Source organism: Helicobacter fennelliae (genome assembly GCF_900451005.1).
Taxonomy (GTDB): Bacteria; Campylobacterota; Campylobacteria; order Campylobacterales; family Helicobacteraceae; genus Helicobacter_B; species Helicobacter_B fennelliae.
Map to the genome: position 1 here is coordinate 227,685 of NZ_UGIB01000001.1, position 115,343 is coordinate 343,027.

General features: G+C 39.0%; 96 protein-coding genes, 7 tRNA genes and 9 pseudogenes (2 of these 112 cut by a window edge). 50 read left to right on the plus strand and 62 right to left on the minus strand.

Features of this window, described 5'->3' with window-relative positions:
- Positions 1-961, plus strand: the 3' portion of a protein-coding gene (nusA, locus tag DY109_RS01220) for a transcription termination factor NusA (protein WP_023946676.1). It extends 176 nt beyond the left edge of the window; only the last 961 of its 1,137 coding nucleotides appear in the window; its start codon lies beyond the left edge, outside the window; the stop codon is at positions 959-961.
- 950 nt (positions 962-1,911) lie between these two features.
- On the opposite strand, the gene DY109_RS01225 is transcribed toward nusA, so the two are convergent.
- From DY109_RS01225 to purD, 7 genes are all read right to left on the minus strand, one after another.
- Positions 1,912-1,998, minus strand: a tRNA-Leu gene (locus DY109_RS01225).
- 46 nt (positions 1,999-2,044) lie between these two features.
- A tRNA-Leu gene (locus tag DY109_RS01230) sits at positions 2,045-2,129 on the minus strand.
- Between the two features lie 24 nt (positions 2,130-2,153).
- On the minus strand, positions 2,154-2,519 hold the full coding sequence (locus DY109_RS01235; RefSeq protein ID WP_023946685.1) for a F0F1 ATP synthase subunit C: 366 nt from the start codon (positions 2,517-2,519) through the stop codon (positions 2,154-2,156).
- Positions 2,520-2,596: 77 nt separating this feature from the next.
- Entirely contained in the window at positions 2,597-4,654 is a 2,058-nt protein-coding gene (locus DY109_RS01240) for a polyribonucleotide nucleotidyltransferase (RefSeq protein ID WP_034549174.1), read from the minus strand.
- 492 nt (positions 4,655-5,146) lie between these two features.
- Positions 5,147-7,474, minus strand: a complete 2,328-nt coding sequence (locus DY109_RS01245) for an LPS-assembly protein LptD (RefSeq protein ID WP_023946689.1) — start codon at positions 7,472-7,474, stop codon at positions 5,147-5,149.
- Between the two features lie 14 nt (positions 7,475-7,488).
- Complete coding sequence (locus DY109_RS01250; protein WP_023946691.1) at positions 7,489-7,962, minus strand: RDD family protein; 474 nt, start codon at positions 7,960-7,962, stop codon at positions 7,489-7,491.
- The gene (gene purD / locus DY109_RS01255; RefSeq protein ID WP_034549282.1) at positions 7,962-9,260 is read right to left on the minus strand and encodes a phosphoribosylamine--glycine ligase; all 1,299 of its coding nucleotides are present in this window, start codon (positions 9,258-9,260) and stop codon (positions 7,962-7,964) included. Before purD ends, DY109_RS01250 begins: the two co-directional genes overlap by 1 nt.
- Positions 9,261-9,664: 404 nt before the next feature.
- Here purD and gmd point away from each other — a divergent pair, with 404 nt between their 5' ends.
- A complete protein-coding gene (gene gmd, locus DY109_RS01260; protein ID WP_023946695.1) occupies positions 9,665-10,786 on the plus strand; it encodes a GDP-mannose 4,6-dehydratase in 1,122 nt (373 codons plus the stop codon).
- A gap of 114 nt (positions 10,787-10,900) precedes the next feature.
- Here gmd and DY109_RS01265 read toward each other — a convergent pair.
- A pseudogene (locus DY109_RS01265) lies at positions 10,901-11,179 on the minus strand (hypothetical protein); the annotation flags it as partial.
- Between the two features lie 156 nt (positions 11,180-11,335).
- Between DY109_RS01265 and DY109_RS01270 the strand changes: the two are divergent.
- The 5 genes and pseudogenes from DY109_RS01270 to DY109_RS01290 all read left to right on the plus strand — a co-directional run.
- On the plus strand, positions 11,336-12,265 hold the full coding sequence (locus DY109_RS01270; protein WP_023946698.1) for a DNA adenine methylase: 930 nt from the start codon (positions 11,336-11,338) through the stop codon (positions 12,263-12,265).
- Between the two features lie 2 nt (positions 12,266-12,267).
- The gene (locus tag DY109_RS01275) at positions 12,268-13,017 is read left to right on the plus strand and encodes a BsaWI family type II restriction enzyme (protein ID WP_023946700.1); all 750 of its coding nucleotides are present in this window, start codon (positions 12,268-12,270) and stop codon (positions 13,015-13,017) included.
- Positions 13,014-14,234, plus strand: coding sequence for a TRM11 family methyltransferase (locus tag DY109_RS01280; RefSeq protein ID WP_023946702.1), 1,221 nt, complete (start codon positions 13,014-13,016; stop codon positions 14,232-14,234). The genes DY109_RS01275 and DY109_RS01280 overlap by 4 nt, the downstream gene beginning before the upstream one ends.
- Before the next feature lie 39 nt (positions 14,235-14,273).
- Positions 14,274-14,693: pseudogene (locus DY109_RS01285) on the plus strand (GIY-YIG nuclease family protein); the annotation flags it as partial.
- 275 nt (positions 14,694-14,968) lie between these two features.
- Positions 14,969-15,364, plus strand: a pseudogene (locus tag DY109_RS01290) (class I SAM-dependent methyltransferase); the annotation flags it as partial.
- 14 nt (positions 15,365-15,378) lie between these two features.
- On the opposite strand, the gene DY109_RS01295 reads toward DY109_RS01290, so the two are convergent.
- Complete coding sequence (locus DY109_RS01295) at positions 15,379-16,176, minus strand: purine nucleoside phosphorylase YfiH/LACC1 family protein (RefSeq protein ID WP_023946710.1); 798 nt, start codon at positions 16,174-16,176, stop codon at positions 15,379-15,381.
- Positions 16,177-16,327: 151 nt separating this feature from the next.
- On the opposite strand from DY109_RS01295, the gene DY109_RS01300 reads away from it, so the two are divergent.
- From DY109_RS01300 to DY109_RS12465, 23 genes and pseudogenes are all read left to right on the plus strand, one after another.
- Positions 16,328-16,403: transfer RNA gene (locus DY109_RS01300), tRNA-Thr, on the plus strand.
- A gap of 59 nt (positions 16,404-16,462) precedes the next feature.
- Positions 16,463-16,547, plus strand: a tRNA-Tyr gene (locus DY109_RS01305).
- 36 nt (positions 16,548-16,583) lie between these two features.
- Positions 16,584-16,660, plus strand: a tRNA-Gly gene (locus tag DY109_RS01310).
- A gap of 74 nt (positions 16,661-16,734) precedes the next feature.
- Positions 16,735-16,809 (plus strand) — tRNA-Thr (locus tag DY109_RS01315).
- Positions 16,810-16,900: 91 nt separating this feature from the next.
- Complete coding sequence (tuf, locus tag DY109_RS01320) at positions 16,901-18,100, plus strand: elongation factor Tu (protein WP_023946714.1); 1,200 nt, start codon at positions 16,901-16,903, stop codon at positions 18,098-18,100.
- Positions 18,101-18,111: 11 nt separating this feature from the next.
- Positions 18,112-18,282 carry a 50S ribosomal protein L33 gene (gene rpmG, locus DY109_RS01325; RefSeq protein WP_023946716.1) on the plus strand — a complete coding sequence of 57 codons (171 nt, stop codon included), beginning with the start codon at positions 18,112-18,114 and terminating at the stop codon, positions 18,280-18,282.
- A gap of 22 nt (positions 18,283-18,304) precedes the next feature.
- Positions 18,305-18,380: transfer RNA gene (locus tag DY109_RS01330), tRNA-Trp, on the plus strand.
- A gap of 25 nt (positions 18,381-18,405) precedes the next feature.
- The gene (gene secE / locus DY109_RS01335) at positions 18,406-18,594 is read left to right on the plus strand and encodes a preprotein translocase subunit SecE (RefSeq protein ID WP_023946718.1); all 189 of its coding nucleotides are present in this window, start codon (positions 18,406-18,408) and stop codon (positions 18,592-18,594) included.
- A gap of 9 nt (positions 18,595-18,603) precedes the next feature.
- A complete protein-coding gene (gene nusG, locus DY109_RS01340; RefSeq protein ID WP_023946720.1) occupies positions 18,604-19,134 on the plus strand; it encodes a transcription termination/antitermination protein NusG in 531 nt (176 codons plus the stop codon).
- 21 nt (positions 19,135-19,155) lie between these two features.
- The gene (rplK, locus tag DY109_RS01345; RefSeq protein WP_023946722.1) at positions 19,156-19,581 is read left to right on the plus strand and encodes a 50S ribosomal protein L11; all 426 of its coding nucleotides are present in this window, start codon (positions 19,156-19,158) and stop codon (positions 19,579-19,581) included.
- Between the two features lie 30 nt (positions 19,582-19,611).
- Positions 19,612-20,316 carry a 50S ribosomal protein L1 gene (gene rplA, locus DY109_RS01350; RefSeq protein ID WP_023946724.1) on the plus strand — a complete coding sequence of 235 codons (705 nt, stop codon included), beginning with the start codon at positions 19,612-19,614 and terminating at the stop codon, positions 20,314-20,316.
- 91 nt (positions 20,317-20,407) lie between these two features.
- Entirely contained in the window at positions 20,408-20,890 is a 483-nt protein-coding gene (gene rplJ, locus DY109_RS01355) for a 50S ribosomal protein L10 (RefSeq protein ID WP_023946726.1), read from the plus strand.
- Between the two features lie 28 nt (positions 20,891-20,918).
- Entirely contained in the window at positions 20,919-21,296 is a 378-nt protein-coding gene (rplL, locus tag DY109_RS01360; RefSeq protein WP_023946728.1) for a 50S ribosomal protein L7/L12, read from the plus strand.
- Between the two features lie 154 nt (positions 21,297-21,450).
- Positions 21,451-30,114, plus strand: coding sequence for a DNA-directed RNA polymerase subunit beta/beta' (locus tag DY109_RS01365; protein ID WP_023946732.1), 8,664 nt, complete (start codon positions 21,451-21,453; stop codon positions 30,112-30,114).
- Positions 30,115-30,187: 73 nt separating this feature from the next.
- On the plus strand, positions 30,188-30,577 hold the full coding sequence (gene rpsL, locus DY109_RS01370) for a 30S ribosomal protein S12 (RefSeq protein ID WP_023946734.1): 390 nt from the start codon (positions 30,188-30,190) through the stop codon (positions 30,575-30,577).
- 19 nt (positions 30,578-30,596) lie between these two features.
- Positions 30,597-31,064 (plus strand): 30S ribosomal protein S7, encoded by a 468-nt coding sequence (rpsG, locus tag DY109_RS01375; protein ID WP_023946736.1) that lies wholly within the window; start codon positions 30,597-30,599, stop codon positions 31,062-31,064.
- A 9-nt stretch (positions 31,065-31,073) separates the two neighbouring features.
- Complete coding sequence (fusA, locus tag DY109_RS01380) at positions 31,074-33,152, plus strand: elongation factor G (RefSeq protein WP_023946738.1); 2,079 nt, start codon at positions 31,074-31,076, stop codon at positions 33,150-33,152.
- A 30-nt stretch (positions 33,153-33,182) separates the two neighbouring features.
- The gene (locus DY109_RS01385; protein WP_023946739.1) at positions 33,183-33,377 is read left to right on the plus strand and encodes a hypothetical protein; all 195 of its coding nucleotides are present in this window, start codon (positions 33,183-33,185) and stop codon (positions 33,375-33,377) included.
- 181 nt (positions 33,378-33,558) lie between these two features.
- Complete coding sequence (locus tag DY109_RS01390) at positions 33,559-34,200, plus strand: alpha-1,2-fucosyltransferase (protein ID WP_034549187.1); 642 nt, start codon at positions 33,559-33,561, stop codon at positions 34,198-34,200.
- 515 nt (positions 34,201-34,715) lie between these two features.
- Complete coding sequence (locus tag DY109_RS01395) at positions 34,716-35,639, plus strand: DnaJ C-terminal domain-containing protein (RefSeq protein WP_023946745.1); 924 nt, start codon at positions 34,716-34,718, stop codon at positions 35,637-35,639.
- A gap of 10 nt (positions 35,640-35,649) precedes the next feature.
- A complete protein-coding gene (locus DY109_RS01400) occupies positions 35,650-36,000 on the plus strand; it encodes a heat shock protein transcriptional repressor HspR (RefSeq protein WP_023946747.1) in 351 nt (116 codons plus the stop codon).
- Positions 36,001-36,017: 17 nt separating this feature from the next.
- A pseudogene (locus tag DY109_RS12460) lies at positions 36,018-36,458 on the plus strand (AAA family ATPase); the annotation flags it as partial.
- A 54-nt stretch (positions 36,459-36,512) separates the two neighbouring features.
- Positions 36,513-37,346 (plus strand): annotated as a pseudogene (locus tag DY109_RS12465) (AAA family ATPase); the annotation flags it as partial.
- Positions 37,347-37,531: 185 nt separating this feature from the next.
- Here DY109_RS12465 and DY109_RS01410 read toward each other — a convergent pair.
- The gene (locus DY109_RS01410) at positions 37,532-37,990 is read right to left on the minus strand and encodes a hypothetical protein (protein WP_023946754.1); all 459 of its coding nucleotides are present in this window, start codon (positions 37,988-37,990) and stop codon (positions 37,532-37,534) included.
- Positions 37,991-38,447: 457 nt separating this feature from the next.
- Entirely contained in the window at positions 38,448-39,602 is a 1,155-nt protein-coding gene (gene metK / locus DY109_RS01415) for a methionine adenosyltransferase (RefSeq protein ID WP_034549190.1), read from the minus strand.
- A gap of 364 nt (positions 39,603-39,966) precedes the next feature.
- Here metK and DY109_RS01420 point away from each other — a divergent pair, with 364 nt between their 5' ends.
- The 3 genes from DY109_RS01420 to DY109_RS01430 are packed head-to-tail and all read left to right on the plus strand — an operon-like array spanning position 39,967 to position 43,433.
- Positions 39,967-40,737, plus strand: a complete 771-nt coding sequence (locus tag DY109_RS01420) for a fumarate reductase cytochrome b subunit (protein ID WP_023946761.1) — start codon at positions 39,967-39,969, stop codon at positions 40,735-40,737.
- Positions 40,738-42,708: a fumarate reductase flavoprotein subunit gene (locus DY109_RS01425; RefSeq protein ID WP_023946764.1), complete on the plus strand. Its 1,971-nt coding sequence runs from the start codon at positions 40,738-40,740 to the stop codon at positions 42,706-42,708. It abuts the gene before it with no gap.
- On the plus strand, positions 42,708-43,433 hold the full coding sequence (locus tag DY109_RS01430) for a fumarate reductase iron-sulfur subunit (protein WP_023946766.1): 726 nt from the start codon (positions 42,708-42,710) through the stop codon (positions 43,431-43,433). The genes DY109_RS01425 and DY109_RS01430 overlap by 1 nt, the downstream gene beginning before the upstream one ends.
- Positions 43,434-43,926: 493 nt before the next feature.
- Here the strand turns inward: DY109_RS01430 and DY109_RS01435 are convergent, their stop codons facing one another.
- The 9 genes from DY109_RS01435 to galE (DY109_RS01475) form a co-directional block, all read right to left on the minus strand.
- A complete protein-coding gene (locus tag DY109_RS01435) occupies positions 43,927-46,170 on the minus strand; it encodes a TonB-dependent receptor domain-containing protein (protein WP_023946770.1) in 2,244 nt (747 codons plus the stop codon).
- A 485-nt stretch (positions 46,171-46,655) separates the two neighbouring features.
- Entirely contained in the window at positions 46,656-47,657 is a 1,002-nt protein-coding gene (gene pta / locus DY109_RS01440; protein WP_023946772.1) for a phosphate acetyltransferase, read from the minus strand.
- A 90-nt stretch (positions 47,658-47,747) separates the two neighbouring features.
- The gene (gene trpB, locus DY109_RS01445) at positions 47,748-48,959 is read right to left on the minus strand and encodes a tryptophan synthase subunit beta (protein WP_023946774.1); all 1,212 of its coding nucleotides are present in this window, start codon (positions 48,957-48,959) and stop codon (positions 47,748-47,750) included.
- A gap of 81 nt (positions 48,960-49,040) precedes the next feature.
- Positions 49,041-50,390 (minus strand): glycosyltransferase family protein, encoded by a 1,350-nt coding sequence (locus DY109_RS01450; RefSeq protein ID WP_023946775.1) that lies wholly within the window; start codon positions 50,388-50,390, stop codon positions 49,041-49,043.
- Positions 50,378-51,085: a pilus assembly FimT family protein gene (locus DY109_RS01455; protein ID WP_023946777.1), complete on the minus strand. Its 708-nt coding sequence runs from the start codon at positions 51,083-51,085 to the stop codon at positions 50,378-50,380. Before DY109_RS01455 ends, DY109_RS01450 begins: the two co-directional genes overlap by 13 nt.
- Positions 51,086-51,163: 78 nt before the next feature.
- Positions 51,164-52,465, minus strand: a complete 1,302-nt coding sequence (locus tag DY109_RS01460; RefSeq protein WP_023946779.1) for a glycosyltransferase family 39 protein — start codon at positions 52,463-52,465, stop codon at positions 51,164-51,166.
- A complete protein-coding gene (gene ilvA, locus DY109_RS01465) occupies positions 52,443-53,651 on the minus strand; it encodes a threonine ammonia-lyase (protein WP_023946781.1) in 1,209 nt (402 codons plus the stop codon). The genes DY109_RS01460 and ilvA overlap by 23 nt, the downstream gene beginning before the upstream one ends.
- A gap of 418 nt (positions 53,652-54,069) precedes the next feature.
- Positions 54,070-54,567, minus strand: a complete 498-nt coding sequence (locus DY109_RS01470; RefSeq protein ID WP_023946783.1) for a flavodoxin — start codon at positions 54,565-54,567, stop codon at positions 54,070-54,072.
- An 86-nt stretch (positions 54,568-54,653) separates the two neighbouring features.
- Entirely contained in the window at positions 54,654-55,700 is a 1,047-nt protein-coding gene (gene galE / locus DY109_RS01475) for a UDP-glucose 4-epimerase GalE (RefSeq protein ID WP_023946785.1), read from the minus strand.
- Between the two features lie 105 nt (positions 55,701-55,805).
- On the opposite strand from galE (DY109_RS01475), the gene DY109_RS01480 reads away from it, so the two are divergent.
- Both DY109_RS01480 and DY109_RS01485 read left to right on the plus strand, forming a co-directional pair.
- Positions 55,806-56,276 (plus strand): acyl-CoA thioesterase, encoded by a 471-nt coding sequence (locus tag DY109_RS01480; RefSeq protein ID WP_023946789.1) that lies wholly within the window; start codon positions 55,806-55,808, stop codon positions 56,274-56,276.
- A gap of 203 nt (positions 56,277-56,479) precedes the next feature.
- On the plus strand, positions 56,480-57,091 hold the full coding sequence (locus DY109_RS01485) for a methyltransferase (RefSeq protein WP_258552870.1): 612 nt from the start codon (positions 56,480-56,482) through the stop codon (positions 57,089-57,091).
- A 140-nt stretch (positions 57,092-57,231) separates the two neighbouring features.
- Here the strand turns inward: DY109_RS01485 and glmS are convergent, their stop codons facing one another.
- Positions 57,232-59,022, minus strand: coding sequence for a glutamine--fructose-6-phosphate transaminase (isomerizing) (gene glmS / locus DY109_RS01490; RefSeq protein ID WP_034549195.1), 1,791 nt, complete (start codon positions 59,020-59,022; stop codon positions 57,232-57,234).
- A gap of 266 nt (positions 59,023-59,288) precedes the next feature.
- Between glmS and DY109_RS01495 the strand changes: the two genes are divergently transcribed.
- From DY109_RS01495 to DY109_RS01510, 4 genes are all read left to right on the plus strand, one after another.
- Positions 59,289-60,068: a hypothetical protein gene (locus tag DY109_RS01495; RefSeq protein ID WP_034549198.1), complete on the plus strand. Its 780-nt coding sequence runs from the start codon at positions 59,289-59,291 to the stop codon at positions 60,066-60,068.
- A 33-nt stretch (positions 60,069-60,101) separates the two neighbouring features.
- Positions 60,102-60,611: a nucleotide exchange factor GrpE gene (grpE, locus tag DY109_RS01500; RefSeq protein ID WP_023946794.1), complete on the plus strand. Its 510-nt coding sequence runs from the start codon at positions 60,102-60,104 to the stop codon at positions 60,609-60,611.
- A gap of 21 nt (positions 60,612-60,632) precedes the next feature.
- A complete protein-coding gene (gene dnaK, locus DY109_RS01505) occupies positions 60,633-62,522 on the plus strand; it encodes a molecular chaperone DnaK (RefSeq protein WP_023946795.1) in 1,890 nt (629 codons plus the stop codon).
- Between the two features lie 65 nt (positions 62,523-62,587).
- Entirely contained in the window at positions 62,588-63,472 is an 885-nt protein-coding gene (locus DY109_RS01510; protein ID WP_112058306.1) for a glycosyltransferase family 10 domain-containing protein, read from the plus strand.
- A 528-nt stretch (positions 63,473-64,000) separates the two neighbouring features.
- On the opposite strand, the gene DY109_RS01515 is transcribed toward DY109_RS01510, so the two are convergent.
- Positions 64,001-64,942 carry a UDP-glucuronic acid decarboxylase family protein gene (locus DY109_RS01515; RefSeq protein WP_023946800.1) on the minus strand — a complete coding sequence of 314 codons (942 nt, stop codon included), beginning with the start codon at positions 64,940-64,942 and terminating at the stop codon, positions 64,001-64,003.
- A gap of 71 nt (positions 64,943-65,013) precedes the next feature.
- The gene (locus DY109_RS01520; protein ID WP_115737729.1) at positions 65,014-66,627 is read right to left on the minus strand and encodes a hypothetical protein; all 1,614 of its coding nucleotides are present in this window, start codon (positions 66,625-66,627) and stop codon (positions 65,014-65,016) included.
- A gap of 162 nt (positions 66,628-66,789) precedes the next feature.
- On the opposite strand from DY109_RS01520, the gene DY109_RS01525 reads away from it, so the two are divergent.
- Entirely contained in the window at positions 66,790-67,512 is a 723-nt protein-coding gene (locus tag DY109_RS01525) for a DUF996 domain-containing protein (protein ID WP_023946805.1), read from the plus strand.
- Positions 67,513-67,833: 321 nt separating this feature from the next.
- Here DY109_RS01525 and DY109_RS11250 read toward each other — a convergent pair whose 3' ends face one another.
- The 11 genes from DY109_RS11250 to DY109_RS01575 all read right to left on the minus strand — a co-directional run bounded on the left by DY109_RS11250 (position 67,834) and on the right by DY109_RS01575 (position 77,433).
- A complete protein-coding gene (locus DY109_RS11250; RefSeq protein ID WP_158413009.1) occupies positions 67,834-68,010 on the minus strand; it encodes a hypothetical protein in 177 nt (58 codons plus the stop codon).
- A gap of 80 nt (positions 68,011-68,090) precedes the next feature.
- Positions 68,091-68,483, minus strand: coding sequence for a hypothetical protein (locus tag DY109_RS01530; RefSeq protein WP_112058304.1), 393 nt, complete (start codon positions 68,481-68,483; stop codon positions 68,091-68,093).
- Positions 68,462-69,724: a hypothetical protein gene (locus DY109_RS01535; protein WP_147291152.1), complete on the minus strand. Its 1,263-nt coding sequence runs from the start codon at positions 69,722-69,724 to the stop codon at positions 68,462-68,464. The genes DY109_RS01530 and DY109_RS01535 overlap by 22 nt, the downstream gene beginning before the upstream one ends.
- Before the next feature lie 111 nt (positions 69,725-69,835).
- A complete protein-coding gene (locus DY109_RS01540) occupies positions 69,836-70,651 on the minus strand; it encodes a hypothetical protein (protein WP_114996786.1) in 816 nt (271 codons plus the stop codon).
- Entirely contained in the window at positions 70,620-71,348 is a 729-nt protein-coding gene (locus DY109_RS01545; RefSeq protein WP_114996785.1) for a hypothetical protein, read from the minus strand. Before DY109_RS01545 ends, DY109_RS01540 begins: the two co-directional genes overlap by 32 nt.
- Positions 71,349-71,375: 27 nt before the next feature.
- Positions 71,376-72,890 carry an FAD-dependent oxidoreductase gene (locus tag DY109_RS01550; RefSeq protein ID WP_023946815.1) on the minus strand — a complete coding sequence of 505 codons (1,515 nt, stop codon included), beginning with the start codon at positions 72,888-72,890 and terminating at the stop codon, positions 71,376-71,378.
- Between the two features lie 35 nt (positions 72,891-72,925).
- Positions 72,926-73,813 carry a UDP-glucose 4-epimerase GalE gene (gene galE / locus DY109_RS01555; RefSeq protein WP_115737731.1) on the minus strand — a complete coding sequence of 296 codons (888 nt, stop codon included), beginning with the start codon at positions 73,811-73,813 and terminating at the stop codon, positions 72,926-72,928.
- A gap of 71 nt (positions 73,814-73,884) precedes the next feature.
- On the minus strand, positions 73,885-74,055 hold the full coding sequence (locus DY109_RS12425) for an NAD-dependent epimerase/dehydratase family protein (RefSeq protein WP_115737732.1): 171 nt from the start codon (positions 74,053-74,055) through the stop codon (positions 73,885-73,887).
- 113 nt (positions 74,056-74,168) lie between these two features.
- Positions 74,169-75,239: a hypothetical protein gene (locus DY109_RS01565; RefSeq protein ID WP_147291153.1), complete on the minus strand. Its 1,071-nt coding sequence runs from the start codon at positions 75,237-75,239 to the stop codon at positions 74,169-74,171.
- Between the two features lie 98 nt (positions 75,240-75,337).
- On the minus strand, positions 75,338-75,937 hold the full coding sequence (locus DY109_RS01570) for a glycosyltransferase family 39 protein (protein ID WP_112058299.1): 600 nt from the start codon (positions 75,935-75,937) through the stop codon (positions 75,338-75,340).
- Positions 75,938-76,095: 158 nt separating this feature from the next.
- On the minus strand, positions 76,096-77,433 hold the full coding sequence (locus DY109_RS01575; RefSeq protein WP_023946826.1) for a UDP-glucose dehydrogenase family protein: 1,338 nt from the start codon (positions 77,431-77,433) through the stop codon (positions 76,096-76,098).
- A gap of 162 nt (positions 77,434-77,595) precedes the next feature.
- On the opposite strand from DY109_RS01575, the gene DY109_RS01580 reads away from it, so the two are divergent.
- Both DY109_RS01580 and DY109_RS01585 read left to right on the plus strand, forming a co-directional pair.
- The gene (locus DY109_RS01580; RefSeq protein ID WP_051404606.1) at positions 77,596-78,765 is read left to right on the plus strand and encodes a glycosyltransferase family 10 domain-containing protein; all 1,170 of its coding nucleotides are present in this window, start codon (positions 77,596-77,598) and stop codon (positions 78,763-78,765) included.
- A 52-nt stretch (positions 78,766-78,817) separates the two neighbouring features.
- Positions 78,818-80,311 (plus strand): mannose-1-phosphate guanylyltransferase/mannose-6-phosphate isomerase, encoded by a 1,494-nt coding sequence (locus DY109_RS01585; RefSeq protein WP_023946830.1) that lies wholly within the window; start codon positions 78,818-78,820, stop codon positions 80,309-80,311.
- Positions 80,312-80,506: 195 nt separating this feature from the next.
- Here the strand turns inward: DY109_RS01585 and DY109_RS01590 are convergent, their stop codons facing one another.
- From DY109_RS01590 to ilvC, 5 genes are all read right to left on the minus strand, one after another.
- Positions 80,507-81,436, minus strand: coding sequence for a DMT family transporter (locus DY109_RS01590; RefSeq protein ID WP_023946832.1), 930 nt, complete (start codon positions 81,434-81,436; stop codon positions 80,507-80,509).
- 520 nt (positions 81,437-81,956) lie between these two features.
- Positions 81,957-83,591, minus strand: a complete 1,635-nt coding sequence (gene der, locus DY109_RS01595) for a ribosome biogenesis GTPase Der (protein WP_023946838.1) — start codon at positions 83,589-83,591, stop codon at positions 81,957-81,959.
- Between the two features lie 59 nt (positions 83,592-83,650).
- A complete protein-coding gene (gene traF / locus DY109_RS01600; protein WP_115737734.1) occupies positions 83,651-85,402 on the minus strand; it encodes a conjugal transfer protein TraF in 1,752 nt (583 codons plus the stop codon).
- Between the two features lie 331 nt (positions 85,403-85,733).
- The gene (locus DY109_RS11255; protein ID WP_181894611.1) at positions 85,734-85,889 is read right to left on the minus strand and encodes a hypothetical protein; all 156 of its coding nucleotides are present in this window, start codon (positions 85,887-85,889) and stop codon (positions 85,734-85,736) included.
- Positions 85,890-86,111: 222 nt separating this feature from the next.
- Positions 86,112-87,137 (minus strand): ketol-acid reductoisomerase, encoded by a 1,026-nt coding sequence (ilvC, locus tag DY109_RS01605; RefSeq protein ID WP_112058295.1) that lies wholly within the window; start codon positions 87,135-87,137, stop codon positions 86,112-86,114.
- 153 nt (positions 87,138-87,290) lie between these two features.
- Between ilvC and DY109_RS01610 the strand changes: the two genes are divergently transcribed.
- On the plus strand, positions 87,291-90,011 hold the full coding sequence (locus DY109_RS01610; RefSeq protein ID WP_023946846.1) for a phosphoenolpyruvate carboxylase: 2,721 nt from the start codon (positions 87,291-87,293) through the stop codon (positions 90,009-90,011).
- A gap of 107 nt (positions 90,012-90,118) precedes the next feature.
- Here the strand turns inward: DY109_RS01610 and DY109_RS01615 are convergent, their stop codons facing one another.
- The 14 genes from DY109_RS01615 to DY109_RS11260 form a co-directional block, all read right to left on the minus strand.
- Positions 90,119-90,316, minus strand: a complete 198-nt coding sequence (locus DY109_RS01615; RefSeq protein ID WP_023946847.1) for a hypothetical protein — start codon at positions 90,314-90,316, stop codon at positions 90,119-90,121.
- A gap of 88 nt (positions 90,317-90,404) precedes the next feature.
- Complete coding sequence (locus DY109_RS01620) at positions 90,405-91,658, minus strand: patatin-like phospholipase family protein (protein ID WP_023946848.1); 1,254 nt, start codon at positions 91,656-91,658, stop codon at positions 90,405-90,407.
- Entirely contained in the window at positions 91,658-92,134 is a 477-nt protein-coding gene (locus DY109_RS01625; RefSeq protein WP_023946849.1) for a phosphatidylglycerophosphatase A family protein, read from the minus strand. Before DY109_RS01625 ends, DY109_RS01620 begins: the two co-directional genes overlap by 1 nt.
- The gene (locus tag DY109_RS01630) at positions 92,131-93,384 is read right to left on the minus strand and encodes a glucose-6-phosphate isomerase (protein ID WP_023946850.1); all 1,254 of its coding nucleotides are present in this window, start codon (positions 93,382-93,384) and stop codon (positions 92,131-92,133) included. The genes DY109_RS01625 and DY109_RS01630 overlap by 4 nt, the downstream gene beginning before the upstream one ends.
- A gap of 20 nt (positions 93,385-93,404) precedes the next feature.
- Positions 93,405-94,385 (minus strand): type I glyceraldehyde-3-phosphate dehydrogenase, encoded by a 981-nt coding sequence (gene gap / locus DY109_RS01635; RefSeq protein ID WP_023946851.1) that lies wholly within the window; start codon positions 94,383-94,385, stop codon positions 93,405-93,407.
- Positions 94,382-96,154, minus strand: a complete 1,773-nt coding sequence (locus DY109_RS01640; protein WP_023946852.1) for a glucosyltransferase domain-containing protein — start codon at positions 96,152-96,154, stop codon at positions 94,382-94,384. The genes gap and DY109_RS01640 overlap by 4 nt, the downstream gene beginning before the upstream one ends.
- Positions 96,154-97,308, minus strand: a complete 1,155-nt coding sequence (locus DY109_RS01645) for a glycosyltransferase family 2 protein (protein ID WP_023946853.1) — start codon at positions 97,306-97,308, stop codon at positions 96,154-96,156. The genes DY109_RS01640 and DY109_RS01645 overlap by 1 nt, the downstream gene beginning before the upstream one ends.
- Before the next feature lie 97 nt (positions 97,309-97,405).
- A complete protein-coding gene (accA, locus tag DY109_RS01650) occupies positions 97,406-98,335 on the minus strand; it encodes an acetyl-CoA carboxylase carboxyl transferase subunit alpha (RefSeq protein ID WP_023946854.1) in 930 nt (309 codons plus the stop codon).
- A 20-nt stretch (positions 98,336-98,355) separates the two neighbouring features.
- Positions 98,356-99,594 (minus strand): beta-ketoacyl-ACP synthase II, encoded by a 1,239-nt coding sequence (locus DY109_RS01655; protein WP_023946855.1) that lies wholly within the window; start codon positions 99,592-99,594, stop codon positions 98,356-98,358.
- A 64-nt stretch (positions 99,595-99,658) separates the two neighbouring features.
- Positions 99,659-99,892: an acyl carrier protein gene (gene acpP, locus DY109_RS01660; protein WP_023946856.1), complete on the minus strand. Its 234-nt coding sequence runs from the start codon at positions 99,890-99,892 to the stop codon at positions 99,659-99,661.
- Between the two features lie 91 nt (positions 99,893-99,983).
- Positions 99,984-100,727: a 3-oxoacyl-ACP reductase FabG gene (gene fabG, locus DY109_RS01665; RefSeq protein WP_023946857.1), complete on the minus strand. Its 744-nt coding sequence runs from the start codon at positions 100,725-100,727 to the stop codon at positions 99,984-99,986.
- Positions 100,728-100,833: 106 nt separating this feature from the next.
- Positions 100,834-101,328, minus strand: a complete 495-nt coding sequence (locus tag DY109_RS01670) for an FkbM family methyltransferase (protein ID WP_115737735.1) — start codon at positions 101,326-101,328, stop codon at positions 100,834-100,836.
- The gene (locus DY109_RS12285; RefSeq protein WP_258399792.1) at positions 101,307-101,432 is read right to left on the minus strand and encodes a hypothetical protein; all 126 of its coding nucleotides are present in this window, start codon (positions 101,430-101,432) and stop codon (positions 101,307-101,309) included. Before DY109_RS12285 ends, DY109_RS01670 begins: the two co-directional genes overlap by 22 nt.
- Positions 101,413-101,583: a hypothetical protein gene (locus tag DY109_RS11260; RefSeq protein ID WP_023946859.1), complete on the minus strand. Its 171-nt coding sequence runs from the start codon at positions 101,581-101,583 to the stop codon at positions 101,413-101,415. The genes DY109_RS12285 and DY109_RS11260 overlap by 20 nt, the downstream gene beginning before the upstream one ends.
- A 197-nt stretch (positions 101,584-101,780) precedes the next feature.
- Here DY109_RS11260 and DY109_RS11760 point away from each other — a divergent pair, with 197 nt between their 5' ends.
- The 7 genes from DY109_RS11760 to mnmE all read left to right on the plus strand — a co-directional run bounded on the left by DY109_RS11760 (position 101,781) and on the right by mnmE (position 108,136).
- The gene (locus DY109_RS11760) at positions 101,781-102,479 is read left to right on the plus strand and encodes a methylated-DNA--[protein]-cysteine S-methyltransferase (RefSeq protein WP_023946860.1); all 699 of its coding nucleotides are present in this window, start codon (positions 101,781-101,783) and stop codon (positions 102,477-102,479) included.
- A gap of 672 nt (positions 102,480-103,151) precedes the next feature.
- On the plus strand, positions 103,152-103,286 hold the full coding sequence (gene rpmH, locus DY109_RS01680; protein WP_023946862.1) for a 50S ribosomal protein L34: 135 nt from the start codon (positions 103,152-103,154) through the stop codon (positions 103,284-103,286).
- A 21-nt stretch (positions 103,287-103,307) separates the two neighbouring features.
- Entirely contained in the window at positions 103,308-103,664 is a 357-nt protein-coding gene (rnpA, locus tag DY109_RS01685) for a ribonuclease P protein component (protein ID WP_051404608.1), read from the plus strand.
- Between the two features lie 59 nt (positions 103,665-103,723).
- Positions 103,724-104,101 (plus strand): membrane protein insertion efficiency factor YidD, encoded by a 378-nt coding sequence (yidD, locus tag DY109_RS01690; protein ID WP_158413013.1) that lies wholly within the window; start codon positions 103,724-103,726, stop codon positions 104,099-104,101.
- A 9-nt stretch (positions 104,102-104,110) separates the two neighbouring features.
- Positions 104,111-105,838, plus strand: coding sequence for a membrane protein insertase YidC (yidC, locus tag DY109_RS01695; protein ID WP_023946865.1), 1,728 nt, complete (start codon positions 104,111-104,113; stop codon positions 105,836-105,838).
- An 8-nt stretch (positions 105,839-105,846) separates the two neighbouring features.
- Positions 105,847-106,788 (plus strand): Jag N-terminal domain-containing protein, encoded by a 942-nt coding sequence (locus DY109_RS11265; RefSeq protein WP_023946866.1) that lies wholly within the window; start codon positions 105,847-105,849, stop codon positions 106,786-106,788.
- Positions 106,751-108,136 (plus strand): tRNA uridine-5-carboxymethylaminomethyl(34) synthesis GTPase MnmE, encoded by a 1,386-nt coding sequence (mnmE, locus tag DY109_RS01705; RefSeq protein WP_081714858.1) that lies wholly within the window; start codon positions 106,751-106,753, stop codon positions 108,134-108,136. The genes DY109_RS11265 and mnmE overlap by 38 nt, the downstream gene beginning before the upstream one ends.
- Here mnmE and DY109_RS01710 read toward each other — a convergent pair.
- The 9 genes and pseudogenes from DY109_RS01710 to DY109_RS11785 form a co-directional block, all read right to left on the minus strand.
- Positions 108,111-108,530: a glycosyltransferase gene (locus DY109_RS01710; protein ID WP_244916626.1), complete on the minus strand. Its 420-nt coding sequence runs from the start codon at positions 108,528-108,530 to the stop codon at positions 108,111-108,113. The genes mnmE and DY109_RS01710 overlap by 26 nt on opposite strands.
- Before the next feature lie 26 nt (positions 108,531-108,556).
- Positions 108,557-109,807: a glycosyltransferase gene (locus tag DY109_RS11765; protein WP_115737737.1), complete on the minus strand. Its 1,251-nt coding sequence runs from the start codon at positions 109,805-109,807 to the stop codon at positions 108,557-108,559.
- A 159-nt stretch (positions 109,808-109,966) separates the two neighbouring features.
- Complete coding sequence (locus tag DY109_RS01720; RefSeq protein ID WP_115737738.1) at positions 109,967-110,800, minus strand: glycosyltransferase family 2 protein; 834 nt, start codon at positions 110,798-110,800, stop codon at positions 109,967-109,969.
- 1,041 nt (positions 110,801-111,841) lie between these two features.
- A pseudogene (locus DY109_RS12470) lies at positions 111,842-112,207 on the minus strand (glycosyltransferase family 2 protein); the annotation flags it as partial.
- Positions 112,208-112,353: 146 nt separating this feature from the next.
- Positions 112,354-112,668 (minus strand): annotated as a pseudogene (locus DY109_RS01730) (glycosyltransferase family 2 protein); the annotation flags it as partial.
- A 164-nt stretch (positions 112,669-112,832) separates the two neighbouring features.
- Positions 112,833-114,111: pseudogene (locus tag DY109_RS01735) on the minus strand (RNA-guided endonuclease InsQ/TnpB family protein).
- Positions 114,095-114,727 (minus strand): annotated as a pseudogene (locus DY109_RS01740) (IS607 family transposase). The pseudogenes DY109_RS01735 and DY109_RS01740 overlap by 17 nt, the downstream one beginning before the upstream one ends.
- Positions 114,728-114,958: 231 nt before the next feature.
- Entirely contained in the window at positions 114,959-115,258 is a 300-nt protein-coding gene (locus DY109_RS11780) for an NAD(P)-dependent oxidoreductase (protein ID WP_023947191.1), read from the minus strand.
- Positions 115,245-115,343: the 3' end of a Rossmann-fold NAD(P)-binding domain-containing protein gene (locus DY109_RS11785; protein ID WP_023947193.1), read on the minus strand. The gene runs 249 nt beyond the window's last position; only the last 99 of its 348 coding nucleotides appear in the window; the start codon falls outside the window, past its right edge; the stop codon is at positions 115,245-115,247. The genes DY109_RS11780 and DY109_RS11785 overlap by 14 nt, the downstream gene beginning before the upstream one ends.

The window sequence follows — 115,343 nt, forward strand, 5'->3', positions numbered from 1 at the left end:
CCTTGTAAAAATTTGCGCTGATGATGATTTATTACTAGAATCTAGTCCGCAAAATTACATCTCTCTCACACAAGCGCGCCAAAGCTCGCCAGAAGTCAATATCGGCGATGAGATTTATTATGAAATCGGGCTTGAAAATATGAGTCGCAATGCGGTGAATTCGTTGTTTTTGGATTTGGAATACCAAATCCAGCGCACAATCGAGAATCAACTTTTTGTCAAGCTCAAATCCATGCTTGGTAAAATTGTCAGCGGGCAAGTAGTCGCTATCGATAAGGCTGAAAATACCTTTGTCGAAATCGAGGATATGAGGGCTATTTTGCCACTCAAAAACAGAATCAAAGGCGAAAAATTTAAAATCAATGACACAATAAGCTGTGTGCTAAAAAATGTAAAAAGCAGTAAAGATGGGCTATACATCGAGCTTTCGCGCACGACTCCAAAAATGCTTGAAGCTCTCCTTGAGAGAGAAGTCCCAGAAATCAAAGATGAGGAAGTGTGTATTTTTAAAAGCGCGAGAATACCCGGTGATCGGGCAAAAGTGGCTCTTTACTCCACAAATGTGCGTATCGATCCAATCGGCTCGACAGTAGGAACAAAAGGTGTGAGAATCAATGCAGTAAGCAAAGAGCTTCATGGCGAAAATATCGATTGTATCGAATATTCTGAAATACCAGAAGTCTTTATAGCCAAAGCTCTAGCCCCAGCGCAGATCTCTTCTGTCAAAATCACACAAAACGATGAAGAAGCAAAAAAGGCTATCGTCTCTATCGCCGCCGATCAAAAAAGCAAAGCAATCGGCAAAAATGGCGTGAATATCCGCCTTGCTTCTATGCTTACAGGATTTGACATCGAGCTAAACGAGATTAGCAAACCTAATGATGAAAAACCAGAATCTACACAAGCTACACAAACGCAAAAAGTCGGCATTGACGCATTACAATCACTCTTTAAAGAATAAGCAAAGCTTTCATTTATATTGCGATATATAGAATCTAGAATCTAGCTTTTAAGCGATTTGAGCTGCGAGATTTGTTTTTCGCTTTGTCAATGAATCATGAGTTTTATTTCTTTGAAGTTCTATCCCCTCACTTTAAAACTTCACAATCTATCAAACCCTTGCAAACCCTTGCAAACTCATCTTAAAATCTAGGATTTTTACACGCTCTTTTTATCTCCATAGAATCTAGATTCTAATTTGTCATTGCGAGCAGTTGTAAAACTGCGTAGCAATACAGAAAATGAATTTTAGATTCTCTTTTGCTTTGTTGCTTCGCACCTCGCAATGACAAACTCGCCCCGACATTGCAAGCAAAATTGAAAATTTTGCGTAGCAATCCATAGAATCCGCTTTGTCATGTCTTAAGAAGTGCCATAGCACAACCGAAGAATCCAGAAAAAAGCAATAAATAAAAAATAAAGTCTGCAAAAGTAAAGCCTAGATTGCAACGCTAACGCTTAAGGCATGACAAGTAGAGTGCGTCAAAACAATATAGAATCTAAAAATCAAAAGTGGATTTTTATAGATTGCCACGCAAAGATAAACCTGCTCCCTCAATTGCGAGGACGACAGGACGAAGCAATCTAGTCAAAAAATGGATTGCCACGACTTCCTAGCGGAAGTCTCGCAATGACGACAAAAAACGATAGATTCTAGTAGATTCTATGCAAACACAAAAAGAGCGTGTAAAAAATTCTCTATTTTTAGTTTATTTTTGTAGTTTTGCGAGTTTGGCGCAAGATAAACCAAAGTGAGTCGCATTATATTGTGCGTCGCAAAAATAACACAAGATGAAACCAAACAAAGCAATCTGCAAAAAGAAGCAAAAAGAGGATTTAGATTCTATACAATCACTAAAAATCATCACAAAAAGCAAAAGTAAATAAAAAATAGCCGTAGTTAATATTCAGTGGTGCCGAGGGTCGGACTCGAACCGACACAGGGTTGCCCCTACTAGATTTTGAGTCTAGCGCGTCTACCAGTTTCACCACCCCGGCAATGCAAAAATAGCTCCATAATAAATGATAAAAAGAATAAAGAAAGTGGTGCGCTGAGCGAGACTTGAACTCGCACGGGTCGCCCCGCCACCCCCTCAAGATGGTGTGTCTACCAATTCCACCACCAGCGCAAACCCCTCAAAAGAGGGTAGAATCTAGCCTAATAATGCCTTAAACGCATCAACAACCATTTTAGATTCTGGCAAAAATGGATTCCCATAAATCGCAATGATTGCAAATACCAATGTATAGATAACTTGCGCTTCAATCAAAGCAAGCGCGATAAACATTGTTCCCAAAAGTTTTCCGCCAATGCCAGGATTGCGCGCTGTCCCAGAAATTGTTGCAGCAGCTGCATTACCCATACCGATCGCACCACCAAGTGCTGCGATACCAAGCCCGATCACACCGCCTGCGACCGAAAGAGCCACGACTAAAGACAAATCACTACCATTAAAAACGCTCTCTCCTGCAAATGCAAAGCCGATAAGACCGAAACATAATACTAAAAATGCTTTCATTTTTTCTCCTTGATTTAAGCTATGAGGACAATCCTAGCTCGAAAATAAAATTAGATTATCTCAAAACCAAACTAAAACTAAGCTAAAGAAAGCTCAATTTTGCCTTTAAATGTTCCATAAATTTGACATTTAAGCCTTTGCCCTTCGTGAAATCGAGTATAAATACTTTCATTTGTTTTTGGAATCCTGCTGATATGCAAAAGCCCGTCTGCATTGCCACAAGGAAGCTCGACAAACACACCAAAATCAGCCACTTTTTTGATGACACCCTCAAATACTTCTCCGATTTTGTATTGGGGCTGCGTGCCAACGATTTTGAGAATGTATTGCTTGGCTTCAAGGAGCGATTCTTTGGAATCCGCATTGATTTGCACTTCGCTTTTTTCGCGATTTAGATCAATGCTAACTCCAAATTTTTCGATGATTTCTTTGATTGTTTTACCGCCCTGCCCGATAATATCAACGATTTTTCCATTAGGCACGCTAAAAGTTTCAGTTTTAGGAAGCACATTTTCATTAATGACAATTTCCAAACTCGCCTCCTCCATTTTGTCTAGAATCTTGATTCTGGCGCGTTTGGCTTGATAGAGCGCTTCTTTTAAAATATCAAAATCTAATCCTCCAAGCTTAATATCCATTTGCATGGCTGTGATGTTGTGCCTTGTGCCTGCGACTTTGAAATCCATATCGCCATCATGATCTTCTAGCCCCATAATATCTGTCAAAATCGCATATTCATCATTTTCTATCACAAGCCCCATTGCCACGCCTGCGACAAGCTCATTATAAAACCCGCACGCACGCAATGCCAAAGATCCTCCACATACGCTCGCCATAGAGCTTGAGCCATTAGATTCTAGTATTTCAGAGACTAAGCGAATCGTATAAGGGCTGTCAATTATGCTTGATTCCAATGCTCTTTTAGCAAGATTTCCATGTCCTAGCTCTCTTCGCCCGACACTACCAATCGGGCTTGCCTCACCAACGCTAAATCCGGGAAAATTATAATGAAACATAAATTTTTCTTTTGTGCTTCCACTAAGATCCTCTTGAATTTGTGCATCATTATCAGAGCCTAGTGTGCAAACCACCAACGCCTGCGTCTGCCCGCGCGTAAAGAGTGCGCTTGAGTGCGCGCAAGGCAAAATATTTGTCTCTATTGTGATAGGTCGCACATCTTCTAATCCCCTTCCATCAGCTCGCTTATGAAGCTTCAAGATAAGAGAGCGGACTTTATGCTTTTTGTAGAGATTAAGCATATCAGTAATGTTGGCAATGTCATATTGTGGATTCTGCGTAGCGATTTGAAGTGCGATGAGATTGAGCCCATCGCTTCGCTCACTCTTTGACATCGCTAAAAGTGCTTGCTGCACTTGCTCGTCGTATTGTTTTTGGATAAGGGCATAAATCTCTGGATAAGTCTGAATATCAAGCAATGGCAAGGTGAGGATAGGATTTTTGAGCGGAAGCAGATAATCTGAAAATTTTTGAGAATCAAGCGCGATTGTTTTTTGGGCGATTTTGATTGCTTTAAGCAAATCCTCTTCATCAAGATTCTCATCACTTCCTTTCATCTCAATCATTAGCACATCACTATAACTTCCTGATACATACAAATCAAGCGTGCTTTGTTTGAGATCATTTTTGGTCGGATTAATGACAAATTCATCGCCGATTTTTCCGATACGCACACTGCTTATAGGCGGGACAAATTCAAGCCCAGAGATAAGAAGTGCGTTTGCAGCCGCATGTAGAGCGCACACTTGCAAATCACAGATTCCATCATAGCTCAAAACCAAAATCGTAATTTGTGTCGGATAATAATAGCCTTTTGGAAAAATCGGGCGCAATGTGCGATCAATAATCCTTGAAGTCAGAATCTCAAATTCGCTTGGTTTGCCCTCACGTTTGATAAATCCACCCGGAATCTTGCGATTTGCATACGCTTTTTGTATGTATTGCACGGTGAGGGGCAAAAAATCCTCCTGCACCCTTTGCTTTTCAATAGCCACGCTTGCCAAAATAATTGTCCCGCCATTTTGGTATAGCACGCTTCCGCACGCTTGCTTGGCGACATAATTGAGTTTATAATTTTCATTGAGGTTTTCTAATGTAATATCGATTGAGTGCAAGATTGTCTCCTTTGTTGTTTTGGATTCTAGTTTCCATAGATTCTAAATCCTAGCTTTTTAGTAAATTTTGCGGATTTGTTCGCTTGTCTCGACTAGCGACGCACCAAAAGTGCAACTCATTCGCTTGCCTTACAAAGCCACAAAATTTCCTCAAAATTCTAAAATTTCTTAACGCGCCATTGTGTTTTCATAGAATCTAGATTCTAAAAGTGGATTTTATGGATTGCCACAGCCCTAAAAGGCTTCGCAATGACGACAAAAACGATAGATTCTACTAGAATCTATGCAAACACAATAGCACAAGAAATCCTCTATTTTTAGGCGGATTTTAGGGTTGTGTAGAAATTTTTAGACAAGCAAAAACACAAAAAAGTGTAACATTGAAGTTCATCGCAGGCTAAAAATTTCAAACTCCCTGAAATATGCTAAAAAGAGAGGATTTAGCTCTCATGGAAATCTAGATTCTGGAATCTAGAAAACCCACATTATACCCTCTCATCTATTAAATCTCGTTGTAAGTCCAAAACTTGTCAATGGAACAAAATTAAATGTCAAACGCACATAATAATTTTGCTGCACATAGTATGGATTCTCCACATCGCTTGTCAAAATAGGTCGCCGCTGATTGACAAAGCTTAGCCCAATGCCAAAACATCGGACACTTTTATATATGCCGATATTCCAATCTAAAAGAAGGTTTTTTTCGACATCATAGCCTGTTGATGCGCGAAAAGAAAAGATTTTTAAATCATACGCCAAGCTTGCTCGCATATAATGCGCGCCTATTTGGGTAACGAGGATATTTGAGAGTGCATCATAGGCTTGTTTGTCTTTGTAATAATAAGTCAAACTTGATTGAAACGAATTTCTTGTAAAGCTTATCGTGCTTGCTATTTCAGACATTCGCTGCAAATAAAACGAATAAAAAAGGCTAAATGAAACATTAAGCCCTTGAATAGGCGAGAATCCAAACTTACTCTCTAGCGGTCGTTTGGCGATATTTTTTGGATCAATTATGCCATTAGTTCTATTTGCTTCACTTTGAAGCTCATCAAAATTAAGTCGCTGAAACAAACGCCAATACAAAATCTCTTTTCCGGTATTTGTCAAAAAATATTGCGTGAGCTTGAGATCGAGTGTCTGATTAACAATCGAATACGCGCTAATCCCTGATGGATCCCAAATATCATCATAAAATACCATATTGCCATTTGGATCGATGATTTGGTATCTGTTTTGAGACATGAGGCTATTTTGTTTTGTTTGTGCTGACAAAATCCCAATATTGCGATCAAGAAGTCCATTTGAATACGAGAGATAAGGTCCATTAAATAAAGCTTCAAACTGGATAGAATGAAAAAAGCGATTATAGGCTCTGGCTATATCACTATTTAAAGACACGGAATAATTTGCTGAAAAAATATTGCCATTTGTGAGCGCGCCAAGATTTTTGCCCTCCTGCAAAGTCGGCACATAGCTATTGCTCGCGCTTGTTATAAGGAGATTTTCACCATAAAATTCTGACCATACGCCAATAGAGATAAATTTTTTCAAAAGCGAAAGCTGAATCCCCACAGGAACGCGAATGCCATTTTCAATATACCCATAGCCAACTCTACGCATTGTGTTTTTGAACTGATAATCAACCGAATACAACAATCCCTTAAAAAACAGAGAATCTAAATATTTGTGGTATTGGAGATTTGGCAAGGATTGCAAAGTATTGTCATTAGTGATTTGTGCGAGATTCAAAAAATACCTCATATTTAGCCCAAAATAATGCTTTTGGGTTTGGAGATAGATATTAAATTTTGAAGTATAAGTCGGATCATACACCCTGCGATAAATGCTTTTGATACGATAGTAATCCAAGTCATTCATATACAAGAAATTAAGATAGATTCCATTATCAAGCTCGCTTTTGAGTTTGAAGTATTTTTGAAGTGGCGCTCGCCCCAAATGATAGAATCTAAACCCATACACATGCCGATTTCTGACATTAAATTGTTGCATATAATTATCGCCATTATACAAATACCCAAAATCAAGAAAAGTCCGATCATTATGAGAATCCACAGCCCTAATCTCAATCTGTCCTCCCGCTCCTCTCTCTGTCCTTACTTGTGGCGTAATCGTAGTGTCCAAAAAGCTTTTTATCGCCCAAAAATAAGGCTGCGCATATACAAATCCTTCTGTGCTTGAGGTAGCAAAAGAAGGCATAAGCAGACCGCTTTTTCTTGACATATCTGTCGAGAATCTAAAATATGGAAAATAAAAAATCGGAACATCACCTATATAAACGCGTGGATTCCACAAAGAAGCCACTTTGGTATCATCAGAATATTTACCCGAAGAAGCACTAATCCTCCATATTGGATTTTGGATAGCACAGCCAGAGACAACCGCTTGCTTGAAGACATATTCATTTTTTTTACTCATACCATTTTTGGAGTTAATCCAGATTCCGGTTTGCGTATCTTGCAGATATAAAGGCTCGATTAAGCCATATTGATCATTAAGATTAAAGCTTGCTTTTTTGGTCCTTAGCAATAAATTGCCCTCGCGATAGATTCTGACATCACCGCTTGCTTGGACGCTTTTTGTCGTCATATCATAATCAATCCTATCAGCAAGCGTATATAAATCAAGATTAACTAAAATAGCATTCCCAATAGCATGGACTACATTATCTTCGCTTTGGAGTGCATCTGCTAGAATCTCAAATATTTTTTGATTATCTTTATTGTATTGCGTGATGCCACTTGTTGCGGCATTTGCGATACAAACAATACCTAATACTATCCCAAGCCATATTTTTAACATCTACTTTAAAAAACCTATTTTTTTCTACATATTACGATTGTCTTACAAGCCCTATCATAAAGCGTGCGCCTAAACACATCACCAAAGGCAAAAAGAAATGGAATACAATATAATATTAAAGAAAATTGTCGCAATAAAGCTCGCAAAAAGCTTATCGCAAAATTTGGCATATCAAGCGTATCAAGTCGAATAACTTGGATTTTGCATATCATTTTGCCAAGACTCGCGCCATACAAAGCCACAAAAATCGTATGATACACTACATTGATACATAGAATCTGAATCACCATAGGCTGCAAAACCTGTATGACAGACTCGATATTATTTGTATCAAAAGCCACTCTGTATTCATCAAAGAGCACAAATACAATTAAAAAATCAATCAAAAAAGCATCAATCAAAAAAGCAAAAAACCGCTTATCAAGAGGGGCTAAAAAAATATCTTCTCGATCGAGAATCTCTTGGATTTTGTCATCATTAAACTGCATTATAATGCCTTATTTGCAATATCATCGCGATAGATTCTGCCTTCAAACTCTATTGCCTCTAGGATTTTATACGCATTCTCTCTTGCTTGAGGCAAACTCTTAGCATATCCGACAGCAAGCATAACTCGCCCACCACTTGCAAGCAATCTCCCCTGCTTATCTTCGCTCACTCCGCCAAACACAACCTCGCCTAGATTCTCATCATAGGATTGTATCGTGATAGGATATGGCGTAGAATGCCCAAAAGGATAATTATGACTTGCCAAAACAACCCCTACACAATACTCTTTGGCAAATTGTATCGGTAATTGTTTGATTGTTTGAGATTCTACGGCTTTGCAGATCTCAAGTAAGGGCGTCTGAAGCAATGGCATTAACACTTCGCATTCTGGATCGCCAAATCGCACATTAAATTCTAATAAATATGGCTTTTTTTGGTTGTTTTCTTGGACGACCATAATCCCTGCAAATAGCACGCCACAAAAAGGATTCCCCTCTTGTGCCATACCCCGCAAAGTCGGCTCAAAAATCAAATCCGCAATGTCTTGAAGCAATGCCTCATCACATAATGGAGTTGGCGCATAAGCTCCCATACCGCCGGTGTTTGGACCTTTATCGTTATTATAAAGCTGCTTATGATCTTGACAAGGGGGCAATAGCACAAAATCCTTGCCATCACAAATCCCAAACACAGATAATTCATATCCGCTCAAAAATTCCTCAATAACCACACATTTTCCAGAATCTCCAAAGCTCTCACCGCTTAACATATCGCAAATTGTTTGCTTTACTTCATCATAGGTTTGTGCGATGATTACGCCCTTTCCCGCGCAAAGCCCACTTGCTTTAATCACCACAGGAAGAGGTAAAGACAAGGCAAAATCTATGGCTTTTGCTTTGTCGCTTGTTTGGATATACCGCGCTGTTGGTATATTATGCCTTGATACAAAATCCTTCATAAATGCTTTTGAACCCTCAAGTTGCGCGGCTTTTTGACTCGGACCAAAAACACAAAATCCTTGTTCTCTTAACTCATCAGAAAGCCCCTCTACCAAAGGTGCTTCAGGACCAATAATCACAAAATCTATCTGCTCTTTTTGGCAAAACGCAACTAAATCTTGATTCTTAGAAAGAGCGACATTAATGCCCAAATGCTTTGTCCCTGCATTGCCCGGAGCGAAAAAAAGTGTGAGATTTTCATTATCTTTTGATCTATTTTTTTGCGCGTCTTTTTTGAGTCGCAATCCAATCGAATATTCCCTTCCGCCATTTCCAACAATCAAAATTTTTTGCAACATTTTTTGCGCCATGTATAAAACCCATTCTTTAATAAATTACCCAAATAATCGTTACTTTGATAAAGTAGCCCAATAAGCCACAAACAAGGTTAGGAGGATTTTATTAGGCGGCAGATCCTCACTTTTACGCTACAAACGGAAATACCGACACACAAAAACCACTACCCAAACCTAAAATACTTTTTATACAACGGACTCACCAATAAAGAAACACGAATTATTCAGGCGCGGTATTATAAAATGATTGAGTTTAAAATTGGGTTAGAAAAAACAAATAAATTTGCTATAATCACAAAATTTATATACGCTTACACGCTTGGAAATCTCATAAAGTGATTAAAATCCAAAATGGCAAATTGAGGCGAGAAAAATACAACAACAAAACCATAACGAAAGAGTAAAAAATGAAAGAAGCAAAAAAAACAGCACTTATCACTGGCATCACAGGGCAAGATGGCGCGTATTTAGCGGAGTTTTTGCTCAAAAAAGGCTATGAGGTGCATGGTATAAAGCGCCGCAGCTCGCTCTTTAATACTGACAGGATCGATCATCTCTACCAAGATCCGCATGTCTCAAATCGTAATTTTTTCCTGCATTATGGCGATCTCACAGATTCACTCAATCTTACGCGAATCATCGCTGACACAAAGCCTGATGAGATCTATAATCTCGCGGCAATGAGCCATGTGGCCGTGAGCTTTGAGACGCCAGAATACACTGCAAACGCCGATGGCATAGGGACGCTTAGAATCCTAGAGGCTGTACGCCTGTTAAATCTCACACAAAAAACAAAGATCTATCAAGCCTCCACAAGCGAGCTTTATGGGCTAGTGCAAGAAATCCCCCAAAGTGAGAAAACACCCTTTTACCCCCGTAGCCCTTATGCTTGCGCGAAGCTTTATGCGTATTGGATCACGATAAATTACCGCGAAGCGTATGGTATTTTTGCAAGCAATGGAATCTTATTCAATCACGAAAGCCCCATACGCGGCGAAACATTTGTCACGCGCAAAATCACGCGCGCCGCGGCTAAAATCGCGCTTGGGCTGCAGGATAAGCTCTATCTTGGGAATTTGAGTGCTAAGCGTGACTGGGGGCATGCAAAAGACTATGTACGTATGATGTGGCTTATCTTGCAGGCAAAAGAGGCGGAAGATTGGGTGATAGCCACAGGTGTGACCACAGAAGTGCGCGAGTTTGTGCGCAAAGCCTTTGGTGAGCTTGGCATTGAGCTAGAATTCCGCGGGGAAGGCGCAAGCGAAAAGGGCTTTGTGAAGGCTTGCCATGGGGAGTTTAGGCTAGATTCTGGGCGCGAAATAGTCGCTGTGGATCCGCGCTACTTCCGCCCCACTGAAGTGGATCTGCTCATTGGCGATGCGTCAAAAGCGCGACAGAAGCTTGGCTGGATTCCAGAATATGACTTAGATGCGCTCATTAAAGATATGGTAGCAAGCGATCTTAAGCTCATGCAAAAGGATAAGTATCTCAAAGATGGCGGCTATGATATCTTTAGCTACTTTGAATAAAGGCAAGTATAAATACAATATTTAAGGATATAACATGAAACAAAGCTACAAATGGACACTCTCATCACTCATTAAATTTGAATGTATAAGTTTGTATGGAAGAACTTTTTTACAACGCATTGAACTTTGTAAGTCCTCTAACGCTTCATCATTCTCCGTCCGCCAAAAGTCATTTTCGGTGATGAAATCTCCCTCTTTAAATTCTTGATAACGCGAGGGACGAACGCTTGTGATTGTCTTACCCTCGGCACGAAATTCTACAAGCATACCCACACTAGGCATACTTCTTTTGTCGCTCCACGACTGGCGGTTAAATTCAAAAAAAAGCTTCGCCGAATTTGTAACCGTCCCTCTATCTGTGGAGTCCATATAAATCACTATTTTACCGTGCATTATTTCTTCCTTGAAATTTCATAAGTTAAAAATTTAGCACAATTAAACTTATTTTTAATTTTTCTTGCAAATTTTAAACTACAAAACAAAGAAGTCAAATTAAATTAAAATGCTAAACTTTTACATTTATAAATTTGATAAGGATTATTCAACACGGTGAAAAAAGAAACTTTTTTGCATCATCTCAAAGGCAAAAATCTTGTTTATAAACGCTACACAAAAAGCCCCCTGCGTTATGGTGGGGGTAAATCTTTGGCGGTGGGATTAATTTTAGAGCAAATTCCTAGTGATACAAAAAGACTTATTAGCCCATTTATCGGCGGTGGAAGTGTGGAAGTAGCAGTAGCTTTAGAGCTTGATATTGAAGTTTTAGCTTTTGATATATTTGATATTTTAGTGAATTTTTGGCAAGTTTTATGCAAGGATTCTAACGCACTTTATAATGAGCTTTTAAAGCTAGAACCCACAAAAGAAAATTACACAATAATCAAAAACGAGTTAAGTTTGTTTTGGAATGAAAGGCATAAAAACCCTAACAATAAGCCCAAAATAGAGCTAGATTCTCTCACGCTTGCAAGGGATTATTATTTTAATTTTAATCTAAGCTATGGACCCGGATTTTTAGGCTGGATGAGTAAAATCTATGAAGATAAAAATCGCTATTTGAAAGCTTTAGAGAAAATTAGAGATTTTAAAACGCGCAATCTCAAAGTAGAAATGGCGAGTTTTGAAGCAGTGTTTAAAAAATATCCTAATGATTTTTTCTATTGCGACCCGCCATATTTTTTAGAGGGAGATTCTAAAATGTTTAAAGGAATCTATCCTATGCGAAATTTCCCTATTCATCACAACAACTTTAATCACGAGCTTTTAGCAATTTGTCTTAAAAATCATAAGGGCAAATTTATCTTAAGCTACAATGATTGCGAGTTTGTGCGAGAAGCTTATAAGGATTTTAAAATCTTAGAGCCAAAATGGCAATATACAATGGGACAAGGTGAAACAAGAATAGGTAAAAATCGTGTTATGCGTGGCGATACAGATAACACAAAGCAAAGCCACGAACTTTTGATTATAAAGGAGTGAAAATGTTAAATAAAATTGAAATAAAAACATTGCGAGAGATAGAAAACAAATACTATATGCAGCCTATGCTTGAATCTATAATAAAAGATTTAAAAAATAATAAGCTTAATTTACAGGAAGTTTTTAACAATCTCTATGGATATTTGCTAAATTCTAAAGAAGCAGTTGAAAGATTGCTGAAAGAACGAGTTGATAGAAATGAGATTAAAGATATAAGTCAAGCAAGAAAGAGCATAGCAGGAAGTGCTTTTTCAAACCTTATTATTTGGGTATTTTTAAAAAATAAAGAAAGCAAAAATATTGATAAAGATATTTTTATCACCAATAAAATATCACAAATCCCACATTTTAAAGACTTGTTTTATATAAAAGTGGGCGAAGAAACGCAAAAACCAGATGTAGATTTAGTAATTTATCGACTAGATTCTAAACAAAATTTAGCAAGTTGCCTTATCTTATCTCTTAAAACTTCTCTAAGAGAAAGGGCTGGTCAAACATACAAATGGAAGCTTCTAATGGAAATTGCCAATACAGAATCTAGCATTAAGGAAAAATACAACATCGTCTATAACCCACCTATTCAACCTTTAGTATGTTTTGCTACCGTTAATTTTTATAATGAAATCAATAATCCGCAACATAGGGGTATGTTTAAATTTTTTGATTGTGCTTTTATAGGGAAAAATATACAAACAGGGGATTTTATTAAACCTTTAAGCTATATGCTTGATTATATAGAGGAGCAATTATGACCCTAGCAATACAAGAATCCATACAAACTATATATAATCCAAAATATGATTTTTTAGGGCAAAGCTATGCGTCAATGTATCCTAATTTACACAAATATCCAGCGACTATGCTCCCACAAATTGGCTATGAATTATTAAAAGAGTTTAAGGCAAAGAAAACAGCTCTTTTAGACCCATATTGTGGAAGTGGCAGTAGTTTTATAAGTGGTTTAGAGTATGGTATAAAGCATTTTGTGGGCTTTGATTTAAATCCTTTAGCAATCCTTATATCAAAAGCTAAACTTAACTATATAGAAAGAGAGAGTCTCTTAAGAGAAAAGGCTAAGTTACTTGAAAATATGGTAAAAATTATAGAAGTTAAGAAAGCTAATATTACAAATATTGATTTTTGGATAGAGAAACAAGCACAGGTGGATTTAGCCCTTATTTTTCATCATTTAAACAACATTAAAGAACAGAATATAAAAAACTTATTTTTACTTGCATTTAGTAAAACCTTAAGAGAAGTAAGCTATACAAGAAACAATGAATTTAAACTTTTTAGAATGAAAGATTATGAAAACTACAAGCCAAACACACATAAAATCTTTAAGGAAAAGTTAGATTCTCTTATTGATGATTATTTATCTTTTTATCAACATAAAATAAAAAATATTGCGCATAATATTACAAACTCAAGTTTTACAAATGCCACTGAAAAATTTGACACTATTCTTACTAGTCCGCCCTATGGTGATTCTAAGACAACAGTAGCTTATGGACAATTTAGCACTTTTATCAATGAATATATGGGAGTTAAAAATGCAAGAAAACTTGACTCACAGCTTTTAGGTGGTAAAAAATCAAAAGAGCTTTATAATAAGGGAGTAATGCAGGAATATATACAAGAAATTGCTAAAATTGATAGCAAAAGAGCTTTAGAAGTTTCAAGCTTTTATGCAGATTTGGAACAAAGTATTTTAAAGTTGATAAATGTTTTGAATATCGGTGCTAAAGTCTTTTTTGTAGTGGGTAATCGTCAGGTTAAAAAAATACAACTTCCAACCGATAAGTTTATCGCCGAAATTTTCAGCAACAATGGCTTTAAGCATTTGACTACCATAAGACGCAAGATTTCTAACAAGGCTATGCCACTTAAAAACTCCCCCACAAATAAAGCTGGAATTCTATCTAGCACGATGAATGAAGAATGGATAGTGGCGTGTGAGAAATTATAAAGGAGTGAAATGAAAATAGAACAAGTCAAAACGGCATTTAAAATCGGTGGAAGTGGGGCAACAGGGGGAATCAAAAGCACTTTAGAAATTTATAGAGACGGCGGAGTAAAAGGGCGACCAAGCATTAGAAGTTTTGGCGTGTGGTATTTTCTCTATCACACGATTTTACAGAGTAAAGAAATAGAATTTTATATGATTTACCAAGAGAATTTTGAAAAAGAAGTCAAAGGATTATTTGGCTTGAAAAAAGTCAAAAATGTGTCTATTTCTTATAAATTTATAGAGCAGTGTTGCGTGGAAGATTATTTAAGCGTGGAAAGCGAACACCCAGAGTGGAATGTGCAAGAGCAAGGAGCAGACTGGCCACTTGAGATAAAAAATAGCCATGCCCAGCTTCAAGCTAACGCACAAAGCAGAGAAAAGAAAATCAAACGCAAAGAGGTGAGATTAAACAAATAAATGCAGCACGATTTAAAGCCTATAAAGAAGGTAAAAAGAGCCTAATTGCACATTAAAATTCTCTAAAGGGTATGAATTTTATCGCAAAAATTACCTTAATCTTGGTTGTGGATTAAACTTTATAGAAAGCCATAAAACGCAATTGGGGGGGGGGCAATAGCAATATTATAAATGCTGATTTTTTCTCACATCTTAAACCTTACAAAAAATATCCCACCAAAAAACCACAATGGCAACTTGATATGTGATTCCCATTTAAATGCCAAAACAATGCGTTTGATGGTATTTTTACCGAGCATGTGCTCGAACATTTTTATATCGATGACGCACATAAACTCCTTCAAGAATGCTTAAGAATCCTCAAACCAAATGGAATCTTGCGTATTAGTGTGCCTGATTTGCAACAACATATCCAAACTTACTGCGAGCTCAAAAACACCAAAGAAGCCTATCGCGCTGCTGAAGTTATACGAAATCTCACACAAGAATATTTGCATTTAAGCGTATGGGATTATGATCGCTTAGAATATGAATTGCAATGTATTGGCTTTAGCCATATCCAAAAAAGATCTTATCTACAAGGAAATGATAAAAGTTTGCTCTTTGACTTAGAATGCCGATCAAAAGGTTCTTTATATGTCGAGGCACGCAAGCCAGAATCTAACATATAAAGTTAAGATTGAAGCTAAGATTTCAAACTTGCAAAAAGTCCAAATCGTCCTGTCTGCCCTTCTCTTCTATACGAAAACAATGCCTCTTCACAACATGAGCAAGACTCCAAAATCTCAATATGATTAGGCACTATCCCAAGATCTAGGCACTCATCTTGTAGCATAGCTAGCATATCAAGCATTGTGTGATTATTTTTTGAATGAATGTATTGTGCGCCATGAAGCCTTGTAATATCGCACGCCATATCTTTGCCAACCTCATAGCAACAACTCCGAATCGAAGCACCAATAAAAACAAATATATCTCTGCCTTCAACCCCATAATCATTATGAATTTTGGTTACAGCGTGCGTTACAATCCTCTCACAAACACCCTTTCTTCCTGCATGCAAAAGCGCAAAAATGCGAGATTTAGGTGCATAGAGTAAAATAGGATTACAATCAGCGACAACCACGAGCCCGACATATTTCACATCATTGCAAATTATTCCATCTGCATTGCCAAGAAGTATGCTTTGCTGATTTTGTGTGTTTGCATTTTGTAATGCCTTAGCAGAATCTAAAACAATATGAGAATGGATTTGATTGAGATACAAAAGCTGTTTGTGCGGAAAAAATTTTTGCATAATTTTATGATGATTTGCACTTACATATGTCGCTTCATCGCCTATATGATAACTTACATTGAGACTATGATATGGAGGCAAACTCTCTCCTCCAAAACGCGAAGTCAAAACAAAATCAATCTCCTTATCGCAAAATAATGCACTCTCCGCACTCTGATAAAAAATACTTTCTTTTAAATCTTTCAATATCAAAACTCCAAAACTTCAAACAAAATGTCAAGCTCTCAAAAATTAAGATTCTAGCAAATTTTATCAAATACAAACAAAAATCTACATTTATCACTTGACAAAAACATATTGATTATTATAGAATAGCGATTTTTATTCTAAAAAAAACGCTGGTTTAGCTCAGTTGGTAGAGCATCTGCCTTGTAAGCAGAGGGTCGGGGGTTCAAGTCCCTTAACCAGCTCCATAAATATTCAAACCTAAATACAGATTTCTGATTCAGTGTTTGACCAGTTTTTGCGATTGGGTGAGTTACTCAAGTGGCCAACGAGGGCAGACTGTAAATCTGCTGACTTTGTCTTCCGTGGTTCGAATCCACGACTCACCACCATGATAAAAAGCCATTTATTGTGGTAAGCGCGTTTGTGCGGGAATAGCTCAGTTGGCTAGAGCATCAGCCTTCCAAGCTGAGGGTCGCGGGTTCGAGCCCCGTTTCCCGCTCCATAATCATACTGGGAGCTGAACGTTTATTTTATAATCGTTACGCCCAAATCACCATTAAATATATAAAATTTTATGCCCATATAGCTCAGTGGCAGAGCACTTCCTTGGTAAGGAAGAGGTCGGCGGTTCAATCCCGCTTATGGGCTCCAGTTTTTATTTGTAGTTTGATTTTAGCTTTAATATTTTTTAAAGAACATTAAGCTAGAATATCAGGCTTTAAACTTTTTTGAGGAGAATCTTATGGCGAAGGAAAAATTTGTCAAAAATAAACCGCATGTCAATATTGGAACAATTGGGCATGTCGATCATGGTAAAACAACTCTCAGTGCTGCAATATCTGCTGTTCTTGCTACAAAAGGTCTCGCAGAATTAAAAGATTACGACAAAATTGATAATGCCCCTGAAGAACGAGAAAGAGGTATTACAATCGCGACTTCTCACATCGAATACGAAACAGAAAATCGCCACTATGCACATGTGGATTGCCCAGGGCATGCTGACTATGTAAAAAATATGATTACAGGTGCGGCACAAATGGATGGTGCGATTTTAGTCGTTTCTGCTGCAGATGGTCCTATGCCACAAACTCGTGAGCATATTTTGCTTTCGCGTCAAGTTGGTGTTCCATATATTGTTGTTTTCTTAAACAAACAAGATATGGTTGATGATCAAGAATTGCTTGATTTGGTTGAAATGGAAGTGCGCGAATTGCTTAGTGCGTATGAATTCCCGGGAGATACTACACCAATCGTAGCTGGATCAGCTCTTAAGGCATTAGAAGAAGCAAAAGCTGGCAATGTAGGTGAATGGGGCGAAAAAGTTCTTAAGCTCATGGAAGAAGTTGATAAATATATTCCAACTCCTGAAAGAGATACTGAAAAAACTTTCCTTATGCCAGTAGAAGATGTATTTTCAATCGCTGGTCGCGGAACTGTTGTAACAGGAAGAATTGAACGTGGTGTTGTAAAAGTCGGTGATGAAGTAGAAATCGTAGGAATCCGCGATACACAAAAAACAACCGTTACAGGCGTTGAAATGTTTAGAAAAGAGCTTGATAAAGGTGAAGCGGGTGATAATGTCGGAATCTTATTGCGCGGAACAAAAAAAGAAGAAGTTGAACGCGGTATGGTGCTTTGCAAACCCGGCTCAATCACTCCACACAAAAAATTTGAAGGCGAAATCTATGTGCTTTCAAAAGAGGAAGGTGGAAGACACACTCCATTCTTTGATGGCTATCGCCCACAATTCTATGTGCGCACAACAGATGTTACAGGCTCTATCAAATTGCCAGAAGGCGTAGAAATGGTTATGCCCGGTGATAATGTAAAAATCACAGTTGAGCTTATCAATCCAATTGCGCTTGAGCTTGGAACAAAATTTGCGATACGAGAAGGCGGTAGAACCGTTGGTGCAGGTGTTGTAACAAAAATTATTGAATAAAGGCATTGATTATGGCTAAAGGCAATGTAATTAAAATTGGTCTTAAATGTTCAGAATCTGGTGATATTAATTATAGCACTACAAAAAATGCTAAAACAAAGACAGAAAAACTGGAGCTCAAGAAGTTTTGTCCTAGATTGAATAAGCATACAATCCATAAGGAAGTTAAACTCAAAAGCTAGATAGATTCTCTATCTAGCTTGTAGGTCAGTAGCTCCAATGGTAGAGCGTCGGTCTCCAAAACCGATTGTTGGGGGTTCGAGTCCCTCCTGACCTGCCACATAAGTTAAAAGGCAAATAAAGTAATGAAAAAACTATTGAATTATTATAGAGTCGCTAAAGAAGAGTTGATTAAAGTTGTCTTTCCTACGAGAGAACAAATCCGCAATGCTCTTATTTCTGTTGTTGTCGTTGTTTTTGTTATTGCTTTATTTTTAGGGTTAGTTGATCTTATTTTGTCTGCTTCTGTATCTAGTATTTTAAAGTTTAGTTAGGAGTTTTGTATGTCGTTAAGTTGGTATGCTATACAAACATATTCTGGAAGCGAACAATCTGTCAAAAAAGCAATAGAAAATATCGTAAAAGAATACCAAATTCAAGATAGAGTCAAAGAGATTATCGTTCCAACCGAAGATGTCTATGAAGTCAAAAATGGTAAAAAAAAGATGATGGAGCGAAGTCTGTATCCTGGATATGTGTTTATCAATGTCGATCTTGATACTTCGCTTTGGCATACGATTCAATCACTTCCAAAAGTTAGTGGTTTTATCGGGGAGAGCAAAAAACCAACACCATTAAATGAAGCCGATATTGCGCATATTCTTGAAAAAGTCAAAAATCGTGCAGCACCAAAACCAAAAGTTTCATTCGAACAAGGTGAAGTTGTGAGAATCAACGATGGTCCTTTTGCAAACTTTACAGCTACGGTAGAAGGCTACGATATCGAGCATAAAAAGCTCAAATTAAACGTTTCCATCTTTGGTAGAAATACACCGATAGAAATACTATATTCACAAGTGGAAAAAATAATTTAATTTTAGTAGAGAGGTAAAATTATGGCAAAAAAAATAGTTGGGGAACTTAAACTTCAGATTCCAGCAGGAAAAGCAAATCCATCTCCTCCTGTGGGTCCAGCATTAGGACAAAGAGGGATTAACATTATGGAATTTTGTAAAGCATTTAATGAAAAAACAAAAGATATGGGTAATTTTAATATTCCTGTCATCATCACCGTGTATCAAGACAAAAGCTTTACATTTATCACCAAAAAACCACCTGTAACAGATCTCATTAAAAAATCAGCAGGCATTGCAAAAGGTTCTGATAATCCCTTAAAAAACAAAATAGGGAAGCTTTCTTCAAAACAAGTCGAAGAAATAGCGACAACAAAAATGGAAGATCTTAACGCAAATGATATTGAAGCAGCAAAAAAAATTGTTGCGGGTAGTGCTCGAAGTATGGGTATTGAAATTATAGATTGATAAACAAGGGAAAGGGAAAAGGGATAAGGTATGAGAAATAAAGTTGCTAAAAGAGTCCAAAATCTATTAACAAAAATCGATGATACAAAATTTTATGATGTAGAATCTGGTATAAGCACGGTGAAGTCTTTGGCTTCAGCTAAATTTGATGAAACCGTTGAATTAGCATTAAAACTTGGCGTTGATCCACGACATGCTGATCAAATGATACGAGGTGCAGTCGTACTTCCACATGGTACAGGAAAAAAGGTGCGTGTAGCGGTTTTTGCCAAAGGTGTAAAAGCCGATGAAGCAAAGGCAGCTGGTGCGGATATTGTAGGTGATGAGGATTTAGCAGAAGAAATCAAAAATGGCAATATCAACTTTGATATGATTATCGCAACGCCTGATATGATGGCACTTGTAGGAAAAGTAGGGAGAATCCTAGGACCAAAAGGGCTTATGCCAAATCCAAAAACAGGAACGGTTACTATGGATATTAGCAAAGCTGTAACAAACGCAAAGAGTGGGCAAATCAACTTTAGAGTCGATAAAAAAGGAAATATCCATGCTCCTATCGGTAAGGCAAGCTTTTCAGAAGATAAAATCAAAGACAATATGCTTGAGCTTATAAAAACAATCAATCGCCTAAAGCCTGCAACTGCAAAAGGTAAATTTATCAAGGGTGGAGCACTCTCACTCACAATGTCTCCGTCTGTGAAATTGGATACACAGATTCTCATGGATGTCAAATAATCTTGATATAAGATTTATCTTAGACTAATGACTACAAGGGCGTAATGCTTAAAATCTTACCTTGTATAAGTCGAGTCTGAAAGGAGGAAAAATGACCAAGATTCAGAAACAGCAGACTATTGAGTATCTCACTCAAGAATTCAAAGCCACACAAACTTTGATCGTTTGTGATTATAAAGGCACAAATGTAAAAAAACTTGAGGAGTTGCGGAATTCAGCGAGAAAATTCGATGCAAAAGTGCAAGTAATCAAAAACACTCTAGCTCGTATCGCTCTCAAAGAATCTCATTATCCAGATTTAGATATTCAAGATACAAATATCTTTATTTGGGGTAGCGATCAAATTGCTCTCTCTAAAGTTGTTGTGAAATTTGCAGAAACAAATGAAAACACTTTTGCAATCAAAGTCGGAAGTTTTGATAATGAAAAAGTAGATAAGCAACACATTATCTCAATTTCTAAACTTCCAAGCAAAGAAGAGCTTATTGGTATGCTTTTGTCAGTTTGGACTGCTCCAGCTCGATATTTTGTTACTGGGCTAGACAATCTAAGAAAACAAAAAGAACAAAATTAAACATTACAAAGTTACATAAGGAGTTACTATGGCAATTAGTAAAGAAGAAGTTTTAGAATACATTGGCGGACTTTCAGTCCTTGAGTTATCAGAGCTTGTTAAGGCTTTTGAAGAAAAATTTGGTGTAAGCGCAGCTCCTACTGTTGTAGCAGGAGCAGCAGGTGCTGGAGCCGGAGCGGGTGCAGCAGAAGAAAAAACAGATTTTAATGTAATCTTGGTCGATGCTGGTGCAAATAAAATCAATGTCATTAAAGCTGTTCGTGAAATCACAGGTCTTGGGCTTAAAGAAGCAAAAGATGCAACAGAAAAAACCCCTCATACTCTTAAAGAAGGCGTCAATAAAGACGATGCGGCTGCTTTCAAAAAGAAACTTGAAGAAGCTGGCGCTAAGGTTGAGATTAAATAACCCCAAGCTAGAATCTATAAAGCTAGAATCTACACAAAATGTCGCCCAAATGCACTGCTTGTGTTTGGGCTTATATCTAGCACTCTATTAGGTTCTAAACATAGTATCTAATAGAGTGCTTCAAACTCAATAAATCTTTCTCTAAGGATTTGATATGCCTAATAACAAAACAAAAAATAGACTTCGAATTGACTTCACACAACAACAAAATTTAGATGTTCCTAATCTCCTCCTTTTGCAACGAGATAGCTACGATACTTTTTTAGACGCCAAAGATGGCAAAGAAAGCGGAATCGAAAAGGTATTTAAATCCATTTTTCCAATCCAAGATGCGCAAAATAGAATCTCACTAGAATATGTTGGATGCGAATATGGAAAGCCAAAATACACAATTAGAGAGGCTATGGAGAGAGGCATAACATATGCGATTCCATTAAAAATCAAAGTCCAGCTCATACAATGGGAAAAAGACGAAAAAGGCGATAAGCTCGCGCCAAAAGACATCAAAGAACAAACTATTTTTATCAGAGAGATTCCATTGATGACTGATCGCACTTCTTTTATCATCAATGGTGTAGAAAGGGTTGTTGTCAATCAACTTCATAGAAGTCCGGGCGTCATTTTCAAACAAGATGAAACAAACACTGCAAATAATAAAATGATTTATATGGGGCAAATCATTCCTGATAGAGGCTCATGGCTATATTTTGAATATGACTCCAAAGATACGCTCTTTGTGAGAATCAATAAACGACGAAAAGTGCCTGCTACAATACTTTTTAGAGCATTAGGCTATGATAAAGTAGATATATTAAAAATCTTTTATCCGATCCTCAATATCAAAATCGAAAAAGATAAATTCCTAACGCGATTCAACCCTGCTGATTTTGAAGGAAGGGTAGATTTTGATATTAAAGATTCTAAAGGTGAAGTCATCATCGCATCAGGCAAACGTCTAAGCGCAAAAAAAGCTAAAGAGCTCAAAGAAAAAGGTCTTGAATGGATTGAATACCCAACAGAAACTTTAGTTAGTCGCTATTTATTTGAGCCAATCATTGACAAAAAAAGTGGCGAAGTCATTTTTGATACGCTCACTCAAATCGATGAAGCCAAGCTCAAAAAAATCGCTGAACTCAAAATCAAAGAAATCAAAATCGTCAATGATCTAGCCACTGGATTAGACAGCTCGATTATCAATTCATTTATCGCTGAAACAGAGACAATCAAACAACTCAAACAAACTGAAAAAATCGATAATGAAAATGACTTAGCAGCAATTAGAATCTACAAAGTTATGCGCCCCGGAGAGCCTGTAACAAAAGAGGTTGCCAAACAATTTGTCAAACGATTGTTTTTTGAAGCAGAATCTTACGATCTCACGCGCGTTGGTCGTATGAAAATGAACCACAAACTAGGACTTCAGATTCCAAACTATATCACCGTCTTGACGCTTGAAGATATCATCGAAACAACGCGCTATCTCATCAAAGTCAAAAATGGTGAAGGACGCATTGATGATCGAGATAATCTTGGTAATAGACGTATCCGTGCAATTGGTGAATTGCTTGCTAATGAACTTCATTCTGGGCTTGTCAAAATGCAAAAAGCCATAAAAGACAAACTCACAACAATGAGCGGAAGTTTTGATGCGATTATGCCTCATGATCTTATTAATGCCAAAATGATTACAAGCACTATTATAGAGTTTTTTACAGGCGGTCAGCTTTCGCAATTTATGGATCAAACCAATCCACTCTCTGAAATCACACACAAAAGACGACTATCAGCTCTTGGAGAAGGTGGCTTAGTCAAAGAGCGAGTAGGATTTGAAGCACGCGATGTGCATCCGACACATTATGGCAGAATCTGCCCTATTGAAACACCAGAAGGTCAAAATATCGGGCTTATTAACACAATCTCGACATTTACGCTCGTCAATGATTTAGGCTTCATCGAAGCACCTTATCGCAAGGTTGTCAATGGTAAAGTTACTGATGAAATCGTCTATCTCACTGCCACTCAAGAAGATGGTAAAGTCATCGCTCCAGCAAGCACACAACTCGACAAAGATAATAAAATCATCGATAGTCTCATCGAAACACGATGCGGAGGCGAGATCACTTTACGAAAAACCGAAGATGTTGAGCTCATCGACTTGAGCCCTCGAATGCTTGTCGGGGTCGCTGCTTCGTTGATTCCATTTTTGGAGCATGATGATGCAAACCGTGCGCTTATGGGTTCAAATATGCAACGTCAAGCTGTGCCACTTCTCAAGCCAGATGCACCGATTGTAGGAACGGGTATGGAGCAGATTATTGCTCGAGATTCTTGGGAGGCTATTAAGGCAACAAGAGGCGGTGTTGTCGAAAAGGTTGATTCTAAAAATATTTATATTTTGGGCGAAGATGAGCATGGCGCGTATATCGATGGCTATTCATTACAAAAAAATCTCCGCACAAACCAAAACACTTGCTTTGCTCAGCACCCTATCGTCAAGCAAGGAGAGGTTGTCAAAGCCGGGCAAATCATAGCTGATGGCGCGAGTATGGATATGGGTGAGCTTGCACTTGGTAAAAATATCCGCGTCGCATTTATGCCTTGGAATGGCTACAACTTCGAAGATGCGATTGTTGTGAGTGAAAAACTTTTGAAAGAAGATGCTTTCACTTCGATACACATCTACGAAAAAGAAATCATCGCTCGAGAGCTCAAACATGGCACAGAAGAAATCACCGCAGACATTCCAAATGTCAGAGAAGAAGAAGTCGCGCACTTAGATGAGAGCGGGATTGTCAAAATCGGAACTTATGTAACTGCGGGTATGATTCTAGTCGGGAAAGTCTCTCCAAAAGGTGAAGTAAAACCAACGCCAGAAGAGCGACTTTTGCGAGCTATTTTTGGTGAAAAAGCCGGACATGTTGTCAATAAATCGCTGTATTGCCCACCTTCACTTGAAGGAACGGTTATTGATGTCAAGATTTTCACCAAAAAAGGATACGAAAAAGACGCAAGAGCGATTAGCGCATACGAAAAAGAAAAATCAGCCCTTGATATTGAGCATCATGATAGATTGACAATGCTTAACAAAGAAGAGCTTCTCCGCGTAGGGCTTATGCTCTCCAAAGAAGAATTAAGTGCTGATGCGACAATCAATAACAAAACATACAAAAAAGGTCAAAAAATACCAAAAGAAGATATTGCTGGAATCAATCGTTTTGCGCTTAATACATTAATTAAAAGCTATTCAAAAGCCGTTCAAGCCAAATATGAAAAAATCAAAGCAAACTTCTTAGAGCAGAAAAAAACCTTAGGTGAAGAGCATGAAGAAAAATTACAAGTACTCGAAAAAGACGATATTCTTCCAAGTGGTGCGGTCAAACAAGTCAAAATCTATATCGCGACAAAGCGCAAACTAAAAGTCGGCGATAAAATGGCTGGACGACATGGTAATAAAGGTATTGTAAGCACTATTGTTCCGGCTGTGGATATGCCTTATACAATTGATGGCGAGCCTGTGGATATTGTGCTTAACCCCCTTGGTGTGCCAAGTCGTATGAATATAGGGCAGATTCTAGAAGTGCATCTTGGTCTTGTGGGGAAACGTTTTGGCGAGCAGATTCAAGATATTTTAGAAGAGCAAAAAGGCGAATTTATTAAAACTTTGCGTAGTAAAATGCTAAGTATTGCAGAATTATCAAACCAAAAAGATTCTGTAATTATTGATTTACTTAAAACCTGCAAAGATGAGGAACTTTTGCATTATGCAAGGGATTGGAGCAAGGGCGTTAAATTTGCAATTCCTGTATTTGAAGGTATCTCTCAAGAAAAATTCAACAAACTTTTTGAAGAAGCCAAAATCGATATGGACGGCAAAGTCGAGCTTTATGATGGCAAGACGGGCGAGAAAATCCGCGAAAAAGTTAATATCGGCTATATGTATATGCTCAAACTCCACCACCTTGTCGATGAAAAAGTCCATGCACGTTCAACTGGTCCATACAGCCTTGTTACACAGCAACCTGTGGGCGGAAAGGCTCTATTTGGAGGACAACGATTTGGGGAAATGGAAGTGTGGGCACTCGAAGCATATGGTGCAGCACATACACTCAAAGAAATGCTTACAATCAAATCTGATGATATTGTCGGACGAGAAAATGCTTATCGCTCAATAACAAAAAGCGAACCCGTCGGAGAATCTGGAATACCAGAAACATTTTTTGTGCTTACAAAAGAATTACAATCGCTCACGCTTGATGTGAATGTTTTTGGTGATGAAGTAGATGAATACGGGAATCCAAAAGCCCTAGAAATCAAAGAAGACAATCGCCCTAAAGATTTTAATTCATTACAACTTGTGCTTGCAAGCCCTGAAAATATACGATCATGGAGCAAAGGCGAAGTCAAAAAACCAGAAACAATCAACTACCGCACATTAAAACCTGAGCGAGACGGGCTTTTCTGCACGAAAATCTTTGGTCCAGTTAGAGACTATGAATGCTTATGCGGAAAATACAAAAAACCTCGATACAAAGGTATGGTATGTGAAAAATGTGGCGTTGAAGTTACAACCTCAAAAGTCAGACGCTCAAGAATCGGGCACATCGAGCTTGTAACGCCTGTCGCACATATTTGGTATGTCAGCTCATTGCCAAGTCGTATCGGCACATTACTTGGCGTAAAGATGAAAGATTTAGAAAGAGTGTTGTATTATGAAGCATATATCGTCAAAGAGGCTGGAGAAGCGTTTTATGATAATGAATCCACAAAGCCTGTGATGAAATATGATGTGCTTAATGAAGAGCAATACCAAAACATACAGCAACGTTTTGGCGATAAGGGATTTGTCGCACAAATGGGCGGAGAGGCAGTAAAAGAATTGCTTGAGCAATTAGATTTGACAGCATTATTTCAAGCCTTGCGCGAAGAGATCAAATCCACAAACTCAGAATCTAAGAAAAAAAGTATCGTCAAACGATTAAAAGTTGTCGAAAACTTTTTAAATTCTGGAAATCGCCCAGAATGGATGATGCTTACTGTTTTGCCTGTTTTGCCTCCTGATTTGCGCCCTCTTGTTGCTCTTGATGGCGGGAAATTTGCAGTAAGTGATGTCAATGATCTCTATCGTCGCGTTATTAATCGCAATCAGCGACTCAAACGACTTCTTGAATTAGACGCGCCAGAAATCATTGTGCGTAATGAAAAAAGAATGCTTCAAGAAGCCGTAGATGCGCTCTTTGATAATGGTAGAAACGCAAACGCAGTCAAGGGTGCAAATAAACGCCCACTTAAATCACTCTCAGAAATCATCAAAGGCAAGCAAGGAAGATTCCGCCAGAATCTACTCGGTAAGCGCGTGGATTTCAGCGGTAGAAGTGTTATTGTCGTTGGTCCAAATCTCAGAATGGATCAATGCGGATTGCCAAAAAATATGGCTTTAGAGTTATTCAAGCCTCATCTTTTAGCCAAACTTGAGGAAAAAGGCTATGCAAGTACCCTCAAACAAGCCAAAAAAATGATCGAGCAAAAAACAAACGAAGTATGGGAATGTTTGCAAGAAATCGTTGAGGGCTACCCTGTGCTTCTCAATCGCGCCCCAACACTCCATAAACAATCAATACAGGCATTCCACCCAAAACTCATAGACGGAAAGGCTATCCAGCTCCACCCGCTTGTTTGTTCTGCGTTTAATGCAGACTTTGATGGCGACCAAATGGCAGTGCATGTGCCACTTAGCCAAGAAGCAATCACTGAATGCAAAGTGCTTATGCTTAGCTCTATGAATATCTTGCTTCCTGCAAGCGGTAAAGCCGTAGCTGTGCCAAGCCAAGACATAGTTTTGGGGCTTTATTATTTGAGTTTGGAGAAAAAGGGAGTCAAAGGCGAGCATAAACTCTTTGGCGATATTCATCAAATTATGATTGCTATTGAAACAGGCAATCTTGACATCAATGCTAAAATACGAACACTTGTCGATGGGCGTATCATCACAACTACCGCAGGTAGAATGATTTTGCACTCAATCCTTCCTACACAAGTTCCAATCAATTTGTGGAATAAAGTCTTAAAGAAAAAAGATATAAGCACATTGACTGATTATGTGTATAAAGAAGCAGGCAATGGCATAACTGCGACTTTCCTTGATAATCTTAAAAATTTAGGCTTTAGGTATGCGACTAAGGCTGGAATCTCAATTTCAGCAGCAGATATTATTATCCCTGAAAATAAAAATGAGATCATCAAAAAAGCCAACAAAGAAACACGCAATATTAGAGATATGTTTGAGAGTGGCTCAATCACAGAGGAAGAGCGATACAACAAAACGATTGATATTTGGACAGAAGCGGGTAATGAGCTTAGCAAAGTGATGATGAAGCTCATCGAAGCTGATAAGGGAGGCTTTAACTCGATTTATATGATGGCAGATTCTGGTGCTCGCGGTAGTGCAGCACAGATTCGTCAGCTTTCAGCGATGCGCGGACTTATGGCAAAACCTGATGGAACAATCATTGAGACGCCTATTATCTCCAACTTCAAAGAAGGGCTTAATGCGTTGGAATACTTCACTTCTACGCATGGTGCGAGAAAGGGGCTTGCTGATACCGCGCTAAAAACAGCAAACGCTGGGTATCTTACAAGAAAACTTATCGATGTGAGCCAAAATGTCAAAATCTCAATTGAGGATTGTGGCACACACGAAGGGGTTGAAATCAGCGATATTATCGAAGGAAGCGAGCTTATAGAATCTCTAGAAGAGCGCGTATTTGGACGTGTGCTTGCAACAGATGTGATCGATCCGATCACAAATGAGATTCTATTTAGCGCAGAAACATTGATCGATGAAAAAGCGGCAAAACGAATCATCGAAGCAAATGTAAAATCTGTAATCATTAGAACACCTGTAACTTGTAAAGCCCTAAAAGGCGTATGCGCCAAATGCTATGGGCTCAATCTTGGAGAAGGAAAAATGGTGCGCCCCGGAGAAGCAGTAGGGGTTATCGCCGCACAATCTATCGGTGAACCCGGCACTCAGCTCACACTTAGAACATTCCACGTCGGTGGAACGGCAAGCAGAACTCAAGAAGAAAAAGAAATACGAGCCGAAAAAGAAGGGTTTATCAGGTATTACAACCTCAAAACATATACAAATAAAGAGGGTAAGAATATCATTACAAACCGAAGAAATGCCGCTGTATTGGTCGTGGAGCCAAAAATCAAAGCACCTTTTGATGGGGTATTACACATAGAAACAGCTCATGATGAGATTATCATCAGTATCAAAGGCGCAAAACAAGAAGTCAAATACTCTGTGCGCAAAAGCGATGTAGCCAAACCAAACGAGCTTGCCGGAGTGAGCGGAAGATTGGAGGGCAAACTCTACATAGCACATGAGAGTGGCTACAAAGTCTCTGAGGGTGGAAGCATTGTTGATGTCGTCAAAGATGGCTGGAATGTGCCAAATCGTATTCCTTATGCAAGTGAGATTATCGCTAAAGATAATGCCCCAATCTCTCAAACCATAACCGCAAAAGAAAAAGGCATAGTCAAATTTTATTTCCTAGAAAGCGACCATTTGCAACGCGTGCATGATATTAAGGTGGGCGATGTGATAGAAGAAAAGGGAATTTTTGCTGTTATCGCTGATGAAAACGACAGAGAGGCTACGCGCCATTATATCGCTCGAGAATCTAAGATTCTGGTTGATGATAATAGTGCTGTTGAAATCGATACAATCATCGCTGAGCCGACCAATAAAGCCAATAATCTCATCGCAACTTGGGATCCATACAATACGCCTGTAATCAGCGATATTGACGGGGTAGTTCATTTCAAAGACATTATTCCAGGACTCACTGTCGCCGAGCAAGAAGATGAAATGTCGGGCATACGAAGCCTTATGGTGAATGATTATATTCCTTCAGGCTATCAGCCAAGCATTCTTATCGAGGGCAAAAAAGAAACAAAACAATATCTCCTTGAGCCAAATACATCAATCGCTGTAACCGAAGGAATGAATGTGGCATTAGCAGATATTTTGGCAAAAACCCCAAAAGCAACGGTTAAATCTCGAGACATCACGGGAGGTCTTCCTAGAATCTCTGAATTGTTTGAAGCACGCAAACCTCGAGAAGTGGCTATTTTGTCTGAAATCGATGGAATTGTCAGCTTTGGAAAAGCAATTAGAGGCAAAGAAAGAGTCATCATAACCGGAAAAGATGGTAGCATAAGCGAATATCTCATCGACAGAACAAAGCGCATTCTTGTGCATAAAGATGAATTCGTGCATGCAGGAGAAGCCATAACTGATGGCATCACATCAAGCCATGATATTTTGCGTATCGGTGGAGAAAAAGAATTGTTGCGATTTATCGTTAATGAAGTGCAACAAGTCTATCGCGGACAAGGCGTAACTATCGCTGATAAACACATCGAAGTCATCGTATCGCAAATGCTTCGTCAAGTGCGTATCATCGATCCGGGCAATACAAAATTTGTCGAAAATGATCTTGTCAGCAAGCGACATTTCAAAGAAGAAAATGAGCGCATTATGCAACTTGGCGGAGAGCCAGCCATAGCTGATCTTGCTCTACTTGGAATCACTCGAGCCGCTATTAGCAGTGATTCAATCATTTCTGCGGCTTCATTCCAAGAGACCACAAAAGTCTTGACAGAGGCAAGTATCGCAGCCAAAAAAGATTTCTTAGAAGATCTCAAAGAAAATGTGGTATTAGGCAGAATGATCCCTGTTGGAACAGGATTATACAAAAACAAACGTTTTGTAATTAAACCAAAAATTTTGGATTTAATGCATAAAATCTAAGATAAATAAAAGATTAAATGATATAGAATTACAAGCTTAATTCTAATCTTATCTCAATTTGAAGGAAAAAACATTGCCAACGATTAATCAGCTCATTCGCAAAGAGCGAAAAAAAGTCAATAAAAAAACAAAGTCTCCAGCATTGGTTGAGTGCCCGCAAAGAAGGGGTGTTTGCACTCGTGTATATACGACAACACCAAGAAAACCAAACTCTGCGTTAAGAAAGGTAGCCAAAGTGCGCCTTACAAGCAAAGTTGAAGTTATCAGCTATATTCCGGGTGAGGGGCATAACCTCCAAGAGCACTCTATTGTGCTTGTTCGCGGTGGTCGTGTCAAAGACTTACCTGGGGTGAAATATCATATTATTCGTGGTGCGCTTGATACCGCAGGTGTGGCAAAAAGAAATGTATCACGTAGTAAATACGGCGCAAAAAAAGCCAAAGCCGGTGCTGATAAAAAATAAATAACTTTAAGGAGGAACAATGAGAAGACGAAAAGCTCCAAATAGAGAGATTTTGGGTGATCCAATTTATGATGATAAGGTGGTAACAAAATTTATCAACAAAATGATGTATGATGGCAAAAAAAGTATCGCAGAAAAAATCATTTATGCAGCCTTTAATAAAATAGAGGAAAAAAGTGGTGAAAAAGGCATTGATGTGTTTCAAAAAGCCCTAGAGCGAGTCAAACCACTTGTAGAAGTGCGAAGCAGACGCGTTGGTGGAGCAACCTATCAAGTGCCTGTGGAAGTGCGCCCAGTCAGACAACAATCTCTCTCTATTCGGTGGATTCTCGAAGCAACCAAAAAACGCAATGAGCGCACAATGGTAGAGCGTCTGGCAAATGAGCTTATGGACGCAGCAAGCGATAAAGGCGCGGCTTTTAAGAAAAAAGAAGATGTGCATAAAATGGCAGAAGCAAACAAAGCCTTTGCTCATTATCGCTGGTAAGGATAAGCTATGGCAAGAAAAACCCCTCTTAATAAAATTCGAAATATCGGAATCGCCGCTCACATTGACGCAGGAAAGACAACAACTTCTGAACGAATCCTTTTTTATACAGGCGTAAGCCATAAAATTGGCGAGGTGCATGATGGTGCAGCAACTATGGACTGGATGGAGCAAGAAAAAGAGCGCGGAATCACAATCACCTCTGCGGCTACGACTTGTTTTTGGAAAGATTATCAAATCAACCTCATCGACACTCCCGGACACGTGGATTTCACAATCGAAGTAGAACGTTCTATGCGCGTGCTTGATGGTGCTGTGGCTGTATTTTGCTCTGTAGGTGGCGTGCAACCTCAAAGTGAAACAGTTTGGCGACAAGCAAATAAATATGGTGTGCCGCGAATGGTATTTGTCAATAAAATGGATAGGATCGGCGCAAACTTTTATAATGTAGAATCTCAAATCAAACAACGTCTAAAAGCCAATCCTATTCCTATCAATCTCCCTATCGGTGCGGAAGATTCATTTAAAGGTATAATCGATCTTATCCAAATGAAAGCGATTGTTTGGAATGACGAAACAATGGGCGCAAAATATGATATTGAAGAGATTCCTGCAGAATTGCAAGACAAAGCAAAAGAATACCGCGAAAAGCTTGTAGAAGCGGCTGCCGAACAAGATGAAGCATTGATGGAAAAATATCTCGGCGGAGAGGATTTAAGCATTGATGAAATCAAAAAAGGAATCAAAATTGGTTGCCACAATATGAGCCTTATCCCTATGCTTTGTGGTTCAAGCTTTAAAAACAAAGGCGTGCAGACATTGCTTGATGCGGTTGTGGATTTTCTCCCTGCACCCACAGAGGTTACAGACATCAAAGGTATAGATCCAAAAACCGAAGCAGAAATCCATGTAGAATCTAGCGATAATGGCGCGTTTGCAGGACTTGCATTTAAGATTATGACAGATCCATTTGTCGGACAGCTTACATTTGTGCGCGTGTATCGTGGTATGCTAGAATCTGGAAGCTATGTGATGAATTCTACAAAAGCCAAAAAAGAACGTGTAGGACGACTTCTTAAAATGCACTCCAACAAACGAGAGGACATCAAAGAAGTGTATGCGGGAGAGATTTGCGCATTTGTAGGGCTCAAAGAAACGCTCACGGGCGATACTCTCTGTGATGAAAAAGCTCCTGTAATTTTGGAACGTATGGAATTCCCAGAACCTGTAATCCACATTGCTGTCGAGCCCAAAACAAAAGCTGATCAAGAAAAAATGGCTGTCGCTCTTGGCAAGCTTGCTGAAGAAGATCCAAGTTTTAGGGTTAGCACACAAGAAGAAACAGGGCAAACACTTATCGGCGGTATGGGCGAACTCCACCTAGAAATCATCGTAGATAGACTTAAGCGCGAGTTTAAAGTCGAGGCGGAAGTTGGACAACCACAAGTTGCGTTCAGAGAGACAATTAGAAGCGCAGTCGAGCAAGAATGCAAATATGCTAAACAAAGCGGTGGGCGCGGACAATATGGACATGTCTTTATTAAGCTTGAGCCAAAAGAGCCAGGTAGCGGATATGAATTTGTCAATAACATTAGTGGCGGGGTGATCCCAAAAGAATATATCCCAGCGGTAGATAAAGGTATCCAAGAAGCAATGCAAAATGGCGTGCTTGCAGGTTATCCAGTAGTGGATTTTAAGATTACACTCTATGATGGAAGCTATCATGATGTGGATTCTTCAGAAATGGCATTTAAGATTGCAGGTTCTATGGCGTTTAAAGATGCGTGTCGCAAAGCAAATGCGGTGCTTTTAGAGCCACTAATGAAAGTTGAAGTCGAAGTGCCAGAAGAATATATGGGCGATGTGATAGGCGATCTTAACCGCAGACGAGGACAGATCAACTCAATGGACGATCGTATGGGCTTAAAAATCGTTAATGCCTTTGTGCCATTGGCTGAGATGTTTGGCTACTCTACGGATTTACGTTCGGCTACACAAGGTAGAGGCACTTATACAATGGAATTTAATCATTATGGCGAAGTGCCTAACAATATCGCAAAAGAAATTATGGAAAAACGCAATGGCTAAGAAATCCTTAGCCGTTTTGAAATAATAATCATGATTGTTCAAATTGGTGGCGGGCTTGGTAACCAAATGTTTCAATATACCTTTGCCAAAACATTAGCTCATCGTGGCTTTGATGTGGCGCTTGATGTCTCATGGTATGATTTAGATAGTAATAAAACTCCTAATGGGGGGGGGGCTATAAAGGAACCAGAGAGTAAAAATCAAGTAAAAATCAAAACAATATAATTATTCGCGATTTTGAGATTGGTAATTTTATGATTTCACTCCCCTTATCAAAAAAATCTAATACAAAAAAATTTTTTTACTCCAATGATTTTACTTTTATCTTTCGTAGAATCATTAAAAATTTTCTCCCTCGCAAATATAGAATACCTATTATAGATTTAACATTAGAGAAACAAAGGCATTGCTACAAGAGATAAAAACTAAAAACTTCAATAATAAATCTTATTTTAATGGTCTTTTTCAAGATTATAGATATTTTCACCATATAAGAGAATCTTTGCTTCAGGATTTTACCCTCAAATCCCCACTTCAAGGCAATAACGCAACGCTCAAAGCCCATATCACTAGCACTCTAGATTCTGCATTTTTGCATATACGAAGAGGAGATTATTTGAGCAATAATAATTGGTATTTTGTCAAACTTGGAAGTGCGTATTATAATAGCGCGATTAGATTGCTAAAATCCAAAATCCCAAAGCCACATATTTTTGTCTTTAGTGATGACAAACAATGGTGCAAAAATCACTTTTTATCATATCTTGATAATGAAGTAAAGGATAATGTGAGCTTTGAATTTATCCAAGGCAACACCCAAGCAGACGCCACAAAAGAAATGGAGCTTATGCGATCATGTCAAAACGCTATCATCGCAAACTCCACATTTAGCTGGTGGGCGTCCTACCTTATCCAAAACCCCAATAAAATCATCATTTGCCCTTCTCGCTTTTTTTATGACAAATCAGTAGATGAATTTTATATAAATGGTTTTGCTATGCCAGAGTATTATAAAATTGATCCGATTTGGGGTGGTATAGAATCTTAGATTCTAGATTCTCTCTTTTTTGCTATGTAACTCTAGGGCTTTGCTTGAAGCTACATTTCAGGGAGTTTAAAATTTTTAGCCTACGATGAACGCTTAATGTTACACTTTTTTGTGTTTTTGCTTGTCTAAAAATTTCTACAACCCTACTAAATCTGCCTAAAAATAGAGGATTTTTTTACGCCACTTTGTGTTTTCATAGAATCTAGAATCTATACCATTTTATCGTCATTGCGAAGCTTTTTAGGGCTGTGGCAATCTATTTTTGCTAGATTGCTTCGTCCTATCGTCCTCGCAATGACGGGAGTGTGGGCTTGTCATTGCGAGCAAAATTGAAAATTTTGCGTGGCAATCCATAAAATCCACTTTTAGAATCTAGATTCCACACAACTAACTCAAAAATCTCTCACCACATACCACTTTAAAATTTACAAAACATTGATATACTAACACTAAAGTTTTATGATAAAAAACACTAAACTAATCGATACAATTCAATGCAACAAGGAGCGACAACTATGAGTAAAAGTCTGTATCAGACGCTTGAAGTCAGCGAAAATGCTTCGCAAGATGAAATCAAAAAAGCATATAGAAAACTTGCAAGAAAATACCACCCTGATGTCAATAAACAAAAAGAAGCCGAGGAAAAATTCAAAGAAATCAACGCAGCCTATGAAATACTTAGCGATCCTGACAAAAGAGCTCAATACGATCAATTTGGCGACAATATGTTTGGCGGGCAAAATTTCAGCGATTTTGCGCGATCGCAAGGCGGAATGGGTGGAGTCAATCTCGATGATATTTTAAGCCAAATTTTTGGTGGCGGATTTGGTGGCAATAGCGGATTTAGCGGCGGTAGCTTTAGTAGCAGAGGTGCTGGATTTAGCGGATTTGGTGGGTTCAATGGCTTTGGTGACGGAAATAGCGGATTTAGCGAGGATTTAGATATTCACGCTCAGCTTAATATTCCATTTGATCTTGCTGTGCTTGGAGGCAAACACAAAATATCACTCAATGGTGAAAGCATAGAATTTAAGATTCCAGCGGGCATAGACAATGGAAAAAGTATCCGCGTGCGCAATAAAGGCAAAAAATCAAAAAGCGGAGCTGTGGGAGATTTGATTTTGAAAATCTCTGTCGAGCCAAGCGCAACATACACAAGAAATGGCGACAATCTCACTAAAAGTTTTGATGTGCCTTTAGGCATAGCCCTTTTTGGCGGAAAGCTTAGCGTCCCCACGCTCTACAAAGATGTAACGCTCAAAATTCCCAAAGACACAAAAAACGGACAAAAATTTCGCCTCAAAGAATTAGGAGTCAAAAACATCAAAAATGGCGCAATGGGCGATTTATACCTTCAAGCAAATATCATTAATCCACCGCTAGATTCTCTCTCAAAGCCACTCCAAGATATGCTAGAAAAAGAGCTTCTCAAACCATAAAGGAGGAAATATGTATAGCTATGATGAGCCTGTATATTTGATTAGTGTCGTTGCCAAAATCCTAGCAATCCATCCTCAAACCCTGCGACAATACGAAAAAGAAGGATTGATAGAGCCGGGCAGGACAGAGGGAAAAATGCGGCTGTATTCGCAAAGAGATATTGACAAAATCAAAACCATTCTGCGCCTCACTCGCGATCTTGGCGTAAATCTTGCCGGCGTTGATATTATTTTGCGGCTCAAAGACAAGCTTGATGAGCTTGATGCGATAAATGAGCAATTGCGCTCAAGCACTAATAAGCAACAAAATAGTGTCGCGCTCAAACAAAGCTCGTATGAACTCATCATTTTCAAAAAATAAATCACAAGCAAATTTCAATGAATCTCGCTTTAAATCTGCGCCCCACAAGCCTTGAAGACTTTGTAGGGCAAAAGCACATCATCGGCAAAAATAAGCCACTCTACAATGCGATTCACAACAAACAATGCCCACATTGCTTTTTTTATGGACCGCCGGGCGTTGGCAAAACAACTCTTGTCAAACTCATCGCCAAAGAGCTTGGAAGCGTATTTATAGAATACAATGCGACAAATCTCAAGCTTGAAGTCCTGCGCCAAACACTCAAACAATACCAAAACTCGCTTATCACTCCGGTTTTGTTTATCGATGAAGTGCATCGGCTGACAAAAATCCTTCAAGATGCCTTACTTCCGATAATGGAAGAAAAGCAAGCCATTATATTTGGCGCAAGCACAGAGAATCCATTTTATGCGCTCACAGGAGCTATCAGATCGCGCTCTTTGCTTTTTGAGCTAAAAAAACTCTCAGCTAGCGATATGCGTATCGTGCTTGATAGAGCGCTAGATTCTCTGCATATCTTAACTTTGCAGGATTCTACACAGGATTCTACACAGGATTTTGCGCAAGATTCTACGCAGAATCCAGAATCTAAAACCACCGCGCCAGAATCTAACCCCAAAGCACACAATACAAAACCTTTAGATCAGACTTGCAAAACCATCACCAAAGATGCCAAAGACTACCTCATCTCAAGCAGTGCGGGCGATATACGCGCTATGCTTAATCTCCTTGAAGTCGCTGCAAACACAAAGCACATCATCAAACAAGACATACAAAATCTCCGCCCATTTAGCCTCAATGATGGCTCAAGCGAAGATGACACACATTACAATCTCGCCTCAGCGATGATTAAATCTATACGAGGTAGTGATATTGACGCGAGTATGTATTATTTGGCGCGACTTATCGCTGGCGGTGAAAATCCAGAATTTATCGCGAGACGATTAGTAATCTTAGCGAGCGAAGATATAGGCAACGCCAATCCAAACGCACTCAACCTCGCCACTTCCACAATGCTTGCTGTAAGCAAAATCGGCTATCCAGAATCTAGAATCATACTCGCACAATGCGTGATCTATCTTGCAAGCTCTCCTAAGTCAAACACCGCCTACAAAGCGATTGACACTGCACTTGAGATGATCAAAAACGGTGAGATTCTGCCTATTTGCCCAAATATCCTGCCACATTCAAAAACTTATAAATACCCGCATAATTTTGGGGGATTTGTCAAGCAGCAATACCTTACAAAAGATTTGAAATTTGTCGAAAAAACTACTATCGGCTTTGAGAAAACGCTCAACGAATGGCTTGAAAAGATAAAAAATATAAATACTAAAGATGAATGATATTTGATAGATTGGCAGGCAACTTAGGTGTGATAAATAAAAAAGGTGATAGAAAGTTTAGTGGCATTTTGTAAGCTTGATTTTTGATAAAAACCTCATCTTTGATTCTTAGGTAAGGATTTTTCAAAGATGAGATATTAAAACTTTTGTTTGGTGGAGATTATGGCGTAAAAAGGTTAAATTAATTATTTATCATATTTTGCAGTTTCTTTTTTAAAGCCTTCTCCATCAGCACTTTTAGCAAGTGTAAGCCATTGAAAACAATCTCTTGTATCGTATTTTCCTTTATTGACATCTTTAAGTATATTATCCCAGTGATTACTTCTCATAAAAAGTTTAGTTTCTTTATCTGTGTTTGCCTGAAATGGCACTTTTTGTTTATGATATTCTCTTTTGCAAAGTTCTGTAAATTCCATTTGTGCTTTAATAATTTTTTCATCTTCTGCACTTCTTTTTGCGTCTGCTTCAGCTTTTTGAGCTTTCTTTGCTTCACCTTCTTTTTGTTTTTTGCCACTTGCTATATCTGAAGTATTATCTGCTAAGTCTTTAGTCGCTCCAACTAATCCACCTAAATCAAGCGCGCTAACCATAGATAACGATGAAGCTAAAATTACGCTTAGTCCTACAACTTTTATATTTTTCATATTCTACTCCTTTGCTAAAAGCACGATTCTAGCAAAAAAACAAGTTTCTTAATTTTAAATGTTTTGGTATCAAAAACACTCTAAATATTTCATTGACAAAAACTAAGAGAATCTAAATTCAAAAGATTTTAGGGTGATTTGTGGGGTTTCAAAGTATATAAACAAAGCGCACTAAGCACATTGCAGTGAGGCGCATTACAGACAAAAGCACCCAAAAAGACAAATATAGAAAACTAGGATTTTTGATAAATTTGATAAGAAATATAGATTATGAGGTGAAGGGCTACTTTTTAAGTTATTTCATTCAAAGCAAGCCCCCAAATATCGCCAAAGCCTGCAAGTCTAGCTCGCGCTCTGCTTAGGCGTCCGCTACCGCTATGCTTTGTCACCACTCCTACATTTATTGCAAAGCAAAGTTTCTTTTAAAATATTTGCGTCTAAAAAGCCACACAGAATCTTATTTACAAAACTCCTTAATCGCCTCGACCTTGTCGGTTTTCTCCCAGCTAAATTCTGGCAGTTCGCGCCCAAAATGTCCATAAGCTGAAGTTTTTTGGTAGATTGGGCGTAAAAGATCAAGTGATTCTATAATGCCCTTTGGTGTCAAGCGAAAGACTTTTTTCACGCACTCTGTGAGTTTAGAATCTTCGACTTTGCCTGTGCCTTGCGTATCTACTAAAATTGAGACTGGCTCCACCACGCCAATAGCATAGGCTAGTTGCACCACTGCCTTATCACACACGCCACTTGCTACGAGATTTTTGGCTACATAGCGCGCTGCATAGGCTGCACTTCTATCGACCTTACTAGGATCTTTCCCGCTGAACGCCCCACCGCCATGCGGGCAGCTCCCGCCATAAGTATCTACAATAATCTTGCGCCCTGTCAAGCCCGCATCGCCCTGCGGACCGCCGATTACAAACTTGCCTGTGGGATTGACAAAATAGCGGATATTATCATTTAAAAACTTCTGCGGAAGCACCTTTTGCACGATTTCTTCAATCACCACATCGCGCAAGTGCTTTTGCTGTGTCTCTGGGCTGTGCTGCGTGGAGATTACAATCGTATCAATCGCCACAGGAGCGCCATTTTCATAGCGCACGGTAACTTGCGACTTCCCATCTGGGCGCAGGAATGGCAGCGCGCCACTTTTGCGCGCATTTGCCAAGCCCTCAGTCAAGCGGTGTGAAAGCCAAATAGGAAGTGGCATGAGCGATTCTGTCTCCCTGCACGCGTAGCCAAACATAAGCCCCTGGTCGCCCGCGCCTATCTCGCCATCTGCTCTATCCACGCCCTGATTGATGTCAGGGCTTTGCTCGCCGATGCCATTTAGCACCGCTGCGCTTCGGTAGTCAAAGCCATAAAGCGCGTCTGTGTAGCCAATCTCGCGCACGACCTTGCGCGCAATCTCTTGCATAGGCGCATAGACGCTCGTTTTTAGCTCGCCCGCGATTACACAAAAGCCATTGCTAACAAGCGTTTCGCACGCCACGCGCGCATTTTTATCGCGCTCGATGATGTAGTCTAGCACAGCATCGCTGATTTGGTCAGCCATTTTGTCTGGATGCCCTTCGGTTACGGATTCTGAAGTGAAGAGAAAGGATTTTTTCATACGCTCAACCTTTACTTTGGATTTGGGTTTTTGGATTTTCACAAAGCAAAAATATAACAAAAAATTATAAACATATATTGTGTTTGCAAAAAATTGTCTGCCACATTAATGATTCTCTCCTTACAAAAAATATCAAATAGTGTAAAAAAGTTACACAAAAGTTTTGTTTCTTTTTTATATTTTTTACTCAAAATAAGAATTCACATCGTGTTTTTGCATTATTTCTCATTAGTTTTATATATTATTTTCATATCAGACTCTGCGCAAAACTTAAACTTTTATTCACTTTTTACCATTTATTTGCTTATAATAAGACGACTCTATAAAAAGCTCATTAGGGTTGATTACAAATAAAGGAGAAAAAATGCAAGACGAGAGGATTATTGAGAGCTACACAGGTGTAACTCCCGATCGCAAAAAAAGTAGGATTCCGGCAAAACTAGATTTTTGGCAGAGTGCAACAGGGCTGTTTTTGGCACTTTTTATGTTGGTGCATTTGCTGTTTGTATCAAGCATACTTATCAGTAAAGAAGCAATGTTTTGGGTTACAAAGTTTTTTGAAGGAAGCATTATTTTTGGCGATGAAGGACAGCCTATTTTGGTGTCTATTATCGCAGCTATCGTGATTATCGCATTTGTATCGCACGCATTTTTGGCGTTGCGTAAGTTTCCTATCAATTATCGTCAGTTTATCGCTTTAAAAACACACAAAAAGCTTATGAAGCATGGCGATACAAGCCTTTGGGTGATACAGGCTGCGACAGGGTTTGCTATGTTTTTCTTAGCGATGCCACATCTTTTTACAAATCTCACACAACCAGAAAATATAGGACCGCTTGCTTCATCATTTCGCTTCGTGCAGCAGCATTTTTGGGTGCTTTATATTTTCTTGCTTTTTGCTGTGGAGCTTCATGGCTCAATCGGCTTGTATCGTTTGTGTATCAAATGGGGTTGGTTTGAGAAATTAGGCATCACAAATTTGCGAAGAATCAAATGGGTATTATCAGTATTTTGTATTGTGTTGGGGCTTTGCTCGTTTGCTGCGTATATCCAAATAGGCAAAGGACTTGATGTAAGCAAAGGGATCGAACATTATAGAGCAGTAGATGTAGCCACAAAAGGAAAAGGAGAGTAAATGAAAGTAGTTTATTGTGATGCACTTATCATTGGTGGTGGGTTAGCAGGTCTTAGGGCTTCAATCGCCACGAAAAAAAAGGGATTAAGCACGATTGTTTTGTCATTGGTGCCAGTAAAAAGAAGCCACTCAGCAGCAGCGCAAGGTGGTATGCAAGCAAGTCTTGGCAACTCAAAAATGAGTGATGGCGATAATGAGGATTTACACTTCGCTGACACAGTCAAAGGAAGCGATTGGGGTTGCGATCAGCAAGTCGCAAGAATGTTTGTAACAACCGCGCCAAAAGCTATCCGCGAGCTTGCGTCTTGGGGGGTTGCTTGGACGAGAATCCAAAAAGGAGATCGCACAGCCGTTATCAACGCACAAAAAACAACAATCACAGAAGAAGACTTTAGGCATGGATATATCCACTCACGCGATTTTGGCGGGACAAAAAAATGGCGAACTTGCTACACTGCCGATGCTACTGGGCATTCAATGCTTTATGCAGTTGCCAATGAAGCCTATAAACATGGCGTAGATATACAAGATAGAAAAGAAGCAATCCGCCTCATACATCAAGACGGACAATGCTATGGAGCGGTTGTTAGGGATTTGGTAACAGGAGAGCTGATAGCCTATATCGCCAAAGGCACGATGATCGCCACAGGTGGCTATGGAAGAATCTACAAAAACACAACCAACGCTGTAATATGCGAAGGTATAGGTTTGGCTATCGCGCTAGAGACAGGGGTTGCCAAACTTGGCAATATGGAAGCAGTGCAATTCCACCCAACGCCACTTTTTCCTTCCGGAATCTTACTTACTGAAGGCTGTCGTGGAGATGGCGGAATCTTGCGTGATGTCGATGGCTATCGCTTTATGCCTGATTATGAGCCAGAGAAAAAAGAGCTTGCAAGTCGCGATGTCGTCTCTCGCAGAATGATTCAAAGAATCCGCGAGGGCAAAGGGGTCAAATCACCTTATGGCGAGCATTTGTGGCTTGATATTTCAATACTTGGACGCGAACATATCGAAAAAAACCTACGCGATGTCCAAGAAATCTGTCAAGTCTTTGCCGGTATCGATCCAGCAGAAAAATGGGCGCCTGTCAAACCAATGCAACACTATTCTATGGGCGGGATTCGCACAGACTATCAAGGACACACTTACCTCAAAGGACTTTTTGCAGCAGGAGAAGCGGCATGCTGGGATTTGCATGGGTTTAATCGCTTAGGCGGAAACTCTGTTAGCGAGGCAGTGGTAAGCGGTATGATTATTGGTGATTTTTTTGCAAGCCATTGCGAGCAAGCACATCTTGACATTCAGACTGCGACGATTGAAAAATTCATCAATGAAGAGCGCAAATACCTTGAATCGCTTGTCAATAATACAGGCAATGAAAATGTCTATGAGCTCAAAAACGCTATGAAAGAAATCATGGAAGAAGATGTAGGGATTTTCCGCGAGGGTAAAGGGCTTCAAGATGCAGTAACGCGACTTGAAGAAATCTACAAACGCAGTAAAAATATCGGTATCAAAAACAAAAAACTTCACAATAACCCAGAGCTAGAAGATGCCTATCGTGTGCCAAAAATGATAAAAATCGCGCTTTGTGTCGCGCTTGGAGCACTCAATCGCACAGAATCAAGAGGCGCGCACAGCCGAGAAGACTATGTCAAAAGAGATGATGAAAATTGGCTCAAGCGAACGCTAACTTCGTGGGAGAGCAATGATCAAACATTGCCTACAATCTCTTATGAAGATCTTGATATTATGCAAATGGAGATTGCGCCCGGATTCCGTGGATATGGCGCAAAAGGCAATATCATAGAAAATCCACTCTCTGCCAAAAGACAAGCTCAAATTGACGCAATCACACAAGAGATTCAAGCTAAAGGTGGCGATAGATACGAACTACAAGAAGCACTTATGCCTTTTGATTTGCAACCTTACTACAAAGCAAAAAATCAACGACTAGGAGATAAATAATGGAAACTAAAGGAAGAATTCTCACCATTCGCGCACTCAAATTTGACCCGCAAAGTGCTGTCTCAAAGCCACATTTTGTGGAATACAAAATAGAAGAAACACACTCAATGACGATTTTTATCGCGCTCAATCTCATACGAGAAAAGCAAGATCCTGACCTTAGCTTTGATTTTGTGTGCCGAGCAGGGATCTGCGGAAGCTGTGGAATGATGATTAATGGACGCCCACGTCTTGCTTGCAGGACGCTTACAAAAGATTTTCCTGATGTCATCACGCTTATGCCATTGCCTGCTTTCAAGCTCATCAAAGATTTGAGCGTCAATACAGGCGAATGGTTTGCAGGAATGACAAAACGCGTAGAGAGCTGGATACATAACAATGAAGAAACTGATATATCCAAACTTGAAAAGCCTATCGATCCGCAAGAAGCGCAAGATGTGTTTGAGCTTGATCGATGCATTGAGTGCGGGTGCTGTATCGCAAGCTGTGCTACAAAGCTGATGAGAGAGGATTTTGTCGGGGCTGCGGGAATGAATCGCGTCGTGCGATTTATGATAGATTCTCATGATAAAAGAAGTGATGAGGATTATTATGAGCTTGTCGGCGATGACAATGGGGTATTTGGCTGTATGAGCCTCATCGCCTGCCATGATGTCTGCCCCAAAAACCTACCACTCCAAAGCAAAATCGCTTACCTAAGACGCAAAATGGTCGCTCTTGGCTAGCTATAATTTAGATTCTGCTTTATGTAGAATCTAAATTATACTTTCCATAAGATTTAAATCCTCTCTTTTTGCTTCTTTTTGCAGATTGCTTCGTTTAGGGCTTATCTTGTATTATTTTGGCGACGCACGCACAAGTAGCGACTAACTCGCTAAACTTGCAAAACTACACAAATAAGCTAAAAATAGAGGATTTTTTAATGCTTGCTTGTGTTTGCATAGAATCTACTAGAATCTGTGTTTCTTAGATTTGGTTCAAAATGACGAAAATGTGTGGTGGATTGCCACGCTCGGCTCTTGCCTCGCTCGCAATGACAATTCTTTTTGGATTCTTCACTCACGTTTAAGTAATGACGAAGTAGATTTTAGATAATAACACTACCCATTTAGAATGACAATACAACCCTCGCAATGACAAAGCAAAATCCAATCAAGAACAAAGCTAGATTCTACACCTTGTCCTTGATAAGCAGAATCTAAAGCCTTAGCTTCTCAACTAAAAGTCCATATTAAGCGCGATATAGTATCGTCTCCCCTCGCGGATTACATTATAGTTATTATACAATGTGGTCGTTGTCTTACCACTTGCCATACTTTTGCTCTCATAATAATCAATAAAATTATGATTCAAGAGATTGTAGATTCCAAATTGCAATCGCAATGCGCGTGTGATATTGTAGTTTGCGCCAAGGTGCAAAAGGAAGTAAGGATTGTAGTATTCGCTTTTGCCCGGATTGTCTCGTCTCCAAGTCTCAAGTGCTGCTTGCGTGCTTGTGCGCCCTAAGACATTTGTGCGAAGCTGTCTTGCTCGATACTCACCGCGCAGATACACGCCAAGATCCTTCCATGAGTAGTTGATCGAAGCATTGAGTGTGTGCTCTGGCACGCCTGCAAGTGGCAAACCCTTTGTAGCTCCTGAGGTAGATTCATTTTTATTCCAAGTGTAAGAGACATTTGTGCCAAGCTCGCCTACTCCGACACCAAAAGGCTTTATTTGTGTATAAACTTCTAAGCCATAGCTTTGGGCTGTATCGACATTGTAAGAGTATTGACAAGATGCAGATCCTGTCCCTACACTAGTTGATAGACCGTCCCGTTCACCCGTGCAAGTAAAGCCTGCAGGAAGCCTATCGCCAACATTTGCGCGTGTAGAAGTGATTTTGTCTTGAAATTGTGTGAAAAAGCCTGTGAGTGAGACTTGCGTGAAGTCTGTTTCATGGATTGCGGTAAGCTCATAATTAATGCTAGATTCTGGCTTTAAGTCTGGATTCCCATACACTCGAATCCAACCCTGCCCTGTCGAAAATCCCCAACCCGGCGCGACATTTGTCATCGATGGCATTTTAAATCCTGTGGATACGCCACCTTTGAAAGTTAGATCACCTATCACGCTATGCTCAAGCGCATTATACACAAGGTAAGCCCGAGGAGAAGCATTGAAAGCATAATCATCACTCATATTAGCCCGCACACCAAGCGTAAGTAAAAGCTTATCGACAATCGCCCACTGATCCTCAGCATAGAGTGCGAATGTATGCCTATCTAGATAATTCCCCACATCTCCGCCAAATACGGTGCCATATAGCGCGCTTACACTGCTATAAATGTATTGTCCGCCGACATTAAGCTTCATACGCCAAAAAGGAATGCTACTGCGATGCTCTAGCACGACATCTTGCGCGATTCGCTTCCTTGAGGCATTGTGCTGGATGTTGTATTGGATAGAAGTATCTGTTTTCCACAAGCCATAGCTTCCTTGGTGGCGAATGATTGAGTTATTGCGATTAAAAACGGAGTATTTAAAGTACTTTGGATCAAACCACTGCCCAAAATAACTATAATCCACATAGAAATAGTTTTTCTCACTTGGCATATAACCCACTCTTGCGCCGACTTGGTATTGATTATTTTGCCCAAATCCGACGATTGGAGGAGTTCCTGCTACCGCTAAAGATGTGCCATTTGGCAGAGGAATACTCATCGATTGTTGAGCAAATTGATGTGTATCTTTGGCACGGATTTGCAACGACCATTTTTTCGCCTTATCAATCGGACCCGCACTATAAACCGAAGCCCCCACAGAATGCCCAAAATATGGCACTTCTTGGAGGGTAGAATTTAGCATTATATTATTACTCCATTTATCAAAGGATTTTTTCAAGATCACATTAACAACCCCACCAATCGCATCACTTCCATAGATCACAGAGGCTGGACCACGGATAACTTCTATCCTATCAATCGCTGCAAGTGGTGGCATAAATGAGGCTTGAGAATAGTTTATATTTGGGAAGGTTTCGCTACTTCCATCTTGTCGCTTGCTATCAACAAGCAAAAGCGTATAATCCGCCGGCATTCCGCGGATAGAAATCGAATACCCACCAAAACTTGTAACGGTATGATCGATACTCACGCCCGGGACCTGACTTACCGCCTCGCCGAGATCGCGTATCGGACGCTCTTGAAGCTCTTTATTAGTAATAATTGACATTGAAGCAGGCGCATCACGAAGATCTTGCTCAAATCCTGTGGCAGAGACGACTTGCTTACTTAGCTCTTTTGTCTCGACATGAGAGCTTTTAGAATCCTTATATTTTGGCATCTCATCTGATGAGGGTTCTAAAGAGGTATTATTTTCTTGCCCCGAAAAAGCAGAATCTTGGCTATTGCTATATGACACTTCCGCACTCAAAAGTAATGGCGTTAGAAATAACGAGAAGGCTATATTTTTGACTTTCATTGATGATCCTTTCAATTGATAATCCTTTCTTGGTTAAATTTACTATGTATTTCTTAAGTGTTTTTTAAGGTAATTTATCACTCTTAAGACTCATTACTATAATTAGCAGAATCTAAAATTAGTCTTAAAAACAATTCTCAAAATAAAAATGTGAAATGAATGTGAAATTTTGAAACAAAAATAAAATAGGAGCGAGTGCAGAAATTTTTGTGGTTTTGTCATCATTGCGGTGGGTGAAGCTTAAAATATTTTAGAATTTACTTTGTTATTCTTAAGACTTGCCAAAGATTCTAGAATCTAAAAATCAAAAAGTGGATTGCCACGACTTCTTGCGAAGTCTCGCAATGACAATTCTTTTTGGATTCTTCGCTTTCTGTGAAGGCTTAAGTAATGACGAAGTTTCACTTGTAATATGCTGTCGTTTAGAATAACAAAATAAAACCTCGTAATGACAAAGCAAAATAACAAAAACTTCGCAATGAAACTTATTGTGGATTGTTTTGCGCTTGTAATGCCGTAATCGCTACCACGCCTACAATATCTTCAAAACTACACCCGCGCGAGAGATCATTAATCGGTGCTGCCATTCCCTGCGTGATAGGACCATAAGCCTCTGCTTTGGCAAGTCTTTGGACGAGCTTGTAGCCGATATTGCCCGCGTCCAAATCCGGAAAAATCAGCACATTTGCCTTGCCTGCTACATTTGAGCCTTTGGCTTTTGACGCACCGACACTAGGCACTATCGCCGCATCAAGTTGCAATTCGCCATCGATGAGGAGCGTTGGATCTAGTGCTTTGGCGATATGTGTCGCCTCGATGACTTTATCCACATCGCTATGCTTTGCGCTTCCATAGGTAGAATGACTAAGCATTCCTACGATTGGTTTAGCATTTGTGATCGCTTGAAAGCTTTTGGCTGATGATAGAGCGATATTGGCAAGCTCTTTGGCGTTTGGATTCTGGCAAAGCCCGCAATCCGCAAATAAAAATGTCCCATTGAGCCCATATTCACAATCTGGCACAATCATCATAAAAAATGACGAAACAAGCTTGGAATCACTCGCCGTGCCGATGATTTGCAGCCCACATCGCAACACATCAGAAGTTGCATTTATTGCTCCTGCTACCATACCATCAGCCATTTTAGACTTGATAAGCGCGACCCCAAAGTAAAGTGGATTATGCAAAAGCAAATCTTTTGCTGTGGCAAAATCCATACCTTTATGCCCGCGAAGCTCGACAAAAAGATGCGCAAACTGCTCTATGAGATCTGAAGTGCTTGGATCATAAAAACTCGCTCCTGATAGATTGAGATGAGGGGCAGAATCTTTGATTTTGGCTTGATTGCCTATGAGGATAAGATTTGCAAAGCCTTCTTGCAAAATCACATGCGCGGCTTGCAAAGTGCGTATATCTTGCGTCTCGGGTAAGATGATTGTTTTTTTGTTTTGCTTGGCTTGTTGCTTGATTGTCTCGATAAATCCCATATTTTCACCTCTTTTTGTTTATCTTAAAATAACCAAACTTAATCCATTCCACAATTTGACACACAAATGCAAAAATATGAAAATATGTAACTATAAGGATTCTCCATAGCCATATTTTTCTACGACAAAATCAATATCTTTATCGCCTCTTCCGCTAAGATTGACAAGGATTTTTTTGCCTTTGAGTGTGGGCGCGATTTTGAGCGCATGGGCTAGAGCATGGCTAGATTCTATCGCGGGGATAATGCCTTCTTGCTTGCTAAGATCAAAAAACGCACTTATGGCTTCTTTGTCGCTTATAGTCGCAACTTGCGTGCGTTTGATATGGTGAAGGTAGGCGTGCTCTGGACCAACTGATGGATAATCTAGCCCGCTTGCTATGCTATACACAGGTGCTGGATTATTATCAGAGCTTTTAAGCATAATCGAATTAAATCCATGCATAATGCCCTCACTTCCATAAGTCAGACTTGCTGCGTGATCGCCAAGGGCATCACCCATTCCTAATGGCTCAACACCAATAAGCTCCACTGCATCATCGATAAATCCGCTAAAAATACCCATAGCATTACTTCCTCCGCCAACGCAAGCGATCACAATATCGGGCAATTCGCCTGTCATCTCCAAAAACTGCTCTTTAGATTCTACACCGACAATCGTCTGAAAATCGCGCACCATTTTAGGAAATGGGTGAGGACCTACGACAGAGCCGATTGCATACATGCTATTGATAGGATCTTTGAGATATGCCTCAAACGCAGAATCTACCGCTTCTTTAAGGGTTTTTGCCCCAAAGCTCACAGGCACAACCTTTGCGCCGAGAATCTTCATTCGCACGACATTTGGGTGCTCTTTTGCAATATCAACTTCTCCCATGTGTATCTCGCACTCAAGCCCAAAATATGCTGCTGCCGTGGCAAGCGCGACTCCATGCTGTCCTGCTCCTGTTTCTGCGATGAGCTTTTTTTTGCCCATAAATTTGGCAAGCAAACCCTCGCCCATGCAGTGATTGAGCTTGTGTGCGCCGGTGTGATTAAGATCTTCGCGTTTGAGGTAGATTCCAGCACCGCCGTATTTGTGGGTGAGATTGTGCGCGAAGTAAATTGGCGTGGGACGCCCTTGAAAGTGCTTGCGGATTTTGCGAAGCTCGGCGATAAAGTCGCTATTTTGCGCGATGAGATTATACGCGGTATTAATCTCTTCCATTGCTTTTGCGATATTTTCAGGCACATAGCTTCCACCATACGCGCCAAAAAAGCCTTTTTCATCAGGAAATTGCTTGAGATAGGGTTTGTGATTCATGGTGTGTCCTTTGAGTTTGATTTGAGGAGTAATGATAGCAAAAATAGATTCTAGATTCTCTGCAAAGCAGAATCTAAATCCTTACAATATTTCTAATTCCTTCAAAAACTCCATTATTTTGTGCTGATTGGATTCTATACTTAATGATTTGGCATAAAAATGCGATTGCTCTTTATGAAAGAGAATCTGTTTTGGGCTTAATGAGCGGATCGTGCAGGCAAGATGTGAGGGCGTAAAACCCAAAGAAACAACGCCTACTTGATATGTTTGAAGAAATGTTGCGATGGATTGTATTGGGGTTGAGATCACACAAAGCCGACTTTGGATATATTCAAATAGCTTATTTGGCATAGCATTGGCGTTATTGAAGCTATTTGGCTGCAAGCTTAGGATTCCTATATCAAAGCGATTGCAAAATGGAATAATCTCCTGCATAGCAACAGGCGGTAAAATGCGGATATTAGGAACTTTTTTGGCGGTATGTGTAAAATGATCTAATAGCTCTTGATTGTGGCTTACTACCATGAGATTTACCAAAAAATCATCACCCAAAATCTTAGCAAGCTCTATGAGATTATACGAATCCCGATCAATACTAATAAATCCATGATAAATAATTTCTATTGGCTTATGGATTGATGTAGGGCGCATATCAAAAAATGCAGGCAATGAATAATAGATTCTAGAATCTATGCCAAACTCTTGCTTATATCTTTTGGCGATATTTTCACTCACGCACAAGCACAAATTAGCATTTTTGAGATAATTTTGGCACAAAAAATAAAAAAACTGCCCCAAAGTCTCTTGCCATTGTTTGTCCTCATATTCGAGCGGATAAAATTCGCGCAAATCAAGCACAATCTTGCAATGATGAATGGCTTTATACTCGCTTGCAAAGGGCAGAAGCGTAATATCTTCAACAATAAGCAAATCCATCTTTGGCAATGAGCGCAGAATCTCTGTGATATGTAATCGATTTGGTGTGTAAATAAGTGGCGCAAAATTGCGGTGAATGCAGTTGTGGCGCAAAATTTGTTTTTCTTGTTGTGTGCGCGTTGAGGCATTTGTGCGTGGCGGTGGAAAGCTAAAGCTTTGCGTGCCTTTGATATGCGAGCATTCTCTAGCGATGAGAAAAAGATTGCACTTTGTTTTGAGAATCTGCGTCAATGCAAATGGGCGCGGTCGTTTGGCGATGTCAAAATCCGCCATAATAGCAACATTTGGCTTGTTTAGATTCTGGGTTAGATTCTGGGTTAGATTCTGGGTTAGATTTTGTGTTGGTTTTAGATTGCGCGCTAGATTTTTAGAATCTAGATTCTGTATTTGATTTTGCGTTTTGGTAGATTTTGGATTCTGCGCAGATTGTTGTTTTAGATTTTGCTGTTGCTTTGGATTTTGTGCTAGATTCTGATTTGGATTTAGATTCTGCATTGATCGTCTTTTGAAATAAAGCTAAATCCGGTTTTATGAAGCACACAGATTGTTTTGCTTTGGTTGTTTTTGGTGAGGATAATCCGAAGTGGTTGCGTGAGTGGTGTGGCGAGTTTGGAGCAAAAAGGCTCTCCAAATGCGTTAAACAAAATCCTAAAAGTCCCCATCTCTTGGCACGCATCAGGGCTTACAAGGCTGATAGATTCTATGCCATAATATTCATGCAATCGCACATTGATTTCCATATTGTTGCGACATTCTATCGCGACATTGACATTGCTGTATCCTGAGAGGCATTTTTTGTTTTGTCCATTGATAGCGATAATATCGCCGGGCATTGGCTGATTATCTCTATCTGTCGTGGCTGAAGTTCTTGGCGTATCAAAAAATATACTATAACTATTGAACGTGTAGATTCCGCTTTGGTGGAATTGGATTTGCCAGAAATTTTTATCATCAAGCAGTTTTTGGGCGTTGATTGATGGGTGCATAGAAGTGAGGAAGTTCGTCTGCCCTAAAGTGTAGAATCTAAGCGAGTCATTGAGGGCTAAATGCTGTGTGTAGCGAATGTGCGCGAGCAAAGATGAGGCAGCCATATGAAGCGAGATATTAAGCTTTGGAATCCCAAACCCAAAAACAATCCCAGCAAGCACAATCACAAAAACAAATTCTAATACACTAAATGCAGCGCACATCTTTATCTCTCAAGCTTTTGGCAATGCTGTAAATATCTAAATAAGCCCATTTAATATCCTGATTTATGCTAATTTATGCTAAATGCGACAAGCATTATTTTTGACTAATGTATATCGCGCCACTACTACGCCTAGATATTTGATTGTGATTGTCTCTCCTTTGTGCTTTGTTTGGTGCTTTGTATCACTATATAAGCAGTATGTATTTCCAGCATTGATTCCATAAAAATTAAGTCGCAGCGCAAGCTTGTGATCTTGAATTTTTATGCCATTGATGTTTGAAGATAGAAGAATATGCGCGAGATCTTTGGCGATATAATAATTTGAAGCAAAGTTTGGCTTTGGGCTAAAAAGATAGGTGAGTTTATTACCAAAAATCATAAATGTCTCAAGGCAAAGCACACCACAAATGATAAAGATTCTGACCTTAAACTTTAAGCGATAGATTTTGAGCCTTACGCGCATATTATTAAAAAAATCAAACACCATAATTGGCAAGCCAACCACACACAAAGGCGCAAAATTCATAATATTGATTTCTTGACGAAATGACAGCAAAAGTGTGAGGATAAGCCCTGATACAGAAATATATATCATCAATGTATCATCTTTTCTACGCGCAACTCCAGCATAAAGCGCATAAATATAATAAAGAAACAAAAAAGGCGAAAATAACATCGCCAACTCACCTAGCGCATCAAGAAAATGCGCGCTTGGAGTCCCGCCAATATCGCTAGAATACGCAAACATATTGATCCCAAAGCCGACAATGCAAGCGATAAATGTTTTTGTCTTTTTGTGTCGTATCGCATAGATTCCAAGAGCGATAAATAGCACGCTTAGGGCGAGATTAAGAAGTCCGCCTGCAAAGATAAGAATATATGGAATCCGCTTATAGCGCAAATGGATATAGCATATCAGCAAAAGCATAAAAATAATAAATCCACTCTCATAAAGCAAAATCGCACTAAAATTAATTCCGGGCAAAAGCATGTATATCGCGACCAAAAACAAACTATCGCTTGGCTTTTTGAGATACAATCTGCCAATCATATAAAGCAAAATCACATTACAGCAATGGATAGCAATGCAACTTCCTCGCAAGCTATAATCATTTGCTCCAAATATTTCAGTTACAAAATCAATCCACCAAAACAAAAGCGAAGATGGAAACAAAAGCTTCTCGCTTTCTTTGAAGCTAATTGAGATTTCTGATACCATAAATAAAAGACTTAAGATATTGATACTAAGCAAAATCACAAACCACACATCAATGATTGTAAATTTGCGCTTTGTGTGCGAGTGCTTTTCAAGCCATATCGCAAGGCGGAGTTGCAGATATGAGCGAAGAGAATCTTTAGAGTATTTCTTTGAAGTCATATCCGTTTGCCTTAAGTTCTTGGCGGATTTGTTTTTGATGAGATTCTCCTTTTGTCTCAAGGGCGATAATCACATACGCATCACCATAAGCAAGGCTTGCTGAAGTGCGATCAAAATCGATTTGGACGATGTTTGCATCGACTTTGGTTAAGATGTTTGTAAGAGATTGTAATGAGCCTGCTTTATCGACAAGCACGACTTGAAAATGCATTCTTCTATGTGATTTGATAAGCCCTTTTTGAATGATTAGATTAAGCATTGTTACATCGATATTGCCACCACTAAGCACGACTCCGACTTTATCATTGGGCTTTAGTGGCAGTTTGTTATGCATAAGTGCAGCAATCCCTGTGGCTCCGGCACCTTCAACGACAAGCTTTTGATTTTCAAGCAGATACAAAATAGCTGAAGCTATCTCCTCATCATCAACTTCAATAATCGCATCAACTCCTTCACAAATGTAGCTAAAATTCAGCACATTGACATCTCGAACGGCGATTCCATCAGCGATTGTGCGGACAGACTTTGCATTGTGGATTTGCTTTGAATAAAAGCTCTCTCGCATTGCTGGCGCGCCTTTTGCGGTTATGCCGATAATTTTTGTATGTGGTTTTAGGGCTTTGTAGGCTGAGAGGATTCCGCTTATAAGCCCACCACCACCAATAGGCACAAGCACATAATCCAAATCCTGATCCTCTATCATCTCTAGGGCGATTGTGCCTTGTCCGGCGATGACTTCCTCATCAGCAAATGGGTGGATAAAGCTAAGATTGCGCTCTTTGGCAATTTGCGCGGCTTTAGCGTAGGATTCATCATAATTATCGCCATGTAGCACAACTTCTGCGCCTAGTGATTTCGTCGAGAGGACTTTAAGTAGGGGCGTTGCTTCCGGCATGACAATGATTGCTGGAATCTGAAAATATGACGCCGAATACGCCACGCCTTGTGCGTGATTACCGGCACTTGCAGCGATTACACCATTGGCTCTTAGCTTTTTGTCCATTGAGGCGATTTTGTTAAACGCCCCGCGGATTTTAAATGCGCCTGTGCGCTGGAGATTTTCTTTTTTGAGATAGATATTTGTCTGAAGTAATGAGCTAAGTCTAGGCGCAAATGAAAGCGGAATGTATTCGATAATAGGCGCGATCGTTTGCCTTGCTTCTTGGATTTTTTGCAATGGTAACATTTTGTCATATCCTTTGGGATTCTTGATATTTTTAAGATTTTAAATATTGCCAAAAATTGTAATGTGTTAAGCTTAAAAAAAATTGAGAAGTAAGATTAATGTTTAGATTCTAGGATTCTAAAAGTGGGTTCTTATAGATTGCCACAGCCCTGAAGGGCTTCGCAATGACGACAAAAACGACAGATTCTAGATTCTAATTTCCATAGAATCTAGAATCTAACTGATGCTTTACAAAAGCAGAATAATCCAGAAAAATAAAATATAAAGAATAAATACAATGCCTTGCGTGATTATGTAATGACTAAAAAACAGAATCTAAAAATAGATTCTGTAAAGTCTAGATTCTTTAGTAAGCCTTAAAATATAACGGGTAAAGTGCGTCAAAACAACATAGAATCTATGGAATCTATGGAGTATATTAAGCAAAACTACCTTTAATGCTTGCGACCCAATTTTTAATCCTATCTGCAGTTTGATCGTCTTGATTATCCTCATCAAGCACCAAACCAACGAACTTTCCATCGACTACGGATTGAGAATCTGCAAAATCATATCCGTCTGTTGAAGTTTGCCCGATGATTTTTGCGCTTGATTTGGCTTTGTTGTAGATATGAGAAATGCCATCACAGAATGTATCAGAATATGTATCTTGATCGCCAACCCCAACCAAAGCGACAACTTTTCCGCTAAAATCATCATCACTTAGCGTATCCAAAAAATCCTCCCAATCAGTTTGCAAATCACCTGCTCCATAAGTTGGGGTAACCAAAATAAGATTTTTAAAGCCTGCAAATTGAGCTTTGTTTGCTGAAGCCACATCAAACACTTCCGCACCACCGATTTGGCTTGCTATGCTTTCAGCTATATTTTTTGAGTTACCGCCATCGCTACCATAAAAAATTCCGATTTTTTCCATTTTATTGTCCTTTTTTTGTAATTTTTAAAAGCCTAAATATGCCAAATTTGATTAAACAATACAATAAAATAAGGCTATTGCTAAGATTATTTTAAAAACCTTTCCCATTCATACGCACTTTTGACAATCAACTCTAAATCATTATATCGTGGCTTCCAATGCGTCAAAGACAAAAGCCTTTCATTGCTCGCAATCAACATAGCCGGATCGCCATCTCTACGCGGTGCGTTTTTGACACAAAAATCAACTCCACTAACCTTTTTTACGCAATCAATCACTTCTTTTACGCTATATCCTTGATTGTAGCCGACATTAAAAATCTCGCTTTTTTTGTGCTGTAATAAAAACTCCAATGCCACCAAATGTGCGCTTGCCAAATCATCAATATGAATATAATCTCGTATGCAAGTCCCATCAAGCGTAGGATAATCATCTCCAAATATAAACATCTCATCGCGTTTGTGTGTCGCGCATTGTGTGGCGATTTTGATTAAATGCGTGGCGTTTTTGGCTCGTTGTCCAAGTCCTAGATTCTGCGAAAGATCTTTTGGATTGTTAGCCATACTTGAGCCTGCGACATTAAAATACCGCAATGCGATATAGCAAAAATCCTCAACCGCGCTTACATCTCTCATCACCATTTCACTCATCATTTTTGAGCTTCCATAAGGATTGATAGGAAGTAATGGCGCACTCTCTTTTACTGGGATCAAGCTAGAATCTGGCTCGCCATACACCGCCGCAGTCGAAGAAAAGATGAAGTTTTTTATCTTATGTTTGATGCATAAATCTATAAGGTTTATAGTATTAATCACATTATTTTTGTAGTATAAAAGTGGCTTTTCTACGGATTCACTGACAATCAATGACGCACCAAAATGAAGCACTGCATCAAAGCCCTTTTTATCAACATTTTCTGCGCCAAGCAACATCTCAAGCCCCGCCAAATCGCCCAAATCCATTGTAACCAAACGCACCCTCTTAGGATATACCGCCTGCAAATACAAAAAATTCTCTCTAAAGCCTGTGCTGAAATTATCAAGTATCACAATTTCACAATCAAGATTCTGAAGCAAACAATATGCTGTGTGAGATCCTATATAGCCACTACCACCTGTAAGCAAAAGTTTCATTTATCTTTCTCCGTTTGTTTTGTTATCGCCATCTACCAAAATAATTTTTGCATTATAGCAAAGTATGTTAAAATCTAGCTCATCAATAATTTATGGAGGATTGCAATGGAATCAGAATCTCACTTAGAAAAAGCTATGGATAATCGCTATTTGACAATGAATGTATTGGTTACGCCTTCTATGGCAAATTTTAGCGGACTTATGCATGGCGGAGAGCTCCTCAAGCTTCTTGATCAAGTCGCGTATGCGTGCGGGACTCGATATTGTGGAATCGGCGTTATAACGATGAGCGTAGAGAGTGTGGTATTTCGTCAGCCCATACCCATTGGCACACTTTTGACATTTTTAGCGAGTGTGAATTACACCGGTAGGACGAGCTGTGAAATCGGCATAAAAGTCATTAGCGAAAACATCAAAGAACAATATGTTACACATTGTGTGAGCTGCTACTTTACAATGGTGGCATTTCAAGATGGCAAAACTATGCCAATTCCGCCACTTGAGCCAAGAACAGCGATTGAAAAAAGACGTTATCAAGACGCGCTTAAAAGACGCGAACAACGAAGCAAAAAATAGAAAATGAGGCAATGAAGTAAAAGGTAAAAAGTGAGATTAAATGATTATATAGATTTTATCGCTTACTTATATATCTTTTGCTAGACTTGCAAACTTAAACAAAACAAATAAAGGAAAAATATGAAAAATAAACTTAAAAAGCTAAGAGATAGGCTTATTAGGGGGGGGGGGATACAGAAGAGATTCTGAGTAAAACTCGCTTTATACACCAACTCCTTCTTGAAACAAATACAAACAATCTTAACGCACTTTTTAATGTTGTCTATAAAACAAACCAATGGGGAAATGGCTCAGGCAGCGGGTCAGATGAAAATCTCTGCGCAAACTATGTAGCTTATTTACAAGATTTTTTCCGCACACATCATATCAAAAGCGTAGTAGATGTGGGCTGTGGGGATTGGCAATTTTCAAAAAATATTGACTTTAGCGGAATTGAGTATAAAGGATTTGATGTCGCAAGTGTTGTGATAAATTCTAATAATGCCAAATATCATAAACAAAATATCACTTTTACCCACTATAATGGTGATTTTAATGTGCTTCCTAGTGCTGATCTCTTGCTCTGTAAAGATGTTTTACAGCATTTGCCAAACGCTAAAATTAAAGAATTTCTTACTATCTTGCCCCGCTATAAATTTGCCCTTATCACCAATGATCTAGGAGAAAATCCAAATATGGAGATTTTGCCTACACAATGGCGAACACTTGATCTTTCACTTCCACCATTTAATCTGAAGTGTAAAAAAGTCTTTGAATTTGATGAGCCACACAGAAATGAATGCAAGATTACGATACTTTGGGAGAATCCAAAATAGATTCTAGATTCTATTTTGGATTCTTAGATTGCTTCGTCCTATCGTCCTCGCAATGATGGAGCAGGCTTGTCATTGCGAGCAAAATTAAAAATTTTGCGTGGCAATCCATTTTTTGAGTTTTTAGAATTTAGAATCTACAATCACTCAACCGTTACAGATTTTGCCAAATTTCGTGGCATATCCACATCATTTCCAAGTCGCACAGCAATCTCTAGTGCCAAAAGCTGAAGCACCACCATCATCGCAAAAAATTCCTCCATATAGCTTTGTGCTGGAGCGATACGCACCATATCATCAGCCAATGTAAAGTCATCTTGAGAGATCGCGCAAATAGTCGCATCTCGGGCACTTAGCTCCTCGACATTTGAAGAGATTTTATCAAACAGCAAATGCTTTGGCATTAAAGCAATCGTAAAAAGATTAGAATCTACAAGCGCGATAGGTCCATGCTTCATTTCTCCGCTTGGATAACCCTCCGCATGCAGATAGCTTATCTCTTTGAGCTTGAGTGCGCCCTCTAGTGCCAATGGATAAAACACATCGCGCCCAATAAAGAAAAACCCATGCCCGTGCAAATAACGTTTTGAAAGTCGCTTGATACGATCATGAAGTGCGGGCTGGACTTTAGTCGCATTGATCGCGCTAATCATCGCCCGCTCTTCGCTCTGGATTCCTTTTTGATCGATCACACCCTTTTTCTTCCCCAAAAACACGCTCAATATCCATAGCACCATAACTTGTGTCGCAAACGCTTTTGTGCTTGCCACACCCTTTTCTATCCCTGCTCGAGTCAAAAGGCTATAATGAGATTCTCGGATAATTGAGCTATTATCGACATTACAAATTGCTAGAATCTTTAGCCCTTGCGCTTTGGCAAGTTTAAGTGCCTCTAGGGTATCGGCTGTTTCGCCACTTTGAGAGATAGCGATAAATAATTCATTTTTTCCCAAAATCGGCTTTGCATAGCGGAATTCACTTGCAATCACAACATTTGTGCGGATTCTGGCTTTGCGCTCTAATAAATATTTGCCAACCATTCCTGCGTGATAGCTTGTCCCACACGCACAAATCGTGATCTGATCGATTTTCTCACATAATGTCTCTCCAATCTCATCGATTTCATCAAGGCTGACATCGCCCTCACCTACGCGCCCCATCATCGTCTCAAGTAGCACTCTATCTTGCTCATAAATTTCTTTTTCCATAAAATAGCGGAATCCTTCCTTTTGCGCATAGATTCTATTATGCGAGAAAGAAACCTTTGGTGTGAGATCTGCAAACCCCAAAGAATCACCAATCGCGCCATCTTCAAGATACACAACCTCATCAACAAGCCCAATCAATGGCGCATCAGATGAGCCAAAATAGATTCCATCTTTGCCTTTTCCTATGATAAGTGGCGCAGCATTTTTGGCATAAAAAATCCGATCAGGCGCGACTTTTGTAATCAGCAAAATCGCAAACGCTCCTTTGAACTTAGAGATTGTCGCTTCAAAGGCAAGCTTTGGGTCTTGTAGGGATTTGAGATTCTCCTCAAAAAGATGCACGATAATTTCTGTATCAGTTTGGCTCAAAAAAGTATATCCGCTAGATTCCAAAAAAGCCCTAAGTTCTTTGTAGTTTTCGATAATGCCATTATGCACTACACAGCTAAATTCTCCAGCATGCGGGTGAGCGTTGTTTTCGGTTGGCTTGCCATGAGTTGCCCACCTTGTATGCCCGATAGCAAGCCCAAAACCACTTGATGAAAAATGTGTAGTTTTATTTTCAAGATTTGCAAGCTTGCCGACAGCTTTAAATGAATGGAGCACATTATCTGCCAAAACAGCCATTCCAGCGGAATCATAGCCTCGATATTCAAGCTCTCTCAAGCCACCAAGAATGATTTGCTTTTTTTCGTTATTTCCCACATAGCCGACAATTCCGCACATTATAAAACCCCTTAAATCCATAATTTGAACGATAGATTCTACATAAAAATAATGCATAATGCAATAATTTTGGATATTTTCCACCAAATTACGATTAGAGATATAAATAATATTTAACCATATAAACTAATTAAAGTTTATAGATAAAGACTCATATTTACTTATTTTTAGCAATCTTTTTATTTAAATGCTAATTTTATTTACTTTTGTGGGTTACAATTTTGCAGTTTTTATAAAATATTTAAAAATATAAAGGTGTTTTCCAAGTGATCCAAAAAAAAGATTTTCTACTCAATCAAATGATCAAAGAATATATCAGATGTCAGGAACCTATCGGCTCTGAATCTCTGAAAGTTTCATTGGGCGTGAAAATTTCTTCAGCAACGATTCGGAATTATTTTAAGATTCTAGGCGAGGAGGGTGTGATTATGCAAACCCATATCAGCAGTGGCAGAATCCCAACTCCTATGGCATTGCGGAATTTTTGGCGTAGCACGCTCAATCCCGCGCAACTCTGCCCTGTGATTATAGATTCTGACAAAATTGCGAAAAATTGCGAAAAGTTTGAAGTTACTTGCGTCATCAAGCCAATTATCACACAAAAGCTTATCGAAGTGATTGAAGTTGAGCAAAAAGCCATTGTTTTGGTATTTGAGCATGATCGCATTGCGATTCCTTTTATCCCAAATATGGCTCATTTTTGCCAAGAGCTTGTAGGGCTTCATGTCGATGATATTAGAAAAATCGCCAAAGATGTATGCGCCAAACATCTTGCAGAAGCGTTGTGTAGCCTCAAAAGCGCACCCAAAATCCACTTTTTTGGACTGCAATTTTTAGATGAATTGCTTGCGCATCAGCCAGAGGTAGTCTTGGCGATTTTGCAAGGCGATATATTTAGCCAAACCAAAAACAATATTTTCTTTCCAAATAATGGCAATTATATCGTGATCGCGCATAATGCGATATTTAAAGACAATGAATCAGAAATGCTATGTATTGGTAAATTGCAAAAAGATTACGAAATGTTTTACCAGCATATCGCTTAATCTTGTCGCTTAATCTCAAAATAAGGAGTGTATATGGAAGAAGAAAAAAACGCAGAATCTAACACAAAATCTCAAGATACGCAAGAGCAAACATCACCTCATACAGATGATGAGAGCATCAAGCAGGCATTTAAAGAGCTTGAGGATAAATATATGCGCGTTCATGCGGATTTTGAAAATACCAAAAAACGTCTTGAGCGCGATAAAAATCAAGCTCTTGAATATGCGTATGAAAAAATAGCTAAGGATTTGTTGCCTGTTTTGGACGCACTTGAGAGTGCCAAAGAAGCAGCAAAAGATAATCCGGCAATTTTAGAGGGGATCTCTCATATCAAAGAGAATCTCCTTAAAGTTCTCTCAAAGCATGGAATAGAAGAAGTCGATGCAAGTGGCGAATTTGACCCAAATTCGCATGAATGTATCATGCAAGTTGCAAACCCTGAAGTGCAAAATGGACATATTGCCCAGATAATGCAAAAGGGTTACAGATACAAAGAGCGCACACTGCGTCCAGCGATGGTTGCAGTCGCAAAAAATGATTAATCTTAAAACAAAGGATACAAAATGGCAAAAGTAATTGGAATAGACTTAGGAACTACAAACTCTGCAATGGCAGTGTATGAAGGCAATGAAGCAAAAGTAATAGCAAACAAAGAGGGCAAAAATACCACGCCTTCAATCGTGGCATTTACCGATAAGGGCGAGGTGCTCGTAGGTGAGCCTGCAAAGCGCCAAGCGGTGACTAATCCAAAGAAAACGATTTACTCCATTAAGCGCATTATGGGGCTTATGTTTAACGAAGACAAGGCAAAAGAGGCTGAGAAGCGCCTACCCTATAAGATCATCGATCGCAATGGCGCGTGCGCGGTGGAGATAGATGATAAGATCTACACACCGCAAGAGATCTCAGCAAAGATTCTTATGAAGCTAAAAGAGGACGCAGAATCTTACTTGGGCGAGAGCGTGACAGAGGCGGTGATCACCGTTCCGGCGTATTTTAACGACTCTCAGCGCAAGGCGACAAAAGAGGCTGGCACAATCGCTGGGCTCAATGTGCTTAGAATCATAAATGAGCCCACAAGCGCGGCACTTGCCTATGGGCTAGATAAGAAAGAATCTGAAAAGATTATGGTGTATGACTTAGGCGGGGGCACATTTGATGTGACCGTGCTTGAGACTGGCGATAATGTCGTAGAAGTGCTTGCCACTGGTGGCGATGCCTTCCTTGGCGGTGATGACTTTGATAATAGAATTATTGATTGGGCAGCAAGTGAATTTAAGAGTGAGAGCGGAATTGATATAAAAGGCGATGTGATGGCACTGCAGCGCTTAAAAGACGCCGCAGAAAATGCCAAAAAAGAGCTCTCAAGCGCGCAAGAGACAGAGCTTAATTTGCCATTTATCACCGCTGATGCAAGCGGACCTAAGCACTTAGTCAAAAAGCTCACACGCGCGAAGTTTGAGAGCCTTATTGATGATCTAATCGATGAGACGATTAAGAAAATCGACTTTGTGATAAAAGACGCTGGGCTTGGCAAGGGCGATATCAGCGAAGTAGTGATGGTGGGCGGCTCTACGAGAATCCCAAAAGTCCAAGAGCGGGTAAAAGACTTTATCAGTAAAGATCTTAACAAATCCGTAAATCCCGATGAGGTCGTGGCTGTGGGTGCAGCGATACAAGGCGGCGTGCTAAAGGGCGATGTCAAAGATGTACTGCTGCTTGATGTGACACCGCTAAGCCTTGGTATTGAGACACTTGGTGGCGTTATGACAAAGGTTATTGATCGAGGAACGACTATCCCCGCTAAAAAAACCCAGACATTCTCAACAGCCGAAGATAATCAACCAGCAGTATCTATACATGTTTTGCAAGGTGAGCGAGAGCTAGCACGAGACAACAAATCACTTGGACGATTTGACTTGCAAGGTATCCCGCCAGCTCCACGTGGTGTGCCACAAATCGAAGTAACTTTTGACATCGATGCTAATGGAATCTTAACCGTGAGTGCAAAAGACAAGGCAAGTGGCAAATCTCAAGAAATTAAGATTAGCGGATCAAGCGGGCTTTCAGATTCTGAAATCGAAAAAATGGTCAAAGACGCCGAGCTCCACAAAGAAGAGGACGCAAAACGAAAAGAAGCGATAGAATCTCGCAATATGGCTGACTCTCTTGTGTATCAGACAGAAAAATCACTCGGTGAAATGAAAGATAAACTCGATCCTGCGGAGACTAGCAATATCCAAAAAGCACTTGATGATCTCAAAGAAGTGCTTAAAAATGAAAGTGCGACAAAAGAGCAAATCGATGAAAAAATCAAAGCTCTAACTGAAGTCAGCCATAAGCTTGCAGAAGCTATGTATGCCAAAGATCAGCCTAACGCACAAAATACACAGAATCCAAACGCAAGCCAAAAAGGCAAAGATGATGATGTGATTGACGCAGAAGTTGAATAAATTAAGCAAAAATCAAATAAACGCCCCGCATAGCAGGGTGCTTCAAAAACAAAAAGGTAGAAAAAGTGAAAACCATAAAAATGCGTTGCGTGGATTGGTGGGAGCAAGATACAAAGGAGAATTTCTATAAAAATCCATTTATCCAGGCTCTCAGCCAAAAATATAATATTGAATATTCTAATAAGCCTGATTTCTTGCTTTATGGTCCATTTGGACAAAATAATCTTCAATTTCCAAAAGAAGTTGTGCGGATATTTTATACAGGTGAAAATACCCGCACGGACTGGAATATCGCAGACTATGGTATAGACTTTGATTTTATGGACTTTGGAGATAGGCATTTATGTATGCCATTGTTTTTTCTTCCCGGAGAATGCGGAATCTCCTCAAGAGCAATCACAAAACACTTAAGGGCAGAGCAAATTTTTCAAGAAAAGCGAGAGAAGTTTTGTGCTTTTCTTGTCTCAAATGGTAGCAATCATATTCGCAATACTGCCTTCAAAAAACTTTGCGCATACAAAAAGGTGGATTCTGGCGGACGATATTTGAATAATATCGGTGGGCGTATAGGCGATAGATTTAAGGATTTTGAAAAATCAAAATATGAGTGGCTCTTGGGTTATAAATTTAACCTCTGCTTTGAAAACTCCTCATATCCGGGCTATGTAACAGAAAAAATCCTGCAAGCCTATGAAGCAGGCTGTATCCCAATCTATTGGGGAGATAGCACATTATGCGATGTGCGATATGCCAAATATCGCCCAACTTTTAACCCCAAAGCCTTTGTCAATGCTCATGATTTTGCAAATCTTGATGAATTAGTGCAAGAAGTGCGCCGCATAGACAATGACAATGAGGCTTATTTGGCAATGCTTAAAGAACCTATATTTTTAGATTCTACGATAGATACACATGTTTTAGGGGGGGGGGGGCAAGCACAAGCTAAATAATTTGCAACTATTTTCTAATTTTATTACACCATTTTTTACCCACATCTTTGAATCACAGAATCCAAAACGAATTTATTTTATTCCTGAAAATCAGGATAAATTTGTTCAATACAAAAATATGATACACATGGCACGGACATATAAGCACATAAAAAAATACATTCCCAAGCCTCTGCGTAAATATGTAGGTTTTGGGGTTTAAAGATTTCAATATAGAGCTTTTAGATTCTAGATTGAAAATCTCATTACAAAGCCCATTAAAGTGCTGGGCAATCCATTCTTGACTTTTTAGATTTTTAGATTCTAAATTCTAGCTTTTTGGTAATTTTTGCAAATTGCGTTGGCTCATTTAATTAGCGACGCACGATATAATGCGACTTATTCGTTCGCCTTGCAAAACCACAAAATTTATTCTAAATTCTAGAATTTCTTAACGCGCCATTGTGTTTCCATAGATTCTGGATTACTTCTCGCTAATAATTACAATAATAAAATAAAAAAGCGGATTTGTGTTTGTAACACCAGAATCTAGCCAAGATTATTCTTAAAATATTCAATCGTCCTGCTTAACCCCTCTCGAAGTTGCACTTGCGGTTGCCATTGCAATTCACTTTTTGCCAAAGCAATATCAGGCTGTCGCTGTTTGGGATCATCTTGAGGAAGTGGCAAAAAGATGAGTTTAGATTTTGATTGCGTGAGTTCAAGTATATTTTGGGCAAGCTCAAGCATGCTAAATTCATTTGGGTTTCCGATATTTACAGGTCCGCTAAATCCATCGCGACTCTCCATAAGCCGTATCATACCCTCTATCAAATCATCGACATAGCAAAAGCTCCGCGTCTGCTTGCCCTCTCCATAAATAGTAATATCCTGCCCTTTGAGTGCTTGAATGATAAAATTACTCACCACACGCCCGTCATTTGGGTGCATTCGAGGTCCATAGGTGTTAAAGATTCTCATCACTTTGATATTGACATTATGTTGCCTTTGATAGTCAAAAAACAATGTCTCCGCACATCGTTTGCCCTCATCATAGCACGCACGGATACCTATTGGATTGACGCTACCCTTGTAAGATTCTACTTGAGGGTGGATTTCAGGATCGCCATACACTTCGCTTGTGGAAGCTTGCAGGATTTTAGCTTTTGTGCGTTTGGCAAGTCCGAGCATATTTATCGCGCCCATTACGGAAGTTTTTGTCGTCTGCACAGGATCAAACTGATAATGCACAGGGCTTGCCGGACAAGCGAGATTATAAATCTCATCAACTTCCACATAAAGTGGAAAAGTAACATCATGACGCATAAATTCAAAACGTGGATTAGCCAAAAGATGCGTGATATTTCGCTTTGTGCCGGTAAAGAGATTATCCACGCAAAGCACCTCATCGCCTCTATCAAGCAATCGCTCACACAAATGAGAACCCAAAAACCCAGCACCACCGGTAACTAAAATTTTTTTATGCAACATATACAATCCTTAAAAAATAACTCAAATTCTAGCCAAAAAACACAAAAACTATCTTAAATACGACAAAATCATCATTTTTTGCTCTTATTTTCTGATGTATTTTTGGGTATTGGCAATCCTAATGATTTTGATAGCTTTTGCGAAATCTTTGGAATCTTTGCTTTGATATACAAAACCTCACCTCCACTTTGTGCTCTTTTGACCTCTGCTTGCGGATCTATGGATATGATAAACTGCTCTATTTCTTGTGTCAGATCCGCTGAGATATGGCTTGCAAGGATAGTGATATACGAACAATTTTGTGAATTTTGCAAAATATCTTTTGTGAGATTTTGCGTATCGCGCTCAAAGATTTTGTATCGCAAATCCACAGAATCCAAAAACAAATAATATTTCAATGCAGGTTCGCTTGCTTTATACACATAAATGCAATGTTTAGAATCTAGCGCAGAATCTACTCTAGTGAGATCAAAAATAAATTGATGTGTTTGCTGATTATGATGTGTGTGATGAAGCGGGATTTTGATATAACGATAAAAAGTAATGCTAGCGATTATAGCAATACTCAAATAGAGTGTGATTTTTAGTGTTTGTGAGAGGATTTTGCATAAAGGCGCAGAATCTGTAATATCTCTCTGGGGGGGGGGCAGCAAATAGATGATTCCATAACTTGCAAGCATATAAAAAAGAGGTGCCATAAAAAGTGAGAGTCTGCCACCAATAACACCCTCATGTCCAAATGGATAGATTCTCAAAAAACTTAAAAGCACATAAAACACGCAAGCACTTGCAATAATCACAAACATATCGCGCCGAGTTTTATACAATGCTACAAATCCAATCAGCCCAGCAAACATATAAAAAGGAATAACTTTGCCTCTTGCAAATGGCGTAAAGCCCTCATATATACCAAATAAAGTCCAAATAAAATCCTTATACGCACCTAAAGTATGTGGCAAAAAATACTTCTCCCAATATTCATAGAAATTTTGCACCGCTTGAAATCGAATATACAACACATAATACAGCGCAAATGCAGTAAATACCGCGATTATATACAAAGTGTTTTGTCTGATAAATGCGCCTAATGCTTGTTTGTGAGCGTATGCAAATCCAGCATAACAAGCGATGATGATAAAAATAATCGTGTTAGAAAAAAGCAAAGTTATTATGCTAACTACACTCCATATCTTGCAACTCACACCTTTGACATACAAATACAACAACAAAAACACACAAAAGCTCTCAATGCCGTATTGCTTGAATTCTGCACTATAATACAACAGCCCAAGAGAGCCCACCACAAGTAGCATAAATACAGCCACGCCAAAATCACTAAAAAGCAATCGTGCCATTTTATACGCAAGCAACAAACTTCCAATCCCACACAATAGCGGCAAAAAATACAAACTCCACTCTCCATACCCAAACACCACACACATAAGCTTGCTTACAAGCAAAAATCCTAGTGGGGCAGCTTGAGTATATGGCAAAGGCTGAAAAAATATATCTTTAAAATCTATGCCATAAAGCACAAAACTTAGCATTGCCTCATCAAGCCACAAGTCTTTGTGAAACACATACTGATAGATTCTGATACTTATGCCTAGTGCAAGCAGAGCAAAGCTTAGAATCTCCCATACGCTATATTTGCGTTTTTGATAGCGAACTTTTTGATGATCCATTTATACCTCCATTATTTTGAATTCAAAAAATGTGTTATAGCACTTTTTTACTTATAGATTTATGTCTTAGCAGCTCCTTAATCTTAAGCCACACTTAAAGAAAAATATTTTACTATTTTTGGCTTTTAAACAATACATACTTACAAATAAAAAGGAGACAAAATGAAAGGCAAAATTATTGACACTGCGTTAATCATCGCTAATGACGATAAAAGATATAGCTTTGATAAAACTGATATTGTCAATTTATCTGATAAATCCATAGATATGATTATTGGTTCTGAGGTTGATTTTGAGATCGAAGGCGACAAAGCAAAATCAATCTACATCACAAAAGCAAAATTCAATGTAGATGCAGTTCTCAAAGGTTCTGATATAAATAGTATCAAAATCAAAGCTTATACAAGCCTTATTTGCGGTGCTTTGGGACTTATGCCATTTGTTGGTTTTGTGTTTTCAATCATAAGTTTTGTCGCGATGATTTTGGCAATCCTTGCGATCAATAAAAATTCCCAAAGCAAAACCTTACTTAGAAATTATGTGATTTATTTTATCTTGATCTTTTTTGGCGGGTTGATTATCTCTACATTTAGTGCCGTAAGCGTAGGGCTTGTAGCATTGTCTAATGATGCTGGATTCTTAGGGCTTGGCTTTGGTGTGATTTTTGGCTTTATTGTCGTTGTGGCAGGGCTTATTTTTGGGTATTTGTATTACAAAGAACTCTCTTCTATCACTAATGAGCCTTTTTTCTTGTATGCGTTTATCCTTTTAATTATTGGCAAACTAACAACACTTATTTTCATAGGATTTATTTTTGTCATTGCTGCGATTATTTTAGAAATCATCGCTTGGGTGCGCTTCAAAGAAATTCGTCAGGTAGCTTAAGGGAAGTGCTTAAAGACTCCTTATAAAGTTTTGAAAACTTCAAAGAGCTTTAAAGGAGTTTTAAGGTTTGCAAAAGATGAAGAGATAAAGATAGAGGGCAAGAATCTAGTCTTGATTCTGCTTTAATTGTCTAAATTGCTTAGAATCTAGATTCTATTTTCCATGTGATCTAACTCCTCTCTTTTTGCTTCTTTTTGCAGATTGCTTTGTTTGGCTTATCTTGTGTTATTTTGGCGACGCACGAAAAGTAGCGACTCACTTGGTTTTATCTTGCGCCAAAGCTTTCAAAACTACAAAAATAAGCTAAAAATAGAGGATTTCTTACACGCTCGTTTGTGTTTGACATAGAATCTCGTCATTACTTGAGCGAGTGAAACGAACGAAGAATCCAGAAAAAATCGTCATTGCGAGGCTTCCGCTAGGAAGTCGTGGCAATCTATTTTTGCTAGATTGCTTCGTCCTATTGTCCTCGCAATGACGGGAGTGTAGGCTTGTCATTGCGAGCAAAATTGAAAATTTTGCGTGGCAATCTAGAATCTAAAAACAGATTCTAAAATCTAGAATCAAAGACTTAAAAATCAATGAGCCTTTGTATCAATAACAAGTAATGTATAATGCCCTGCTTGTTTTTTCTGCACAGAAGTGAGATTTTCTATAAACGTATCACTTGGATTTGAATTCTCAAGAATCACAAATAATCGCACATTTTCTTGTTTGTTTTTTACATCATCGAGAATCTTTTTTATATCAGATTCTGGTGAGCTTGCCCATTCTCCGCTTGAGATTTGCTCTTGGTGGTTGAGATTAAGGCGGAATTTATAATACAAAAATATACTAGTAACTGAATTATGCACCAACAAAATATCATTATCTGTAATATTATCTTTCGTATAAGCTACAAGTTCGCTTATTACAGGTCTTTGAAAGCTATTGTGAAATTTATATATTTTTATACCACAAACAATAAGCAAATAGAGAAAAATGCCCCCCCCCCGACGACAACAAGCTTTTTGACATTTTTAGGACTCAACTTAGATTCTGCTATTATGAGTATTTTGCTAGCAATAAAGCGCAATCCAAATACACAGCCTAGCACATAAATTGGCTCCCAAAAAAGTGCAAGCCTTGTGCCAAGTATCCCACCATCGATTGAAATAGGCATAATCTTAGCAAATGAAGCAATCATATAAACAACTATAAATGCAGCAATCCCGATACATAATGCCCTGTCATAACGATACATTGCAAATAGCCCAATTAGACTTGTTATAAGCAAAAGATATGCAACGATTTTTTTGCCACCAAATGCAAATTCTGTAAAAATCGAAATATTTTCATTCACCCACAAGAAAAATTCTTTAGGATTGAGTGGCAAGAATCCATGACTCCAAAAATCAAAGAAAAACTTCACAGCCTGTGGCTTTGTATAGCCAAAATACAATAGAAAAAAGAATATTCCAAAGACAAGAAATGAGATAAGATTCTGCATAATAAATTGTTTCAAGCCACCAAATAATCCAAGATTGCTTGCTTTGATACTTCGATACATATATCCGCACAATAAACCAAATATCACAAATACAATGCCATTACCAAAAAGCAAACATACAAAACTTGCAAATAAAAAGATACGCAAACTGACTTTTCGCACAAATAAATACACCAAAAGCGCACTACAAAAAGCTTCAACTTCGTATTGCTTAAATTCTGCTGCATAATACAAAAGTGATTTTGAAGTGATGAGTGCAATAAGTGTGATACACACCCAAATATATGCAGAATTATTGTTTTTTGCAGACAAATGCAGTGGAGGATTTGCGCAAGAATGTGTAACAAACATTTCAACTGCCAACTTAAACATCACAATCAACAAGCCAATCGATGCAAAAAATGGTAGAATCCGCAAGACAAGCTCACTATATCCAAATATTTTTGCAAAAATTCTTGTAACCACTAAAAATCCAAGAGGTGCAGCCTGCCCAAATATCAATGGCTTACCAATCAAATCACGCCATTCAAGCTGAAAGATATTAAGTGAAAGTGAAGCCTCATCAAGCCACAACTCACGAGCATCAAAATACAACACACAACGAGAAAGAATGCCAACAATAAGTAACACATACGCACAAACTACAAATGGCGACTTGTAGCAATACTCAAAAAAATGTGAGATTTGAGTTTTGGCAGTTTTTATCATATTCATTAACTCCATTATAAGTCTTTTTAATTTTTTGGCTTTTGATTTCTCGACAAAATTGTGATTGTAATATATCTCTTCTTATGTTTTCTTAAATCTTAATCTCTAGGCTTGCTAACACTTGCTTCATTTATCGCTACTTTTACTTGTTGCCATTCTTTGAAAAAACGCTACAACAGGAATATAAAACAATGTCGCTACAAATCCAAACGACCATAATATATAATTCATATGCGTATGGATAAAAGAATGCGCCTTGCCAAATACATACCAACTAAGAGCTGGCAACGCAAAACAAATAAGCATAACACTACACAGAATCTTAAGTGATTTAGCGGTGATTACATATCGTATAAGCACTATATCAATACAAATAAAAAGCAAAAACACAGCGCGATTGGACGGAAGAAAAGCAGTAAGTGATGGATATTTAAAGTATTGCCAAACCACATCTATCACACTTGATTCGATAGATTTTGCAAATGCGGGATCAAAATTTTTAGAATCACCACCAATCATTCGGCGCAAAAAATCTTGCTGATAAATATCTTTTAATCCCTGAAGCATATCGCCATTGCCTCGTATATAAGTATGCAAAGCAAAAGCAAGCACAAACCCAAACACACCCAAAACAAACAAAATCACAATATAGCGCACTGCGACTTTGCACGGGATAAGGGGGAAAATGATATATTTCATTTGAGGTGATAGAGTTTGTGCTTTGACAAAAGAGAGCAAAAAAGCGACAAAAAACACAGAAAGAGAAAACAAAATAATGCTTGTGAGATATTCATAACTACACAAACAGCGCATAAAAATCGCCACACAATAACAGCTTAATAAAAAAATAATATACGCATTGTTTTTGATTTTGGAGTTGTGATTGTTATAGGTTTTATTTTGTGAGTTTTTAGGCTCTAAAATCCCCCCCCCCCCCGACAACAGCAGTATTTGAAGCAGAATCTAAATTCGGATAGATTTTAGATTCTAATCCAGATCGGATATGCAAAAACAATAAAAACGAAAATACCGCAGGCACAAACCACATAAAGATACAATGATATAAATTATTACCATAGCAAACAACCCAAGGTGAGAAAAATAAAGAGATAAAAAACACAATCCCAAACATCACACCAAAGATTTTGCCAAGCAATACACTCACAATAATCACTACAAAAGCCGCCAAAAACGCTACCAACGCATTCAAGATGACAATATCAGAAAGACGAAAATAATGATACACAAAAGATGAAATATAGCCCTGCAATCCAATAGAAGAGCGATAAATAAACATACTTTGTGGCTTGATATTGTCTTTTAGCATAGTGTAAATATCGAGATTGCCATAAGTTGGATTAGAATCTTGGCTTGGATACACCATACCATAGCCTTGCGTATCTAGCCCATATTTATCACTTAGCACTTTGCCTATTACACTTGCTTCTGTGTCTTTTTGAAAATGATTAAACCACTCTTTATTTGCAATATGGAAAGTATTTTTATAAAAACTTAAAGTTGTCGTCACCAAAACCAACACAAACACCAAAATCCTACCAGATGAAGAATCTATGCAATATCTTTTGCCTAATCCCAAAAAATCCCACACTACTTTATTTATCCTCATCTTTTGAGTCATTCTATCACCCCAATCACTTCATTATCTTCACGCATTTGTGCTTGATTTTGCGCTTATTTCTGTTTCTACTTTGCCCTCTTGATAGTCATAGTCTGTATTGATATGCCAAAGTGTAGAATCAAGCTTACCTAGAATCTTATCTGCACACAAAAGCCCCATAAGAATGCTATGGTCTTGATTGTTATACTTAAAACTTCCATTGCGCCCGATAAAATACAAATCCCTAAACTCATCAAGTGCGCTATAAATGCGCTCCAAATCGACTTTATAGCCTCTTTTATATATAGGATAGCTTTTGTGGATTTTAAGCACAAAGCTTTGTTTGATTTGTGATTTGTCTTTGATAAGTCCGCTTGTAAGCATATCATTTATCGCGATAGCAGAGAGCTTCTCTTTATCTAGATTCCATAATTTCTCATCATCATTTGCCCAATACTCCAAACACAATATCGCATTATCTTTGCCACAAGTAATGCCCTCGCTCCAATTCGCAAAATTTGTAATGCGCCCAGTGCTTACATCATCAGAATGCACATAAATCCAATTATCCCTAAAGAGCAATGATTTCTTCTGTGTAAAATCTTTAGATTCTGCATTTGCGCTTTTTTGGCTAGGGTTTTGCACTTCAAGATAGACTAATATCGTATTGCGGAATCTAAGCTCTGAAGCGAGCTGCTTTATCTGCGTATCTATTTCATCTAGCGAGCAGACCATGTCATTAAATGGCGCACTAGAGATCACGATGTCTCCTTCAAAGTCGCCCTTATCAGTAGTGATCCCTATGGCTTTTTTATCTTTTGTTTTTATGCCAAGCACCTTGATATTTGTATGGATTGTGCCATTTGCATTGCGGATTTCTTGTGCCATATTTTCATACACAACCCCACAGCCAAGATTTGGATAGCTAAAGCTATCAACTAAGGTTTTATGCTTTTTGTTTTTATCGCCAAAGAATGCAGATTTGAGTGCTTCATATAGATTAAGCCCTTTGATTCGTTGTGCGGCAAAGTCAGAATCTAGCTCATTGCATGGTATCCCCCAAAGTTTTTGTGTGTAGGATTTAAAAAATATGCTATATAAGCGATAGCCAAACGCATTAGCAACCCATGATTCAAAGCTATTGCCTTGAAATGGAGAGATTTTGGCTTTGATATAGCTTAAGACACACAGGCTAGATTCTACAAATCCAAGCTTAAAAAGTGCATCAAACCCGCGCAATGGATAATAGAAAAATTTTTTATTATAAAAAATACGCGTCAAGCGATTGACAGAGACAAAAGCACCATTTGTATGCGAATGCCAAAAGTCATTAAGTCGCTTATCTTTACTAAAAAATCGATGTGGTCCAATATCAACAATCTGCCCAAAAAGATTAAAGCTCTTACTCATACCGCCGACATTTTCTTCACATTCAAACACCTCAACCTCATAGCCGTTTTGAGATAGGATTCTGCCCGCACTTAGCCCTGCTGGTCCTGCACCAATTATAAGCACTTTTGGTGATTTAGATTCTGATTTTTTGGTGTGATTTAGTTTATTCATTTTTGCTCCTTTAGATATGAGGTTTAGATTCTGGATTAATAACGCGCATTTTTATGCCACATCAACGCACTTTGCAAAATCGCTCTCAAATCGCAAAATTGCGGATTCCAACCAAGAATATTTCTAGCCTTTGTGCTATCGCCAACAAGAATAGCTGGATCGCCTGCACGCCTAGATTCTACGACTTTTGGAATAGCCTCTCCTATTATTTCCTGCATACAACTAAGCACCTCAAATACCGAGAATCCGCTACCATTGCCAAGATTAAACACATTACTCTTGCCATTGTCGCGCAGATAAAGCAGTGCCAAAATATGTGCCATCGCCAAATCATCAATATGGATAAAATCTCGAACACATGAGCCATCTTTTGTCAGATAATCCGCCCCAAACACACTCACAAACTCGCGCTGCCCCAAAGCCGTTTGGATAACAAGCGGAATAAGGTGGGTTTCTGGATTGTGAGATTCTCCAATGTCAAAAAATGTGCTTGCACCAGCTGCATTGAAATAGCGCAAAATCACATACTTTAGCCCATACGCAAGCGCAAAATCACACAAGATTTTTTCGACCATAAGCTTTGATTGTCCGTAAGGATTGATAGGATTTTGAGGGTGAGATTCTGTGATTGGCGAATGCAGGGGATTACCATAAGTTGCGCAAGTTGAGCTAAAAATGATATTTTGGACTTCAAACTCTCTCATCACTTCAAGAAGATTGAGCGTGTTAGCGACATTGTTACGATAATATTTTGCCGGATCTACCACACTTTCACCGACATACGCAAAAGCTGCAAAATGCAAGACAGAATCTATTTTATGCTCTGCAAACACTTTGGCTAAAGCCATCTTGTCAGATAAATCTGCTTGGATAAAGGTATTTAAAGATGAGGGTGAAGCTGGAGGATTTTGTATGGCTGATATAAGTTGTTTTGAATGAGAATTTAGCGCACTTGTAGAATCTTTAAAAAATTGTTCTAATTTAGATTCTGCTTTTAGAGATAGATTTTGCCCCCCCCCCCGACAACAACGCTAAAATCGAGCGATTCTTTATGTCCAAGACTAAGATTATCTATAACTATTGTCTCAAATCCTAGCGCATTTAATAGCGCGTTTGTGTGCGAGCCGATATAGCCTGCACCACCTGTAAGGAGGATTTTTTTCATTTGAAGCCCCATAAATCTAAAATAAATGTGTATTATAACCAAAAGCATATCAATTTCAATATTTTTTGCTTACTCTTCATATTATGTGCTTTTGATTCATTTGCTACTTGCGCTCATCGCAATACCTGATACAATCTAAATTTTGCGTTTTCAAAAACAAGCTTCACTTGCTCTTGGAATCTCAAATCGCCCTCTTGTGAAAATGGCATATCATCGCACAATAGCACATAATCTGCCTCTTTGATTCTATTGATATTTGATGAGGCAAAGCTTAAGCGATGCGTAGCAAGATAAAGCACGCGAGGCTTGATAAATAAAATCTTTGCATCTTGTGGAGTTTTAGCCTTGATAAATTCATACACTTCAAGTGCCAATGGGTTAAAAGAGCCGCCGGATTCTAGTTGTTTGGCTTTGTGTGAAGCGGTAAATACAAGATTATTTATCACAAAATACCCCATAATCACCATAAGCAATACACACACAAAACGCGTGTATGTTTTGATTTTTGAGCTTGCATTTATACCACCTACTCTCCCGATTGCCACACCTCTAGCTCCCCAAAACACCATAAAAGGCAAAACCAAATAAACAAATCGTATCCCTTGCAATCCTACCCACAAAACAAGCAATCCCAAAAACCCTAAGATAAAAATCCCAAAAAATACCTCTTGACTTTGATTGTATGTAAGGATAGCTTTTTGTGGATTCTGCGGATTTTGTGCGTGATAAAATTTCTTCACACTCACAAGCCCCCACCACATCAAAGGCACGCAAAGCACAAAAATTGGAACATTAAGCACTTTTTTTGGTATCGCAAAAAATTCAGCATAAAGACAATCAATCGTGTAATACCGAAGATTACCTACAATACTTTTCAAACTCATACTCGCAAAAATCTCAAAATGCCCGCTACCACCGCTACTAAGATGCGATACTACAAAGCCATAACCTATGCCAAACACAATATAAGGCAAAATATGCACGCCAAAGCCAAACGCGCTACATAACGAAAATGGCGTCTTGATAGAGAATATCGGGCGCAAAAAGCACAAATACGGCTTATGCGCTATGGCTTCACATAGATTTGGGGCGCAACATTTCAACATAAGCACACTATGCATACACAATAAAGCAAGCACGATAACCATACCATTCATACGAATCAGACAAGCCAATAACATCAAAATACCACCAAGCAATGAAATTGCAAAAGGTGCTCCATAAAAAATAAGATTCTGCCAAAAAGATAAAGAAGTGTTACTAAAAGAATCAGATGAGTGGCTTATAAGGTTATATTTTGCCCCCCCCCCCCGACAATATTGGCTTTTTCTGTAACTTTTTGAATCATTTTAGAATGTGTATGTGATCCAATTTTATGCGACCCAAAAAGACTTCCAAGTGCAAGCAACGTTCCAAACCCAACGCACAAAAATGGAATATCTGAAAGCACACTATTGCTCGCACTCATCGTGAGACTTGGATTAAGCGCAAAAAGCAAAGTCGCACAAAACGCGTATTTTCTAGCGATGTATTTACGACAAAACACATAAAAAAGCAAAACAAAAATCCCAAAACATATCACGCCAACACTTTTAAACGCATAAAAATTAAACCCAAATAGCTTATACATAAATGCAAGCAATATCGGAAACCCCCAAGGATACGCATAAGGTCCATAGATTCCGTCAGTTTGCGATATGATTTGAGTATTATCCGCGATGTAGTGCTGTGCTGAATGCGTAGTTATGCTGATAGCTTGCGCGATGTAGCCTGAAAAATCTCCACCCCAATCATGCCCCCAATACATTTTGCTTACGCAAACAATCACGCTTAGTGAGGCAAGGGCTAACCCGATGAAATAGTCTTGTATTTTTGTAGTCATTATTATTCCTTTTGAAATGCTTGAAATGCTTGTTTGGCATAGATTTTCTAAATTTTGTTTGATAGATTCTCGATTCTTTGCTGTCGCTAAAATGACAAAAAATCCACAATGCTACAACTACTCGCAATGACAAAGTAGAAAATATAAATTCTTCATTCTCACTTGCTTTTGCCCACGCCAATCTGATAATACTCAAATCCTCTTTCCTCAAGATTTAGATTCTGGTAAATATTGCGTCCATCAAAGATTATCGGTGCGGCAAGTTGTTTGCTTATCTCGCTAAAATCCGGGCTTCTAAACTCTCTCCATTCTGTGATGATAATCAGGCTTTGAGCGCCCTTGAGTGCGTCATATTTAGATTCCTCAAAGCATATAGATTCTAGCTCATCTTTGAGGTAGAATCTCGCTTGCTCGTAAGCTTTGGGATCATAGGCTTTGATTTTTGCGCCTCTTTTTATCAGCTCTTTTATCAGCACAATAGAGCTTGCCTCGCGCATATCATCAGTCTCTGGCTTAAAGCTAAGCCCCCAAACTCCAAAAACCTTGCCACTAAGATTCTCGCCAAATCGCTTGATGATTTTTTCTACAAGCAAAAGTTTTTGCGCTTCATTGACTGCTTGCACGGATTGAAGGATTTTTGCCTCATAGCCAAAATCCCGCGCTGTTTTTTCTAATGCCCGCACATCTTTTGGAAAGCAGCTCCCGCCATATCCACAACCCGGATAAATGAAGCTATACCCAATCCTAGAATCTGATCCAATCCCTTGTCGCACATCATTGATATTTGCCCCCACGCGCTCACAAATTTGGCTCATTTCGTTGATAAAGCTTATTTTTGTAGCGAGCATTGCGTTTGCGGCGTATTTTGTCATCTCTGCGGATTCTACGCCCATAGCGATGAGGCGATCGCTTTTGATGAGAAATGGTGCGTATAATGCCTTCATCACTTCAAGTGCTTTGGCAGAATCTGTGCCTATCACCACCCTATCAGGGCTCATAAAATCCTTAATCGCCACTCCTTCTTTTAAAAACTCTGGATTACTCACGACATCAAATGCAAGCCCTATGTTACGCGATTTGAGTTTTGATTCTATAATGCTTCGCACTTGCTTTGCTGTCCCTACTGGAACGGTTGATTTATCCACAACAACCACATAATCTCGCGCTATACATTCGCCAATATCCTCCGCCACAGTGCGCACAAATCGCAAATCCGCACTTCCATCATCACCCATAGGCGTGCCAACAGCGATAAATATCACTTCCGCATCGCTTAAGGCTTGCTTTTTGTCAGTCGTGAAAGCAAGTGTATGAAGCTTTTGATTCTCAAGCACCATAGATTCTAGCCCGGGCTCATAGATAGGAATCTTGCCTTGTTGTAGATTTTTGGTTTTTTGCCCATCGACATCAAGGCATATTACATTATTTCCCATTTGCGCGAAGCACGCTCCTGCCACAAGCCCCACATATCCACTCCCAATAATCGCTACTTTCAATGTCTATCCTTTTTATCAAAATACACACATAAACGCGCCAAATAAACACGTCACGCAAAATAAACGCTTATTGTAGCATAAAAGCACTGAAAGTTATTGAGTTGATTTTATAAAACCTTTGCTATAATGGCAGATTCCAAAATAAAACTAAGATATAGGCAGATGAAAGACACAATCAAAATCCATATTGTTGATGGTTGCCCAGAATACATTATGCACAAATTACAAACTCTCTACAAAGTAGAAATCAATACAGAAAATCCAGATTTTATTTTTTATAGCGTATTTGGCACAGAACATCTGAAGTATGATTGCGTGAGGATATTTTATACAGGCGAAAATCTAAGAGCGGATTTTAATTTTTGTGATTATGCCATCACTTTTGATTATCTTATATTTGAAGATAGGCATTTGCGCTATCCACTTTATTTGTTTTATGCAAGCTTTAGAGACATCGCCAAACGCGAAGAAATCAATAATAATTTATCCAAAACACAAGAATCCATACAAATCTCTGACACCCACAAGCTAGACACCTCTGCTCCTCACACTATGAATGCCAAAGCGCGCAAATATAACCTCAACCAAAAACTTGCCAAACGAAAATTTTGTTCATTTGTCGTAAGCAATGGCAAAGCACACAGCATTAGAGAGGAATTTTTCAAAAGCTTAAGCGCATACAAAAAAGTAGATTCTGGTGGAAAATACAAAAACAACATCGGTGGCACACCCATAGCCGATAAATTGGCATTTTTGAGCGAATATAAATTCAACATTGCTTTTGAAAATTCTTCTACAAATGGATATTTAACCGAAAAACTCTTTGACGCAAAAGCTGCTCATAGCATTCCTATTTATTGGGGCGATCCTACACTCAAAAATGCTATAAATTCGATCCCTCCCCCCGACAACAACATAATTTGGGAATCATATAAAAACCTTGAGCCACAACTCAACAAAAAAGCATTTATTAATATTTCAGATTTTAATTCCATACAAGAAGCCATAGATTTTATTATATTTTTAGATTCTAACGATAGCGCATATATGGATATGTTAAACGAGCCACTTTTGCTTGATACAAATTATGCGACATACTTTGATAGCAAGCTAGAGGCATTTTTTGCGCATATTTTTTCGCAGCCAAAGCAAAGCGCATATAGACGAGGATTTGGACAATGGAGACTCAATATCGAACGCAGATATAAAAAAGCACAAAAAGTAAGAACAATAGCAAATAACCTAATTTATCCATTCAAATCAAGCATTAAAACAATAAGCAATCTTTCAAAAACACTCAAAGCCAAATTTAGATTCTGCTTTAAATCCTAAATCTGCTACAATACCCCAATCAAATCCCAAAAATCATCACAAAAGAGGACAAATGACAATAAGTATTTTATGCGGAGGCTCTGGCACAAGGCTTTTTCCACTCTCTCGCGAGCTTATGCCAAAGCAGTTTGCTAGCCTCCTACCACAAAGCACAAATTCTCAAACCAAATCGCTTTTTCAAGAAACGCTCTTGCGAAATATTGATGCTTTGCGATCCCTAGATTCTCTAGATTCTGCCTCAATCCAAGTCATCACCAACGAGTCGCTGTATTTTCTTGCCAAAGATCAAGCCAAAGAAATAAACATACATATCGATAGCTTTATCTGTGAATCCTATGGCAAAAATACCGCTCCAGCACTTGCTTTTAGCGCGCTGTATGCCTCCAAATACGCCACAAACAAAGAAAATGAGATTATCCTAGCACTACCTAGCGATCATCTGATAAATTCTCATCATTACAAAGAATGCCTAGAGCAAGCATTTGCCCTTGCTATGCAGGACAAAATCGTAACTTTTGGCATTGTCCCTACTTTCGCACACACAGGATATGGCTACATCAAAACGGACAAACTAGATTCTACGAGAGTCTTAGGATTTTATGAAAAGCCGACAATCCAAAAAGCGCGTGAATTCCTTGCTGAAGGAAATTACTATTGGAATAGCGGAATGTTTTGCTTCAAAGCCAGCGCACTGCTTGATGAGCTTCAGACACACGCCAAATCCATATACCAAATGTGTAAAAAAGTCTTTCAAGTAAGCGCATTAGAAAAGAGCGAGAGTAGCGAGAATCTCAACAATCACAAACAAAATAAAAATTGCAAAAATCAATGTTTGCGACTTGATCGAGCACTAAGCTATGAGCTTGAAGACAAAAGTATCGATTATGCATTAATGGAAAAAACCAAAAATATCGCTTGCATCGTAAGTGATCTAAAATGGAGCGATGTAGGAAGCTTTGAATACCTAAGCCAAGAATACCCCAAAGATATCGACAACAACGCTTCAAACACGCATTTTATCTCAAAAGATTCGCATAATAATTTTGTCCTCTCAAATCGCCCAGTAATCGGCATAGGTATAAATGATTTGATTGTCGTTGATGGTGGCGATTGCCTACTTGTAAGCAAAAAAGGAGAATCTAGCCGTATCAAAGAGATTCTGCCAAAGCTCAAAACTCTCAATCCAGAAATCCTCAAAACCCACGCCACAACGCATCGCCCTTGGGGAAGCTACACGGTGCTTTTGGAGGGAGAATCCTACAAAATCAAGCAAATCATAGTCAAGCCAAAATCACGCCTAAGCTTGCAAAAGCATTTTCATCGCAACGAGCATTGGATTATTGTCAATGGTTCTGCGCTTGTTACTATCAATGGCAAGGAGACTTTTCTCAAAGCCAATCAATCCACCTACATTCCTATGGGGCAGACGCACAGACTTGAGAATCCGGGTATCATTCCGCTTGTCATGATCGAGGTGCAAGTGGGCGAATACCTCGGAGAAGATGACATCGTGCGCCTTGAAGATGATTATTTACGCGTGAAATAATTCTCACATTGTCATTAATCACCCAAAATGCTTATATAGTTAGTTATTTTGAAGCGCAAAAGCATTAGTAAAACAAAGTCGCTTTATTTTGAGATATTTTATATTTCACCTTGCAATGACAAATAACAACAAAATAACAACTTTGTAGATTCTAGCTTTTATGAATTCTTATAAATCCTTTGGCTGTGTTTGCCCTTAGACTGATGATTGCTTTTGTATTTGCTTATAATCCCTCAAAAATACCGGTAGTGCGATCATCGTGCCAGATATGATGATAAGCAAAATCCCGCTTGTTGTGATGAGATTTGGCAGTGCATCGCCCATCATCACGCCAAACACCACACCCCACAAAATCCTACTATAATCAATCGGCGAGACAATCCCAGCGGGCGCAAGCATATATGAGCGCGTTACAAAAATCTGCCCCAATGTCCCAAACACCCCAAGCATAAAAATCCCCACCCAATCCTTAGCCGAAGGAAAACTAAAACCAGAGAGATTAGGAATCTCAATAAACATTCCAACCCCAGCAATCACGCTCATACTTAGCCCAAACACCATAATAATCACGCTCTCATCATAGTATTCTTTCAGCCCTCTTAAGCTGATAAATGCCAATGCCATCATCGCCCCACCAATAATGCCTGCGATGATATTATCCGCACCCAATGACTTTGAGCTAGGATCACAAATACACAGCACGCCCACAAATCCTATAATAGAAGCAAGGATTGTCGAGAATCTCACGCGCTCTTTGAGAAATATCACCGAAAACATAACCGCATACAATGGCATCGTCTGCGCAAACGCCGAAGCTGTGCCAAGCGGAATTGATGAGATATTATAAAAAAGTGCGATCATGCTAAGTCCGCCTGTTATCGCGCGAAAAAGAAGCTTTGGCAAGCCTCCTTTTTTCTTTGCTTTTTGGTTTGGGGGCTTATAGATCCAAAAGCATGCCAAAAACCCCACCATAACGATAGATCGAAAAAATATAATCTCCATAGGCGAAAGATCATGTAAAAATTTCACACACATATTCATCAAAGAAAAACACAGCGATGAAACAATCATCGCAAAAATGCCTAAAGTCGTGTGAGAATACATTTGAGATTTTTTAGGTTTCATTGCTTTTGACTCTTATTGCTCTTTACTTTTTGTATCGCTTTGGATTTTAATCCTGAATTTTAATATTTTTTTGTTAGATTGCCACGCAAATTTTTTAATTTTACTCATAATGTTAATATTTAGATTCTGCTTTACAGAGATTTTTACGCTCTATTATGGTGGATTCTTATGGATTGCCACGCTTAGCTTCTGCCTCGCTCGCAATGACAAGCCTGCTCAATCAATTGCGAGGACAATAGGACGAAGCAATCTAGCAAAATGGATTGCCACGACTTCCTAGCGGAAGTCTCGCAATAACGACAAAAACAACATAGAGAATCTATGCAGATACAAAAAGAGCGTGTAAAAAATTCTAGATTTTAAGATGAGTTTGCAAGGGTTTGCAAGGGTTTGATAGATTGTGAAGTTTTGAACGAGGAAATAGAATTTGTAGTTCATTGACGAAGCGAAAAACGAATCTCGCAGCTCAAATCGCTTAAAAGCTAGGATTTAGAATCTATGGAAATGAGAATCTATAATCTCAATCACCTTCTGACTTTGCCTTATCCTTTGGTGTCAAAACAATAGGCACGCCACTAAGGATAAATTCTTTGCGGAGTTGATTTACCAAAAACCGCTTGTAGCTGAAATGAAGCGATTTGGGGCGGTTTGAGACAAGTGCGATTTGGGGCGGTTTGATGTCGTATTGTGTCGCATAATAGATTTTGACGATTTTGCCATGATCGCTTGGCGGGGCGTGAAGCTTTTGGGCGTTTTGTATCACGAGATTAAGCCTAGCAGTTGGAATCCTATAAGTATAATACCCATATACTTTGATTATTTTTTGCTTAAGATCGCTTATGTGTCGCTTTGTCTTCGCGCTTAATGTCAAAAACGGCGCCCATTCTAAGAATCTAAATTTATGTATAAAACTCTTTTTTATCTCCTCAAACTCGCCACATCGTATATCCCATTTGTTTAGCACAACAATCACGCCAAGATTGTGCTTTTGGATAATCGTGCAAATCTTTTCATCAAGCTCGTAAAATCCACTACTAGAATCCAGCACCAAAATCGCAATATCCGCACCTTCTAAGGCTTTGTTTGTCCGATCGAGTGCGTATTTTTCTATACCTTCAATCCTGCCTCGTCGTCTAATGCCAGCTGTATCGACAAAGTGCAACTCATAATCCCCAACTTGTATGCGCTCATCGACAGGATCGATCGTCGTCCCAGCCACAGAGCTTACCACTGATCGCTCTTTTTGCACGAGTGCGTTTAGAAGCGAGGATTTACCGACATTAACTCGCCCTACAATGCCTACACGAATGGTGTTTGGCGCGTATTCTTGGCTATCTTGGCTATTGTCCTTGGTGTGCTTATCGTGCGTTGTATCTGCGCTTATGGCTGTAATTGTAGCTGTGGCAGATGATTCTAAAGATTGTTTAGATTCTAGTGATTGTGAAAATGCGCGAGAATCTATAGGTTTAGATTCTGCGGATTTAGATTCTGCAAGGTGTGTGGATTCTGCGGATTTCCCAAAATCTCTACACTTCTTGGAATCCACAGAATCTAGATTCTGCCTCATATCAGGTGCAAGTGATAGTTTAGATTCTGCTTTTTGCTCGAGCATTTCTTCAAGGCTTTGGAGCAAATCCTCCCCCAAATCCGCACTTACACTTTCCTCCTCACAAAACAAAACCCCAGCAATGGCATTAAGCAAAATGCTTATCCCGCGATTATGGATAATCGAGATGAAAAACACATCTTTGAGCCCAAATTCATAAAACATATACCCCTGCTCTTTTTGCGCATCGCTATCGATTTTATTGACGACCAAAAAGCAGGGCGTGTGCTTGGATAATGTATATAAAAGCCTCCGATCCTCTTGGCTTGGAATCTCCTTGCCATCGACCATATACAAGATGAGATCCGCACTCATCGCCACATGGATCGACTTTTCTTTGACTTGCGTGAAAATCTCATCGTGAGTTGTTTCTATGCCGCCGGTATCGATGATTTTGACTTGATGATTTGAGATGAGAATCTGTGTAGCATTAATATCTCTTGTCGTGCCTCTGAAGCCAGAAGTGATTGCAATCCTCTGCTTTGCTAAGCGATTAAAAAGCGAAGATTTGCCGACATTAGGTTTGCCGATGATGGCTATTTGTTTCATTGAAGTCCTTAAAGTTTGCAAGTCTTGGAATCTAGAATCCTCCTCAACTCCTCACAACCCTACCAGCTAAAGCTACCGCCAAGCTTGACATTAAAATAACTTGGCAGAGAAATGCCCTCAAATGAAGCCATGTGGAGATTGCTTTGCACCGCGACATCAAGGAATCCTAAGATATTGATACCTGCGGTGAGTATCATTCCCTCATTTGAGTTGTTTCTGAAGTCATACATACTTCCAAGCCTCAAATCCACCCATTTGAAGTCAAACAGCAGTCCACCGCCCACAACTTGAGATTTTGGTCTTGCGATTGAGAGCGTATCATTTGGCAATAAATCCGCATCAAGTGCAAGCACGATTTTATCGCTCAAAAACGTATAGCTAAGCCCAGCGCGAACTTGCGGATTGAGTGTTACTCGTTGCATATTTGTTTTGATTTTGGGGGCGTTTAGGTTTTTGGCGACAAGCCCGATACTAAAGTTTTTGGTAAATCGTGGCTGATATAAAAACCCTAAATCAATCCCAAAAGTGCGGGTTTGCTGTATATCTTTTGCATTGACATTGATATTTGATGTGAGGTTATTAAACCCACCTTGCGCATTCATCGCATATCCAAGCCCAAAGATATATTTCACCGCGCCACCGACTGCAAAATTTCCGATTTTGGTCTCAAATAAATGCCCATAGCCCACAGGCACTTCCGCGATTGTGACACTTGAAACATTGAGCGCGTGGTTGGCTTGATCGCTAAGTAGCGAGCTTGAGTCAAAGGTAGCTTTATCAGAATTTGTAATCGTTACACTTCCAGAGCCTACACTCACTTCAGCATAGTTACTGCTTCCTGCGTCTATGATGATCCTATTATGTGTGTTGTCAATCCGCGCTGTCGCACTCACAAACGCACTTGGCATAATCGCCACAGAAATTGTCCCGCGTTTGGTGTTTTTGGAGCCAATGTTGATGACTAGCCCATTTTGAGTTGCGATACTGAAGTCATTTCTATGGAGGACATCATTAATGATCCCGACATCTTTTAGGAATTGATTAAGCGAGGGATCGGAGCTTGTGGAGAGTGTGATACCGCCCATTTTGCTAAGGATTGTGCCAAGATTCATGTTTGTATTACCTTTGCCTGCGATTTCTAGAAGTCCGCCGACATTCTCAGGCGTGAGATTATCCACAATCGTGCCGAGCAAGCCTAAACTTTCATCATTTGGATTCTGCGCTTTGGTTTTGTCAATAGAGGCTTGCAAACCCTGTTTGATCTCATCAAAAGCTGCGTTGCCTTGAGGGTTTTTTTGGATGTCTTGGACTATTTGATCTACGCCTTTAGATGTATCAACAGTTATACCATTGTTTTTTGCCACGGTATCGATATAGGTCTTGAGATCATCATCTGTTGCGCTTCCATTTGTCTTGCCTACAAGATTTGCAAGCACATCACCCATTGCGCCACCGACAAGTGGCGTTGCTTTTGCACCTGTTGATCTTCTTACTCGAGTAGTGCCAACTGATCGCGTTGTTGTGCCATTAAAAAGTCCATTGATTTTATTTGGCATTTGCTCAAGATTATTAAAGTCGATACCCGCGATTGCAGAGAGATTTGTCTCTTTGTATCCTACGCCAAAGCTATACGCAAAGCCTGATTTTTTATTGACCGCAAGGAGTGCGGGATTATAGTAAATCGCCCATTGAGAGTTTTTGAGTGCAACGCCAGCACCGCCCATTCCAGCACTGATATTGCCCATTCCGCCAAACTCAAGCCCAAACAAACTCGAAACCAACGCTATACTTCCAAGACATATCTTTTTCATCGCTGATCCTTTTAGTGTTTATTTTGTTTTGTATTGAAGCATTTTAGAGTTTGTGATTTTAACATAAATTTGTTATACGCAAAATTAATTTATAATGGATTTTTGTGCTTTATTAAGAATCTAGATTCTAATTTTTATAGATTCTAAATCCTCTCTTTTTAGCATATTTCAGGAAGTTTGAAATTTTTAGCCTGTGATGAACTTCTATGTTACACTTTTTTGTGTTTTTGCTTGCCTAAAATTTCTACACAACCCTGACTAAATCTGCCTAAAAATAGAGGATTTTTTAATGCTTGCTTGTGTTTGCATAGAATTAAAACTTGTCATCAGCTTATAGCGAGTGAAACGAACGAAGAATCCAAAAATAAATTGTCATCGCGAGGCTTCCACTAGGAAGTCGTGGCAATCTATTTTGACTGGATTGCTTCGTCCTATCGTCCTCGCAATGACGGGAGTGTAGGCTTGTCATTGTGAGCAAAATTTTCAAATTTTGCGTGGCAATCCATAAAATCCACTTTTTGAATCTAGATTCTATGGGAATAAAAAGAGCGTGTAAAAAATTCTAGATTTTTGGATAAATTTTGGGGTTTTGCAAGGCGAACGAGTGAGTCGCTACTTTTCGTGCGTCGCTAATTAAGTAAGCCGAAGCAATCCGCAAAATTTACCAAAAAGCTAAAATTTGAAATCTATACAAATTAGAATCTAGATTCTAATTTTTATCCTTATCGACTAGCTTATTTGCCCCAATCCAAGGCATCATCGCGCGAAGTCGCTCGCCCACTTTTTCAATGCCATGATTTGCTAGATTCTTACGCTCTGCATTCATGCGCGCATAGCCCGCCTTGCGCTCTAAAATAAAGTCCTTGGCAAAGCGCCCGCCTTGAATGTCTTTTAGAATCTCTTTCATCGCCTTTTTGGATTCTGCGTTTATCACGCGCGGACCGCTCACCATATCGCCGTATTCTGCGGTATTAGAGATAGAATAGCGCATATTAGCCAGCCCGCCCTCATAGATTAAATCAACGATTAATTTTAGCTCATGCAAGCACTCAAAATACGCCATTTCTTCAGGATAGCCCGCTTCTACTAGCGTCTCAAAGCCAGCCTTGACTAAGGAAGTTACCCCGCCACAAAGCACAGCTTGCTCGCCAAATAAATCCGTCTCTGTCTCGTCTTTAAAAGTCGTCTCGATGATGCCGCTGCGCCCGCCACCAATAGCTGCGGCATAACTCAAAGCGATAGCTTTTGCATCACCTTTGCTTGTGTCTTGCTCCACAGCGATTAAATCAGGAATCCCACCACCTCGCACAAATTCGCTGCGCACAGTGTGTCCGGGTGCTTTTGGCGCGACCATTATCACGCCCACACCTTGAGGCGCTTTTATCTGCCCAAAATGCACATTAAAGCCATGCCCAAAAGCAATGATTTTATCTTCTTTCAAGTTTGGTGCGATGTCGCGATGAAACACATCTGCTTGCAATTCATCAGGGATTAGAATCATCACAATGTCTGCTTGTTTGGTGGCTTCAGCCACTTCTAGGACTTTGAAATTTTTTGCTTCAGCTTTTTTCCAGCTAGCCCCGCCACGATACAGCCCAATGATGACCTCCACGCCGCTATCGCGAAGATTCTCTGCATGCGCGTGCCCTTGACTTCCAAAGCCAATAATCGCTACCTTTTTTTTCTTAATCAGCCCTAAATCACAATCTTTGTCGTAATACACTTTGAGTGCCATAATTTGCTCCTTAATTTTGAATCTTAAACTTTTTGAATCCTGCGAGATTTAACCAAAACTTATATAAAAAATCTATAAAATCAAAGAGAATCTTTGTGGTTTTGTTATAATAGATTCCCAAACAATCAATCAAAGTGACTTTGAAGGAATATCATGAATCAGCATTTTTTTGACCAGCAAGCATTGGATAAGGAAATTACATTTATCTCGGATCTTATTATCGAGATGTTGCAAGAAGTTGATAGCGAAGTATGCGAGTATTTTTTGAAGCTCAACCAAGAAGTGCTAAAAAATCAAAACGACTTTCATCACATCAAAGAAATGCTTGATACAATCTCGCGCTCAGGCAAGACCTTTGAAGTCATCAAGGCATTTTCGCTGTATAATATCCTTATTAATATCGTTGAAGAGCGATTTAATATTGATGCCAAAGAAAGCCTTGAGCGCATCAAAGTCGCGTATGAAAGCCTTTTGCTAGAGGGGTTTGATAAGATTGATTTAGATAAGATTCTAGAATCTATGGAGTTTTATCCAGTATTTACAGCTCACCCCACAGAATCTAGGCGCAGGACATTTCTTGAAGCGCATTATGAGATCACGCAGGATTTATATAAAGTCTTTGAGCTTGGGGATCTAAAAGCCAAAGCCCATATCCAATACCGCTTGCGTTTATTGTGGCAAACACACCTTGTAGGAAGCGAAAAACTTGAAGTGCTTTTTGAGCTTGATAATTTGTTGTTTATTGTTGAGAATTCTATACTTCCAGCAAGCCAAAAAGTGCTTTGCTATATCGAAAATATGCTCCAAAAGCCACTCACACACTCGCCTATCCACTTAGGAAGCTGGATAGGTGGCGATAGAGATGGGAATCCATTTGTTACAAATGAGCTGATGACTGAAGTGATGAAAACCCAGCACAAAGTGATTATAAATTTTTATATCCAAAAACTCCGCATTCTCGCGCGTGAGCTCTCTATTTCTGCGGATTTCTGCAAAATCAGCAAAGCCCTTCAAGCCTCACTTCAAAAAGAATCAAATGAGCTCAAAGGGCATGCCCTACGAGTGCATCAAGGCGAGCCTTTTCGTGCAAAGCTGTATCTGATGATAAAAAAGCTACAAAACAGACTTATTTTTGTCAATGCCCCAAGCTCTGTGGATTTTACTTATAATCAACCAAAAGAATTGATTGAAGATATTGATATGCTTATTGATTGTCTTGATGAGACTTCAGCGACTTATTTAAGAGAGTTTAGGCGGTATGTTTTGCTTGGTGGATTCCACCTTATGCAGCTTGATTTTAGAGAGCACAAAGATGTATTCGCGCAGGCAATTAGTGAGATTTTTTGCTTGCTTGGAATCTGTGATAATGACTTCATCTCCTATCGTGAAGAAAAAAAGCTTGAGATTCTAAGCTTAGCCCTTGATATGCCAAAGGTAGAATTTGGCGAGATCATCGATAGTTTAAGTGAATCAACCCAAAATGTGATCGAGATTTTTATGCGTATTGTCTGGGGCAAAAAATACATCAGCGATGGGATATTGCAAACCTTTATCCTCTCAATGACAACTGATGCAAGTGATTTGCTTGGTGTGCTGTGGTTTGCCAAACAAAGCGGACTTTGGAAACCGAGCAAAGATAGCAAAGATGACAAAACTAATGACTCCAAACAAAGAGCCAAAATCGCTATAACCCCGCTTTTTGAGACGATTAACGACTTAGAGCGCGCAGGAAGCATAATGCAAACGCTCGTGCATAACAAACACTACGCACACTATCTCAAAGACATCAAAATGCGCCAAGAAATTATGGTCGGATATTCGGATTCTAGCAAAGATGGCGGAATCTTCACGAGCAATTATAGCCTATATCATGCGATCTCTTCACTCAAAGCCTTAGAAGATAAGCTTGGCGTGCATTTTGTGCTCTTTCATGGACGCGGTGGAAGTGTGAGTCGTGGCGGTGGCACACTTGAGGGCGCGCTTTTGGCTTCTCCGCCAAAAAGCGTGCAAGGCTTCCTAAAAACAACTGAACAAGGCGAAATGATAAGCTCCAAATACCTCAATATCTCATCAGCGCAATTTTTCCTCGCCTCGACAATGGCAGCATTACTCAAAAAATCAAGCTATGATGCGTTTTGCTCCGATGAGATTCCAAGTAGTGCAAACATCAAATGCTCAATCAGCCCGCAGCACAGCACGCTTTTGGAGCACATCTCTCAAGCCTCATACGCAACATATCGCAAGCTTGTGTATGAAAGCAAAGGATTTATTGAATATTTCAAAGCAGTAACGCCTATTTATTTTATCCAGCAGCTTAATCTCGGCTCGCGTCCTAGCAAAAGAAAAGACACAATGCGGATTGAGGATTTGCGCGCGATTCCTTGGGTGTTTGCTTGGACGCAAAACCGCACGATTCTTCCTGCGTGGTATGGGCTAGGAAGTGGATTGGAAGCAATTGGTGATATTGAGATTCTGCGACAATGCTACAAAGAATCTGAATTTTTCGCTGCGACAATCAGCAATATCTCACAAGCTTTTCTTAAAGTCGATTTGCCTATTGCTAAGCATTACAATGCTTTTATGAGCGATAGCCAAACTTGCGAGACAATCTGGCAAATGATTACTGAAGAATACACAAAAACTCTGCGATTTCTTATCCAAATCCGCGGTGAAAGCGAGCTTTTGGATAGTGAGCCGACATTACGCAAATCTATTTTATTGCGTAATGCTTCAGTTACCGCGCTCAATCTCCTTCAAATAGAACTCATCAAAAAATATAACGCTTCAAACTATGATGAGCAAAAACAGCGAATCATGAAGCAAATCCACTCAACAATCGTGGGTATCGCTCAAGGGTTGCGTAATACCGGGTGATTTGAATTAAGCAAAGCTAGATTCTAGAATCTAATTTCCATAGATTCTAAATCCTCCCTTTTTAGCGTATTTCATGGAGTTTGAAATTTTTAGCCTGCGATGAACTTCTATGTTATACTTTTTTGTGTTTTTGCTTGTCTAAAAATTTCTACACAACCCTGACTAAATCTGCCTAAAAAATAGAGAATTTCTTTATACTCGCTAGTGTTTGTATAGAATCTACTAGAATCTATATCATTTTTATTGTCATTGCAAAGCCCTTTAGGGCTGTGGCAATCTATTTTGCTGGATTGCTCCGGCTTCATGCCTCGCAATTGAGGGAGCAAGCTTGTCATTGCGAGCAAAAATGAAAATTTTTTGCGTGGCAATCCATAAAAATCTACTTTTTGATTTTTAGATTCTAGAATCTAACAACACACTCAACAACGCCTGCAATGTCTCTTCCAATCGCTCCAAATCAAGCATCGCCACATCAGGCTTATAAGACAAAAGATCTTGTTTGATATGATTAATTTGGCTTGATTGCTGCAGTGTCGCAGCTTTTTGAAGCACATCTTGCAAATCCCAAATGCTTGTATGGCTAAAGCCAAAAGATTCCATATATTGCTCAATAAGCAAAAATAAAATATCCTGCCAATGTGCTTTTTGAGATTTGGTTTGCGCAAGGCTTAAGAGTTTATCGCAAAATGGCGTAAGTGATTTGACTTTTGATAAGATTCCCGTGCTTGCAATCTGGGTATTTATCATCACACTTAAATTTGTCGGCGCACTATTTGCAGTAAGCTCTTGGGCGAGCATAAAGCGCAAAAAAGCATTTACTTTTTGGCGCAATGGCTCAAGCAAGGATTCTGGTGAATGATAAAAAGTAAAACTCCTGCCTTGATATTTACCAAAAGCGCGCATTGTGTCAAGATAGCCAAGCTGTATATTGTGCTTGATAGAATCTTGCGTAAAATCAAGCATTGTGCCAAGATTCATAGAAGGCTTGATATGCGTTACAAGCGGGTTTATGTCATATTTTGTTTGAAACTCTGGATTGAGCGAAATAGCAATCACCTCACTTGCTCCCATTTTGAATGCCAAATCAATAGGTAAATTATCATAATACCCGCCATCAATATAGCTTTTGCCATCAATCTCATATATCGGAAAAGCCGGAAAACACGATGCAGAGGCGAGAATCCATTTGGGTAGGTAGCCTTTTTTGATGTGCTGTTTTGTGATTTCACGGGGCGTGAGTGAAGGCACTTCCAAGCACACAAGCCCAAAATCAATGCGAGAATCTTGTAGCCTCTGCCAATCAAGATATTTTTCAAGGATATGCTGAAGCGGTGCGGTATCCATACCTTTATTGTGTGCGTAGGATTTGAGAAAAGGAATGATTTTTTGCGTATTTTCAAAATAATAATCAATCTTTGAAGTCCAATTTAAGCCATTATTTAAAACAGAATCTATATCAATGTGCTGCCATAGGGTTTTGAGCTGTGAGAAATCACCCTGCGTAATGATAGCACCATTAAGCGCGCCGATACTCACGCCAACAACCATATCAAACTCGACTCCAAGCTCACATAATGCCTGATATGCTCCAACTTGATATGCTCCTTTTGAGCCTCCTCCACCCAAAACAAGCGCGCGCTTTGTCATCACAGAATCCACAAATTAGGCGATAGATCAAAATACGCAAAGATTTTGAGAAGCAAAAGTGTCGCAATCCCGCCCAAAAATCCAGCCAAAACATCATCAAGCACGACACCCAAACCGCCCTTAACTTGCCTATCAATCCGCCCAATAACAGAAGGTTTCCAAATATCAAAAATCCTAAAAAACACAAACGCGCCAATCACACCAATAATGCTTAGCCCAGCTATTGCCATTGCTATCCAAACCCCCACAAGCTCATCAATCACAATCCATTTTTCATCATGCGTTTGAGAGGATTTCTCAAAAATATCAATCTCGCGTATCGCAATCACTCCAAGCAAGCACGCAAGCAAAAAAAGCGTATGCACCGAATAATATAAAAGTGGCAACCCCAAAAAAACAGATACCAAACTTCCTATTGTTCCGGGAGCTTTGGGGCATTTTCCGCTATATAAAACGCTTAGAAATAAAATCCTCAAAACATTTCTCGCAATCGTTTTTTGCCAAATTCTACGCCGGGCTGATCGTAGGTATTAATCCCAAATACAGCTCCCGCACACGAAGTAAGTAGCTCAAAATACATAATCAACGCCCCAACACTTGCCTCATCTAAAGACTCAAGTGTGATTAAATCCGTAGGAATGCCCTCAGCCTTTAGCGTCTCCATTGTGGCTTTTTGCTGGAGATTGAGTAATGTAAGAAAACTTGTAGCATTCACAAAATCGCTAGATTCTAGATATGGAAGCGAAATATTAGGAATTTTTGGCTCTAAGAAGCATTGCTGATTGATTGTTAGAAATGTTACGCTTTTATTCATCACGCCTTGCACGATAAGCTGCAAAGATGAATGCTGATCGATACTTCCTATCAAAGCTAATGGCGTGAGTCCGACTTTTTGGTTATGCGCATTAAGCTTGCCTAAGCTCTCCGCCCAAAGCTGCACATACCAAAGATTAAAATCCCTAAACACGCTTGAATACGAAAATAGCACATTAATTGGCAATGTTTGATAATTTTTGGCTAAGAAAAATGCTTTGTGTAAGAGGTGATCGTGCTTCCTTGCAAAAAAACCTTCGACAAATGCTTTTGCGCCATTAAGTATGCGTTGCGTATCAAATCCAAGAATCATCAATGGCAAAATCCCAACAGAGCTCAAAACCGAAAATCGCCCGCCGACATTTTTGTCGATACATATCACAGGAATATTTTTTGATTTGGCAAGATGAAAAAGTGGCGAATCCTCATCGGTAATACAAGCAAGATGAGAGGCATTAATATCAAAAAGCGAGAATCTAGCGACAATATATTTAAACAAAGATGAAGTCTCAATGGTTGTGCCTGATTTAGAAATCACAATAAAAAGCGTTTCTTTGATATTGAGTGTATCAAGGACTTTGTGCGAATGCACTGGATCTGTATGCTCTAAGAATTGCAAATGAATATTTTTGCGATTTGGAAGATGAGAGAGTGCAGAATCTATAGCCCTTAGCCCAAGCGAGCTTCCGCCAATGCCTACGATAATGAGATTTTTAATCTCCAAAAACGCTGGATTCTGCGCCAAAAGCAAAGCAGAATCTTTGATAGCCCTATCCTCAAAGGGCAGATGATAATAGCCACTTTTGCGCTCATCTCTTTCGTGTGTAATAGCCTCAAAGACAGAATCTAAATCGCTTTTGTCTGGATAGATAAAAGATGATTGTGTATCAAAACAAGATGTGAATTTCAACATATAACGCTCCAAACCTCAAATCAATGTGTGAGCGCATATACACTCATATCAACAAGCCTGTGGCTATACCCCATTTCATTGTCATACCACGCAAGCACTTTCAAAAATTTATCGCCAACCATTGAGGTTTTGTCCGGAAGGATAATCGCGCTATATGATGAGCCGACAAAATCAATCGAGACGCATTTATCCTCATCGACATAAAAAATATTTGGCTCTTTTTTTGCCATTGCCCTAAATAGCTCATTGACTTCTTCTTTTGTCGTGCTTTTTGAAAGATTTACACTTAAATCCACGAGACTGACATCTGGCGTTGGGACGCGCATAGCATAGCCATTGAGTTTGCCTTGAAGCTCTGGTATCACAAGTGAGACTGCTTTTGCTGCGCCTGTGCTTGTAGGGATCATACTTAGTGTTGCTGCTCTTGCTCTTCGTATATCTTTATGCCGAGAATCAAGCAGATTCTGATCGTTGGTGTAGCTATGGATTGTCGTCATAAGAGCACTTTCAATGCCAAATTTTTGGTGGATTACTTGCGCGATTGGTGCAAGGCAGTTTGTCGTGCAAGAAGCATTTGAGATAACAGATTCTCCTTTGTATTGCAAGTGATTGACGCCATAGACAAAGGTTGGCGTATCATCAGCTGGAGCTGATATGATGACTTTTTTGATGTTATTTTTGAGATGCAAAGATGCTTTCTCGATCGCATTAAATTTGCCCGTGCATTCGATCACGCCAACTGCTTCACCAAAATCAAGGGCTTGAATATCTCGATTGCTAATGATTTTGACTTTTTTTGACTTGCCGATACATAAAGTCGTCTCATCGACTTTGGCTACATTATATTTTCTATGCACAGAATCATATTTCAGCAAATGCAAAAGTGTATCAATATCTGCTGTTGTATTCATTGAAACAAGCTCTATATCATCGCGCTCTCCGATGATCCTAGCCGCACAAAGCCCTATGCGACCCGTCCCATTAATAGCTACTTTTATCATTGTGCTTCCTCTTCTTGATTTGTGTTGCGTTCAGTTTGCTGCTTTAGCATTTCTTCGTTAAATTTATGGACATATTTTTCCTTACCCTTAAATGTAATAACCGTGCAATATGGATACACTTCAATGCTATGAAAAATATTATCGATATGTTTTTGGAGCGTGCCGGCAGTCTCTTTATTACACTTTGGATTCTCGGCAAGCTTTTCAAAATCTTCAGAATCTACGATAATAATAGGCTGCTCCTCTGGCACATCACCCCAACCATAATGCTTCATCGCTGTGCGCACCCAATATTTGCCATCAGTAATCGTTACAAGCCTTTTCATCAAAGGATTATGCTTTGAGGAGTTCTCCAGCACCGGCGAAGCTGTAACCCAACCTCGGATTCTAAAAATATAATCTTTATAATTTTTCTGCTTTGGCATTACATTCACAAGGTCATTAAGCAGAATCGTAAATCTAAAGTTTTGAAATTTGTCTTGTTGTGCGAGCGCATTTCCATAAGCGTTTGCAAACACAATAAGCGACCAAGTCAAAGCACCCGCGACAACTGCGCTTGAGATATAAAACAATCGCGAAGGAAGCGCCCTGTGGATAAGGTTGTTTGAATTTGTTCGTTGCTGATCTTCTTGCTTATACGCCCAGCCGCGCCACGCACTCACGATATAAATCGCCATCGCAGCAGTAAAAACACCAATGCCGATAAAAGCTCTTGGACGCGTAAGTGGAAGAGAAAGCACAAGATAAGTCCCATACGAAAACACAATCCCAATCACAAGCACACAAAGCGCAAGAATCAATGATAAGCCTTTATTGATTTTGGATTGATACACCGCGCTAATAAGAAACAAAGCCACCAACAGCACAAAACAAATCTTAATACCCGTCCAATCAAAGTCATTCCACAAAAAGCCAAGATACATTTGGATATTGTGTAGCACGCCATTAAGCATTTCGCTTGGAGGAAAGGTTTGTGTGCCTGCTTGTGAGTGAGCAAATTGGTGCATAATAAATGTGCGGAAAAAGAGCAATGCAAGCAGATAATTACATGCTGAAACGCCCATAAAAATAAGCGTTTTTTTGATGCCGGCATTTGTTTGATTAAACATCAAGAATCCAAAAAATAACACTAAGATAATTTCTATCCCGCTACTTGCTTGATAAGTCATACACATTCCAAGAGAGCAAAGGAATGAAACAGGAATATATGCGCGCACATGATGGATAAACACAAAAGGAATAACACTAAACAAAACCGAAAGTGCCATATATGGAGAATCGTATTTGAAAGAAAGCTCTTCTAAAAAATACGGAGAAAGCCCGATAGGAATTGATGCGATAATTCCTAGAGCTGTGAGACGCTTTTTGTTTGGAATCTCGTTTGATTCCCACTGAGAATCTTCGTTTTTCCATATCACTTCACGAATGCTCCACACAAGAATAATCGAAGCAAAACTCAAAAATGTGATCGCGACAAGCTGTGTGAGCGGCGAAATGTCAGCAAGGATTGTATCCATATGCATAAAATTTGACAAAAACCAGCTGATATATCGAGAAAAGTTATCCCATTCCTTGTAGCCGATAATTGAGCGATTGAGATCATCAATATAATACACATCTGCGCGAATAAGGCTCAAAATCCCCAAAGCATACAGCCCAAATGCGATGAGAAAATATTTCCAAAATCCTTGCGTATGAAAAAAAGCCCAGCACGCGACTTTAAACTCTTTCCACGCGCTTGCAAAAAAATTAAGACTTGATGACTTCATTATGACTCCTTATTCTTTTTGGATTTTGTAGTTTTTTTGGATTCTGTGGTTTTAGATTCTGCTATGTTTGCGGATTTTGCGGTGCGTAGAGATTTTGCGGTTTGTGTAGATTCTGTGTTTTGGCAATCTTTTCTTTCAAGCGTATCCAAAATAAAATGCGGGCGCATTTTGACTTGCTCATAGATTCTAGCGATGTATTCACCGATGATACCTAGCAAAATAAGCTGGATTCCGCCAATAAAAGAAATGATAACAATAAGGCTTGGGTAGCCCGGCACAGGATTGCCATACAAAATCGTATCAACAATGCGATAGATTCCATACACCACAGCAAATAAACTAATAAAAAACCCAAACACAAACGCGATACGCAAAGGCATTGTGCTAAAGCTTACAATCCCCTCAATCGCGTATTTAAAGAGCTTCCAAAAACTCCAGCTTGAGGATTCTTTGAAATGTGGTATATACTCATACTCCAAACACTGCCGCTTAAACCCAACCCATGCAAACATTGCCTTTGAGAATCGATGATATTCAGGCATTTTCAAAAGCGCATTTACCACTTCTCTATCCATAAGCCTAAAATCCCGCACTCCAGATTCTATCTTGACCTCTGAAATCCAATTAGAAACCTTATAAAACAACTCACTCAAAAACGCTCGTATCTTGCTCTCACCCGCTCGCGTCGTGCGTCTAGCATAGATTATTTTTGTTTGTCGTTTGGATTTAAGCCAAATCTCTACCATTTGCGGAATGAGACTTGGCGGATCTTGCAAATCCGCATCAAGCAAAATCACACCCTCGCCTCTTGCCTGCTGCAACCCCGCCAAAATCGCCGCCTCTTTGCCAAAATTGCGCGAAAACGAAAACACACGAATCGTATAATCAGGATTTGTATCTTTGGCATTCATATCCATAAGGATTTGCAATGTTTTATCCTTGCTGCCGTCATTGACAAAGATAAATTCATAAGGTTGAAAATGTGTATCTTGTGGCGCGATAAGCTGTGTGTTGTCTCTCAACAATGGCTTAATGGATTCCATTGTTTTGGTGATTTCTTGCATAAATTTTGGAAGCGATATTTCTTCGTTATAGCATGGAACAACAATAGAAATACCCACGCATGATTGATGATGAGATTCTTGTTTATTCATTGTTTTGCCTTGATTGAATAAAATTAAGTTTCGATTCTAGTGCGCAGAATTAAATCAGGATTAAATAAAGCAATAATATAAATAAGATGTAGTCGCATTATTCTTTAAATGCCCCATAATTCATAATTTTTTTGTATCGCTTCTCAAGATAGTCTTTGTCTTGAGAGATTTCATCAAGGCTTTTTAAAAAATATTCTTTAATCGCAAGTGCGGCTTGCTCTTTGTCTCTGTGCGCTCCTCGCGGTGGCTCGGGGATTATATCATCGATAAGCTGTGCTTTTTTAAGTTCATTTGGGGTGATTTTCATCGCTTTTGTCGCGGATTCTATCTTTGAAGGATCATTCCACAAAATAGCAGCACAACCCTCTGGAGAAATCACACTAAAAATAGAGTATTGCATCATCGCTAATTTATCAGCCACCGCAATGGCTAAAGCTCCACCACTTCCACCCTCACCTATCACAACAGCAATAGTAGGCGTCTTTAAAGCGGCAAATTCTTGTAAATTTTTGGCTATGGCTTCGCTCTGCCCGCGCTCCTCAGCACCAATCCCAGGATATGCACCAGAAGTATCGACAAACATCAAAATCGGAATCTTGAATTTTTCGGCAAGTTTTGCAGCCTTGAGTGCTTTTCTGTATCCTTCAGGATTTGGCATACCAAAATTCCGCATAATTTTATTTTTGGTGCCTCTGCCCTTTTCTTCGCCTATGACCAAAACAGGATAATCATCGATTTTGCCAATCATACACACAATAGCCTTATCATCGCTAAAATGCCTATCTCCACAAATCTCATACATATCTTTGAGCAACAACTCAATATAATCAAGCGCATACGGGCGATCGGGGTGTCTTGCTAATTGAAGCTTTTGATAATCGCTCATATTGCTATATACTTTATGCAACTCTTTTTCGTATTCTTTTTCTAAGATTTTTTTGGCAGCCATATCACCACGGATATTTGCCATTTCTATATCATCTTGAATACTTTTAAGCTGCTTTTCAAAGTCTAGATATGTCGCCATTTTGACTTTCCAAAAAATACTTAAACTCTTTTAAAGATAATAACACCATTTGTCCCACCAAAACCAAAGGAATTACTCATAACCGCTTCAACTTTGGCTTCTCGCGCAACATTAGGTATATAGTCTAAATCACATTCTGGATCTTTGTTTTCTTGATTGATTGTTGGTGGTAAGATTCCGCGATTCATCGCCATGATAGAAATAACCGCCTCAATGACACCTGCTGCGCCTAGACAATGCCCGATCTGCCCTTTTGTAGAGCTTACAGGAGGAACCTTATCTTTGCCACCAAATACATTACGTAAAGCGATCGTCTCAAACAAATCATTATACGCTGTGCTTGTGCCATGCGCATTGATATAGTCGATTTTTACATTTGCCATTTCAAGTGCGGCTTTCATCGCACGATACGCACCTTCTCCTTCTGGAGCTGGCGTTGTCATATGATTTGCATCGCCACTCTCACCAAACCCTGCAACTTCAGCATATATCTTTGCTCCCCTTGCTTTGGCTGCTTCATACTCCTCAAGGATCAAAGCACCCGCGCCCTCGCCCATTACAAATCCATTTCTGTCTTTGTCAAATGGTCGTGAAGCTTTTTGCGGATCGTCATTTCTATCACTTAGTGCTTTCATCGCCGCAAATCCACCAATGCCAACCGGACAAATTGTAGATTCTGAGCCAATCACAAGCATTTTGTCAGCACAGCCAAGCATAATCGTCTTAGACGCCTCAATAATCGCATGAACGCCCGCGGCACAAGCTGTTACGCTCGCTAGATTTGGTCCTTTGATACCAAATTCGATAGAAGTAAATCCACCTAACATATTAATAAGTGCTGAAGGTATGAAAAATGGGGTAATCCTACGTGGCCCTTTTTCAAAACATGTTATAGAATTTTTCTCGATATTGATAAGCCCGCCAATACCCGCCGCAGAGCTCACCCCAAAGCGATTAGCGATACTTTCATCACATTTGCCATCTTGATTTAAAAGCCCGCTATCAAGCATCGCTTCTTTTGAAGCTTTTAAACCAAGCTGTATGAATCGATCAGCCTTTTTTACATCTTTTGGGCTCAATACCTCTTCGGGATCAAAGTTTGGGATTTCCGCAGCGATTTGGACTGGAAAGTCTGTCGCATCAAAACAAGTGATCTTTTTGACACCACATTCTCCATTGATGATAGCCTCAAAAGAATCACTTTTATTTAGTCCCAATGCATTGACCATACCAATACCCGTAACAACTACTCTACGCATAATTCTCCTTAGCTATACCCTAAAGTCTTAGGGCAAGATTGTTTAATCGTTTGAAATGATTTGATTATTTTTTGTGAGTTTCGATAAAAGTAACCACATCGCTTACTTTTTGGATTTTGCTTGCTTCCTCATCTGGAATATCTACATTGAATTTTTCTTCCAACGCCATAATAAGCTCAACAACATCTAAAGAATCTGCGTTTAAATCCTTAATAAATTCTGCCTCTGGTGTAACGAGATTTGCATCTACACTCAACTCTTCCGCAATGATTTGTTTAACTTCATCAAATAAAGCCATTTTTTACTCCTTAGAAATTTTAATAATCCGCTATTTTAACAAATATTTTATTTAAAACAATATAAAAAGAAAAAATTTGTGTGAAATAACCTTACATATATAATCCACCATTGACTTTCAAAACCTCTCCTGTGATGTAGCTTGCGCTATCGCTTAGCAAAAACGCCACCGCTTCTGCCACTTCATGCGCTTGACCAAAACGAGCGAGGGGAATGGTTTTTTTGTAGTTTTCTTTGATTTCATCACTCAAAGAATCCGTCATATCTGTTTGGATAAATCCGGGCGTAACGCAATTAAACCGCACATTCCGAGAAGCCCCCTCATACGCGAAACTTTTACTCATCGCAATCATTCCACCCTTGCTTGCTGCATAATTTGTCTGCCCTGCATTACCTCTCTCACCGATGATTGAAGCGATATTGACAATCGATCCAAATCTCTGCTTACTCATAAGCTTTAACCCCTCACGACAGCCAATAAAGCATGATTTAAGGTTTGCGTCAATGACTTGCATAAAATCCTCTGTTTTCATTCGCAAAGCAAGTTTATCATTTGTGATTCCGGCATTATTGACAAGATAGCTTAGCTCTCCATCACTTTGGGTGATAAGCTTTAGCCCTTCGATAAATGCTTCCTCATCGGTCGCATCAAACCCAACCACAGCCGCTTTATGCCCGTTAGATTCTATCTCAGCTTTAAGCGCGTCTGCTATTTCTGGCTTAGAGCGATAATTAATCCAAACTTTGAGCCCATAGGCTGCAAGCACCCTTGCTATCTCTGCTCCGATACTTCTTGAAGCTCCGGTGATTAAGACATTTTTTCCACTAAATTTCATATTTTCTCCTATTTTTCTTTGAGATGTTGAGATAAAACAAAATAGTAGCAAAAATATAAAAATAACGCACTTATCGCTTTAATCCTTGAAACAAAGATAGATGTCGCTATCTTTTTGCGTAGAACTCATCACAGCCAAGGCGAAAGATTTTCTTATAGCCCTTGGATTTGAGAAATTTTGGAATCACAAAATCTTTATAATTGTTTTCAATGCCAAGCAGCCCAATATCAAAGTTTTCAAAATCAAGCGATTCTAAAATCTTCATCTCGCCGCCCTCCACATCAATAGACATATAGTCGATGCGCCTGATGTGCGGGTGATTTCGCATAAGTGTAGAAAAGCGCATGCTCTGCATTTCTATAATCTCATAGCTCCCGCCAAACTCCGCTATCTCGTGCTCTATGCGCTCTAGGTGCCGCGGGTCATACTCATCTAAAATACCGCTTAGCATTTGCGCGTAGCCTTGGATTTGGAGGAATTTGATTGTTTTGTCTTGGTTAAAAAGTGCGATATTGTAGTATGAGACTTTGGGATTTTGGCGATTTTTTTGTAAGCTAGCAAAGACTTTAGAATCTGCTTCTATGAGTATGCCCCCCCCCAAACACCATCTAGTGCGTAAGTATTACTTAAGCTCACTCCATCATTTGCCCCAATATCGACAAAAAACAAATCGCTTGGCTTTGCGTTACGATAATAAAACAGCACAAAGAGATCCTGCCCAATATTGTGAATAGCTTTTTAGATTCTTGTTTGCTTCGCGCCAGCGCGCAAACTCACGCTCTAGTTTTTTTACATGTATCTTACTTAGAAAATTAAGTTTTTCTTTGAGTTTTAATGCTTTATTTGCTATTGCCATACGCTCTCCTTTGCCTTCTGCGTTGTTTTTGTTTTTATAGCTTCATTACAAATCAAAATTCTAATTCTTTTAGCTTAAAAATCCTTAAAACCCCAAAATACACAATCAAATACATCAAAAATAAACTTCAAAAGTATATACTTGTATGTTTTAGGACCTGATAAAAGGATCTCCAAGCAAAGCCAAAAGGAACAATAATGTCAAATGCGTATCCAAATTTATATCATTGTATATACCACTCGCCTTTGGGGGCGATGTATATGCACTCTTGTGGCAAGGCTTTGCGTGCGCTGTATTTTGAGAGACAAAAATACCATCAAACCTACGAGAATCCAGAATCTAAAGAGCTTCAAGCCAATGATTTGGAGATTTTTACACAGACGAAACTTTGGCTTGATCGCTACTTTAGCGGGCAGATTCCAGATTTTGTGCCAAAACTTGCGCCAAATGGTAGCGACTTTGCCAAACAGGTATGGAGGATTTTGCAAGGCATTTCATATGGCATGATTATGACTTATGGAGAGATCGCAAAGATTCTCGCAAAAAATCGCGCGCAAACACAAGCAATGATAGATTCAATAGATTTGGCAGAATCCAAACCTTTGGAATCTAGCGCATTAGATTCTAGTTTTTTAACATCAAACCTTGCAGAATCTAGCACGCAAACTTTTGCATTAGAATCCAACGCACCTATTAAGCTTCCCAAAATGTCCGCTCAAGCTGTCGGTGACGCAGTCGGACGCAATCCTATTGCTATCATTATCCCTTGCCACCGCGTAATGGGTGCAAACGCTAATCTCACGGGCTATGCGGGCGGAATAGATAAAAAAATAAAACTCTTAGAGCTAGAGGGCGCGGATACAAAGCGATTCAAAATGCCAAAAATACGCGGTTGATAATCGCAGAATCTACTTTTAGAATCTAGATTCTAATTTGTATAGATTTCAAATTTTAGCTTTTTGGTAAATTTTGCGGATTGCTTCGGCTTACTTAATTAGCGACACACGAAAAGTAGCGACTCACTCGTTCGCCTTGCAAAACCCCAAAATTTATCCAAAAATCTAGAATTTTTTACACGCTCTTTTTATTCCCATAGAATCTAGATTCAAAAAGTGGATTTTATGGATTGCCACGCAAAATTTGAAAATTTTGCTCACAATGACGGAGCAGGTTTGTCATTGTAAGGACGATAGGACGAAGCAATCCAGTCAAAATGGATTGCCACAGCCCTAAATAGCTTTGCAATGACGACAAAATTAGAATCTAGATTCTAATTTGTATAGATTCTAAATTCTAGCTTTTAAGCGATTTGAGCTACGAGATTTGTTTTTTGCTTCGTCAATGAACTACATGTTCTATTTCCTCGCTCAAAACTTCACAATCTATCAAGCCCTTGCAAGCCCTTGCAAACTCATCTTAAAATCTAGAATTTTTTAATGCTTTCTTGTGTTTGCATAGATTCTAGATTCTGCTTTATTCCAAAATAATTCCAAAAAGCAATAACCTTGCTAAACTTTAAGCCAAAATGTATTAAAATCAAAGTTTGATTTTGAGAAAAAGGTATAAATATGAAAAGAACTTATCAACCTCACAATACACCAAAAAAGCGCACTCATGGCTTCAGAGTGAGAATGAAAACAAAAAATGGCAGACGCGTCATTAATGCACGAAGAGCAAAAGGAAGAAAAAGACTTTCAGTTTAGTGTTGAGTTGATTGAATGGATATGTTAAAAACAAAAGCAGAGTTTGATTTTATATACAAAAAAGGTTTTTATCGGCATTCAAAAGAGTTTGTGTTGTATGTGTATAGGGACAAAATACTAGATTCTACATCAAAGCTCGGTCTGAAGCTCGGTCTTAGCGTTTCCAAAAAAGTCGGCAATGCTGTGAAGCGCAATCTTATCAAACGCAGAATCAAAGCCTTGTTTCAAGAGTTTGAAAAAACACTCTCGCTCATTGGGTGTAGGATCGTGTTTGTAGCCAAAGAGGGCGTATATTTGCTTAGCTTTCAGGATTTGCGAAAAAATATTTTAGATTGCCTTAGTTTTGTGCTCCATAAATTAGGCGGACAAAAGATATAAAGCATCACAAGCATAGACAAAGTAAAATGGTAAAGTAGTAAAGTATAGATATGACACAAATGGCAAAAATATCAAAAGCAGCTCGGCTCTATAATCGTGCTATCGCTTTTTTGCGGTATGTGGTGATTGTAGCGTTGCGAGGGTATAAGCTATTGCTTTCGCCATTATTGCCACAAAGTTGTCGGCTTTACCCGAATTGCTCGCATTATGCGCAATTAGTCGCGAAGTATCAGAATCCATTTTTTGCGCCATTTCAGGTTTGTTATAGACTTTTGCTCTGCCAGCCTTTTTGCAAAAAATACATTCATTATCCTATTGTCAAACTCAAGCTCAAAGCGACTTTTAGTTGCCCGCAAAAAGTTACAATATGGTTTGTCCCTATTTCTAAAAAATTTTTTTATACCAAAGATTGGGTTATGGTTATCCCAAGCTTATAGGAGGATAGTATGAACAAAAACGATATGAATTCACGGGTTTTAATGGCGGTTTTAATCTCATTTGTTTTTATTGTTATTTATAGCTATTTTATCCCTGATACGCACAAACAGCAGCCAGCTCAAACACAGAATCCACAATCTCAAAGCGCGCAAAATCCCGCTACTCAAGCCAATCCACAAGCGCAAGATTCTGCTTCTGCCACCCCGCAAATCTCTCCTGCTTCACAATTTGCCACTTCACAAACCTCATCTACGCCGTCATTACCACAATCAAGACACATTATCTCAAAAGTCATATCTGATGATTTGGAAGTTGAGATTGATGAGCTTGGCAGAATCTCGCAAGTCTATCTCAAAGACAAAAAATTCACCGCACCAAAGCAAGAAGGTATTTTTACGCATTTAGGCAGACTTTTTGGGCTTAATAAACAAAGTGCCAAACCCCTAGAAAAACTCCCGCTTCTCTCGCCTAATGCAGTGTTTCCACTAGAGATGAGATTCCAAGATTTTGCCCTCAATCAAGAAGCCACAACCACACCTTATAGTGCTTCAACCTCACAAATTGCGATTGATAAAGACTTCAAGGATTCTAAAACATTAATCCTCACCCAAAAGCTCAAATCCCTAACAATCACCAAAACATTGACATTCTACTTTGATAATACCGATCATCTCAAATATGATGTCAAAATCACACTCACACAACCGACAACCTACTTCCTCTCTAGCGGGCAACGACCAATCGCTGATGACGATGGATACGCATTTCATGGCGTGGTGCTCAAAGAAAATGGCTTAGATGGCACGATTGAAAAAATAGAAGATAAAGATGCCAAAAATACAGCCCAGCATTTTACTCAAGTGCCATTTATAGCGGCTTCAGATAGGTATTTTACGACTTTATTATTTACCCGCGATGTGCGCGGAATGAATGTGCAAGTGCTTGCTGAAGTAGGCACGCAAAATCCAATCCCCTACATATCGCTAGATTCTGATATGGAGCTTGAAGGCTACATAGGACCAAAAGATTATCGCGATTTGCAAAAAGTCTATGCGCCTCTTACAGATGTCGTAGAATACGGACTGATTACATTTTTTGCAAAGCCTGTGTTTGTGCTTTTGGATTGGCTGTATAGTATTTTTGGAAATTGGGGTTGGGCGATTATCGGGCTTACAATTATTGTGCGTATTATTTTGTTTCCATTGAGTTATAAGGGCATTATGAGTATGCAAAAGCTCAAAGATCTCACACCAAAAATGAAAGAAATCCAAGAGCAATACAAAGGCAATCCACAAAAGCTTCAAATGCATATGATGCAGCTCTACAAAAAACATGGCGCAAATCCGCTAGGTGGCTGTCTGCCATTATTGCTTCAGATTCCGGTATTTTTTGCGATTTATCGCGTGCTATATAATGCAGTCGAGCTCAAAAGCTCAGAGTGGATTTTTTGGATTCATGATTTGTCTGTTATGGATCCATATTTGGTTTTGCCAATCCTTATGGGATTGAGTATGTATATCCAGCAAGCCCTCACACCAAGCACTCTTGACCCGATGCAAGCTCGTATTTTTAAGCTATTACCGATTATTTTTACGATCTTTTTTATCACTTTTCCGGCAGGATTGGTGCTGTATTGGACGATTAATAATATCTTTGCAATCCTTATGCAAATTATGATTAATAAAATCATCGATAAAAGGCGAGCAGAGCAGATCGCGCAGCATCACAAAAAATAGGGGGCAATATGAAAAAAATCACTGCAAACACATTACAGGAGGCTATTACACAAGCAGCAAATGAGTTTGGTTGCTCTGTTACAGAGATTGAGTATGAGGTGATCCAATACGAATCAAAAGGCTTTCTAGGCTTTGGCAAAAAGCAAGCCATTATCATCGCAAATATGACTAATGCCACTAACACTGCTGATACTACTCTCATATCACACGCGCAAAAGCCAAACTCTTCATATCAAAGCGCACACAAAAATCCACATCAAAATCCACGCCCAAACACATATCAAGCAGCACCCCATATAAAACAATCAGAATCTAAAACACCCTCTCAAGACACATCACATCAGACAAACCAAACAAATGAGTTTTTTGATGCTTCAGAATTTATCAATCAAACTCATCAATCCTTATATCAGCCTCCATATCAATCCCTAAATCGCCCCTCAACCCAACCCCAAAATCAACATACAACTAAAGAGCACAAACTCCAAACAAAGCAAGAAGTTATCGATGAAATCACAGCACATATCAAAGAAATGTTTTCATATATGCCTTATAAAATCGACAAAATAGAAGTGAGCTTTTTTGACGCGCAAACACTTTATATATTTTTGGACGGGGCAGATTCTGCGTTGCTCATCGGTGAGCGAGGGTATCGTTATAAGGCGTTTTCATATTTGCTTTTTAATTGGATACAGCCAACTTATGGCTATAATGTGCGCTTAGAGATCGCAGAATTTCTCAAAAATCAAGAAGAAGCGATTGATTCGTATTTGGTGGGGATTATCCATGAAGTCAAACGAGAGGGCAGAGCGCAGACAAAGCCACTTGATGGAATCCTAGCGTTTATCGCACTCAAAAAATTACGCGAAGTATTTCCAGATAAATACATCTCTTTCCGCCAAAACAACCAAAATGAGCGATACATCATCATCAATGACTTTTACAGATAGTATTGTCGCTATTGCCACGCCAGTAGGACTTGGCGGAATCTGCATCGTCCGTCTAAGCGGGACAAAAAGCCTGCAAATCGCCAAGCTCATCACAAAAAAGCCAACTTTCACACCACGATATGCCACTTTAAGCTCATTGTATGATGAGGGCGCAGAAGTGTTTGATGAAGCGATTATTATTTATTATCAAGCCCCCAAAAGCTACACTTGCGAAGATGTGATTGAATTTCAATGCCATGGGGGCGATCTTATCGGGCAAAAGGTAGTTTCACTTTGCTTGCTTTATGGTGCAAGGATAGCCACGCCCGGTGAATTCACCAAAAGGGCGTTTTTGAATGGTCGTATTGATTTCTCACAGCTCAATGCAATTTCACAGATTATCCACGCCAAAGATTCGTTTTTTCAAAAAGCCCTTGCCTCACAGCTCAAAGGCGAGCTTGGGGTATTTGTGCGAGAATCTAGGGAGAGTTTATTGCAGATTCTGGCGTATTGTGAGGTGATGATTGATTACAGCGAGGAGGACATACCGCTAGATACGATAGATAGGATACGCACAAAACTCCAAGAGCTTCAGCACAAAATGCAAAAAATTTATGATTTTTCACTAATGCGCCAAAACATAAACGCCGGGTGGAATCTCTGTATCATAGGCAAACCAAATGTCGGTAAATCCTCGCTTTTGAATGCTATTTTGCTTTTTGATCGAGCGATCACATCACCAATGCCCGGAACAACCCGCGATACGATAGAAGAAGAAATCATAATCAATGGTGCAATCGTGCGCCTTATCGATACAGCCGGAATCCGAGAGAGTGATAATATAATCGAGCAAGAAGGGATCAAAAAATCCCTCCAATCTCTCAAACAAAGCAATATCGTGCTTTTTGTTCTTGATATTTCAAAACCCTTCAGTAATGAGGACGAAGAGATTTGCAGGCACATAAGCGACACGCAAAAAACGCTCATCGTGCTAAATAAAACCGACAAAGAGCATAAGCTCAACAAAGCTAAACTCAAGCACATAATACCAAAAGATACAACAATCATCGAAGTGAGTGCGCTACAAAAAGACAAAACAGCCCAAACTATCAAGCAGGCTTTAAGCAAGATTATTGATTCAACGCGCATCCAAGGAGAGATTATCCTTAGTGCATCATATCAGCTAGAATCTATGCGCCAAACACTTCAATCACTCCGCCTCGCGCAACTCAAACTCGACACCCTTGAGCTTGAACTTTTTGCCTATCATATCAAAGATGCTATCGCAAGTATCGGGCAAATCACTAAGCCTTACGCGACTTCAGAAATGCTTGATGTGATGTTTAGCTCTTTTTGTCTTGGCAAATAGAATGCAAAGTCTGTGTGTATTGTTTGAGAATTAGGCTTTTATCGTATTTTCTAAGCACAATTTGTCTTGATTGTTTGCCTATTTTTTGCCTTTGTTGCAAAGGTGTGTTTATAAAATTTTGCATAGCTTCATAGAGCGAGTGTGCATTTTTTGGCTCGCATATAAAGCCATTGAAACCATTACGCACAAGTTCTTTGCAACCGGAGGTATTGGTTGTGATGATAGGCTTACCCATACTCATCGCCTCAAGTAAGCTCATAGGCATACCCTCACGATAGCTAGGAAGCACCACACAAGAGCTTGCACGCAAATATGGACGCACATCATCGCTTTGCCCCAAATATTCTATAATTCCCTCATTATGCCATTGCTCTATTTGTGATTTAGGTATCACACTTGGATTAGCGACATTAAGATTGCCTAAAAGCCAGAATCTAATATTTGCCCCCCCCCCGAAGAAGTCGCAGTATTGGATTTCTTAATCATTCTAGCTGCTTCTACAAACTCACCAACACCCTTGTCCCAAAGCATTCGCGCTACAAGCAAAAAGATAATTTCTTTATGTTGTGGAGTCTGATTACAATTTAGATTTTGTATTGGTGGTAGCGAGACTTGAGGGCTAAAAAATGTCGTATCCACACCCTCGCTATCCAAAAGCCTAGCTTTATGTGAAGAGATATTTTTGTATTGTAAAAATTCCGCTTTATCATCAGGATTGAGAAACCACACTTGAGTTGTTTTAAAAAGTGCTACGCGATACATTCCACAAACTAATGCTCTCAAAATCCGCTTTTTCCAACCACCAGAGACAAACACATACCCAAGCCCAGTGATTACAGCAATATTTGGAAGTTTGAGTGTGTTAGCAACAAAAGAACCATAAATTGCAGGCTTAATCGTGTAATTAAATACTATTTTTGGCTTGATATTTTTAAGAGCCACATAAATTTGATATGCACTTTTGATGTCTTTCAAAGGGTTAAGCCCTTTTGAGTCAATATCAATGTGATGCAATCTAAATCCCTCTCTTTTGAGTGCTTTAGAACTGGAATCTAGCGGTGCTAAAATATGTATCTCAAAGCCATCGCGATAAAATGCCCTCATTACTTGAAGTCTAAAATTATACATTCCATAGCAGGTATTAGAGACAAAAGCAATAGCTTGGTTGGGTGGATTATTTTGTGATTGTTTAAGATTTTTAACCACGCACTGATAGCTTTGGATAATGCGCGATATACAAAATCGAGACATAGCATATGCTCTGCCATTTTTTCCCATTTGCTTGATTTGTGATAATGAAAGATTTTGTATATATTGCATAGCTTGAGACAAAGCTTGTCTATCTTTTGGTGCTATGAGGATTCCATTTTGCCCGACAAGAAAATTTTGAATCCTTTTGAAAGGCGGTGCTACACACTCCTTGCAACCAGCCACATTGGCTGTGATGATAGGCTTGCCCATACTCATTGCCTCAAGCAAGATTCTAGGCACTCCCTCTTTATAAAAGCTCGGTAACACTACACATAAGCTTTGCATAATAAATGGACGCACATCATCACTTTGCCCCAAATAAGTGATGATACCTTCTTGCTCCCATAGCTGAAGTTGCTGCTTGGAGATAGCATTTGGATTATCACAATCACTTTGCCCAAGGAGATAAAAGCCTATCATATTGCAACCTGCGCATCAAAATCTGCAATATATAAATTTGAGTAAGAGTTTGTGGGTTTATAGCTAGTATAATTGCAATAAATATATTGATTTGTATAAGTAATACGAAAAAATCTAGAATCTAAATAGAAAAAAGAAGCAAAAAGAGAGAATATATGTCTAGATTCTACCCCCCCCCCCCCGCCAACGAGTGAATTTTTCTTTTAGTAATGCAGCAATATTTACGCTAAAAATCTTAAAAAATGGCTTGAGTATCACAAAAATCGGAAATGTGCTTAGTTGATTATCCTGCCAGCTTTCAAAGCATTCTTTATTTGCACGCAAAATATTTTTCAAACTTGCGTTTGAGACACCACCTATACGCATTTTGACAAAGCATTCTTGGATATAAAGGCTTTTGAGATGATATTTTTGCAAAAACCGCAACATAAGCTCATAATCACTTGCGATTTTATATTTGAGCTTAAACCCTCCATAACGCAAAAAAAGCTCTTTTTTCGCATAAAAACTAGGGTGTGCGGGGTGAAAGCCAAGCCTAAAGGCATTTTTACTCAAAATCTTGCCATTAAGTGTGCGAATAGTTTGGAGATTTTCATTCACATACTCGACATCAGCATAAATAATTTGTATATCATGTGTAGGCTTAGCAAACCCCCACGCAACAAGTGCTATTACATTTTTGCTTGCCAAAAAATCATCGGCATTCAAAAATCCTACCACATCACCATTTGCAAGACTCAAGCCCTTATTCATCGCGTCATATAGCCCGCTATCGCGCTCGCTCACCACGCGTAAAGTAATCCCCTTGCTTTCGTATCTCAAGCGATAAAATTCTATGATCTCTAATGTAGAATCTGTGCTTTTGCCATCGATAATGATATGCTCAATAGGCGCATAACTTTGTGCCAAGACAGATTCTAGTGTGCTTGATATAGTCGTAGCGACATTAAATGTCGCAGTGATAAGTGAGATTGTGCTTGGATTCTCACGCATGGCGCATTCTCGTGCATTTTGTGTGAGAATCTATGCTGTAACGCGTAGAGTAAATATGTCTTTGATGATAGATTCTAAGGCAAAAAAGTGTTAGATCTTGAGCCTGCCAAATGTGAAAATATAAGCCAAAATTCTTATAAAGGTAAGAGAGCGATTCCAGTATTGAAGCGACAGAATACACGCACACAGATAATGCATTCCCAATACACTGCTTAATCGCGCGAAATGCGAGATTTTGGGCGATGATAGCAAGCCTTGCTCTATAAGTGGTGTAAGAGGAGCAAGAGAAAGATATAAACAAGAATGTATAGAATCCCCATATAATGCCCCCCCCCCCGCCAAAACATCGGTATTTGCATTATTTGGATTTGTATTATTTATCTTAGCGCAAGAATCTAGCACTCCAAATTCTTGCGTGTCTCTTTTTTTGTCTTGCGCGTCAAATGTAGATAATGTAGATTCTACAAAGCCCGCAGAATCTTGCTTTTTTGGCAACTTATCAAAGCGAGATTCTAAAACGATAAGTGAGGCAAGATTTGTGCTTAGTTTTTGAGCTATTTGCTTTGCATAAGGGGCATTTGGCACATCACAATGACATTGCAAAAACTCGATAATAAACCGCATATCTTGAATTTTTTTGGTTTTATTGCGTGGATTTTGCGTGGTGGATTGGGTATTTAACATATAGTGATATAGCCTGTGCGGGGTAGAGACATAGCTTTTTGCAAGATTGGCGATATAAAAAAACTTCAGCATATCTTCTGCCATAATCAATGGATAGGTGATAGATTCTAGATAGCTTATCGCCTCACGCACCAAAGACGCTTTGTAGCATTTATCCCAAATCGTAAATTTTGGAAAGTTTGAGCTTTTGAGGAAAAAATTATACGCGATTTGCTCGTTTTTCAAAGGCTTTGTGCTAAAACGCGTCGGCAAGATATAGCGGATTTTATGTAAGAGGCTTGAGAGTAGTGTTGGCGCAGAAGTGTTTGAGTGGCTTACATGATAATGCGCCTTAAAATGTACAATATCTGGGGTATTGCAAGTTTTGTGTGTATTTTGGCTATTTTTGGCAAAATATTTGACTTGCTGATACATCATCTCACACGCATTGAGATTCAGATAATCATCAGCGTCCAAAAAGGCTACATATTCCCCTTGCGCGAATTTAATCCCATATATCCTTGATGCAAAAGCACCGAGATTTTTTGGATTCTGGATAATTTTTACTCTTTTGTCTTTGCTCGCGTAATCTTTGGCGATTTGTATAGAATCATCACTTCCACAATCATCAATAATAAGAATCTCAATATCGTGTAATGTTTGATTGATACATGATTCTAAACACCGCGCGATGTAAGATTCTACATTAAAAGTCGGAATGATAAGCGAGATTTTAGGCTGCATTACCCAACTTCTTTGTATTGTCTTGCATATAGAGGTAGATTTGCCCCCCCCCCCCCGACAACAGCGGTATTTTGCAAGAAAGGATTTTTGATAAGTTCTATATCTTGTAGTGGCTCATGCAAAGCTATATGATAAATAGTTTTATACAAAATCTTACATGTGCTTAAATCCAAATAATCATCACCATCAAGTGAAAGAATATACGCACCCCTAGCTTGTTTTTCTCCTGCTGTGCGCGACCGAAAAAGCCCTAAGTTGCGTGGATTGTGAATAATTTTAATCCGAGAATCTTTTTTGGCATAATCTCTAGCTATCGCGATAGAGTCATCACTTCCGCAATCATCGATAATGAGAATCTCAATATCGTGTAATGTTTGATTAATGCACGATTCCAAGCAGCGCGCGATGTAAGATTCTACATTGAAAGTTGGAATAACGATAGAAATAAGCGGTGCGTGCATAAATCCTTAGCCTTGTATTTATTGAGTTGATTTATTTATGAAAGTTAGATTCTACTCATCTGATACTTTAAAAGAGCTAAATATGGCTGAAGTTGTCGCGAGATTTGGGTGATAATTCTACCGTTCCTACAAACCTATAAAAAACCATAAATAAATAGAAATATCTATAAATAGTTTTTCTGTTGTATTCCTGTTTCAACCTTGGCTATTTGCAATATTATTTGTCGCTAAATCATATTGCAGAGCCGTCAAGTCCGCAGGCGTAAATTCGGACAGAACTTGCCCTATTTTTTGTGGAATAAGATTGTAGAGATTTAAACTGGCATTATAATCTCTATCTATTTTTAATCCACAATTTTCACATTCATAGATTCTTTCTTTAAGTGTGAGAGTTTCTTTAATGCTTCCACATTTTGAGCAAGTCTCAGAGCTTGGATAGAATGTATCAGCCTCTATAATCTCTCTTTTGTGGTAATCGCTTTTATACTGAAGCTGTCTTTTAAACTCATAAAAGCTTACATCGCTTATTGCCTTTGCTAATCTATTATTTTTCATTAAGCCTTTAATATTGAGATTTTCAAGTCCAAAGTAAGCATAATGTTTTACTAGGCTTGAAGTGAGCTAATGTAAAAAATCATTTCTTACATTAGCGATTCTTGTGTGGAGTTTATTAAGCTTAACACTTTGCTTTAAGTAGTTATGAGACTTTTTTATGCCTTGCATTGCTTCACTCTTGGTTTTTGGGTGTTGCTTTTTGCTTAGACTTCTGCTCACTCTTCTTAAACGCCGTGTAAGCTTATTTAAGGGTTTGGGTGCTTGAATGCTTAAGCCATTAGATAAACTTGCAAAGGATTTTAAGCCAACATCTATGCCTAATCCAAGTTTTGTTTGTTTGCTATCTTTATGAGTTCTTTTAAATTCGCTTTCACTTATCTCTAAGCTAAAAGAAGCATAGAATCTATTAGCTTTTTGGGAAATAGTGCAAGAGTGAATTTTACCTTGAAATCTTAGATTCTCTCTTAACTTAACACTGCCTAGATTTGGAATCTTTAAAAATTGTTTATTGTTTTTACTTTCAAATTTAACAATATCGCCCCCTAAATAAAACGAGCCTTGATTATCTTTTTTCTTTTTAAACTTTGGATAGCTGACTTTGCCTTGCTTTAAATCTCTAAAGAATTTTTGGAATGCAAGATTTAGATTTAAAAATGGTTGTTGTGTGGCATATTTAGTTACTTCATAGACAAAAGGGAATTGTTCTTTTTTAATCGCATTAAATTCTTTTTTTAAATCTAAATGTGTTTTTTTAACACCTTGCTTATAATATTCTTGCCATTTAGAAAGCCCCCAATTATAAGCCAACCTAGAACAACCAAAGGCTTTTTTAAAATAAGTGATATGCTTATTATTTGGAATGAGTTCTATTTTATGCGAGATTGTCATTGATTACACCTTGCATATCATCAAGTAATTTTTTGTTTTTCTTGCTTCTACTTCCATAAAGCTAGCAGAAAATACAGTGATAATCTCTAAAACATCTTTGGCTAATTCTTCTTCAAACTTAATATTTTCATCGCCTTTGTTAATGATAATCACCTCTACTTCTTTAGCTTCACAAATAGCAAAGATTAATTCAGCTCCAAACTTAGCAACCTATCTTTATGCGTTAGAACAAGTCTTCTAACTTGTCCTTCAAGGATTAAATTAAAAGCTTGATTAATCCTTTTTTATAATAATTCATGCCACTGCCTAAATCCTGTATGACTTCATAATTAAACCCAGCCTTAGCACAATAAAGCTCTAAAACTTGCACCTGCCTTATTAAATCATCTTTTTGGTCAGAGCTTGACACTCTAGCATAGGCGATTGTTTTTAGATTGTCAGTGTTAAATTTGATATTTTTATTGATATTTTTTAAAGATTCTAATTTGTATCTGCGACTTCCGCCTTTTGTGATTTCATCAGGCTTTAAAAGTCCTTGCTTATCCCAATTTCGTAAGGTTTGTATGGTAACACCAAGAATCTTCGAGGCTTGTCCTATTGCAATTAATTTATTCATAGGAGCATTTTATCAAATTTTTATAATGATGGCAAGTTAAAAACTACAAATAATTAATATATATTTATAGTTTTTTATAGATTATTTTAATATGTTATTAACCCATAGATTCCACCCTTGCAATACCAAAATAGATTCTATGATTACTATGCAAAGCAAATTACATTAATAATAAACTTTATGCAAAAGAAGCTAAAAGCTAGATTATCATAAACGAGCCAAAAGCAGAATCTAAACTCCCATTATGCCGATTCTTTGCTTGTTATACAAAGGATTGCACGCTATATCAATGATAGCAATCGCATAATCAGCATAGCTTATTTTGGATTCTTTGTTGGCATTGAGCCTGAATTCCTCGCCGATGATTTGGTATCTGCCCTCTCTTGGCGCATGTGGTATAAATAAAGCTGGTGGACTGACATATACCCAATGCAGTGTTTTTTGCGTGCGCAAAAAGTCCAAAACCTCTGCCTGTGCGCTTGCTATCGCTCTGTATTCTTGCGGAAATTGCGGTAAATCAAGCAGTCGCATTGTGTGCGCATTGTTTATATACATACTTCCGACTCCACCCACGACAATGACTTGCTTCGCTTTGCGTAAGAATCGCGCTTAAATG

Excerpts from the sequence above, each read along its gene's own strand:
- DY109_RS01235 (WP_023946685.1), bottom strand. The coding sequence starts at position 2,519 with ATGAAAGCATTTTTAGTATTATGTTTCGGTCTTATCGGCTTTGCATTT.
- DY109_RS01245 (WP_023946689.1), bottom strand. The coding sequence starts at position 7,474 with ATGTTAAAAATATGGCTTGGGATAGTATTAGGTATTGTTTGTATCGCA.
- DY109_RS01250 (WP_023946691.1), bottom strand. The coding sequence starts at position 7,962 with ATGCAGTTTAATGATGACAAAATCCAAGAGATTCTCGATCGAGAAGAT.
- purD (WP_034549282.1), bottom strand. The coding sequence starts at position 9,260 with ATGTTGCAAAAAATTTTGATTGTTGGAAATGGCGGAAGGGAATATTCG.
- gmd (WP_023946695.1), top strand. The coding sequence starts at position 9,665 with ATGAAAGAAGCAAAAAAAACAGCACTTATCACTGGCATCACAGGGCAA.
- DY109_RS01275 (WP_023946700.1), top strand. The coding sequence starts at position 12,268 with ATGTTAAATAAAATTGAAATAAAAACATTGCGAGAGATAGAAAACAAA.
- DY109_RS01280 (WP_023946702.1), top strand. The coding sequence starts at position 13,014 with ATGACCCTAGCAATACAAGAATCCATACAAACTATATATAATCCAAAA.
- tuf (WP_023946714.1), top strand. The coding sequence starts at position 16,901 with ATGGCGAAGGAAAAATTTGTCAAAAATAAACCGCATGTCAATATTGGA.
- rpmG (WP_023946716.1), top strand. The coding sequence starts at position 18,112 with ATGGCTAAAGGCAATGTAATTAAAATTGGTCTTAAATGTTCAGAATCT.
- secE (WP_023946718.1), top strand. The coding sequence starts at position 18,406 with ATGAAAAAACTATTGAATTATTATAGAGTCGCTAAAGAAGAGTTGATT.
- nusG (WP_023946720.1), top strand. The coding sequence starts at position 18,604 with ATGTCGTTAAGTTGGTATGCTATACAAACATATTCTGGAAGCGAACAA.
- rplK (WP_023946722.1), top strand. The coding sequence starts at position 19,156 with ATGGCAAAAAAAATAGTTGGGGAACTTAAACTTCAGATTCCAGCAGGA.
- rplA (WP_023946724.1), top strand. The coding sequence starts at position 19,612 with ATGAGAAATAAAGTTGCTAAAAGAGTCCAAAATCTATTAACAAAAATC.
- rplJ (WP_023946726.1), top strand. The coding sequence starts at position 20,408 with ATGACCAAGATTCAGAAACAGCAGACTATTGAGTATCTCACTCAAGAA.
- rplL (WP_023946728.1), top strand. The coding sequence starts at position 20,919 with ATGGCAATTAGTAAAGAAGAAGTTTTAGAATACATTGGCGGACTTTCA.
- DY109_RS01365 (WP_023946732.1), top strand. The coding sequence starts at position 21,451 with ATGCCTAATAACAAAACAAAAAATAGACTTCGAATTGACTTCACACAA.
- rpsG (WP_023946736.1), top strand. The coding sequence starts at position 30,597 with ATGAGAAGACGAAAAGCTCCAAATAGAGAGATTTTGGGTGATCCAATT.
- fusA (WP_023946738.1), top strand. The coding sequence starts at position 31,074 with ATGGCAAGAAAAACCCCTCTTAATAAAATTCGAAATATCGGAATCGCC.
- DY109_RS01385 (WP_023946739.1), top strand. The coding sequence starts at position 33,183 with ATGATTGTTCAAATTGGTGGCGGGCTTGGTAACCAAATGTTTCAATAT.
- DY109_RS01395 (WP_023946745.1), top strand. The coding sequence starts at position 34,716 with ATGAGTAAAAGTCTGTATCAGACGCTTGAAGTCAGCGAAAATGCTTCG.
- DY109_RS01400 (WP_023946747.1), top strand. The coding sequence starts at position 35,650 with ATGTATAGCTATGATGAGCCTGTATATTTGATTAGTGTCGTTGCCAAA.
- DY109_RS01410 (WP_023946754.1), bottom strand. The coding sequence starts at position 37,990 with ATGAAAAATATAAAAGTTGTAGGACTAAGCGTAATTTTAGCTTCATCG.
- metK (WP_034549190.1), bottom strand. The coding sequence starts at position 39,602 with ATGAAAAAATCCTTTCTCTTCACTTCAGAATCCGTAACCGAAGGGCAT.
- DY109_RS01420 (WP_023946761.1), top strand. The coding sequence starts at position 39,967 with ATGCAAGACGAGAGGATTATTGAGAGCTACACAGGTGTAACTCCCGAT.
- DY109_RS01425 (WP_023946764.1), top strand. The coding sequence starts at position 40,738 with ATGAAAGTAGTTTATTGTGATGCACTTATCATTGGTGGTGGGTTAGCA.
- DY109_RS01430 (WP_023946766.1), top strand. The coding sequence starts at position 42,708 with ATGGAAACTAAAGGAAGAATTCTCACCATTCGCGCACTCAAATTTGAC.
- DY109_RS01435 (WP_023946770.1), bottom strand. The coding sequence starts at position 46,170 with ATGAAAGTCAAAAATATAGCCTTCTCGTTATTTCTAACGCCATTACTT.
- pta (WP_023946772.1), bottom strand. The coding sequence starts at position 47,657 with ATGGGATTTATCGAGACAATCAAGCAACAAGCCAAGCAAAACAAAAAA.
- trpB (WP_023946774.1), bottom strand. The coding sequence starts at position 48,959 with ATGAATCACAAACCCTATCTCAAGCAATTTCCTGATGAAAAAGGCTTT.
- DY109_RS01450 (WP_023946775.1), bottom strand. The coding sequence starts at position 50,390 with ATGCAGAATCTAAATCCAAATCAGAATCTAGCACAAAATCCAAAGCAA.
- DY109_RS01455 (WP_023946777.1), bottom strand. The coding sequence starts at position 51,085 with ATGTGCGCTGCATTTAGTGTATTAGAATTTGTTTTTGTGATTGTGCTT.
- DY109_RS01460 (WP_023946779.1), bottom strand. The coding sequence starts at position 52,465 with ATGACTTCAAAGAAATACTCTAAAGATTCTCTTCGCTCATATCTGCAA.
- ilvA (WP_023946781.1), bottom strand. The coding sequence starts at position 53,651 with ATGTTACCATTGCAAAAAATCCAAGAAGCAAGGCAAACGATCGCGCCT.
- DY109_RS01470 (WP_023946783.1), bottom strand. The coding sequence starts at position 54,567 with ATGGAAAAAATCGGAATTTTTTATGGTAGCGATGGCGGTAACTCAAAA.
- galE (WP_023946785.1), bottom strand. The coding sequence starts at position 55,700 with ATGAAACTTTTGCTTACAGGTGGTAGTGGCTATATAGGATCTCACACA.
- DY109_RS01480 (WP_023946789.1), top strand. The coding sequence starts at position 55,806 with ATGGAATCAGAATCTCACTTAGAAAAAGCTATGGATAATCGCTATTTG.
- glmS (WP_034549195.1), bottom strand. The coding sequence starts at position 59,022 with ATGTGCGGAATTGTCGGCTATGTGGGAAATAACGAAAAAAAGCAAATC.
- grpE (WP_023946794.1), top strand. The coding sequence starts at position 60,102 with ATGGAAGAAGAAAAAAACGCAGAATCTAACACAAAATCTCAAGATACG.
- dnaK (WP_023946795.1), top strand. The coding sequence starts at position 60,633 with ATGGCAAAAGTAATTGGAATAGACTTAGGAACTACAAACTCTGCAATG.
- DY109_RS01515 (WP_023946800.1), bottom strand. The coding sequence starts at position 64,942 with ATGTTGCATAAAAAAATTTTAGTTACCGGTGGTGCTGGGTTTTTGGGT.
- DY109_RS01520 (WP_115737729.1), bottom strand. The coding sequence starts at position 66,627 with ATGGATCATCAAAAAGTTCGCTATCAAAAACGCAAATATAGCGTATGG.
- DY109_RS01525 (WP_023946805.1), top strand. The coding sequence starts at position 66,790 with ATGAAAGGCAAAATTATTGACACTGCGTTAATCATCGCTAATGACGAT.
- DY109_RS11250 (WP_158413009.1), bottom strand. The coding sequence starts at position 68,010 with ATGACAAGCCTACACTCCCGTCATTGCGAGGACAATAGGACGAAGCAA.
- DY109_RS01535 (WP_147291152.1), bottom strand. The coding sequence starts at position 69,724 with ATGGAGTTAATGAATATGATAAAAACTGCCAAAACTCAAATCTCACAT.
- DY109_RS01545 (WP_114996785.1), bottom strand. The coding sequence starts at position 71,348 with ATGACTCAAAAGATGAGGATAAATAAAGTAGTGTGGGATTTTTTGGGA.
- DY109_RS01550 (WP_023946815.1), bottom strand. The coding sequence starts at position 72,890 with ATGAATAAACTAAATCACACCAAAAAATCAGAATCTAAATCACCAAAA.
- DY109_RS12425 (WP_115737732.1), bottom strand. The coding sequence starts at position 74,055 with ATGAAAAAAATCCTCCTTACAGGTGGTGCAGGCTATATCGGCTCGCAC.
- DY109_RS01570 (WP_112058299.1), bottom strand. The coding sequence starts at position 75,937 with ATGACTACAAAAATACAAGACTATTTCATCGGGTTAGCCCTTGCCTCA.
- DY109_RS01580 (WP_051404606.1), top strand. The coding sequence starts at position 77,596 with ATGAAAGACACAATCAAAATCCATATTGTTGATGGTTGCCCAGAATAC.
- DY109_RS01585 (WP_023946830.1), top strand. The coding sequence starts at position 78,818 with ATGACAATAAGTATTTTATGCGGAGGCTCTGGCACAAGGCTTTTTCCA.
- DY109_RS01590 (WP_023946832.1), bottom strand. The coding sequence starts at position 81,436 with ATGAAACCTAAAAAATCTCAAATGTATTCTCACACGACTTTAGGCATT.
- der (WP_023946838.1), bottom strand. The coding sequence starts at position 83,591 with ATGAAACAAATAGCCATCATCGGCAAACCTAATGTCGGCAAATCTTCG.
- traF (WP_115737734.1), bottom strand. The coding sequence starts at position 85,402 with ATGAAAAAGATATGTCTTGGAAGTATAGCGTTGGTTTCGAGTTTGTTT.
- ilvC (WP_112058295.1), bottom strand. The coding sequence starts at position 87,137 with ATGGCACTCAAAGTGTATTACGACAAAGATTGTGATTTAGGGCTGATT.
- DY109_RS01610 (WP_023946846.1), top strand. The coding sequence starts at position 87,291 with ATGAATCAGCATTTTTTTGACCAGCAAGCATTGGATAAGGAAATTACA.
- DY109_RS01615 (WP_023946847.1), bottom strand. The coding sequence starts at position 90,316 with ATGAAGCCGGAGCAATCCAGCAAAATAGATTGCCACAGCCCTAAAGGG.
- DY109_RS01620 (WP_023946848.1), bottom strand. The coding sequence starts at position 91,658 with ATGACAAAGCGCGCGCTTGTTTTGGGTGGAGGAGGCTCAAAAGGAGCA.
- DY109_RS01630 (WP_023946850.1), bottom strand. The coding sequence starts at position 93,384 with ATGTTGAAATTCACATCTTGTTTTGATACACAATCATCTTTTATCTAT.
- gap (WP_023946851.1), bottom strand. The coding sequence starts at position 94,385 with ATGATAAAAGTAGCTATTAATGGGACGGGTCGCATAGGGCTTTGTGCG.
- DY109_RS01640 (WP_023946852.1), bottom strand. The coding sequence starts at position 96,154 with ATGAAGTCATCAAGTCTTAATTTTTTTGCAAGCGCGTGGAAAGAGTTT.
- DY109_RS01645 (WP_023946853.1), bottom strand. The coding sequence starts at position 97,308 with ATGAATAAACAAGAATCTCATCATCAATCATGCGTGGGTATTTCTATT.
- accA (WP_023946854.1), bottom strand. The coding sequence starts at position 98,335 with ATGGCGACATATCTAGACTTTGAAAAGCAGCTTAAAAGTATTCAAGAT.
- DY109_RS01655 (WP_023946855.1), bottom strand. The coding sequence starts at position 99,594 with ATGCGTAGAGTAGTTGTTACGGGTATTGGTATGGTCAATGCATTGGGA.
- acpP (WP_023946856.1), bottom strand. The coding sequence starts at position 99,892 with ATGGCTTTATTTGATGAAGTTAAACAAATCATTGCGGAAGAGTTGAGT.
- fabG (WP_023946857.1), bottom strand. The coding sequence starts at position 100,727 with ATGAAATTTAGTGGAAAAAATGTCTTAATCACCGGAGCTTCAAGAAGT.
- DY109_RS11260 (WP_023946859.1), bottom strand. The coding sequence starts at position 101,583 with ATGGCAATAGCAAATAAAGCATTAAAACTCAAAGAAAAACTTAATTTT.
- DY109_RS11760 (WP_023946860.1), top strand. The coding sequence starts at position 101,781 with ATGTCAAATGCGTATCCAAATTTATATCATTGTATATACCACTCGCCT.
- rpmH (WP_023946862.1), top strand. The coding sequence starts at position 103,152 with ATGAAAAGAACTTATCAACCTCACAATACACCAAAAAAGCGCACTCAT.
- rnpA (WP_051404608.1), top strand. The coding sequence starts at position 103,308 with ATGTTAAAAACAAAAGCAGAGTTTGATTTTATATACAAAAAAGGTTTT.
- yidD (WP_158413013.1), top strand. The coding sequence starts at position 103,724 with ATGGCAAAAATATCAAAAGCAGCTCGGCTCTATAATCGTGCTATCGCT.
- yidC (WP_023946865.1), top strand. The coding sequence starts at position 104,111 with ATGAACAAAAACGATATGAATTCACGGGTTTTAATGGCGGTTTTAATC.
- DY109_RS11265 (WP_023946866.1), top strand. The coding sequence starts at position 105,847 with ATGAAAAAAATCACTGCAAACACATTACAGGAGGCTATTACACAAGCA.
- mnmE (WP_081714858.1), top strand. The coding sequence starts at position 106,751 with ATGAGCGATACATCATCATCAATGACTTTTACAGATAGTATTGTCGCT.
- DY109_RS11765 (WP_115737737.1), bottom strand. The coding sequence starts at position 109,807 with ATGATAGGCTTTTATCTCCTTGGGCAAAGTGATTGTGATAATCCAAAT.
- DY109_RS01720 (WP_115737738.1), bottom strand. The coding sequence starts at position 110,800 with ATGCGTGAGAATCCAAGCACAATCTCACTTATCACTGCGACATTTAAT.
- DY109_RS11780 (WP_023947191.1), bottom strand. The coding sequence starts at position 115,258 with ATGCGACTGCTTGATTTACCGCAATTTCCGCAAGAATACAGAGCGATA.